Genomic DNA, 115,343 nt, shown 5'->3' with positions numbered 1-115,343 from the left:
CCTGAAATTTTTTGAAATAATCCGGAGCAACATCCAACTCTTCTTTGGTAAATTCTTCAATACGAATAAGCTCCAAAAAACAACGTGTTGTAGCTTCCACATCGGCGGTCGCATTATGTGCTTCAGCAAAGGGCTCATGAAATAAATATTCGTGTAACTCGGTTAAAGTTGGCAATTTGAATTTTCCATAACGCCCACCGGGAATCTCACATAGCTCAGCGGTATGTTCAGTACAAGTATCCAAAACCGGAAGTTCCTGCAAAGGGTTGGCCACATCGCTACGCACAAATTCCGCACCCATAATATTAAGATCGAACTTCACATTCTGACCAACAATAAACTTGGTCTTCGACATGGCTTCATTGAATTTTTCGAGCACCTCCATTAAGGGCACACCCTCTTCTTGTGCTAATTCCGTAGAAATACCGTGTATTTTTTCAGCGTCATAAGGAATATTGAAGCCATCAGGCTGAATTAAATAATCCTGATGATCGATACAATTACCCATGCCATCATGCAATTGCCAGGCAATCTGAATACAGCGAGGCCAATTATCCGTATCGGTAATCGGGGCATCCCAGCGTTTAGGCAATCCAGTAGTTTCGGTATCAAAAATCAAGTACATATGTGTTCTCCTTTGGCGCGTTAAAAATTCAGAATAAAGGAATAAAAATACATCAAAAACCTACTTGTTTAAAGTTAAGTTATAAACATTTGTAAACAAAAAAAGCACAACCTTACAGGCCGTGCTTTTTCCACGAAAATTAATATCTAAGATACTAACATTTTTGGTCTTTTCTAAAAATGCGAACAATGTCACATCCGTGATACTTAAGATAAAAACATAAACACTTGATTACAAACTTTTTAACAATATTTAATAGAATTTCTTAAGGTTTAACATTTATTGAACGCTCATTTAACATCTGCAGATTTTCAATACTTTTTATTTAAAATTTCTAAACCATCTCGAATTGTGAATTTTAAGACCTTAAATGATTAAAATAATTTGGTTGAAAATTCAAAATTATATATTATCTTTGCGCCCTCATTAATAACCGAGGTCGTGAACCTCAATTAATTAATTATTATGCCAGTAAAAATTAGATTACAAAGACACGGTAAAAAAGGGAAACCTTATTATTGGATTGTTGCAGCCGATGCACGTGCAAAGCGTGATGGTAAGTACTTAGAAAAATTAGGATCTTATAATCCTAACACCAATCCAGCGACTATCGATTTAAATATTGATGGTGCTGTACAGTGGTTACAAAACGGTGCGCAACCAACAGATACCGCGAAGAACATCTTATCTTACAAAGGAGCCTTATTGAAAAAACACCTCTTAGGTGGTGTTGCTAAAGGGGCTTTAACTGAAGAGCAAGCTGAGAAGAAATTCCAGGCTTGGTTGGAAGAAAAAGAAGCTAAGATCCAATCAAAAGCTGAAGGTTTGTCTAAAGCCGAAGCTAAAGCTAAAGCTGAAAGAATAGCTGCTGAAAAAGCAGTAAACGAAGCTCGATTAGCTGCAGCTGAACCTGAAGTAGAAGAAGCCGAAGAAACAGAAGAAGCTACTGAAGCTGCTGCTGAGACTGAAGCACCTGCTGCTGAAGAGACTGCTACTGAGGAAACTGCTGAAGTTGAAGCTAAGGAAGAAGCTCCTGCGAAAGAAGAAGCTCCAGAAGCTGAAGCCAAGGAAGAAGCTCCTGCTGAAGAAGAAGCGGCTGAAAAACCAAAAGCTGCAAAAGAAGAAGAATAAAAATTTATTTTTTATACTTTTAAACTCCGATAGCTACTATCGGAGTTTTTTATTTTTATACCATGCAAAAAGAAGACTGCTTTTATTTAGGAAAGATTGTAAAAAAATACAGTTTCAAAGGCGAATTATTGGCTAAATTAGATACCGACCAACCGGAATTATACGAAAATTTAGATGCCATTTTTTTGGAGCTTCGTGGAAGCTTGGTTCCCTTTTTTATCGAGGAGTTGCAACTACATAAATCGGAGTTACTGCGAATAAAATTCGAAGATGTCGATACTGAGGCGGATGCCGACAGCCTTTTAAAAAGCGGCCTTTATTTACCCCTTGACCTACTGCCAAAATTAGAGGGTAATAAATTCTATTTTCATGAAGTTTTGGGTTTTAAGGTCATCGATAAGAACTTTGGAGACGTGGGAATCTTGAAAGCTATAAACGATTCTACAGCACAATCCCTTTTTGTGATCGATCACGAGGGCACGGAGATCTTAATTCCTATGAATGATGACTTCATTAAAGAAGTAAATCGAAAAAATAAAACGATTTTAGTAGCTGCGCCCGAAGGTCTGATTGATCTCTATTTGGAAGACTAACACGATCGAAATCCGGGTGCTATGAGTAAGCCTTTTAAATTCAAACAATTTACGATTCATCAGGATCGCTGTGCCATGAAAATCGGGACGGACGGCGTGCTGCTTGGAGCTTGGACACCGCTTGAGAACAAACCTTATTCTATTTTAGATATTGGCGCTGGTACCGGCGTTATTGCGCTGATACTTGCACAACGGAGCACCGCTGAAATTATTGATGCCATTGAAATTGACGATAACGCATATGAACAATGTGTAGAGAATTTTGAAGCGGCGCCATGGAACGATCGCTTGTTCTGTTATCATGCCTCACTTGAAGAATTTGTGAATGAAATAGAGGACAAATACGACCTGATTGTTTCAAATCCGCCGTTTTATTCTGAAGATTATAAAACTGATAATAATCAGAGGGATATGGCGCGATTTGTTGATGCTTTACCCTTCAATCATTTAATCAAAAGTGCTTCAAAACTATTGTCTGAATCTGGTGTTTTTTCAGTGATTATTCCATTTAAAGAAGAAGAAAAATTTCTGACTTTAGCCAAAAATTACGGTTTGTTTCCACACCGAATACTTCATGTAAAAGGCCAACCAAATTCAATTACAAAACGTAGTCTTATCGCGTTTTCCTTCCGCGAAAGCGACCTAAAAAAAGAAGAACTTATTATAGAAATCTCTCGACACGATTACACCGAAGATTACATTGCCTTGACCAAAGATTTCTATTTAAAGATGTAATTATTTCACTCGTTTGTTGTAGCGCATAATGAGATAAAAGGGTATTCCTAAAAGCAATAAGATAAATCCGTAAAAAACGGTATCGGCACCTGAACCAAAAATAGCCCAAAGAGAAAAGGTAAATCCCAGTCCACCCAAAACAAAGGTTTTTATAACACTATTGAGGTGTAATTTCCTTTCAATTACAATTAAAATATATGCCGCTGAAGTAAGCAAATACGGCACTAAAACCGCAAAAACTGAAACATCAGCTATCATTTTAAATTGTTCAGCCAATCCACCTCCATAACTCGCAATCATGCCAATACTGGTTAATGTACTTCCTATTACCAGTCCATATACAGGGGCGCCATTTTTGTTTTCTTTCTTAAAAATTTTAGGAAATAATTCGTCTCTAGCCGTTGCCATGGGAACTTGTGCAGATATAAGTATCCATCCATTTAAAACACCAATTCCTGAAATAACGACGCCTACAGCTATAAAATACCCTCCAAAATCTCCTGCTATGAGTTGAGCTGCATCTGCAAAAGGTTTTGGATTATCCCGTAATACGCTATTAGGGAGAATACCAAATAAAACAATAGTAGCCAAAATATATATAATGGCGGTGAAAATTGTACCAATCATGGTTGCTTTTGGCACTGTAATATCAGGATCTTTAACGTTCCCTGCTGGAATTGAGGCAGACTCAAGACCTAAAAAAGCGAAAAGTGTATACACGGATACGGCAGGTAGTGTTAAAAAATTACTCTCTGAAGTTAGATTGAAAGCGGGGAAATTTTCAATTTTAAAAAAGAATACACCAAAAATTATAATAAATAATAAAGGCACTACCTTAAGGACAGTTGTAACGACTTGAAATTTTCCAGACTCTTTAATTCCCCTTGAATTGACCCAGGTAAAAAGCCAAATAAGAGCCAAACTTACACCTAATGCCATTAAGGGGTCTGTTTTTAGAACCGGGAAAAAGAAACTCAAAGCGCCTACAACGCCAATTACTATGGCACCATTCCCCAACCACACACAGATCCAATAACCCCAAGCTACAAGAAAGCCAATAAAATCACCAAAACCTTCTCTTGAAAACACATAAGGACCACCACTTTTGTTAACAATAATTTTACTTAAATTACTGAAAATTTTAGCTAAAATGATAGCTCCGGCCGCGGTAAACACCCAGCCTAGCAAACTAATACTTCCAAATTCTGCTAATGTGGTAGGTAAAACAAAAATTCCAACACCAATCATATTTCCAATAACTAAAGAGGTGGTTGTAATTAAACCAATTTTTTGAGGTTTTTTTGAAGTCATTTAAAGTACTTTAAAGGTAGGTATGGTTTAATTATGTACATTACAGGCGACTAAATATACAATTAAATAGGATATGGCCTACAGTTTTTATATCGACCCTGATATTAGAAAAGCAGAAACCTTACCCGCATCTTTTTATAAGGATACTCGGTTGTTTGAAGACCTGAAAGAAAAGGTATTTTTAAAGTCCTGGCAATGGATTGGCGATAAGGCATTGGTCGCCAAAAAACAGTCGGTGCATCCGTTTGTGCTTCTCGATGGATATCTCACCGAACCCATGCTGCTTACCAGAGACAACGATGATACCCTATCTTGTTTAACTAATGTGTGTACCCATCGTGGAAATCTGGTAGCTATAGAACCGGGAGTTTCAAGAAAACTTGTATGCCGCTATCATGGTCGGAGTTTTAATTTAAAGGGGGATTTTGAACAAATGCCTGAGTTTGAACAGACCAAAGATTTCCCGAGGCCTTGCGATAGTTTGCACCGCTTTGCATTGAAACAATGGGGGCCCTTTTTGTTTGCCGGATTAAACTCTGATTTTGATTTTCAGGAAGTTTTGGATGTTATGAATGAGCGTATTGGGTTCTTACCTTTAGATGAGTTTAAAGAAGATAAAAGCCTGCACAAAGATTTTATGGTAAACGCCCATTGGGCGTTGTACTGTGATAATTATCTGGAAGGGTTTCACGTTCCGTTTGTACATAACGATCTGAATGCCGTTTTGGACTATGGCAGTTATAAAACTGAAATCTACAAACATTGCAATGTCCAGATTGGCTACACCAACAGTGATGAGAATACCTTCGATCTTCCTAAAGGCCATATTGATTACGGTAAACATGTTGCAGCCTATTACTTTTGGGTATTTCCCAATATGATGTTCAATTTTTACCCTTGGGGTTTGTCTGTCAACCTGGTAAAACCATTAAGCATTAATAGAACAAAAGTGTCTTTTTTAAGTTACGTTTATGATCGGTCGAATTTAGAAAAGGGTGCAGGAAGCAATCTTGATAAGGTTGAGAAGGAAGATGAGGACGTGGTGGAGAATGTTCAAAAAGGCGTGCGCTCTTCATTTTACAAGGCCGGTAGATTCTCGCCTACACGAGAGCAAGGCGTACATCATTTTCATCGCCTGTTAGCTTCATTCATTAATCAATAATTCAGCAAATTATTTCCTTATTTTGGGCGTTAAAAATCATTTACTTTGGTTAAATTTGACATCTATTCAATTTTTAATAAAAAAGGATTGTATAATTTACGAATATTGCATTCAACACCGTATAAAAAAGCATGAAACCAGATTTATTTGAAGCACCGGATTATTACAATATAGACGAGCTGTTAACCGACGAACATAAACTAGTACGTCAGGCTGCCCGAGACTGGGTAAAACGCGACGTATCACCTATTATTGAAGACTATGCTCAAAAAGCTGAATTTCCAAAACAGATCATTAAAGGTCTGTCCGAAATTGGTGCTTTTGGGCCCTACATTCCCTTGGAATATGGCGGCGCCGGATTAGATCAAATTTCTTATGGACTTATCATGCAGGAAATAGAGCGTGGTGATTCCGGTGTCCGAAGTACAGCTTCAGTTCAATCGTCATTGGTCATGTACCCAATTTGGAAATATGGTAACGAAGAGCAACGACAAAAATACCTACCGAAATTAGCGAGTGGTGAATGGATGGGGTGTTTCGGACTTACCGAACCCGATCACGGGAGTAATCCCGGTGGCATGGTAACCAATTTTAAAGATAAGGGTGATCATTATCTATTGAATGGTGCCAAGATGTGGATCAGTAATGCTCCTTTTGCAGATGTAGCTGTAGTTTGGGCTAAAAATGAAGAAGGTCGTATCCATGGCTTAATTGTTGAACGCGGGATGGCAGGTTTTTCTACCCCGGAAACACATAATAAATGGTCGTTAAGAGCTTCAGCGACAGGCGAACTAATTTTTGATAATGTGAAAGTTCCTAAAGAAAATTTATTACCTAATAAATCTGGATTAGGCGCTCCACTTGGTTGTTTAGATTCTGCTCGATATGGTATAGCCTGGGGAGCTATTGGTGCTGCTATGGATTGCTATGACACGGCCTTGCGTTACAGTAAAGAGCGTACACAATTTGGCAAACCTATTGGCCAGTTTCAATTGCAACAAAAGAAGTTGGCTGAAATGATCACAGAAATTACAAAAGCACAACTTTTAGCCTGGCGATTAGGAGTTATGAAAGAGAACGGTACCGCCACCACGGCCCAGATATCGATGGCGAAACGCAACAATGTAGATATGGCGATACATATTGCCCGGGAAGCCCGTCAAATTTTAGGCGGCATGGGGATTACAGGCGAATATAGCATCATGCGCCATATGATGAATTTGGAAAGTGTAATAACCTATGAAGGGACCCATGATATTCATTTACTTATTACCGGTTTGGACGTCACCGGTTTGAATGCCTTTAAGTAATAAAACCATAACAAAACTTTATAAAATTCTGGTTTCAAAAAGGTCATTGAAATGTTATTTTTGTAAAAAATTGCGCCATGACCATAGATTATATTCACAAGGCTATTAAGCCTTATCAGAAGAACTTACTGAACCATTCCCTGTACAATAAAATTAAAACGGTTAATGACTTACAACTGTTTTTGCAGCATCATGTTTTTGCGGTTTGGGATTTTATGTCTTTATTGAAAGCCCTTCAAAATAAATTAACCTGTACAACCACGCCGTGGATGCCGCTTGGGAATCCTGAAACCCGCTATTTAATTAATGAAATTGTTTTAGCCGAAGAAACCGATATTGACCAGTTTGGACATCGCAAAAGTCATTACGAACTTTACATAGATGCGATGCGCGATGCCCAAGCGAATACCGAATTAGTAACGGATTTTTTAGACCACATTCAGGAAACCAAAAACATTTTCGTTTCCATTAAAAATAGTCCGTTACCCGAAGCTGTAAAAGACTTTTTAAATTTCACCTTTGAACTTATTGAACAGGGTCAGCCACATGAGATTGCTTCGGCATTCACATTCGGACGGGAAGATCTCATACCGGAAATGTTTACCGAGATTTTGAAGAAATTTCAAAGTAACCTCAACGAAATTGATCTATCTAAACTCATTTACTATTTTGAGCGCCACATCGAATTGGACGGTGATGAGCATGGCCCTATGGCAATGACAATGATTTCTGAATTATGTGGTGATGACCAAAATAAATGGCAAGCTGTTGAGGAGATTGCTAAACGTGCTCTTGAAAAACGTATTGCGTTATGGGACTGCATTGAATACCTCATAGAAGAAAGACAGCCCGTAGCGCAGTACTAAAGTGAAACAGTGTCGTTAAAATAATTCATTATCTTTACTAAAAATGTTCTATGAGACAGAAACTGTATATGATTCTGAGTACCATTGTACTCTTTATTGGCTGTAGTAACGGCGAACTGCCTTCGGATCCTGAAAATCCTTTAAATACGGCTTCGGAAGCTGAAACGCCTTCTCTCGACGATAATATTACCAGGTTATTAGCTCTGGGGGATAGTTATACCATTGGTGAAAGTGTCTGTGAAACTTGCAGGTTTCCTGAGCAATTAAAAGATAGTTTGATCAAGAATTTAAGTTCGAGCGATCCTGTGGAACTCGATATTATCGCCAGAACCGGATGGACAACAACCAACCTAATAAACAGTATTAATTCTGAAAACCCACCTTCCAATTATGATCTGGTAACCCTTTTAATTGGCGTCAATAATCAATATCAGGGAAAGTCGTTTTCTATTTATGAAGACGAATTTCCTCAGCTTTTGAATACAGCTATTGAAAAAGCTGGAAATGATAAAAATAATGTTGTTGTTGTATCTATACCTGACTATGCGTTTACACCTTTTGGTAGAGGAAGTACCAGTATTTCTGAAGAAATCGACAAGTACAACAGTTTTGCTCAAGATTACTGTAATTTAAAAGAAATCACTTTTGTAAACATCACAGATATTACGCGTGAAGGTTTAGATAAGCCCGAATTGGTAGCCTCAGACGGCCTTCATCCATCAGCGTTGGCATACAGCAAGTTTGTGGAAAGAATTCTACCATTAGCCATTCAAAAATTAGAAGATTAACTTGAGCAACTCAGTTCAAAACCGTTATGAAGGTTTTTTGAATACGCCTGTATTATGGCTAGGCAAAAGCTTGTTTGATCTCAGTCCTTTTGAAATAATCTCAAAACCGACTCATTTTGATATCGCGATTGACAACCGTTTGAGGCTTGGGAATTACGTCGAACGTTTTGCTTTCTTCGAACTAAGGTCACATAAAAATATCACCATTTTAGCTGAGAATATTCAAATTCATGATGGAAAAACCACATTAGGGGAATTGGATTGCCTCTTTAAAAAAGACCAGCAAATTATCCATTTAGAAATTGTGTATAAGTTCTATTTGTACGACGGCTCGGTAGGTGAATCAGAAATTGACCATTTTATTGGACCGAATCGCAAGGATACTTTGGTTGAAAAGCTTTCAAAATTAAAGAACAAACAACTGCCTTTACTGCATTCAAAGGCCTGCCAAACCTATTTAAAATCCTTACGGTTGAAGTCAGAAGATCTGACTCAAAAGGTTTACTTTAAAGCACAGTTGTTCTTACCCCTTGAACAGCAAAATATTACCTTAAATAAAATAAACCCAGAGTGTGTATATGGGTTTTATATTCCTTGGAATAAGATTAATCAATTCGATACTTGTAAATTTTATATTCCAAATAAGAAAGATTGGTTGGTATCACCACATCCAAATGTAAATTGGATGTCTTTTGAGGTCTTTAAAAAAGAAGCTGAGTCGGATATAAATGATCGATTTTCACCTATGGTTTGGATAAAATCAAAAAACGGCGAATTACAAAAATGTTTTGTGGTTTGGTGGTGATTAACTTTCAGGAGCCAATTCAACTTCAAGACCTTCCATTTCTGGCGTCATAGGGATCTGACACCCTAAGCGGCTGTTATCTTTCACATCGAAAGCCTCAGATAACATAGCTTCTTCATCATCACTCATCTCAGGAAGTTCGGTATCGCTTAGAACATAGCATTGGCAAGATGCACACATGGCCATTCCGCCACAAACACCAATGGTACCCTCAGGAGCAAGTTCATACGAACGAACGACTTCCATAAGGTTCATGGCCATATCAGTTGGTGCTACAACCTCATGCGTTGTACCTTCTCTATCGGTTATCTTTATTTTAATATCAACCATTACTAATACTAATTATTTAATGCTTTTTTATCCTTAAAAAATAAGTGCAAAAATATAATTAAATTTTAGAATGGCATATTTTAATATCCTATAATTTTAATAGGATTAATAGGGTTATGAAATAATTTAATTCAAAATCATTAATAATCCGTGTTTTAGATATTAAATATTAGTAGATTGAATTGATTATTTTTCTCCATTGTTCCAATAATGCGGATTGGTACTTTGTGTTTTTTGATTCCAATAATCTTGGGTAACCTTATGGCCATCCAATGTTTTGAGTTTGCGTTCAAAAACCCAAATAGTGGGGTTAAAAACCATATCAGTAACCCCCACTGAATATAATTGTGGATCTTCGTTAGACTTTCTGGTTTCTTCTTCAGTGATAACCTCAAAACCATTATGTTCTAATAATTCTTTGAGAAAATTTCGTCGGTTTTCATCAACCCCCTTTTCAACAAAAGTAACTCTTGTTTCTCCTATACTTCCAAATGTATGTTTACCTGATAAAGCCATAATCTTCTAATTAAATGCATTACTTAATTGATAAATATAATCATACAAAGGGCTATATAATCCAATCACTAAAATACCAACAAATGCGATTATTAATCCTAGCCGCATGTATAGTTTGTTCTTAAAATATGGAATAGGGTTATTGCTTTTTCTTAAGAACATCGCTCTGACAACCAATAAGTAATAATAAAGGGAAATAGTAACGTTAACAACCGCCAAAAACACCAATAAATAGTAGCCTTTGCTCGCCGCTGCCGTGAACAAGAAGAACTTACCAAAGAAACCTGCTAAAGGAGGGATTCCTGCCAATGAAAACAAGGCTAACATCATGATTATACTTAAATTTGGATTGGTTCTATACAAGCCTTCATAATCATTCATGTTTTCTTTTCCTGTTTGCAAGGAAATAGCTTGTACAACACCAAACGCTGCCAAGTTTGAAAATATGTAAATCATGACGAAATAAACCATGGTTGCTGTGCCTAATTGTGACCCTGTTATCAAACCCAATAAAATAAATCCTGCTTGGGCAATAGACGAAAATGCCAAAAATCGCTTCATGTTTTGTTGTCTTAAAGCAAATAAATTACCAATAAACATGGTTGCTATGGCAATTACATATATCATATTCTCCCATACATGCATGAGTGGTTTTAAAACAGTGAACAATAAAATCATTAATATAAATACCGCAGCCCCTTTTGAAATGACAGACAAATAAGAAGCGATACTAATTGGAGCGCCTTCATATACATCTGCCGTCCAGAAATGAAATGGCACTAACGAAATTTTAAATGCTAATCCTGCAAAAAATAAGATCATTCCTAATAAGGTCAAATGGCTTGATGTGATCACTACAGTAATACTATCAAAATAAATGGAACCCGAAGTCGCATAAAGCATGGAAATTCCAAATAATGATACACCTGAGGCCAATGCAGCAGATAATATGAGCTTTATCCCTGCTTCACTGGATATTCGTTTTCCAATTTCAAAAGCTGCCAATGCTGCTACTGGTAAAGTAGATAATTCCAGCCCTAAATAAAACATCAAGAAATCTCCAGACGAAATCATAAAATACATACCAAGCAACGAGGAAAACAATAAAATAAAGAATTCACTTCCCTTGTTTTCACTGAATATTTTTTCCTTTAACCAATCAGCCGACTGCAATAATAAAATCAATACTCCAATATTTAATACGTTCTTAAAGAAATGAATCATTGTATTTGTTCGGAACATCCCTCCAAACAAACTATCCTCTTCAATGGCAAAAAAACCTATGGCCGTATGGATTCCAAAAAGAAATAGTGCTAAATGAATGATACTGCTTTTCTTTTCTACTCGAATAAAAATTTCGCCCATTAGCAATATCAAGATAATTGCCAAAAGCAAAATTTCATGCCGCATTAATAAAAAATTACTGAAATTCATTTTAGTTGTTCTTTTAAATTATAAAACACCTTTTATAAAAGGTTCAAGACTTGCTAAAATCATATCACTTAACCATAAAGGCGCAACCCCAATCCCCACTATAGGTATCAGTAATAACAATATTCCCGTTTTTTCAAACCAGGTTGCTCTATGCAACTCTAAAAAATCGTCATTTTTAACCGGCCCCATGAGCATGATACCAACCACCCTTAATACGTAAACTGCAGTCACCACAATGGCAGAAACAGAAATAATAGTGGCCACTCTATAAAACATATCATCATGTTGGAAAGCACCCACGAAAATGTTCATTTCTGCCACATATCCACTAAACCCAGGTAGTCCTAATGATGCCAAACCAGCTATAACGTAGATAACTGAAATAAAAGGTATTACTTTAAGCAATCCTCCTAATTTTCTAATATCCCTTGTGTGTGTTCTTTCGTAAATCATCCCAATTAAAGCGAAGAACAATGCCGTCATAAACCCATGAGAAAGTGATTGTAATATGGCACCATTCCAAGCCGTTTTATTTAACATTAACAGTGCAAACAACACCATCCCTAAGTGACTCACAGAAGAGTATGCATTAATGTACTTTAAGTCGGTTTGTTTGATGGCAGCAAATGCACCATAAATAACACCTATTACTGATAATATTATAAAGAACCATGACCAATGTAATGTTCCTTCAGGTAATAAAAACATAGCTACTCGAAAAACCCCATAACCACCTAGTTTCATTAAAACCCCTGCATGTAGCATGGATACTGCTGTTGGTGCTGACGCGTGGCCATCTGGCGACCATGTATGGAAAGGAAATAAAGCGCCGATTACTGCAAAACCAATAAAAGTTAATGGAAAAAATAGTTTTTGAGCTTCCAAAGGGATGTTCACTTGTGCAATTTCTAATATATTGAAAGTTAAAGGCCCCCCATCGGCATTTGAATTTAAGTAAATTCCTAAAATGCCAACCAATAATACCGCAGATGCTCCCATAAGCATCAATGTTAATTTCATTGCTGAATATTCTTTTGGTCCACTTCCCCAGATTCCAATTAACAAATACATGGGTATAACCGCAATTTCATAGAATACAAACATGGTAAATAAGTCTATAGAAATAAAGAACCCATAAACGCCCGTTGAAAGAACAATCAACGACACAAAGAATTCTTTGGGTAGGTCTTTCATTTTCCAGGAAATAAAAACACCTGCCAAAACAACAATAGAGGTTAAGACCAAAAGTGCTACTGAAATTCCATCAACACCAATACTATAATGAATATTGAATTGTTTAAACCAAACTAAATCTTTGGTAAAAATCATGATATCATTATTAACAGCTCTTTCTTTAAAATAAGCAAACACTAAATTTATGGCCATTCCCAATTGAACAAAACTTCCAACCATAGCTATTTGTCTGGCTTGTTTTAAACCCTTTGAAAACACCAATGCTAAAATGGTGATTACCGGTACTGCCACAAAAAGTGATAAAATATCCATATTATTCAATTAGTTTGTCCATAAATAAATAAACACTATAGCAATAATGACAACTCCTGAAATAAATGCAAAAGCATAATCTTGAACTTTTCCAGATTGGAGTCCCTTTATTTTTTTTGATGTATTCACTGTGGTGTTTCCAATAAGGTTCATCGTTCCATCAACCACATGTCTATCGAACCATGCTGCTGGTGCAGAAACACATTTAAATAAAATCTTTTTTGTAACGAAAAGATAAATCTCATCAAAATAAAATTTATCATAAGACCATTTGTATAAGGGTCCAAACCCAATTGCAAATCTTTCTGATAATCTATTTTCTTTTTTATAGAAAACCCAGGCCAATAAAATTCCTATTAAACCAACACTAACAGCAACAGCGGCAAGCGGATAATTTAAATGGGCCTCAAAACCAGTACGATCTGGTGTTACAAATTCACTAAACGGTATAAATCCTCCAACAATACTTAATAGTGCCAATACTATTAAAGGAAATGTCATTGAAAGTGGAGAGTCATGGGGCCTATGTTTGTATTTTGTTTCCTTTCCCCAGAAAATACCAAAGTATAATCTAAACATATAGAAAGCCGTTAACCCGGCTACAAATACAGCTACTACATAGATAAGTTTGTTATGCTCAAAAGCAGCTGCTAAAATTTCATCTTTACTCCAAAAACCAGCAAATGGAGGAATCCCAGCAATTGCCAATGCAGCAATTAAAAAGGTAATATTGGTTATGGGCATGTACTTACGCAAATTACCCATATCGGTTATTAAATTACTATGAACCGCATGAATTACAGATCCTGCACCTAAAAATAATAAGGCCTTAAACATAGCGTGGGTAAACAAATGGAACATAGATGCCATATATCCTAAACCTTCATGACCTTCATAACCAGAAACACCTAGCGCCAACATCATATAACCTAATTGAGACATAGTTGAGAATGCTAAAACACGCTTTATATCAGTTTGAGTAATGGCTATTATCGCCGCAAACAGCGCCGAAAAAGCACCAACATAAGCAACGATATTAAGAGCGTATCCATCCTCAACGAAATAATACATAGGAAATAATCTTGCTACTAAATACACTCCAGCAACGACCATAGTAGCTGCATGAATTAAAGCTGAAACGGGTGTAGGACCTTCCATAGCATCTGGTAACCAAATATGTAATGGAAACATCGCCGATTTACCAGCACAACCAATAAAAATTAAAATTAAAGCCCAAGTTAATCCGGACAACCCCATAAAAGAGGTTGCTGCCCAATTTAAAATAGCACTTCCTTCCGGGTTATTCAGCGTTTCAAAATCATAAGTACCTGTGTAATAACCCACAATTAAGATGCCTATTAAAAACCCTAAATCGGCAAAACGCGTAACAATAAATGCTTTTTTAGCTGCAGATACGGCGGAAGGTTTTGTATAATAATAGCCTATCAATAAATAGGACGACACTCCTACTAATTCCCAAAAAATATAGATTTGAAAAAGGTTTGTTGCTAACACCAATCCGAACATTGAAAATGAAAAGAGACCTAAAAAAGCAAAGAATTTGGTATAACCATCATCCCCTTTCATATATCCTCGGCTATAAACATGTACCATCAAAGACACTATAGATACCACACACAGCATCATAACAGATATTGGGTCAATTAGGATTCCCATATCAATACTAAGCGTATCTGTAAAATTCATCCATGTCGTTCTTGCAGTCAATGTTTGATAAACACCACCAACTTTTCCGATTTCAAAAAAGTACTTATATCCTGCATAAAAAGACAATACTGCAGAAATTGTTAGTCCTAAAACCCCAATATATCCTGAAATCTTAGGTTTAATTTTTTGATTAAAAATTCCTAGTAGCAAGAAAACCAGCAGTGGAATTAAGGGTATTAATATGATATAAGTTAGATTCATATTTAAACTTTTAATATTTCATGTTTTCCGTGTCTTTTACTTCAACAGAACTGATTTGCCTGTACAGGTTTATTATTATAGATACCGCCAAAGCAGTTTCGGCAGCAGCAACAGCAATAATAAATAATGAAAAAACAACTCCTTGTAGCATATCCGGATATAGATATTTGTTAATAACAACAAAATTTACAACTGAAGCATTTAATATGAGTTCTATTGAAATTAAAATAGATATTAGGTTTTTTCTCGTCATGAAACCGTAGACCCCTATAAAAAATATGATTGAGGTGACGGTAAGTAGTTCGTATATGCTAACTCCAATAATCATAAAGGCTCATTGTTTTTAGTGGATAGTTTTTTCCCTTTTGCAATGACAATACTACCAATCATAGCAGCTAACAACAAAATACTAATGACTTCGAATGGCAATATAAATCCCCCCGCTTCAAAGCTTAACAGTCTAGAGCCTATATCTCCAGTTGTTGTTGTATTGGTGTTTTGTATAACATTAAAAGTATGATTGTAAATAGTGTATAAAAAAACGCCAAGCCCAATTAAACATGTCGAACCTATGAGTAGTTGTTTGGATCTCTTGGCTATTTCCAATTCCATTTCTATGTGATGCACTAATAAAACAGAAAATATTATAAGTACTACAATACCACCCGCATAGACAGTTAATTGAACGGCTGCCAGAAAATTATAATCGATTAAAAAATAAAATCCGGCTATCCCACAAAGGACAAACAATAAATAGATAACAGACCTCAGCATTTTTCTGCTTGACACAGAAGCCATTGCAAAAGCTACTACAATAACCGATAAAATGTAAAATATATATTTTTCCATAGCGCTAATCTTCTATTCCTGCTTTAACTTTAGAACTTGGTCTATTTAAAACTTTTGTAAGTTTTGTTCGGTCGTAAACAGAGTTCTCATAATTTTGAGCCCAAACAATGGCATCAGTTGGACAAGCTTCTATACATAAACCGCACATGGTACAAAGCCCTAAATGATAAATATGCTTATCGATTTTCTTTTTCTTTTTACCGGTTTCTTCATCGATCCCTCTATCCCAAATAATCTCAATACTTCCATTAGGGCAAGCAATTTCACATTTTTGACAACCTGTACACTGATGTTCATTATTTTCGTCATGTGGCATCACTACTTCTCCACGAAAGCGTTCAAACATTTTTAAAGTGTCTCTATTGTCTGGATATTGCTGTGTAATAGCTCCTTTCCGTGAATGTAAAAAGTACTTTCCAGTAACGCGCATGCCCGTAAGCAGTGTTTTTATTCCTTTATATATCTCTGAAAAATAACTCATCTTCCCTAAAAATTAATCGTTATGTTTAACCAAACAATTATTGCCATAACCACCAAGTTTACTAAGTTAATAGGCAACAAATATTTCCATTCCAAGGTCAGTAATTGGTCAACCCTTAATCTTGGAAAAGTCCACCTAAACCACATCATTAGAAACACTAAAACCAATGTTTTGCCTAAAAACCAAAAGACTCCTAACCACGGAACGGATTGAGTGATTCCAAAGGGAGACAACCAAGCTCCAAAAAAAATAGTAGTTGCGATAGCAGCTATAATAAACATGTTTATAAATTCTGCTAAAAAGAAATAGGCAAATTTCATTCCTGAGTATTCCGTATGAAAACCAGCCCCTAATTCAGACTCCGCCTCCACCATATCAAAAGGCGCTCGGTTGGTTTCGGCCGTTCCAGCAATCATATAAATCATAAAAGCAATAATTGCCGGGATATGCCCTTGAACAATTAGCCACCCATTTTTTTGAACCTCAACGATCTGAGACAATTGCAAGGTTCCCGTTAGTAATATCATCGTTAATAAGGACAACCCAATGGACAACTCATAGCTTATTGTTTGAACACCACTTCGCATGGCTCCGATTAGTGCAAATTTATTGTTACTACTCCATCCACCTAATAATATTCCAATCACACCAATAGAAGAGATCGCTATTAAAAAGAAGACACCAATATTTATGTCGAATGCCTGAAAACCTTGCGTAAAAGGAAAAATAGCTAAGGCCATTAGTGATGATATAATTACAAAGTAAGGTGCTAAATTGTATAAAAATTTATCTGCTTTAACAGTACCTGTCAACTCTTTTGAAACTAGTTTCAAAGCATCTGCCATGGTTTGAAATAATCCTAGTGGACCAACTCTATTAGGTCCAATTCGTAACTGAAACCAAGCAGCAACCCTTCTTTCAAGTAATACTAAGTAAAGTCCCGCCACTGCAAAAATTACGAGATAAATTAGAGCGACCAAAACCATGGCAGCAATACTAGCGACACTTTCCGGCATTAAGCTAACAAGCCAATCTTGTATAGTTTTGGTTATATTTAAAGCTATATTCATAGTGTTATATATTATCTATCAATATCAGGAATTACCAAGTCTAAAGTGGCCATACTTGCAACTAAATCTCCTATTTTCCCACCAACTGCTATATGATTTAGTAACGATAAATTTGAAAATCCTGGAGATCGAAATTTAAGTCGATATGGGTTTTTTGTTCCTGTACTAATGATATAGACTCCTAATTCTCCACGAGCTGTTTCTACCCGTTGGTAAAACTCTCCTTTTGGTAATTTGATAACTGCATTGGTAGTTACTTTGTGATCGCCATCTGGAATATTAACTATTAGTTGCTCTATTATAGCCAGAGACTCCCACATTTCTTGAATTCTAACAAGGTAACGGGCAAACGTATCCCCTTCTGTTTTTAAAGATTCCGTAAAAACTACACGATCGTATGCGCTGTAAGGATGATGCTTTCTTACATCACAAGAATATCCCGAACCTCGTCCTACGGGACCAGAAGCTCCAAAGGAAATAGCGTCTTCTTTTGATAATATTCCTACCCCTTTTGTTCTTTTTTGAAATATTACATTACCCGTTAGCAGTTCATCGTATTCTGGAAGTTTCGACTTAAAATGCGATACAAATTCTTTAGTTCTATTAACAAAATTTGGATGAATGTCGAACATCAGTCCGCCCGGGATATTATAATTCATTGTTAATCGGGCGCCACAAGTTTCCTCAAAAATATCATTGATCATTTCACGATCTCTAAAACCATAAAAATAGGTAGTCAAGGCGCCAACATCCATTCCCATAACGCCCCACCACAAACAATGGGATGCAATTCGAGTAAGCTCGCTTAGAATAGTTCTAACTACTTTTACCCGCTCAGGAACCTCAATTTCAAGTGCGTTTTCAACAGTTAAACAGACGGCCTCATTGTTAATGTGAGATGACAGATAATCCATTCTATCTGTTAAATGAACTATTTGCTGATAGCTATCACGTTCGCACATTTTTTCAATAGAACGATGTATATATCCTAAGTCTGGTTCTACTCTTTTAATGATTTCACCGTCGATAGTCAATATTAATCTTAGCACACCATGCGTCGCAGGGTGCTGAGGCCCCATATTAATAAAATATTCTTCAGATTTAAAGTTGTTATTAATAGTAACTGTTTCCATATTTACTTATTTGATAACCATATTAATATCATCGACATAATCCTTTCTCAGGGGAAATCCATCCCATTCATCTGTTAAAAACAATCGCTTTAAATTTGGATGATTATTGAATTTTATTCCGAAAAAATCAAAAACTTCGCGCTCATGAAATTCAGCAGTTCTCCATATATCACTTACTGTATCTATGATTGGATTTTCCCGGTCTTCAGTTTTCACTTTTACAACAACGATATGACGATACTTGGTAGATTCTAAATGATAGACGACACCTAATTCTGGTTCCCAGTCAACACCGCTTAAACAAAATAAATAATCAAAATACGTTTCAGGATTATTTTTTAATGCCGTCATTAAATGATGAAGCTGTTCTGGTTTTACGGAAATATTCAAAAATTGGGATGCTTCTTCAGAAAATTCTAAATCTGGAATCCAACTCCCTATTAAATCTTGTAACGCTTCGTTTTTCATAATTCCATTTTTATAGTCCTTCGTCAAACCCGTCTATAGGATTGTCTTTATGCTTCATGTTTTCTGTTCTAATTTTATCTTGAAGCATTAACATCCCTTCTAATAAAGCCTCCGGGCGAGGCGGACACCCAGGAACATAAACATCTACCGGAATTACATGGTCCGCTCCTTTAACAACAGAATATGTATTATAAAAAAAGGGGCCTCCAGAGATAGCACAAGCACCCATAGCAATAACATATTTTGGCTCTGCCATCTGGTCGTATAAACGACGTAAAACAGGCGCCATTTTATTAACAATGGTGCCTGCTATAATGATTAAATCTGCCTGCCTTGGGGAAGGACGTGCAACCTCAAAACCAAATCTCGAATAATCATGCCTTGCAGCTCCTGTTTGCATCATTTCAATCGCACAACAACTCGTGCCAAAATAAAGTGACCAAAGAGAATTTGATCGCCCCCAGTTGATTATTTTATCCAATGAAGTAACAATGACGTTCGCTCCATTTCCGGCAGGAATTACCTTTCCCGGGAAATTTTTTGGAAATTTATGATCCCTGTCTTGAACCTCCGATAGATACCTTTTTTTGTCTTCTACTCCCATTTTAATGCTCCTTTTTTCCATGCATACAATAACCCTAATCCTAATATTAAAAGGAATATGACTACTTCGATTAAAGCCACAAACCCTACATCCTTAAACACAACAGCCCAAGGAACCAAAAATGCCACTTCCACATCAAAAATTAAGAATAGAATAGCGAACAAATAATAGCCTACTTTAAATTGAACCCAAGTAGGGCCTTTGGTTACCATACCGCTTTCATAAGGTTCGCGCTTTTGTGGATTATCGGATTTATGTGATATTAAGTTCGACAAAAAATTTGCCCCAGCAACTAATACGACGCCCGCGATAAAAAATACAATGATAGCCTCTGAACCCATTTAACTACGTTTTTATTTATTTAATTTCATAAGTGTCTCCCGAGAAAAACAAATCATCTGTTTTCCTAAATTTTGATCTAGATTTAACCTCTGCCGTTAATGAATCTTCTCGTTCTTCTAAAGTGACATCTTCAAAACTTCTAATGATACCTGTTACCAATGGATATTCGAGTCTAACTAACATTTGGTGCAAAGTGGGGTCTTGCTCTTTTGCGTCATGGACTAATAAATCTTCCTCTTTCACCCCGTTTTCGCCAATAGTCACAACTTCTAATTTCAGACGGTTTAAAACAAGCCCTTTGTCTCTATTCTTGCCAAAAATCATTGGCTTACCATGTTCAACAAATAATTGTTTGTCTTCTCGGACGTTTTTATCCGTGTATTTAGTAAAACAACTATCATTAAAAATGACACAGTTTTGAAGCACTTCAATTAAGGAAGTTCCTTTAAACTTTTCGGCATCAATAAACATTTGTGACATTTCTTTTGGTGTATTTCCTCCAATTCTTCCGAAAAACCGAGCTTGCGCTCCTAAGGCTAATTCACCAGGTGAAAATGGTGGTTGTGTATTTCCGTAAGGTGATGATTTTGTTTTCTGACCTATTAATGAGGTTGGCGAAAATTGGCCCTTTGTTAAACCATAAATTTCATTATTAAAGAGTATAATGTTTAAATTTATATTTCGCCGTAATACATGTATAAAATGGTTTCCTCCAATAGCCATGGAATCGCCATCGCCAGTAATAACCCAAACACTTAGATTAGGGTTAGCCAATTTTACACCAGTAGCAATAGCAGGTGCTCTACCATGAATACTATGTATACCATAAGTATTCATATAATACGGAAACCTCGATGAGCATCCAATTCCAGAAATAAAGACCACATCCTCCTTTTTTACACCCATTTCTGGGAGCGCTTTTTGCATAGATCGAAGTATGACATAATCATCACATCCCGGACACCATCTTACTTCCTGATTACTTTCAAAATCTTTATACGTATATTTATTTTCAATTATTGCTTCCATGGTATTCAACTAATTGTTTAAATGTTTCAATTAATTCCCTGTTTCCGAATGGTAATCCTTGTATTTTATTAAATTGAGATAAATTCAATCCATTAAAATTCATTTTTAATACTTTGGCAAACTGGCCATTATTTAATTCGCAAACCACAATTTTTTTGAATTTTCTTAAAACTGCTTCCGTGTTTTTAGGTAGTGGATTTATATATTTAAAGTGTGCGTATCCTATATTCTTATAGCCTAATTCATTAATATGCTTAACTGCTGAATGCAGAGACCCATAAGTACCTCCCCAGCCTACTACTAATAAATCACCACTAGTCGCAAACTCAGTAGTTAAATCTGGTATATAATTTTGAACTCTTTTGATTTTTTCGGCTCGAATTTTGGTCATGTATTCATGATTTTCTGGAACATATGATACATTACCACTTACTTTATCTTTTTCTAATCCACCTAAACGATGCTCTAAACCTTTCGTTCCAGGTAGAGGCCATTTCCTGGCTAGTGTTTTTTCATCTCTATCATAAGGATGCCACTCATCTACTGCTTCTTTTATAATATTGTTCTTAATTTCGGGCATCTCATTAACACTTTTAATTTTCCATGGTGCTGAACCATTAGCTATGTATCCATCTGTTAGGAGTATAACCGGGGTCATGTGTTCTATTGTAAGTTTGGCGGCTTCATAAGCCATATCAAAGCAATTACCAGGTGTACTTGCTGCTAAAACAATTACAGGGCTTTCACCATTTCTACCATATAGTGCTTGCAATAGATCAGATTGCTCTGTTTTGGTTGGCAATCCTGTAGAAGGCCCTCCTCGTTGCACATTAACAACTACTAAAGGTGTCTCAATCATCATAGCCAATCCTATAGCTTCACCTTTTAATGCTAGCCCTGGACCTGAAGTTGTTGTTATGGCCAAATCGCCTGCAAATGAGGCCCCTATTGCAGATGTGATTCCTGCTATTTCATCTTCAGCCTGAAATGCTTTTACACCAAAATGTTTATGTTTTACTAATTCATGTAAAATATCTGTTGCTGGGGTAATGGGATAAGAGCCCAAAAATAATTCCAATCCTGATTTTTCAGCAGCTGCCAAAAAGCCCCATGCTGTTGCGGCATTACCCATAATAATTCTGTAGGTACCACTTGGCATTTTAGCTGGCGAAATAGTATATGCATTGGGAATCAATTCCAATGTTTCCGCAAAATAAAAACCTGTATTAAGTACTTTAGTATTTGCTTCAATGACATGTGGTTTCGCTTTAAATTTTTTATTCAAAAATTCTATAGTATGGTTTGTTGATCTATTATACATCCAATAAACCATACCTAAAGCAAACATGTTTTTTGTTCGGTTAATTTCTTTATTATCTAAACCTTCAATATCTTTTAAGGCCTCCTTCGTTAACGAGGACATGGCTACTTGAATTACTCTGTAGTTATCTAAACTCCCATCTTCTAATGGGTTTGAAGTGTATTGTGCTTTTTCTATATTTTTCTTAGTGAAGGCGTCTGTATCGACAATAATTGTATGACCTGGTTTTACAGCGTATAAATTTGTTTTTAACCCTGCAGGATTCATGGCAACTAACAAATCCAATTCATCACCTGGTGTACTTATTTCAACACTTCCGATATGTACTTGATAGCCGGAAACACCGTATAAACTTCCTTGTGGAGCTCTAATTTCGGAGGGATAATTTGGAAATGTTGCTATGTCATTTCCAAACATAGCGGAGGTATCTGTAAACTGGGTTCCTGTTAATTGCATGCCATCGCCGGAATCACCAACAAATCTTATAATAACAGCTTCAAGGATTTCTGGCTGATGTTTTAATTGCTTTGTTACCATAACTTGATAATTTAAAAAACGCAACGCAATGAATTTGACAAAGAATTCACTGCCCTATAATACCCAAATGTAATATCACTTTTTAATTCTAAATATGACTTTTATCACATAATCCCAGCAAAATGTATTTTATTTTTACAAATATTAATTCTTATAAATTGATAAATAATGGCAATAATAATAACAGATGAATGCATTAATTGCGACGCATGTATTGCTGAATGTCCGAATAATGCAATCTACGAACCAGATCAAGAATGGTCATATTCTGACGGAACAGAACTAAGTGGCGACGTAAAACTTTTAAATGGTGATGAGGTAGATGCCGACGAAATGAACGCCCCTATTTCTGATGAATTTTATTTCATTGTACCAGATAAATGCACTGAGTGTAAAGGATTTCATGATGAACCGCAATGTGCATCCGTATGTCCTGTTGATTGTTGTATACCTGATGAAAATCATGTAGAAACCGAAGACACATTATTAAAGAAAAAAGTTTGGTTGCATGCCGTGTAATTTTCAAAACCATAATTTTTAATAATTAGAATTTCTATTCTGTACTAAATTTCTAATTTCAATAATTAAGGTTAAACGCAATATCTGAGGGTTTCATGATTTTATGAAACCCTCAGATATTTTTTTTTAATTATCCCTTCCACATGACAATTGTCATAAATTATGAACTAATTCATATTTAAATTTATAGTCAATTTACTTAAATGACCTGAAGGTTTTGGTCTTTAATAAAAATCTTGTTAGGTCTACACGCGATTAGATATTTTACAAAGAGTCTGAAATAGGACCTTTTTGTGAATTTTATTTTATTTAACAAGATAACCTATTATGAAAAAAGATTTTCCAAAACTAATTTGTGATGCTAATGAGGCTGTTGCTAGAGTTGCACATAAAACAAATGAGGTATGCGCTATTTACCCCATAACACCCGCATCACCTATGGGCGAGCACGTCGATGTTTATAGCTCAAAAGGACAGAAAAATATTTGGGATAATGTCCCTAGAATTGTTGAAATGCAGAGTGAAGGTGGTGCTGCGGGAGCCGTTCATGGTTCTTTGCAAGCAGGCGCATTAACAACCACATTTACAGCATCACAGGGGTTATTGTTAATGATACCTAATATGTACAAAATGGCAGGTGAATTATTACCAACTGTAATACACGTAGCCGCAAGAACCGTTGCCACACATGCACTTTCAATTTTTGGTGACCATTCCGATGTTATGGCTACCAGGCAAACTGGATTCTCCATGTTATTTGGAGGATCTGTACAAGAGGCTCAAGATTTTGCGCTTATTTCTCAGGTTGCAACATTAAAATCTAGGGTGCCTTTTCTGAATATTTTTGATGGTTTCCGAACCTCTCATGAGATTTCAAAAATAGATGGCATTTCTGATGATACTATTGAAGCCATGATGCCAGAAGACGCTATTATGGATCACAAAAAACGCTCGCTTGACCCAGATCATCCAGTCATTAGAGGAACCTCTCAAAACCCGGATGTATTCTTCCAAGCAAGAGAAGCTGCTAATACGTTTTACGAAAAAGTTCCTGGTATTGTTGAGGAAACAATGAATGAATTCTACAAACATACGGGTCGTAAATACAGCTTATTCTATTATGAAGGTCACCCAAAAGCAGAACGTGTTATCATACTCATGGGATCTGGCGAAGGTGCTGCACGAGAAACTGTCGAAGCCATGGTGAAAAACGGAGAAAAAGTAGGGGTCATATTTGTGCGCTTATTTAGACCATTTTCAATAAAACACTTTGTTAATGAGTTGCCAGAAACCGTTAAAAAAATTGCTGTTCTTGATAGAACGAAAGAACCGGGAAGTGTTGGTGAACCGTTATACCAAGATGTTGTTACCGCATTAATTGAAAGTGACAGAGAGGTGCCTATTGTGGTTGGTGGCCGTTACGGCTTATCTTCAAAAGAGTTTACACCTAAAATGGTTAAAGGGGTTTATGATGAATTATTAGATGACCAACCAAAAAATCACTTTACCGTTGGTATTAATGACGATGTTACTTTTTTAAGTTTACCAATTGACGAATCTTTTATAATAGAACGGCATACCATTAATTGCATGTTCTATGGATTAGGGTCTGATGGTACTGTCGGAGCTAACAAAAACTCCATCAAAATTATTGGTGATACTACAGATAATTTTGTGCAAGGTTACTTTGTTTATGACTCTAAAAAGGCTGGAGCTCAAACCATTTCTCACTTACGCTTTGGTCCAAAACCAATATACTCCTCATATTTAATTGATAAAGCGGATTTTATTGCGAGTCATCAATATAAGTTTATTAAAAAGTATAACATGTTAGCTGATTTAAAACATGGGGGTACATTCTTATTAAACTCGCCGTATTCTAAAGATGATATATGGAATCATTTACCCAAAAGAATTCAGAAAGAAATTATTGAAAAAGAAGTTAATTTCTATGTTATTGATGCCACCAAAGTAGCAGACGAATCAAATCTTGGTAAACGTACCAATACCGTATTACAAACCTGTTTCTTTGCTATTTCAGGAATTTTACCAAAAGATGAAGCCATCCAACGAATAAAAGATGCTATTGTAAAATCCTATTCTCATAAAGGAGATAGAATAGTTAAAATGAATTTTACTGCTGTTGATAATTCTCTTGCTAATCTCCAACAAGTAGATTATCCAAAAGAAGTGACTAGTGAAAGACATTTAGAAACCGCCATGCACAATGCGCCTGATGGTTTTGTTACTGAGGTGTTAGAAAAAATATTAGGTGGATTTGGAGATGAACTACCTGTAAGTGCATTTCCTGTAGACGGTACTTTCCCAACAGGAACCACACAATTTGAAAAAAGCGGTATTGCTGATACAGTTCCCGTTTGGGATGACATAGATTTATGTACACAATGTAATAAGTGTGTTGCTATTTGTCCACATGCCGCCATAAGAGCAAAAGTTGTTAGAAATGATGAATTCTCAGATGCTCCGTTATCGTTAAAATATGCGCCAGCAAAGGGAAGACCTTTCAATAAAGATGAAGAATCTTATGTGCTACAAGTTTCTCCTCAAGACTGCACAGGTTGTGACCTTTGTGTTGCTGTTTGTCCTGCAGTAAGTAAAGAATATCCTGACTATAAAGCTATCAACATGCATAAAAAGCTTGAAGTAGAAGCTATAGAAAATGTAAACTGGGATTATTTTATTGATTTACCTGATTATAACAGAACAGAGTTACAAATAACAAACGTTAAAGGATCACAATTTCTTGAGCCGTTATTTGAATTCTCAGGAGCGTGTTCTGGTTGCGGTGAAACACCATATATTAAATTACTAACACAACTTTATGGCGATAGTATATTGATTGCAAACGCCACAGGCTGCTCTTCAATTTATGGCGGAAATTTACCAACAACACCTTATAAAACTAATGAATTTGGTCGTGGCCCTGCTTGGGCTAATTCATTATTTGAAGACAATGCTGAATTTGGTTTAGGTATGAAATTAGCTTTAAGTAAGAAACAAGAAATTGCAGTAAACTTACTTAAATCGATTGAAAATGAAGTTGGAAAAGACTTGGTTGATGCGATTTTAAATAATCCTGAAAAAACGGAAGCTGAGAAAGAAGAAAACTTCAAAAATTTAGACAAATTAAAAATCAAACTAGCGAATATCGATCATAAAAATGCCAAAAAATTATCTCAATTAACCGAATACCTACGTAAAAAATCTGTATGGATTTTAGGTGGAGATGGTTGGGCTTATGATATAGGGTTTGGAGGTGTAGATCACATCTTAGCTACAGGAGAGGACATCAACATTATGGTATTAGACACAGAAGTGTATTCAAACACAGGTGGTCAAACATCTAAAGCGACACCAATGGGAGCAAGTGCGAAATTCTCAGTTTCTGGAAAACGCACCAGCAAGAAAAGTTTGGCGTTGCAAGCCGTTTCATATGAAAATGTGTATGTAGCTCAAATCGCTATAGGTGCCAAAGATCTTCAAACTCTTAAAGCTATTGAAGAAGCTGAAGCCTACCCTGGACCATCGATAATAATTGCTTATTCGCATTGTGGTGAACATGGATATGATTTAGCTCATGGTGCATCACAGCAAGAAAAAGCTGTAGAAAGTGGTTATTGGCCATTATTTAGATTTGATCCCTCTAAGCCAAAAGGCAAGAAATTTAAACTAGATTCCAAAGCACCTTCAATACCACTAAAAGATTTTATGTACAATGAAACACGCTTTTCAAGAGTGGTTAAAGACAATGCCGAACTAGGGGCTAAACTTCTTGAGCAAGCTCAAACTGAAGTTAATTCTAAATGGGAACGTTTAGAACTTTATAGAGATATGTAAACATAACTTAAGGTTATGTATAAATTTAAAAGCCATTCTCCATACTACGATTAAAGTATGGAGAATGTATACTAGTAATTACTAATCATTAATTAATTTTATTATGGAAACAGAAGCCATAAAATTCTTTGTTAAAGCTTCTCAAAAACTGAACCAAGCCAATAGAGAATTATTTAAACCAGAAGAAGATATTGTGACTTATTTAGTTTGCAAAAATTCTCAGTCTGCTATAGAGAATTACTTAAAAGGCTATCTTGTAAAAAAAGGTTTTAACCCTAGTCAATACAAAACCATAGATAGTCTGTACGAACAATGTAAAAGGATAAATAAAGATTTTGAAAAAGTTGATTTAGTGGACTTTAGTTGTAAGTCTTCTCCTGATTTAGAAACAAAATTTTGCAATAATGTTTCAAAAGTTAACGAGTGCTTTGATGCAGCAGATAGTCTAGATACGTTTCTCAAAAGAGAAAAAATTATTTAATTTAAATTTATTTGATTAAATAATAAATTTTAGATGTGTGTGTCTTTTGGTTAATTCATTTTTTAACCAATTAGCATCGTTATGATTTTAAATTAATCAATAATATTTACAACCTGTTCGATCTGAGGTGCATACTTCTTAATCGTCATTTCCACACCTGATTTCAAGGTCATTTGATTCACGCTACAACCTACACAGGCTCCTTGCAACTGTACTTTTACAAGCGTATCGTTTTCTTCAATAGCTAACAAGGAGATATCTCCACCATCACTTTGTAAGAACGGGCGAATCTCATCCAGAGCTTTTTCAACGTTTAGTTTAACTTCTTCTGAGGTCATATCTTATTTTTTTACTGCTGAACAGCCAGCCATCGTTGTGATTTTTATTGCTTCAGTTGGCGGTAGATCTTCATTTCTTCGAACCACTTCTTCCACTACTTTTTTGGTTAGGGCTTCAAAAGCCTCTTCCAAAGGTGTTCCTGTTTGTAATCCTGCAGGTCGGCCTGCATCACCCGCTTCCCTGATACTTTGAACTAATGGAATACCACCTAAAAACGGTACTTTAAGATCTTCAGCCAAATTTTTTGCACCATCTTTACCAAATATAAAATATTTGTTTTCAGGTAATTCTGCAGGTGTAAAGTAGGCCATATTTTCAACTATTCCTAACACCGGAACATTAATACTTTCCTGTTGGAACATGGCTACACCTTTTTGAGCATCTGCCAGAGCCACATTTTGAGGTGTACTTACTACAACCGCACCTGTTATTGGAAGTGATTGCATAATACTTAAATGAATATCACCTGTTCCAGGAGGCAGATCGACCAATAAAAAATCTAGTGTATCCCAGGCCGCGTCAAAGATCATTTGGTTTAAGGCTTTAGCAGCCATCGGTCCACGCCAAACCACAGCTTGATTAGGCTGAGTAAAAAATCCTATAGAAAGGATCTTCACACCATAATTTTCAATAGGTTTCATTTTTGATTTCCCATCTACATTTACGGCTAAAGGTTTTTCGTTGGCTACATCGAACATGATCGGCATGGAAGGCCCATAAATATCGGCATCTAACACACCTACTTTAAACCCCATTTTTGCCAAGGTTACTGCCAAATTAGCCGTCATAGTGGATTTACCAACGCCACCTTTACCTGAGGCTACAGCAATTATATTAGTGATGCCGGGAATCGGTTTTCCTTTTATGGTATTCGATTTTGGTTTAGCCGGAGCTTCAACCGTAATGTTCGTTTTAACTTTGGCCTTCTGATAAACCTCATCATGGATGGTCTTTAATATATCGACTTCAGTACGTTTCTTAGCCTGTAAACTGGGGTTTTTGATCGTGATGTCTACGATAACTTCATCTCCAAAAACATTAACATTTTTTACAGCACCACTTTCAATCATATTCTGACCTTCACCAGGTACTGTAATCGTTTCTAAAGCTTTTAAAATGTCTTGTTTATTTAGTTTCATGTATTAAGATTAATTCTAAATAGCAAAGATAACTAATATCAATGTAAGGGACATGATTCCTTTAAGAAGATTTAACAATTGAAGGATTGAATTTATTTATGTCGCCCTTTCAAGGGTTTAAAGCTTCAGAAGGATCCCAAAAAACCTCCTTAAAATCTTGAATTTGATTATCTATAACGACTATACCTTCACTCTCCAGAAGTTGTTGCATGAGGTTGGTTCCTTCAAAATGATGTTTCCCTGTAAGCAGACCTTTACGATTAACCACCCGATGCGCAGGAACATCTTTAGAATGCGAGGCATTCATAGCATAACCTACCATTCTCGCACTTTTTGCTGCCCCTAAATACCGGGCAATAGCCCCGTAACTGGTAACCCGGCCGTATGGAACAAGACGCACCACTTCGTGAACTCTTTCAAAAAATGAAATTGAATCTTCAGTCATCTTTAAAGATCCTTCAAAATATTAAAAAGTGTGATCATCGCAATAACACCGGTTATCGCACCAATACTGTAGTTCATATTCTTTTGTGAAGCTATAGGTTTGGTGCCGATTTTATCGAAAAAAAACATATAAATATACAACATCACGAAAGTTCCCATGCCTGCTCCCGCCACATAGGATGCTATGCTAAGCTTCTCAAAATTCAGTAAACCAACGGAAGCTAAAGTAAGTGTCATATACGCATGATAAGGGATAGGAAACATATTGATTGCCGACATGAACATGCCTTGAAAAAAGCGACTGTGCTTACTTTTTATTTTGGGCTGAAGCTGCGAACTTGGTTGAGCCTTGGCAATAAAGAAGAAGTACACCGTAATCAAAACAAAAATAACGAAAGCTACCCGCTGAAGAATATGGATGACCTCTGGATGTTGACTTAAATATTTGGCAAAAATAGCCGCAATTGCAGTTTGACCCAAAACAACCAAACATACCCCAACTGAAAATAACACACCACGGACATGCCCTTCTTTTAAACTGATTTTTGCAGCTGTCATGTTCAAAAGCCCGGGAGGTATTACACCAATAAGTGCTACTATTAAACCGGTAAAAAAGACCAAGGTAATATTCACATTATTTAATTTTAAACCTAATATAGGTAATTGGTTTGTTTTGCTCTAAATATTGTGATTCGTAAAAGGTTTGAATCGCCGTAACCTCTTCTGGGCTTCCTTCTTGTTTGTATACATTATTGTTTGCATATAAAACCTCATGACCTGCACCATGCAATAATCCCAGAGTATAGCCGTGCATAAATTCACTATCGGTTTTTAAATGTACTTCCCCATCCGGTTTAAGTATCTTTTTATACCGCTCTAGAAAGGTTGCGTTTGTCATGCGGTGTTTCGTGCGCTTATATTTTATTTGCGGATCGGGGAAAGTAATCCAGATCTCATCAACTTCATTGGCAGCGAAGGCATGATCAATAAGTTCAATTTGGGTTCTCAGGAACACGACATTGGGAATACCTTCCTTCAAAGCTGTTTTCGCACCGCGCCAGAAACGTGCACCTTTGATATCAATTCCAATGTAATTTTTGTGGGGATATTTTTTTGCTAATGCCACCGAATATTCACCCTTACCGCAACCCAGTTCTAAGACGATCGGATTTTCATTTTTAAAAATCTCCGCACGCCATTTCCCCTTCAATTTAAAGTTGGCATTAACCAGTTCGTCTCGGGACGGTTGAATAACATTTTGAAAGGTTTCGTTTTCCTTAAAACGTCTTAATTTGTTTTTACTTCCCACAATTTGTATGCGATTTTATTTGGGGCAAAATTAAGGATTTCTGCTAGAGTCTTCTAACAAGATATAAGATTTAAAACGATAAAAGCTTAGGAGGGGCTTTCAACCTTTTCATTCCCCTTATTAATAGTCGTGTTTTTTGGTGTTTTCGCCTTTTCAAGAGTAAATGAAAACTCACTGCCTACATCAAATTCACTTTCAACATAAATCTTCTCGTCATGAGCTTCAATAATATGCTTAACAATGGAAAGGCCTAGACCGGATCCTCCTTCTTTCCTGGAACCGCTTTTGTCTACACGGTAAAAACGTTCGAATAAGCGGGGTAAATGCTCTTCTGAAATACCTTCACCATTATCGGTGACTCGAACGATCACTTTATTTTTTATCAGATTTTCAATACTAACCTCGGTAGTTCCTTTTACGCGACCGTATTTTATAGAATTCACCGCCAAATTTACCAATACTTGTTGAATGCGCTCACGGTCCGCTTTCACATAAACGGGGTTTGGGTATTCCATGTCGAAGGTCAAGGTAATTTTCTTTTTACTAGCTTTCATTTCCAGCATTTCAAACACATTCTTCACCAACTCAACGATATCAAAAACCTCTGTTTTTAAGCTTAGATCACCAACCTCAAGTTTGGTAATCATATCCAGATCCTTTATAATATACCCCAGACGCTCAACCCCTTTACTGGCCCGTTCGAGGTATTTTCGTCGAAGCTTACTATCCTTATCTGCGCCATCAAGAAGGGTTTCAATATAGCCTTGTACAGTAAACAACGGAGTTTTAAGTTCATGAGACACATTACCTAAAAACTCTTTTCGATATTTTTCTCTTACTTTAAGAGTTTCGATCTCAATTTTTTTATCGCGAGCAAATTTATCGATCTCCTGCGTTAATGTGCGCATGTCTGTGGTAATGGCACCCTGGCTTAGGTTAGCAGATTCCAGCAAGGTTAGATCATCGTATATTTTTTTAACCCGACGGTAAATAAACCGTTGTACCCGAAATTGAATTACCACAAATGAAAATAAATAGGTACAAATAAAAATACCTGGTATGGCCCACCATGGCGGCGTCATTAAACGGTATAAAAAAACGCCCACCAAGAGCGTTACAAACATTGTGATAAGCAGCGAGGTTCGAAATGCAAATCGATATGATCTTTTGAATTTAGATTCCATTAATCAACGAACTTATAGCCTACTCCTTTAACCGTTTTAAAACTTTTATCTCCTAATTTTTCACGAAGCTTTCGGATATGAACATCAATTGTACGACCTCCTACAACCACTTCATTTCCCCAAACCGTATTTAAAATTTCATCTCTTTTAAATACTTTTCCGGGTTTTGAAGCTAGAAGGGACAGTAATTCAAATTCTTTTCTCGGTAGCAGGATCTCTTTACCTTTAGACGTTATTTTATATTCATCACGATTAATCTCAAGCTGCCCGATTCTCATGGTGTTTTTTACCTCTTCATCTTTGAATCGACGCAATAAAGCCTTCACTTTACTCACTAATACCTTCGGTTTTATTGGCTTGGTAATATAATCATCGGCTCCGGCCTCAAAGCCAGCAACTTGAGAGTAATCTTCACCTCTAGCCGTTAAAAATGTAACTATAGTATTTTCTAAATCAGGAATTTTTCTAATGATTTCGCAGGCTTCGATCCCATCCATTTCAGGCATCATGACATCAAGTATAATTAGTTGAGGCAATTCTTTTTTTGCTTTTTTTACACCTTCCTGACCATTTTCAGCGGTAATAACCTGATAACCCTCATTTGATAAATTATAACTTACAATTTCCAGAATATCCGGTTCATCATCAACCAGCAAAATTTTAATATCCTTTTTTTTCATAAAAAGTATGCCCTTAGTTTAGACTTTAGATGTAAAGATAAAACTTAAATCATAATCTAACACCATGGCACTTATAAATAACATTAAGATAACAAACACCTTACAGAAAGTTAATCTTTCGATGTAAAACCCTAATCTTTAACATATTTTTGGTATGACTTTTGTAATTCTTTTATAAATTTACAATACCAAATAGTCGTATGAAGAAAAACTACTTTTATATTTTCTTATTTTCTTTAATTTTTTTGACAGCCTTGAATGGCTTTGCTCAAACAAATCCTAATTATGGATTGTCTCAGGAAAAAATTGAAGGATTGACCATTTATCCAAATCCGGTAAATTATGGTCAAAATACGGTATATATTACTTCCAGATATAATGCGTCTAAAACCGTTGCTATCTTTAACGTTTTAGGAAAACAAATTGCAGCTCATCGTCTCTCTGGTAAAACTTTAGATGTAACGAACCTCAGCAAAGGCGTATATGTCTTAAAAATTTCTGAAAACAATATAACAGAAGTTAGAAAGCTAGTTATAAAATAGTTAGATTTTCTCCAATAAGTTCGGTTAAGTTATCCTTTTTTGTTACTTTTGAGTACCTCAAATTTTAATCTATCTTATGAAATCCATTTATTTAGCGATTAGTTGCGCACTAATTGCATCCCTCAGTTACTCACAAGTATTTATCAACGAATTTGAACCCAACCCGGATGGAGCAGACCCCACAACTGTGCCTATAGAGCTTAAGGGTACTCCAAACACCGCATTTTCAGGCTATTTACTCAGTATAGAATGCGACAGCGATAAGAACATTGGTGAAGTTCAAGATGCAGAAGCCGTCTCAGGTAACTTTGATTCAAATGGCCTCTTGGTCGTTAATATCCTTGACCTAGAAAACCCTTCTTTCACCTTGATTTTAGTAAATACCTTTACAGGAAGTAAGGGAAGTACAGACATTGACACGAATGATGATGGTGTTGTCGATGACACCTCTTCATTCAATATGGTTTATGATGCCATAGGCATTCCGGATCATTCCGGTGACGAAGCCTCGCTTTACGGAGCCGATCTTGGAGGAACAGATTTTAAGTTCATTGGAGGCACTTCCGGGGAGCCTTTCTTGGTATTCAGGGATGCCCAATCTAACGAACTTTTTGCCGTTCAACATCCCGGAGATACCGAAATTTATACGGTTGCCGGCGACCCTATCCCGGTGTCCAATTTTAACGGAAATCCTTCGATGGCGACCTTTGGAAGTCCCAACGCCCATGAATCTACTCTTGGTTTAAGAACAACCGCCGTATCTGGTTTAAAGGTATATCCTAACCCGGCTTCTGTTCCATTAGTTACGGTAATAGGGACTGACAAATCTGAAATCCTTGTAGCGGTTTATAACCAGATTGGCAAGCTTATTTTAGAACGATCGCTAACTAGCAATACCCTTGATGTTTCAACGCTTCAGGCTGGCTTGTACATTTTAAAATTAAACCAGAATAACCACGAATCTATTCAAAAATTGATTGTGAAATAGCGTCAAATCAACTGGTCGCTCTGCTTACTTTTGCCTACTTTTGCAAAGCAATACAAAAGTATTTTTGAGCATTCATGATTGATCCATCGACTATTTTTAAAATTAAAAACAACCATGACTTTGAAACCAAAGCGTTGGAAATTTTTAATTATCAGTTTGAAAATAATCGCGTGTATCGCTCTTTTTGCGATCTGTTATACCGGCATCCGGGTGACGTAAAACGCCTGGAGGATATTCCTTTTTTGCCAATACAGTTTTTTAAATCCCATGATGTGCTAAGCTCAAAGTCTAAGGTAAGTCATACTTTTACAAGTTCAGGCACTACCGGTGCTAATCCAAGCAAGCATCTTATAACAGATATTAATATCTATGAGAATAGTTTTAATCTGGGTTTTAAGAAATTTTATGGTGACATTTCAGATTATGTGATACTTGGCTTATTACCCTCATATTTGGAGCGTAAAGGATCATCACTCATTTATATGGTGAATAGCTTAATCACACAATCAGGTCATCCAGAAAGTGGTTTTTATTTGAATAACCTCGAACAATTGAAAAACACGCTGCAAAATCTTGATACAAGTGGTAAAAAAGTGCTGCTTATTGGTGTGTCTTTTGCCTTATTGGATCTCGTTGAAAATTATCGGTTTCAATTAAATAATACCATAGTTATGGAAACTGGAGGTATGAAGGGATACAGAAAAGAACTTATTCGTGAAGAACTCCACAACACCTTAAAACAAGGCTTTGGTGTGTCTGTAATTCACAGTGAATATGGCATGACCGAACTCCTCAGTCAAGCCTATTCCCAAGGCAATGGTATATTTCACACGCCCAACTGGATGCGCATTATTACCCGTGATACCGAAGACGCTTTAGCCTTGCAAGAACCCGAGAAAACCGGAGGGATCAATATAATAGATTTAGCTAATGTAAATTCTTGCTCCTTTATTGCGACCCAAGATCTGGGAAAAGTTTATGGGGATGGGACTTTTGAAATTATTGGACGCTTCGACAACTCAGATATTCGGGGCTGTAACCTTATGGTTTTGTAATAAAAAGTTCGAAATTATCACCACAAAATCTTGATTTTTAGACCGATAAAAATAATATTGAAAATTAAACGAAATATTGAAAGTTATTTCAAAATTCTACGACCAATGAACCAACTAGGAAAAGAAAAATTTTTTAGTTGGTTGGTTTGTTAAAAAAAACCCGGACGCTTGTCCGGGTTTTTTTGTTTTGAGTTATATAGCTTGAATAACGAAATAATTCTTTTTACCTCGTTGGAGCAATACAAATTTATCGTTTATAAGGTCATTTGCAGTAATAACATAATCGGAAGTAACTTTTTCCTTGTTCACAGAAATCGAGTTTTCCTTTAAAGCTCTTCGGGCTTCCCCGTTCGATTTTAGAAAGCCTCCTTGCTCTGCCAAAGCAGTCACGATATCCAGACCATTTTCAATATTTCTTTTTTCAATATCTGTACTTGGAACCCCGTCAAAAACGTCTAAAAAAGTTTGCTCGTTAAGCTCTTTAAGATCGATACTAGTCGAATTTCCAAACAATATATTACTGGCTTTAATAGCGTTATCTAAATCGGCTTTAGAATGTACCATAGTAGTAATTTCCTCTGCCAAACGTTTTTGTAACAGCCTTAAATGAGGCGCTTCCTGGTGTTCTTTAACCAAGGCGTCTATTATTTCTTTATCTAAAAAAGTAAAGATCTTAATATACTTTTCAGCATCTTCATCACTGGAGTTCAACCAATATTGGTAGAACTTATAAGGTGATGTTCTGATTGGGTCCAACCAAACATTTCCACCCTCGGATTTTCCGAATTTCGAACCATCCGACTTGGTGATTAACGGACAGGTAATGGCATAGCCTTTTCCACTTTCGATGCGGCGAATTAATTCCGTTCCTGTAGTGATATTCCCCCATTGATCGCTTCCTCCCATTTGAATAGTACATGCTTTCGCTTTGTACAAATGAAGAAAATCATACCCCTGAACCAATTGGTAGGTAAACTCGGTGAAGCTCATGCCTTCCGAGGCATCGGAAGAAATCCTGTTTTTTACGGAATCTTTCGCCATCATATAATTCACCGTAATGTGTTTACCAACATCCCGGATAAATTCCAAAAATGTGAAATCCTTCATCCAATCATAATTATTCACCAAAATTGCCGCATTCTCTTCATCACTCTCAAAATCCAGAAAATGAGATAATTGCTTTTTGATGGCCTCTTGATTGTGACGTAGCGTGGCTTCATCCAATAAATTACGTTCGTTGGATTTCCCCGAAGGATCACCAATCATTCCAGTTGCACCACCAACCAAGGCAATAGGCTTATGGCCACAACGCTGATAATGCGCCAATAACATAATAGGTACCAGATTTCCAATATGTAAAGAATCAGCCGTTGGATCAAAGCCCACATAAGCACTGCGCATCTCTTCCATTAAATGTTCTTCGGCTCCGGGCATCACCGTATGGATCATGCCTCTCCATGTTAATTCTTCTACAAAATTCTGTATCATGAGTGCTTTATTTTAAAAACTTAGGCAAAGATAAAAATCAATGTATAAAACTGTTCAATATCGTCTTAAAGTTTTATAGGGTTTTTATCTGAACACTTTGGACCTTTTCTTCTTAAATAAAGCTATCAAAACAATTTCAACAGAATTAAATAATCGCCACTATTAATTTAGTATTTTAGGGGTATGATTTTAGTTACAGGAGGAACCGGTTTAGTTGGTGGTCATCTACTCTATAAATTAGCCAAACAGAATGAAAATATTCGGGCCACATATAGAAGTGAAGCCAAATTAAAGAACGTCAAAGCCATTTTTGAAACCTATCAAAAGGACTATAAAACCCTTTATGATATCATTGATTGGGTCAAGGCCGATATCACAGATATTCCGGCCCTAACAGATGCTATGGAAGGTGTGGAATATGTGTATCATTGCGCTGCTTTCGTGTCGTTCGAACCCGATAAATATCATCAACTACGTAAAATAAATATTGAAGGTACTGCCAATATGGTGAATATCAGTATGGCTGCACAGGTGAAGAAATTTTGCTATGTGAGTTCTATTGCTGCCGTTGGTTCTGCTCCCCATACCAGCCCAATTAATGAAGATATTCCCTGGAATCCTGAGGCGAATAATAATGTTTATGCGATTACTAAATACGGTGCTGAATTGGAAGTATGGCGTGCCATGCAGGAAGGATTAAATGGGGTGATTGTTAATCCGGGTGTTATTTTAGGTCCGGGTATTTGGCGTTATGGCACCGGTAATTTGTTTAAAAGAGCCCGAAAAGGTTTTGACTTCTATACTTCTGGAAATGTCGGACTTATTGCTGTTAATGATGTGGTTAATATTATGACCACTTTGATGGATCAAAAAATTTCTAATGAACGTTTTATTCTCATTTCTGAAATCTGGTCATATAAAGATTTTATAAAGCATCTTGCAGAAGCCGTTAATTCGCCACCCCCAACAAAAGAAGCGTCCTACCTTTTTTTACAAATAGCCTGGCGATTAGACTGGCTGAAGCGTAAACTTACGGGAAAACGACGCCAACTAACGAAAAACCTGGTTCATGCCCTTACAACTAAAAAAGAGTATGATACTTCGAAGATCAAATCGACCTTAGATTACAAGTTTACAGCTATCGAAGACTATATTACTGAGGTTGGGCGCTACTATCTGAAACAGGAGGAATAAGACCCGCATCGTCCTGCTTTAATTTTGCAGGCGAGGTTTTAAAAGCTTTAACTTCGATTACAGAATCTTTTTTTGCACGAACCGCATTAATAGAATCACGTTTACGTTTTGCGGTAGCTTTACGCTCTTCTTCCTGACGATCTTTTAGATCTTTCAGTAGCACTTTCACACTATCATCTATTTTTGTGTAGATAGATTCATATTCATCTATGTAATACGAATAGTACTCATTGCTCTGTGCAAATTGCAAACTATCTATGTCGTACTTATTAAAAATATAAGTATCCGGATCGATCCCGGCATCACGCATGATTTTTTTGTTGGCCGAATTTGTTATCCCAATAAGTTTAGCATCGATCAATATATCGATCATTTTATCCTCTGGAATCAAATTATCGGGTTTATCGGGTTTTTCAAATTGGTAGCACCCAATCCCAATCAGCATAAATCCAAAAAGCACAAAACGTTTTAAAATCATCGGTTAAAAGTTAGGCGTTTAGAATGTTTTACTTCAGAAACTTTCTGATTTTGATATACTAATGCACCATTCAAAAAGGTATGTGTGATCCGTGATCGGAACGTAGTTCCCTCAAAAGGCGACCAGCCGCATTTATATAGAATATTATCTTTGGTTACCGTCCAGGGATTATTAAGATCAACCAATACCAGATCCGCATAATAACCCGGTTTTATATAGCCGCGCTTTTCAACCTCAAATAATATCGCAGGATTATGCGCATTTTTTTCAACGATCTTTTCGATAGAAATCTTCCCACGATGATACATTTCTAACAAGGCTGGTAAGGCATGTTGCACCAGTGGACCTCCGGAAGGCGCTTTGGTATATACATTTTGCTTCTCTTCCCAAGTATGTGGTGCATGGTCGGTAGCGATCACATCAATACGATCATCCAATAAAGCTTCCCAAATCTGAAGGCGATCCTTCTCCGTTTTTACAGCAGGATTCCATTTAATTAAAGTTCCTTTTTTCTCATAATCATCACTATTAAACCACAGGTGATGAATGCAAACCTCAGAGGTAATTTTTTTATCTTTTAATGGAATTTTATTAGTGAATAAATTCGTTTCCTTTCCTGTGCTTAAATGAAAGATATGCAGTCGTGCTCCCGTTTTTTTGGCCAGTTCAATCGCTTTTGAAGAGGATAAATAACAAGCTTCTTCACTACGAATAATAGGGTGATACTTAATAGGAATATCGTCTCCGAATTGCGATTTATATTCTTCTAAATTTTTTCGAATGGTCCCTTCATCTTCACAATGCACCGAAATAACCATCTTTGTACTTTTAAAGATCGCTTCCAAAATTTTAGGATCGTCTACTAACATATTTCCTGTAGAAGATCCCAGGAATAATTTTAAACCGGCCACGGTTTTCGGATCTACCTTTAAAATCTCATCTAAATTATTATTTGTGCCCCCGAACATAAAGGAATAATTGGCGTAAGATGTTTTAGCCGCAATATCAAATTTAGCTTCCAGATTTTCCACTGTTGTGGTTTGTGGCACTGTATTAGGCATCTCTATAAAGGAGGTAATTCCACCCGCTATGGCCGCTTTCGACTCGGTAGCGATCGTGGCTTTGTTTGTTAATCCCGGTTCTCTAAAATGAACCTGGTCATCTATGGCTCCGGGTAACAAATGCTTCCCTTCAGCATCAATTACCAGAACATCAGAGGATTTTGCACTTATGGAAGGTTCAATAGCCTTAATAAATTCACCTTCGATCAAAATATCACCGACTATGGTTTTGCCCTCATTTACGATTTTAGCATTCTTTATTAGGGTTTGTTTCAATGGCATAGTAATTTATTTTTTAAACAGACTTTTGAATTTCATAGTTATCACTCCAAAAATAGCTTCAGAAATGATGCCAGAACTCAATTTAGACTCACCTTTCGTTCGGTCTGTAAATATAACAGGCACTTCAATGATATTAAATTGATTGAGATACGCCTTGAATTTCATTTCGATCTGAAACGCATAACCAATAAATTTTATTTGATCCAGATCTATAGTCGCTAACACCTCGCGTTTGTAACACACAAAACCAGCGGTGGTATCCTGAATTTTCATTCCTGTAATGATCCGAACATAAATCGATGCCATATATGACATCAATACGCGACTCAAGGGCCAATTCACAACATTGACACCCTTGATATAACGGGATCCAATGGCAACATCAGCATGTTGGTCCTGACACGCAGCATACAATCTTGGCAGGTCCTTAGGGTTATGGGAAAAATCTGCATCCATTTCGAAAATATATTGATAATCTCTGGCCAAAGCCCATTTAAAACCGTGAATATAAGCCGTTCCTAATCCTGTTTTAGCCTCCCGTTCTTCTAAAAATAAGCGATTGGTAAACTGACTCTGTAGTTCCTTAACCTTTCCTGCCGTTAGGTCAGGAGAATTATCATCCACAATAAGTACATGTACCGCATCAGATTGTTGAAACACCGCCTTAATAATAGACTCGACATTTTCGATCTCATTATATGTAGGAATAATAACTAAACTGTGCTCCATACAATTTACATATTGGTATTGGTCTGTTTTTTAGCAAATGTAAATATTTATAAAATAGTTTTTTTTAAATATTCCCTAATAATTCCCTTTGGATGTCAATATTTGTAATAATTTTACGCTATGCTTCGATATATTGAACATAACGAGCTTCTTACCATCTTGCTTGCAGCAGGTCTGATTTTTATTGCGCTTGCTAAACTTGCAGCACCTGCCCGTTTTTTAGATTTTATGAATATCCTTATCAAACCTAAGTATTTGAAAATTTATTCTAAAGATCAAAAATTTGTGGATTTTTTTGATGCACTTTTATTTGCTAACCTCATTGTTTGTACTACGGTATTTGGTTATATCATATACAAGTATGCGTTTGGAGTACAAATGGTACACCCAGATGTACTCATAAAGATAAGTGTTAGTGTGGGTACTTTTATAATCGCAAAAGTACTTTTGGAACGCTTGATTGGTAGTTTATTTGAAATGGATAACCTTATCGATACATACCTGTTTCAAAAAATTAGTTACAAAAATTTCTTAGGTCTAATTTTATTGCCTCTTAACGCCTTCTTTTTATATACATTAGATATTTCTAGTACGTTGATTTACAGTATTTTGGTGTTGCTTTTGTTGATAAATTTAACAGGATTATTTTCATCATTGAAAACCCACCAAAGTTTGATAAAAAATCATTTATTCTATTTTATTTTGTATCTTTGCGCACTTGAAATCGCACCCTACCTTGTTTTATATAAGGTGTTTGTTTCATGAAATAAAACCATTCGAACCTATGAAAGTGAAAACCATTTTAGTATCTCAGCCGGAACCTAAAATTGAGAATTCGCCTTATTTTGAATTACAAGAAAAACAAAAGGTTAAAATTGACTTCAGACCTTTTATACATGTAGAGGGTGTATCGGCAAAAGAAATCAGACAACAAAAAGTCGATTTAGCGAAGTATACTGCCATTATTTTAACAAGTAGGAACGCGGTAGATCACTTTTTTAGAGTAGCTAAAGAGATGCGTTTTACGGTACCAGATACCATGAAGTATTTCTGCCAATCGGAAGCTGTAGCCTACTACCTTCAAAAATATGTCGTTTATAGAAAACGTAAGATCTATGTGGGCAAACGAACTTTCCCAGAATTAGCGCCTTTGATTAAAAAATACAAAGACGAAAAGTTTTTGTTGCCTACTACGGATAAGGTTAAACCCTTAGTTCCAGAAACCTTAGACAACTTAAATATCGACTGGAAACAGGCGACTTTCTATAAAACTGTGGTTAGTGACCTGTCGGATCTGGCCAATGTATATTACGATGTACTCGTATTTTTCAGCCCTTCCGGAATCGAATCACTTTTCCAGAACTTCCCGGATTTCAAACAGAATGATACCCGTATTGCAGTTTTTGGAAATACCACCATTAAAGCTGTTGAAGAAAAAGGTTTACGTGTGGATATTGCCGCACCAACACCGGAAACGCCTTCTATGACCATGGCTTTACAAAAATATATTGATAAAGTAAATAAGGGAAAATAATCCTTGGAATATTATACTTATAACCGCCCGATTTTTTAAAAAATCGGGCGGTTTGTTTTTCTACTACTCCCATTTAAAGTTTCTTAAAATCATTAACGCGTTCAAATGTCAATTTTAAATTGTACATTTATAACACTAACGTTTAAAACTTTTCATTATGAAAAAACAGCTGCTTTGCTTATCCCTATTGGTGTTATCATTGGTAATGCTTCCAAATTCGGCAATGGCCACTGAAACCAATCCCGGACCAAATACCACTGAAAAAACAGAAATTCCAGTAGAAGTTAAAACCATGCTTGACCGTATTGAGGAAATAAAAGACATGGATAAATCTGATTTATCTCGTGCAGAGCGCAAAGAACTTCGCACAGAAGTACGGACCATTAAAAGAGAACTCCGATCTTCAGGAAATGGCCTTTACATTTCTACCGGTGCCATTATTATTATTTTGCTTTTAATTATCATTCTATAATACAAACCAACCACAACCAAAATAAAAAACCCCAATAGTTCTTATTGGGGTTTTTTTTATTTTAAAAAGCATAGCGCTGAGGACCACCACGCCGAATTTCTTCATTACAATGCATCTCAAATTTCTTAAAGTTTTCTCGAAATGCATTAGTTAACTTAAAGGCGGTTTCATAATAGGCCTTGTCGTTATTCCAGGTTGCTCGCGGACTCAACACACTTGTAGGAACACCAGGACATTCACGGGGTTGGGCCACGCCAAATACGGAATGAATATGGTAATCATCATAATTATATAATCCCAGATCACCATTCAATACAGCATTGATCATAGCTCGTGTATATTTAAGTTTCATTCGGGTACCAACGCCGTACGGACCTCCGGTCCATCCGGTATTTACCAGCCAAACATTAACACCACTGGTTTTCATTTTTTTACTCAGCATTTCAGCGTATTTAGCCGGATGCAAGGGCATGAAAGGAGCGCCAAAACAGGCTGAAAAGCTAGGTACGGGTTCTACCACACCGGCTTCTGTTCCAGCGACCTTAGCTGTATAACCGGATATAAAATGATAGGCTGCCTGAGCAGGTGTCAATTTCGAAATTGGTGGAATCACACCAAAAGCATCTGCGGTTAAAAAGAATATATTTTTAGGGTTTCGACCAATAGAGGGTTTTCTGACATTCTCAATATGATCAATCGGATAACTCACCCGCGTATTTTGGGTGATAGATGTATCTTCAAAATCAACTTCGCCATGATCATCAAGGATCACATTTTCTAAAATAGCGCCTTTTTTAATGGCATCATATATTTCAGGTTCATGCTCTTTTGAAAGATTAATAACCTTAGCATAGCAGCCGCCTTCAAAATTAAAAACGGTATTCTCATTTGTCCAGCCATGCTCATCATCACCAATCAGACTTCGGTTCGGGTCGGTTGACAAGGTCGTTTTACCTGTTCCGGAAAGGCCGAAGAAAATGGCAGTATCTTCATTTTTACCAACATTGGCACTACAGTGCATTGGCAAGGTGTTTTTATACACAGGAAGGATAAAGTTCAAAGCAGAGAATATACCTTTTTTTATTTCTCCGGTATACCCTGTACCACCAATCAAGGCTATTTTTTTAGTGAAATTTAAGATGGCAAAATTATGCTGGCGTGTACCATCAACTTTGGGGTCGGCCATAAATCCCGGGGCATTCACAACAAGCCATTCGGGATCAAAATCCTCCAACTCATCATCGGTTGGACGCAAAAACATGTTATAAGCAAACATATTACTCCAAGGGTATTCATTGATGACACGAATATTCAATCGGTATTTCGGATCTGCACAAGCGTAACTATCCCGCACGAAAATATCTTTTTCAGAAAGATAATCCGTTACTTTATCATATAAGGCATCAAATTTCTCCGGGTCGAAGGGAATATTTATATCACCCCACCAAACCTTGTCGGCCGTTATATCATCCTTTACAATAAAACGGTCTTTTGGTGAGCGCCCTGTAAACTCCCCGGTATTCACTGCTAAAACATCTGAAGCGGTTTCCACGCCTTGTCCTTTATTAACAGTTAAGGCCTGTAGTTTTTCAGGGGATAATTGGTACTTTACTTTTGCATTTTTTATTCCGTAAGCTTCTAACGAAATCGTTGTAGTAAGTTGATCAGAATTAGGCATTGTTTGAATTGATTTTAATTATATCGCAAAAATATAATATTATTAATGTTTAATATTTATAAATTATTATTTTTAGGCTTTAATTTTAGCAAATTAGCAAAAAGAAGCCCCCAGGTCAAAATGAGCAATAAGCCACCAATCGGCGTAATAAATGCCAAAGCGCTAAAGTCGAAAGCATACAAGCTATTGGTTGCCAATCCGTAAATGGATCCTGAGAAAAAAAGAACCCCAAAAAGGGTGAGCCAATACATGAATTTTTTGCTTTTTTCGTTCAAAAACGGGGTCAAACCTAAAAACAAAAGGAAAAAGGCATGATATATTTGGTAACGCACACCAGTCTCAAAACTGGTTACCGATTCAGCAGGAATAAGTTGCTTCAAACCGTGAGCAGCGAAGGCTCCTAAAATAATGCCGATAAAACCAAAAGCTGATGCCGTTAATAAAATAGTTTTATTCATGTATGGTATCAAAAAAGTAGTTAAAATAACTACATTAGATATACAAAAGTACTTAACTAAAATTACTTATGCGAAAGATTTTGATAATAGGTTCCGGAAAATCCACCTCATACCTTTTAAAATACCTTTTAGACAATTCAAACTCCGAAAATTTGTTTGTAACCGTGGCCGATCTGAATACGGATCATGCTAATTCCCTAGTAAATAAACACTCCAATGCCGAGGTTATAATTCTCGATGTCTTTAATGCACCCGAGAGAGAAAAGGCCATAAGGGCCGCTGATATTGTTATTTCCATGCTTCCGGCACGCTTTCATATTGAGGTCGCCAGAGATTGTATTAGATTCAAAAAACATATGGTAACAGCATCTTATGTAAGTAATGAGATGCAGGAGCTTCATGAATCTGCGCAACAGGAAGGTGTTATTTTAATGAATGAAATAGGCGTCGATCCGGGTATTGACCATATGAGCGCCATGCAGGTTATAGACCGTATTCGCGAAAGCGGCGGAAAAATTATTTTATTCGAGTCCTTCTGTGGTGGTTTGGTAGCACCCGAAAGCGATGATAATTTATGGAACTACAAATTTACCTGGAATCCCCGAAACGTCGTGGTTGCCGGCCAAGGTGGTGCTGCAAAATTTTTACAGGAAGGGTCTTATAAATATATTCCCTATCAGCGTCTCTTTCGACGTACCGAGTTTTTAGATATCGAAAATTTTGGCCGTTTTGAAGCCTACGCCAATCGCGATTCACTAAAATATCAAAGCGCATATGGCCTAGACAATACCAAAACACTATACCGTGGGACCATGCGACGTGTGGGCTTTAGCCGTGCCTGGAATATATTTGTTACGCTTGGTATGACAGACGACAGTTACACCATTGACGACAGTGAAAATATGAGTTACCGCGATTTTGTTAACGCCTTTTTGCCGTATAGCCCAACCGATTCCGTTGAGCTTAAACTGCGTCATCAGTTAAAGATCGATCAGGATGATATTGTCTGGGACAAACTTATTGAACTTAATCTTTTTGATGCCACCAAAAAAGTTGGTTTAAAAAAGGCTACACCAGCTCAGGTCTTGGAAAAGATCCTAAGCGACAGCTGGACCCTGGATCATGATGACAAAGACATGATTGTGATGTACCATAAGTTTGGTTACGAAAAGAATGGCAAAAAACACCAGATAGAATCTAATATGGTGTGTATCGGTGAAAATCAGACTTATACTGCCATGGCCAAAACCGTAGGCCTTCCGGTCGCCATGGCTACACTAGCTATCCTAAATAATAAGATTACTACGCCAGGCGTGCACATTCCGATCACCAAAGAAGTTTACGAACCTATTTTGACCGAATTAAAAAATTTCAATATTAAATTCAACGAGAAAGAAGTTCCTTATTTAGGCTACAATCCTTTAAATAGTTAGGCTTTGGGCGTTACCCTGCGGGTCGGGCTTTCCTCACTACACGGTAGTTGCTACAATCCCTGACGTAAAAAAAGTTTCAAATTAAAAGTTAATTATTATTTTTGCTTTTAAAACGAAACTAAACCGACATGAAGCTTAAAAGTAAGACCGTTATTATAGACGGTATCGACAAAAAAATCCTAAGGGCTCTAACAACTGATGCCCGTACACCAATCCTGGAAATCGCCCGTAATGTAGGTATCTCAGGGGCAGCCATTCACCAACGATTAAGAAAACTGGAAAAATCAAAGCTTTTGGTAGGATCCAAATTTATATTGAATCCCAAGGTTCTAGGCTATTCCACTCTGGCTTTTGTAGGCATTTATTTGGACAAAGCTATTAACTACGAAGATGTTGTGCGAACCCTCAGAAAAATGCCCGAGGTCACCGAATGCCATTATACCACCGGCCAATGGAATATTTTCATCAAGATCCTTTGCTTTGATAATGCGCATCTCATGCATTTACTCAACAAAGATATTCAGTCCATTTCGGGAGTGCTACGCACCGAATCCTTAATATCTCTAGATCAACAGATAGACCGGCAAATTGCCGTATAAAAAAAAGCCGAAACTAACGTTTCGGCTTTTTTATTTTATATCAAGAAGGATTATTTGATTTTCATCAACCAATTACCCATATCCACTTCTTTTTTAATCAGATCACGCAGATCATCGATCTTCACGCGTTCCTGTTCCATACTATCACGGTAGCGAATAGTCACAGTTTTGTCTTTCAAAGTATCGTGATCTACGGTAATACAGAAAGGCGTTCCAATGGCATCCTGACGACGGTAACGTTTTCCAACAGCATCCTTTTCATCATAGAACACATTAAAATCCCATTTCAAATCTTCAATAATCTGTTGAGCGATCTCTGGTAAACCATCCTTTTTAACCAAAGGTAAAACAGCGGCTTTGGTTGGCGCCAAAACACTTGGCAATTTTAACACGGTTCTGGTTGTACCATTATCCAATTCTTCATCCTCCAAGGCATTCGAAAATACCGCTAGAAACATACGATCCAGACCAATGGAAGTCTCCAGTACGTAAGGCACATAACTTCTATTTTCTTCAGGATCAAAATACTGTAATTTTTTACCGGAGTATTCTTCATGTGCTTTAAGATCGAAATCAGTACGCGAATGAATCCCTTCCAGTTCTTTAAAACCAAATGGGAATTTAAACTCAATATCAGCAGCGGCATCAGCGTAATGCGCTAATTTTTCATGGTCGTGAAAACGGTAATTTTCTTTTCCCATTCCCAGAGACAAATGCCATTTCAAACGGGTTTCCTTCCAGTAGTCATACCATTCTTTCTGGGTTCCCGGTTTGATAAAAAACTGCATTTCCATCTGCTCGAACTCACGCATTCTAAAAATAAACTGACGGGCTACAATTTCGTTTCTAAAAGCTTTTCCGGTTTGAGCGATCCCAAACGGAATTTTCATACGCCCGGTCTTTTGTACATTTAAAAAATTAACAAAAATACCTTGAGCCGTTTCAGGACGTAAATACAGATCCATCGCATTTTCAGCCGAAGCCCCTAGTTTAGTTCCGAACATCAAATTGAACTGCTTTACATCAGTCCAATTTTTACTGCCGGTTAAAGGATCTGAAATTTCCAATTCTTCAATTAAGGCTTTCACATCGGCTAGATCCTCCTTTTCCAACGATTTGGCCATACGTGATAAAGTGGTATCTATGGTTTCCTGATATCTTAAAACACGAGGATTAGTAGCCACAAACTGGGCTTTATCAAATGCATCGCCAAAACGTTTTTCCGCTTTAGCGACCTCTTTATCAATTTTAGCTTCCACCTTAGCACAATAGTCTTCAATAAGTACATCAGCGCGGTAGCGTTTTTTAGAATCTTTATTATCAATCAAAGGGTCATTAAAGGCATCAACGTGCCCGGAAGCTTTCCATGTGGTCGGATGCATAAAAATGGCAGCATCTATCCCCACAATATTCTCATTCATCTGCACCATGGCTTTCCACCAGTATTCACGAATATTTTTCTTTAACTCTGCCCCGTTCTGTGCGTAATCATAAACTGCGCTTAATCCATCGTAAATATCACTACTCTGGAACACGTAACCATACTCCTTTGCATGAGAGATTACTTTCTTAAATTGATCATCTTGATTTACCATGGTGCAAAAATATAAAACCGCCATAAATAAAGTGCGTCTTATTAAAAAATAACACGGTTAAATCCTTTTATTTTTTCTAAGTTTATACCATGACCAAGTTTTTCCCAAATGCTACAGTCTTTACTTAACCTGTTTTTCCCAAAAGTATGCTATGCGTGTTACCAACCACTTATGGCTCAAGAAGATGCTATTTGCATACATTGTCGTAACGCCTTACCGATAACCAATTTTCACTTCGACCATAATCCCGCTATAAAAAAAGTGCTTTATGGCCGTGCGGATATTGAGCAAGGCACAGCCTTGTTTCGGTTTGAAAAAAAAGGACTGGTGCAACAACTCATCCATGAACTCAAATACAAAGGCCACCAATATATCGGGGAAGTTTTGGGCGATTGGCTGGGCGGTGAACTAAAAAATCTCCCGGAATGGCAGACCATCGATGTCGTTATTCCGGTGCCCATGCACAAAAAGAAGTTACGAAAACGTGGTTACAATCAGGTTACTAAATTCGGTCAACGTATCGCTCTGGCCTTGGATGCCGCATATCGGGAAGATCTTTTATTAAAAGTAGTTCACACTAAATCACAGGTTAAAAAAACGCGTAGTGAACGGGCTCAAAACATCAATGATCTTTACGCCTTGGAACGTCCTCAAGAACTTTCAGGGAAACATATTTTAATTGTAGACGACCTCATTACCACGGGTGCCACTCTTGAAGGTTGCATCAACATTTTGAAACAAGCAGAAAACGTTAAAATAAGCATTGCGACTATGGCAATAGCATAACAAAGCAAGCGTTATATCCATAATTTATGTAGGTTTGTAAAAAATTTTAATTTCTTAATGAAACCGACATATTTAAAATAATTATTAAGTATCAAAAGAATTATTATTTTAAATATCAAAGGTTACTGGTGACCATTAAAAGTCAATAAAAATAAACACGTGAAAAAAGCTTTTTTAAATGTCCTTTTAGCGCTCATCATTGGGATCTCAGCCAATAATTGTGCTAACCGTGGTAATCCTGAGGGTGGCCCAAAAGATGAGACGCCGCCTGCCGTTATTAAAACAGAGCCTGAAAATTATGGTACAGGGTTTAACAGCCGGGAAATTAAAATATATTTTGATGAGTATATAAAGCTAAACAACCTTCAAAAACAATTGGTGATCTCACCACCAATGAAAACACAGCCTGAAATTACCCCTTTGGGTACTGCAAGTAAGGAAATCACCATTAAGATCTTCGACACTTTACAACCCAATACGACCTATGCCTTTAATTTTGGAAATAGTATCGTAGATAATAATGAAGGCAATCCCTTCCCTTTCTATCGTTATGTGTTTTCAACAGGTACATACATTGATTCATTAACCGTTAGAGGACAGATCGTTGATGCTTTAAGTCGTAAACCCGAATCGTTTGTTTCCGTTATGTTATATGAAGCAGATTCTACCTTCAATGATTCTATTGTTTACAAACAACCCCCACGATACCTAACAAACACCCTGGATAGCTTAACCACTTTTACCTTAGAAAATCTAAAGGCAGGAACCTATTTTTTGATGGCTTTAAAGGATGAAAATAACGACAATAAATTTCAGCAAAAAACGGATCAGATCGCTTTTCATAAACAATTTATAACGGTACCAACAGATAGCTCATATACTTTAAAATTATTTTATGAGGAAATCGATTTTGAAGCTGCGCGACCACGTTTATTATCGGGAGAAAAAATTGCTTTTGGTTTTGAAGGTGATTATAAGGATATGGCTATAGAAATAAATTCTGAAGTTCCTGACGATTTTACATCGCGTGTTACCAAAGACCCAAAAGCAGACACCTTAAATTATTGGTACCGCCCCCGATTGGATGCAGATACCCTTTTGTTTACCGTTACAAACCCACCGAAATTCAAAAAAGACTTTACGGTGCGAATAAGTGAACAAAAACGGGATACCTTAGCAATTAAAGGTACTTCGGGAGGCTTAAAATTAAACGAACCGTTTATCCTAACAGGTAGCACACCCTTTGATAGTTTGGATGTTTCAAAGGTGCGTATTATGGATAAGGATTCAACAAACATCACCTTTACGACAGCTCTTGATACCCTTGAAAATAATTTAAATTTTTATTTCGATAAAACCGAAGGTAACGGTTATTTTATTGATGTTTTACCCGAGGCCATCACTGATTTTTTTGGTGACAAAAATGATAGTTTGAGCTTCAGGGTAAGTACCAGAAATGCTTCAGATCTTGGCTCCATTCGCTTTAATCTGGTGAATCCAAACTTTCCTATAATTATTGAACTCACCGACAAAAGTGGTGTGGTTAAGGCTTCGCAATATGAAGCCAGTAAAAACCGTGTCGATTTTTTAAATCTAGCTCCCGGCATGTATAGTATACGCGTGATTGAAGATAAAAATGGAAATGAAAAATATGATACCGGTAATTATCTTAAAAAGATAGCTCCCGAACGCGTGATCCATTTTCAGGATATTGAAGTACGCTCCGATTGGGGACAGATCACAACATTAAATTTTAATGCACCGTAAAGGTATCACGGTCATCTAAAAACTTTAATTTATTCCGAAACGCTTCAATATGCCGTTTTTCTAAAGTAACTATTTCAGTTTTCTCTTCATTAGGGTCAAAAGCGGTTAAGCGTTTTCCCAGAACATCATACACGGCAGAATGGCCGGAGTATTCACTTTTTACACCATCGACTCCTACACGATTAACACCGATACAGTAACACATGTTTTCAATAGCCCGTGCTTCCAAAAGGGCGTCCCAAGCTGAAACACGCGGTTTTGGCCAATTCGCTACATACATTAAAACGTCGTAATCTTCCGTATTTCGTGCCCAAACCGGAAAGCGCAGATCGTAACATATCAACGGGCAAATTTTCCATCCTTTATAATTCACAATCAGTTTTTCAGTACCGGCCGTATACACCTTGTCTTCGCCTACCAAAGTAAAGGTGTGGCGCTTATCATATATTGAAAACGCTCCTAACGGCTCAACAAACAACATGCGGTTATAATACTTGTTATTTTCCTCGATCACCAGACTTCCGGTAACTGCTGCACCTGATTTCACCGCCATGGTTTTCATCCATGCTACGGTTTCACCAGACATTGGTTCGGCGACATCGGAAGCATTCATGGTAAAGCCTGAAGAAAACATTTCCGGCAGAATAATGATATCGACACCTTCTGAAATAGCCTCTATTTTTTTGGTGAAATTATCACGATTTTGTTTCGGATTTTCCCAAACCAAATCGGCCTGGATTAAAGCGATTTTTAAGCTATCTGTCATGATGAAATTGAGTTTAAAATTCGTGCTGCTTGTTCTAAAGTGTGTTCTTTTTTTGCAAAACAAAAACGTAAGACTTTTGTTGGTGGTGCTTCGTTGTAAAATACCGAAATCGGAATGGATGCCAAACGGTGTTCTTGAACTAATCTTTTAGCAAAATCCTCATCATTTTCATCGGTGATATTGGAATAATCCAACAATTGAAAATACGTTCCTTTCGAGGGTGTAAAAGTAAAGCCCGACGATTCGATCAAACTTAAAAAGAAATCACGCTTTCGCTGATAGAAAGTGGGTAACTCCAGATAATGTTTCGGCGTCGCCATGTATTCGGCTACAGCCAACTGCGTGGGATGATTCACGCAAAACACCATAAATTGATGCACTTTTCGAAATTCTTCCATAAGTGCTTTTGGCGCACAACAATAGCCCAACTTCCATCCGGTACTATGAAATGTTTTTCCAAAAGACGCCGTAATAAATGTCCGTGATTTCAGTCCGGGAAAGCGGCAGGCACTTTGATGTTTCTCGCCATCAAAAATGATATGTTCGTATACTTCATCACTTAAAACCATGATATCCGTATCATTTGTTAGCTTTTGTAACTCTAGCATATCCCTTTCCGAAAATACCGTCCCAATAGGATTTTGAGGCGTGTTAATCACAATCATTTTCGTTCGAGAAGTTATTTTCTTTTTTACCACACTCCAATCTACTTTAAAGTTCGGAGCCCGCAATTCAACAGACACTGGTATACCACCATTTAATTCAACAGTCGGTTCATAACTATCATAGGCGGGTTTAAATATAATAACCTCATCATCCTTTTTAATAAACGTGGAAATCACCCCAAAAATAGCCTGAGTTGCACCCGCAGTAACAGTTATTTCAGTTTCCGGATGATAGCTGGTATCATACAACAATTCATATTTCTTTGAAATGGCTAACCGCAATTCTAAAACACCAGGCATAGGTGCATACTGATTGTATCCTTTTTGCATCGCCTGAACGGCTAAATCTACCAGATTTTTATCCATTTCAAAATCGGGAAAGCCCTGTGATAAATCGATAGCCTGGTGTGCTTTAGCCAGCTGACTCATAATGGCAAAAATACTGGTGCCAACATGGGTTAATTTTGAGGTGTGTTGCATAACTATAAAGATACAGTTTCTAAGGGAAAAGCCATAGGTACAATCGAAATTCAAAACACAAAAAAACCCTGATAGATACTATCAGGGTTTGAATTTTTTCCATACTTGTTTTTAATCGCGAGCACCAAATATTTGTAAAGCCCAATACACAAGGGTGGCAAGTGCTCCTATGGCCGCAACCAGATAGGTTCTGGCCGCCCATTTTAAGGCGTCTTCAGAGCCTTTGTATTCATCGGGTGTTACAATATTCCTGTTCTTTAACCAAGCCAAAGCGCGGTTACTGGCATCGTATTCCACAGGTAAGGTGATAAAGCTGAACAAGGTAGCAAACCCCATAAGGGCAACACCTGCGGCGGCAACATACCAACCTAAACCGACTCCGGCAGCACCACCAAGAATAAGACCTCCGATAATTAACCACTGAGACATTCCAGATGACACACTAACCACAGGCACCAAGGTAGAGCGCATCGTAAGCCAACTATAAGCTTTCGCATGCTGAACGGCATGCCCACATTCGTGAGCCGCTACTGCAGCCGCAGCTGCATTCCGCTGGTTATAAACAGCTTCACTTAAATTAACGGTTTTATTTTTAGGATTGTAATGGTCTGTTAAACGTCCGGGTGTCGAGATCACTTCTACATCCGTAATACCGTGGTCTGACAACATCTTCTCGGCAACCTCTGCACCACTCATACCATTACGGAGCTGTACTTTTGAATATTTTTCAAACTTGCGTTTCAGTGTGCTACTAACTAGCCAACTTACAAGGGCAATTCCTCCAATAATTAAATAGTATCCTAACATATGTTATAATAATTTGTTCTTACCCTTTAACTATAACAAAAATAACGCCAATTTTAAAGCGTGAAAATTTGTCAGTTGGCAAGCGTTTCCAAATTCATATCAAACGCCTCGGCGATCTCAGGATAAACAATTTTTCCTTTGACGATGTTCAAGCCTTTCGACAGTGATTTATTCTTTTTACATGCTTTTTTCCAGCCCATATCAGCCAACCTGATCACATAAGGAAGGGTAACATTCGTTAACGCCATCGTAGAGGTGTAAGGTACAGCTCCCGGCATATTTGCAACCGAATAATGTACAACATCATCAATAATATAGGTAGGATCCTGATGCGTGGTTGGCACGGTAGTTTCAAAACAACCTCCCTGATCTACAGCAACATCCACCATGACGGTTCCGGGTTGCATTTCTTTCAACATATCACGGGTAATCAACTTCGGTGCTTTAGCGCCTTTAATTAATACGCCACCAATAATCAAGTCGGCATCTTTGATATGTTTTCTGATATTGTATTCACTTGAAAATTCACTGATCACGTTATTCGGCATGATATCACTTACATAACGTAACGCTTTCATGTTGATATCCATAATAAATACGTTAGCGCCCAAACCGGCTGCCATACGTGCTGCTTGAATCCCTACGACGCCGGCTCCTAAAATAAGAACTTTGGCAGGAGGTACTCCAGGAACGCCACCCAATAAGATACCACGACCCATAATAGGTTTTTCAAGATATTTTGCGCCTTGTTGTACAGACATACGCCCGGCAACTTCAGACATTGGGATCAATAATGGTAAACTACCGTCTTTATCTTCAACAGTTTCATAAGCGATACAAACCGCTTTACTTTCTATCATCGCTTTGGTAAGTACTTCACTTGAAGCAAAATGGAAATAAGTAAAAACTACCTGATCTTCTCTGATCAATTTATACTCAGGTTCAATAGGTTCCTTCACCTTTACGATCATATCGGCAGATGCATATACTTCTTCAATAGTATCAAGAATAATAGCACCAACTTCTTTATAATCGTCATCCAAAAAACCACTGTTATTACCTGCATTTTTCTGAATGTAGACCGTGTGATTTCGTTTCGTCAATTCAAAAACACCGGAAGGCGTCATCCCCACACGGTTTTCATTATTCTTGATCTCAATAGGAACTCCAATTTTCATAATTACCTGTTGTTTGATTTTTATAATTCTGCGGCAAAATTATAAATAAAAAATTGAATATTTTGAGTGATAAGGCCTTTTTGTTCGATTTCTTTTAGTGAAAATACTGTTAAATTATGTATTCTGTAATCCAGTATCGTTAAAAGGCAAAAATTTGAAAGTATAAAAAAGGTCTGTTTTAGCGCTTAGGTTTATCCTTTAAGATCATGACAACAATACAAAAAACTAATATTGACGTTACACCATTGGCCAAAACCATAGATAAACTATTGATGTATATGCCATAAATAAACCAAAGAATCACCCCAATTAACATCGTGAGATACATAGTAAGCGAGATAGAATCTACATTTTTACTCTTCCATGTTTTGTAGGCCTGTGGCACAAAGGCCGACGTGGTGAACACGGCTGCAAGCAGACCAACAATTTCGATAGGGTGGAAATTAAACATTGTTTTTCGAATAAAACATTAGCCCACTATATTGACAATTTTTCCAGGAACCACAATCACTTTTTTAGGAGTGCGCCCAGCCAATTGTTCTTGAGTTTTCTCGTTTTCCAGAACAGCTTTTTCAATATCTTCTTTACTCATATCCAAAGGCAATTCCATAGTGAAACGCATTTTTCCATTGAAAGAGATCGGGTAGTTCTTACTGCTTTCCACCAAATGCTTTTCGTCGAATTTCGGGAATGGTGCTGTTGAAATACTTTCGTCATGACCTAACTGCTCCCATAGTTCTTCGGCAATGTGCGGTGCATACGGTGAAATCAATACCAATAAAGGTTCTAAAATGGCCTTGGACGTACATTTTTGAGCTGTGAGTTCATTTACGGCGATCATAAACGTAGACACCGACGTATTGAATGAAAAGTTCTCAATATCTTCCTGAACTTTTTTAATGGTCTTATGTAGCGTTTTTAAACTGTCTTTTGATGGTTCCACATTGCTTACATAAAGTCCGGAATCCGACATATACAATTTCCATAATTTCTTAAGAAAGCTATGCACACCTGTTATTCCTGCGGTATTCCAGGGTTTGTATTGTTCTAAAGGCCCAAGGAACATTTCATATAAACGCAAGCTGTCGGCGCCGTAATTTTCACAAATCTGATCGGGGTTAACGACGTTGTATTTGGATTTGGACATTTTTTCGACTTCACGTTTTACTTTAAACGTTCCATCCTTTTCTTTAATAAAAATTGCCTTTTCAAAATCTTTTCCAAACTCTTTATCACATTTCAAACCCTCAATATCCAATTCGTCAGATGAATTAACGTATTGCACTTTAACACGAATCGGTAAGGAATCAAAGGAATTGTAATAAGTAGCATACTTTACTTCACCATCCTTTAAATTATTATTGGCATTAGAAACTTCATCATCAATTAATTTACGAATCTCCGTTTCTAATTCAGCATTTAAAGTTTCATTTTCAATAGCCTCTGCAATATTCTGTGTTACAAAAATATTCGATGTAAATATTCCTTGAACTGCTTCAACATTTTCTTGAGCAGACCCCGAAAGAGGCGCACTTGCAAAAATTCTGTGAACAAAAGCACTCGTCCCCAGGATCATCCCCTGATTAATAAGCTTTTTAGCAAATTCATCATAAGGCACCAGTCCTTTATCGAACATAAACTTCTGCCAAAATCGGGAATACAATAAATGCCCTGTAGCATGCTCGCTTCCTCCAATATACAGATCTACCTGTTGCCAGTAGTTGATAGCTTCCTGAGAAAAGATCTCTTCATCATTATGTGGGTCCATGTAGCGATTAAAATACTGCGAACTTCCTGCCCAACCCGGCATGGTATTCAATTCTAATGGAAATATATTAACATGGTCAATATCTTCATTTTTTGCCAACTCACCCTTTAGGGTGTCCCAGGCCCAAACCGTGGCGTTGCCTAGAGGTGGTTCACCGGTTTCAGTGGGTAGATATTTTTCAACTTCAGGTAAGGTGATGGGTAAATATTTCTCATCGATCATCTGCGGCATCCCATCCACATAATAAACCGGAAAAGGTTCACCCCAATAGCGTTGGCGACTAAACACAGCATCGCGCAAACGGTAATTTATTTTTCCTTTTCCCTGACCTATTTCTTCTAATGCTTCAATGATCTTTTTTGTAGCTTCTTTATACGTTAAATCATTTAAAAAATCACTGTTTGAAATGATGGTTTTATCCTTATCAGCGTAAGCTTCTTCAGAGATATCGACATCCTTAAAAATATTTGGAATAGGAATTTTAAAATGTTTTGCAAAGTCATAATCGCGCTGATCGCCACACGGCACAGACATTACAGCTCCTGTTCCGTAACCGGCCAATACGTAATCGCCGATCCAAACCGGAATAGCCTCTTTGGTGAAGGGATGCTCCGCATAAGCTCCGGTAAAAACACCCGTAATGGTTTTCACATCGGCCATACGTTCACGCTCACTACGTTTCGCCGTAGCTTCAACATAGGCATCTACGGCCTCTTTTTGTGCAGGCGTTGTGATTTTTGAAACCAATTCATGCTCGGGAGCAAGCGTCATAAAACTTACTCCGAAAATGGTATCCGGCCTTGTAGTAAAAACGCTAATAACTTCATCGAAATTCTTCAATTTAAAAGTAACGGACGCACCGACCGATTTCCCAATCCAATTGCGCTGACTTTCCTTTAAAGCGTCGGTCCAATCGATCTTATTCAAACCTTGAAGCAAACGTTCCGCGTAAGCGGAAATACGCATACTCCATTGTGTCATTTTTTTTCGGATCACCGGATGGCCACCTCGCTCTGAAACGCCATTTACGATCTCATCATTTGCTAATACCGTTCCTAATTCAGGACACCAGTTCACTTCGGTTTCCGCTAAATAGGTCAAGCGGTATTGTAATAATAGGTCTTGTTGTTCCTTTGAAGAAAAACCGTTCCAGTCATCCGCAGTAAAAATTGTTACATCATCGTCGCAAGCGGAATTCACCTTTGCATTTCCTTCTGAAGCAAATATTTTCTTTAGTGTTGAAATGTCTTCTGCTTTATCGGTATCGTAATTATACCAGGAATTGAACAGTTGAATGAAGATCCACTGTGTCCATTTATAGTATTTAGGATCCGAAGTGCGTACCTCCCGAGACCAATCAAAAGAGAATCCGATCTGGTCCAACTGACGGCGATAGGTTTTTATGTTTTCTGCTGTTGTGATTGCCGGATGCTGACCGGTTTGAATAGCATACTGTTCCGCCGGAAGGCCAAAACTATCGTAACCTTGAGGGTGCAATACATTAAACCCCTGATGACGCTTGTAACGCGCATAAATATCCGAGGCTATATACCCTAAGGGATGTCCCACATGCAACCCTGCTCCACTGGGATATGGAAACATATCCAGCACATAGAACTTGGGTTTATCGCTTTGGTTCTCGGCCTTAAAGGTTTGATGCTCTGCCCAGTAGTCTTGCCACTTCTTTTCTATCGTATTGAAATCGTATGTCATTTTCGGTCTTCCGCTTTTGAAAGCGCAAATTTACGCTTTATAAACAAACTGTAAAACCTTGAGCGGCATTAAATAAACACAGCATTTTGCAAAATGCTTTTTTTAATGAATTAAGCCCTACTTTTGCAGCTTAAACAAATTATCGCTTGACAAAAAGTATCCTTAAAGCACATTTAGCACTGCTTGGTGCCAACCTGATTTATGGTGTAAATTACATTATCGCAAAGGGCATCATGCCCGATAAAATTGGACCGAATGCTTTTGTGTTTATCCGCTTGCTTTGTGCTACCCCTTTGTTCTGGATCTTAAAAACTTTTGTGATTAAAGAACCTGTGGCCACAAAAGACTATTTCCGCTTAATACTTTGTGGATTTTTGGGTGCCGCAGCCAACCAATTATTGTTTTTTCATGGTATTAACCTGACCTCCCCGGTGGATGCGTCTATTATTATGACCGTAGTTCCTGTATTGGTGCTCGTTTTTAGCGCTATATTATTGCATGAGCGCATCACGCGAAATAAACTTATTGGTATTTCTTTGGGTGGTATTGGCGCTATAGCACTTGTATTATACGGTAACGAAACATCAGGTACAAGCTCCCTGTTGGGCAATCTCTTTGTTTTTCTGAATGCGACCAGTTATGCTCTGTATCTGGTGATTGTAAAACCCCTTATGAAAAAATACAATGCCGTAACGGTGGTAAGTTGGGTATTTTTATTTGGGTTTTTATTCACGTTTCCCGTTGGCATCAATGATTTTATGCATACAAATTATGAAGCCTTTACCACAGGAACCTACTTAACCGTAGGTTTTGTGGTACTATTTACCACATTTTTTGCCTATTTGTTCAATATTTATTCGCTTAGCCACGTATCGCCTTCTGTAACCAGCAGTTATATTTATTTGCAGCCGCTTATCAGCTTTATTATGGTTACCATATATGCCAATTTTTTCAACCAAAACCAATATGCCCAGGATGTGAACATCGTAAAAATATGCAGTGGGATACTTGTTATTCTAGGTGTTTATATGGTAAGCCGAAAAGCGAAAGTAAAAATTTAAGACCGCGCTTTTTCTTCCTGTGGCAACAGACAGTGATAGATAAAAGTATTGGTAGGTGTTTCAACCCCCAGTATTTTCCCTTCTTTTACAATATAGCCATTGAAGTTTTCCAATTCACTCGGTTTCCCCTCCATAACGTCACGCTGCATCGATGCCGTCGTATTGAAATCTAACTGGTCGATAATGTGAATCACCATAGCCACATCCTGAGCTGTTAAACCCACACCTTTGGCATTAGCAACGCTTACCATTTCATTAGCTGTATCGTGGATGATTTTTCGAATGCCTTCATGTGAACGCATCACACCAAAAACCGCACGGGTAAGTGCTCCAATGCCACTAATAGTACAAATAAACAGAAACTTTTTCCAAATATCCAGATGAATATCATCAGACAAGGTGTTCTTGAAACCAGCTTTGTTGAAAACTGCTTTCAGGGTTTTTACACGCTCTGTTTTTTCGTTATTGTATTCTCCAAAAACAATTTCAGGCTCATAGGTTATATGCCTTATAATTCCCGGAGCTTCAACCATACTTACGATTTTACATAAACCGGCAAGAGCGTTTTTTTCCGGTAGAACGGCCCTAAGTTTATCAGCATTATCAGCACCGTTTTGAAGTGGTAGCACCACGGTATCACCACCAATAATGGGTTTCAGTTTTTCGGCAACTTCTGTAACTTGCCACGATTTCACCCCTAGGATCACCAGATCAGGCGTGCCAACCGTAGTAATATCATCCGTGGCACTTGGGTGTACTGTAAAATCGCCTTTTACACTTTTTATTTGTAAACCCTTATTTTTAATGGCATCCAAATGTGCACCGCGGGCTATAAATGTCACGTCAAATCCGGCTTGTACAAGCTTGGCTCCAAAATAACCACCCACACCTCCGGCGCCAAATACAACAATGTTCATATGTTTTAGTTTATATAAATGGACTTTAAATATACTTTATTATTTTTACATCATTAATCCCGGATTGTTATGAGCCTATCTTTTGAACAACACCAAAAACGCCGCCTGATCTCCTCCTATTTTTCAGTGGTTTTAAGTATTGCTCTTGTCTTGTTTTTATTGGGCTTGCTTGGTATGCTGGTGTTAAATGCCAAAAAAGTTTCCGATCATTTTAAGGAACAGGTTGTCGTTACTATTTTTTTGAAAGATACCGCCAAGGATGTTGAAATCAAACAGCTCGAAAAAAGTCTGGCGATGGCCGATTATGTGAAATCGATCGATTATGTTTCGAAAGAGCAGGCTGCCGAGATTATGAAGGCCGAAAATGGAGAAGATTTCATGGATTTTGTTGGCTACAATCCTTTACAAAACTCTATTGATATTCATTTGAAAGCCGACTTCGTGACCACGGAGCAATTAGAGGTATTGACTACGGAAGCTATGACCAAAAATTTTGTAGATGAAGTCACTTACGACAATGATCTGGTAAACCTGATGAATAACAACGTTAAAAAAATCAGTTTCTGGATACTGGTAATCAGTGGTATTTTTACCCTTATTGCCGTATTACTTATAAACAGTTCCATTCGTTTATCTGTATATTCAAAGCGTTTTACCATTAAAACCATGCAAATGGTTGGAGCTACCAAGCAATTTATTCGCAGACCTTTTGTTTGGAAAAGCGTACGGTTAGGCATAATAGGTGCTATTCTGGCTTTAATAGGTATGGCCATTGTATTGTATTACGTGAATCAAACCTTTCCGGAGTTAAGTTTACTTAACAATCCTACCTTAATGGTCGGGTTGTTCATTCTTGTTTTTAGTTTAGGTGTCATTATCACATGGATCAGTACACACATTGCAACACAGCGTTTTTTAAATTTGAAGACTGACGAACTCTATTATTAAGTCCAGTTAGGCGGTTTAATATCAGATTTTTTAAAATTATCGGAGGTTCTAATATACACTTCCGGGTTATTGTCAGGAATTAATATATCATGAATTATTCCGTATTTCTTTTTATATCTTTTCTTTTTTTTATCATTCATCTTTTTACAAATATTTAATCCTTTTTCCCATTTTTCAAACCTTTTGAAAATATCTTGATCCGGTTCAGATTTTTTCTGAGTCTTGTAAAAAGCGATCATTGATTCTTTTAAATTATTTTCAGCATAACAAACAACATGGTCTTCACTTAATCCCATGATCTTGTCATTTTCAGTAAATCTTTTATCCCCATCAATATCCTTAAAAACGATGATGTAAGCTGCTGCAATTGGCACGCCACGAAATACTTTTAAAACATTTTGGTGAGGCAGTTTATCTATTTCAAAATTAAATTTTCCATTTATAATTTCCCCAACTTCATAATTGTAACTATCCTTGGTTATAGACTCATCAGAGCTCCATATTAATGACACATAAACACTATCCGTTTCAGAATTAAATTTTTTATCAACAATTCCCCTGAGCGATAACCCAAAACCTAAGTTCCCGATTAAACTAATGAATAAAAATGATGAAATTATTTTTTGCATATTGTTAATTTTAAAAGTTTAGATTAAACCGGTTGTGTCGTGAAATTTAGAATAAAAAGTTGTGAATTAAGTGACTATGATCCAATCCATCACGAATAAACAACTAAAATTCAAGTTACAAAAGGAGATTGGAAGTTTTAAGTTGATATCCGCTCTTGATCTAGTCGTTTGTCGAAAGTGAAAACTTATTTTTGATAGTATCAAAAACATTATTAAAAAAAGTCTGGTTTAAAATGCAGGATAAGTATTTATAAATTACTTAACACTTAAGTTTTAAATAATTGTGTTACTTTGTGGCACAAGTAGTAACACATATGGGAAAAGATAAAGAAAAAGACACGTCGAAACCAACCTTTGTTTTTGGTAAAAAAAACTATAAAGTGATGTTTATAGGGCTTGTATTTATTGCTCTAGGCTTTATTTTAATGAGTGGTGGCGGTAGTGATGATCCTAATGTATTCAATCCTGAAATATTTAACTGGCGTCGTATTCGGTTAGCGCCCATGTTAGTTTTAATGGGTTTTGGTATTCAGGTTTATGCTATTCTTTTGAATCCGGACAAAGACTAACTTTCTTTTAATTTTTTTGCGAATTTTTCGGTAATTATACTCAAATAGTGCTGGGTATTTTCCATAGCGTCTTCCAGATGTTTAGCCTCACGCATGACGGCATCCGCATAATCAATTCCAAACGTTTTAAGCTCCTCCATTTCCAGACTTATTCCGCCACAAAAAGCGGCGACGTTTATATTTTTCGCTTTCGCGGAAGTGATCACACCATGAATCGTTTTCCCTGATAAGGTCTGCATATCCAACATCCCTTCACCGGTAATAATCCAATCTGCAGATTTAATTTTTGAATCGAAATTGATCAATTCCTTTACCAGATCGATCCCGGGGATCAGATCAGCATTTAAAAACACCGAAGTTCCAGCTCCCATACCTCCGGCCGCTCCGGCACCTTTGATCTCCTGGACATCCACTCCAAATTGTTTTTTAAAAATATCGGAAATATGCTGCAAGCCCTTATCCAAAGCCAAAATTTCTTCTGGCGAGGCTCCTTTTTGTGGTCCGTAAACATAGGCTGCTCCATTTTTACCGTATAGGGGATTAGATACATCGCAAGCCACTTTTATAGAAATATCGTTTAAACGTTTATCAACACCTGAGGTTTCAATACGATGTATTAAAGAAAGATTTTTTCCAATGGGGGAAAGGTCGTTTCCTTGATCATCCAAAAAACGATACCCCAAGGCCGTTGCCATACCAATGCCACAATCGTTTGTAGCACTACCTCCTATACCTAAAATAATGGTTTCAGCACCGCTATCCATGGCAGTAACAATAGCTTCACCTGTTCCCAGAGTTGTTGTATAGTAGCAATTTTGATCTTCCTTTCTTAAAATTGCCATGCCAGAAGCTCCCGCCATTTCAACAAAAGCTGTTTTAATAGCAGGCATATAAAGAAAAGTACTTCGAGTAGGCCTGAAAAGAGGGTCACTTACAGTAATCGAAATGGTCTCCCCGTTCAAATGATAATCTAGAATTTCAATAGTTCCATCACCGCCATCGGACAGGGGAAGGAATTTAATCTCTGATTCAGGCATTATCTTAAGCAGACTTTTTTTAACAACCTCACAAAACTGCAAGCCTGTTAAACTACCTTTAAACTTATCGGGAGCAAGCACAAATTTCATCTCAAAAAATTAATTAGTACATTTAAATCATTCAAAAAACACAAAGCATGGTCATTCTTGTAGCATTGGTGGTTGTAGTCATTCTCATGGTTATTGCCGCCTCAAAATACAAATTTCATCCCTTTTTATCACTACTATTAGCCGGAATTGTTATGGGCTTTGTTGGCGGTCTGAACAGCAACCAAATAACGAATATACTCACGACCGGATTCGGAAAAACATTGGGGAGTATTGGTATCATTATAGCATTCGGAACTATTGTAGGTGCTTATTTAGAACAAAGTGGCGGTGCCAAAACCATGGCAAAATGGGCCCTGAAGACCATTGGAAAAAGTCGGTCGGTACTGGCCATGAATATTACTGGTTTTATTGTATCCATCCCTGTCTATTGTGACTCGGGATTCATCATTTTATCCCCATTGAATAAAGCCCTGAGCAAGCATAGTAAAATTGCCATTCCCGTCCTAGCTGTTTCGCTTGCTGCAGGTTTATACACGGCCCATGTGTTTGTACCACCAACCCCGGGACCATTGGCTGCTACGGCAGCTTTAAATGCCGATCTGGGTCTTGTTATTGTACTGGGCTTAGCGGTGGCCTTACCGGTATCTCTTGTTGGCTATTTCTGGGCCAGATACCTTCAAAAACATTATATATATGAGGCTGAGAACGAGAGTGAAGCTGATGCATCCAAATCAGAAAACTCGGAAACAAAGTCTTTACCAAAACCAACCCCGGCATTTTTGCCCATAATTATTCCCATTGTATTAATTGCACTAAAATCGATAGCAGATTATCCCACACATCCTTTTGGTCAAGGTCATACAGCACAGGTTATAAACTTTATTGGAAATCCCGTGATCGCCCTACTCATTGGGGTTTTTCTGGCATTCAGATTAAAGAAAAGTGTACCGGAAGCCGATCATTTTCATTGGGTAAGCAGTGGTCTTAAAGAAGCCGGTATCATTATTTTAATCACAGGCGCAGGAGGAGCTTTTGGAGCCATATTGCAAGCTACCGGTATTGGCGATTTTATTGGAACCCATTTTGCAGATTATAACCTCGGCCTTTTTCTGCCTTTTGTGATCGCAGCCTTATTGAAAACTGCTCAGGGGTCGTCGACCGTTTCCATTATAACTACGGCAGCCATTATGGCTCCTATTCTTGTATCGTTTGGATTAGACAGTGATCTGGGTCGCGCCCTGTGTGTTCTAGCTATAGGTGCAGGTGCCATGACTGTGTCACACTTGAACGACAGTTTCTTTTGGGTCGTAGCTCAATGCTCTGGAATGAAAACGGTCACAGCCTTAAAAACACAAACTGTATCTACCTTATTACAAGGCCTTTCAGGGATTGCCCTTATCATGATTATTGGATGGCTTTTTATTTGAATCATTTTTAACAGAGTGTTATAAATACTACATTTAATTGGCTATTTTTGCGGCATGAATAATTTAATAGACTCCATTATTCTTGGGCTTATTCAAGGCCTTACAGAATTTTTACCCGTTTCATCAAGTGGCCATTTAGAACTCGCCAAAGCCATTTTAGGCGATACACGGGTTCCGGAGGAAAGTTTACTTTTCACAGTTGTACTTCATTTTGCAACAGCTTTAAGCACTATCGTGGTTTTTAGAAAAGATATTTTGAGTCTTATAAAAGGGGCCCTTACTTTTAAATGGAATTCTGATTTGCAGTTTATAGCCAAAATAGCCCTTTCCATGATCCCTGCGGTTATTATCGGTTTGTTTTTTGAAAGTGAACTCGAGAAATTGTTTGGTGGTCAAATAATACTCGTGGGCTTTATGCTTATTGTTACAGGTTTATTATTATATCTGGCTGATAAAGCCAAGAACACAGGTAAAAATGTCAGTTTTGGAAATGCAATCATTATTGGCTTATCTCAGGCCATTGCAATGCTCCCCGGAATTTCAAGATCCGGTGCTACGATCTCGACCTCCGTATTACTTGGAAATGATAAAACCAAAGCAGCACGCTTTTCCTTCTTAATGGTTGTGCCGCTCATTCTGGGTAAAATTGCTAAAGATATTATGGGAGGTGAATTAAGTTTTCACTCAGACAACATTACAGGCCTAACCATTGGCTTTATTACAGCATTTATTGCAGGTTTATTTGCTTGCACCTGGATGATCACCTTGGTTAAAAAAAGTAAATTATCCTACTTTGCTATTTATTGTTTTATTGTTGGTGTTTTAGCTATAACCATTCCTTTAATATTTTAAGAAATGCCAACAAAAGAAGACTTCCTTGCAGGACAGGTTATTCTTATAGATAAGCCCTTGAATTGGACCTCTTTTCAAGTGGTTAATAAGCTCCGCTGGGCGATCAGAAAAGCCTTCAATATTAAAAAAATAAAAGTAGGTCATGCAGGTACTCTAGATCCTTTGGCAACCGGCTTATTAGTCATTTGCACCGGAAAAATGACCAAGCAGATCGACTCCTTTCAGGGACAGACCAAAGAGTATACGGGTACCATTGTCCTAGGGAGCACCACACCATCATATGATCTTGAAACCGAGATCAACAAAAGCTACCCAACAGAACATATTACAGAGATTTTAATTCACCAAACCACTCAGAAATTCACTGGAACTATAGAACAGGTACCCCCGGTATTTTCAGCCGTAAAAAAGGATGGAAAACGCCTGTATGAATTTGCTCGTGAGGGCCAGGAGGTCGAAATTAAGTCGAGGAAAGTTACTATCGATACTTTCGACATCACAAATATCTCTGGTTTAAATGTCGATTTTAAAGTGGTTTGCAGCAAAGGCACCTACATCCGATCTTTAGCAAACGATTTTGGAAAAGCCTTAAATTCCGGAGCCCATTTAGTAGCCTTACGACGGACCAAAATTGGTGATTTTCATGTCGATACGGCCCTGAGTATAGATACCTTTATCGAAGGCCTTGACAACTAAATTCTTTATTTTTACGTATATTGGTTGAAGAAATGCTCTAAATTTAAAACGATTTGCACCTAACAGATCAACATAAAGCCTTATTAATAACCTTTTTCATAGCAGGAACGGTGGTTCTTTCCGTTTTCAGTTTTGGGCTCAAACAAAAAGAAGCTAGTATCGCCGAAAGTTATTACGAAGTTGTTCCGGAAGAACCGTTAACCCCTGAGGAAATCAAAGTTTTGGAAGCTCTGGACAAACTGAATAATGCCAAGGCCGAAACGAATCAGGCATACAACCAGAACAAAGAAAATAAACGCTTTGATCAGGCCTATAAATCGATTGCTCCACCGGAAGATTATGTTCCAAAAAATTCAAGTTTCGAAGAATTGAAATCATTTGCCAAAGCACATGATTACGAAGATTCTAAATTAAACCGTGAAGAAATATCTTCATTTGATAAGGTTAATGAGCTCTTAAAAAAACAAAAAGAAGACAGTAATAATGGGCGAAGTACCATTAGTTTTTCTCTTATCGACAGAGAAAAAATCTATATTCCTATTCCTGTTTATCTATGCGAAGTTGGGGGTAGAATAGTAGTGAACATTACCGTTGATTCGAAAGGCGATGTTACTGATGCTTATATCAATAATTCGTCTTCTACCAGCAATGAATGCTTAACGAATCATGCTCTGGAATACGCCAAGGAATCAAAATTTAGTTCGGCTGTAAACAAAGCGTCACAACTAGGGACCATCACCTTTAATTTTATAGGGAAACACTAGGCTGTAACCGACCTAAAATTTGGGTGATATCTTCAATAATAGTTTGTCCCTTATCTCTATTATACCAATATTGTAAATCTTCTTTAAAGCTAGCTGTCAATGTTCCATTCATGGCTTTAAACCGCTTTACATAACCTTCGGCTTCCGAGGGGTGTGGCCCATAGGTCGCAATCACTTTCCCTGTTTGATCATCGACCATGATGACTTTAGGAATGGCCCGATTACCATGGGTTAAAAATGCATCCATAAGCTCCGGATTTTCATCACGGAAAACAATTTTTAAACTAATATTCGGGTTTAGTTCTGCAATTTTATTCAGCACAGGAATAATATGTGCCCCATCCGCACACCAACTTTCGGCTAAAACCAACCAGGTGATCTTGAGCTCGAATCTCAAAATATTTTCGGTATAAGGTTTGGTTATTTTTAGTGTTTTATCCCACCGCTTCATTCGCCTGTCATTCAATTTTGTGAAATGAACATGAGATTCACTTTGTTCATTGCCGGAAGTAGCATTTATTAAACTCCACTGACCCATAAGTTTTCTGTAGGTATCATAAGATATCCCGCGATCTAAACTTGCTTTTATTATCGAATTCATCGGATTTCATTTAAATTATAACAAAAACTAACGATACAAAATTACAGGCTGCATATTTTAATTAAGCTGATATTTGTCATACTTTTACTTTTTATCTAATCTTTTTTTGCTTTAAGATTTAAAATGAAAACGACGTCAAAACACAAATGTGGTTGGTGCTTGGGTGATCCATTGTATGAAGCCTATCACGATACCGAGTGGGGTGTTCCGGTTTATGACGATGACACGCTTTTTGAATTTTTAACTTTAGAAACGTTTCAGGCCGGTTTAAGCTGGATTACGATCTTGCGTAAACGTGAAAATTTCAGAAATGCTTTCGATGATTTTGACTACAAAAAAATTGCCGGTTATTCTCAGGAAAAAATAGACACCTTACTAAAAAATGCCGGTATAATTCGGAATAAATTAAAAATAAAAGCTACTGTTACAAATGCTCAGGCCTTTATTAAGGTCCAGAAAGAATTTGGAAGTTTTAGTCATTATATCTGGGGGTTCGTTGACGGGAAGCCCATTAAAAATAAACTTGACCATCATAAAAATATCCCTGCCAATACCTCTTTGAGTGACACCATAAGTGCAGATTTGAAAAAACGGGGCTTTAAATTCGTAGGGTCGACTGTTGTTTATGCCCACATGCAAGCCACCGGAATGGTGAATGATCATGAAGTTGATTGTTTTCGATACCATGAAATTTGAGTTCTAAATATTGATTAAAAAAAAAGTCAACCCTAACCTGCTTTTTTATTTTTGCTGAGAAAAACTCATTTTTCCAATTCCTACAAAAAAGATAAAAATTCATTTCGGGGAATTTCTTTAGCTCCTAAACGCTCCAGATGTTCTGTATAAACCTGGCAATCAACAAGCCTATACGAGCTATTTTGCAGGAATGAAATAAAACCTACTTTACTCGCATTGCTTACGGTTGTGAACATGCTTTCGCCTGAAAAAACTCCATTCCCTAAATCCACACCATAGAGTCCCCCAACTAAGGCATTATTGTCCCAAACCTCTACGGATTTAGCATAACCTAACTCATGTAATTTTTTGTAAGACTGGATCATATTATGAGTTATCCAGGTACCACGCTGCCCTTGGCGCTCAGCTGTGGCACAATTGGTGATCACGGCATCAAAAGCCTGATTCACCGTCACTTTAAATTGCTTTTTATTTAATATCCTTTTCATGCTTTTCGAAACTTTAAGATCTACGGGAAAGAGTACAAATCGAGGATCGGGCGACCACCATAAAATAGGTGTTTCGTGTTCAAACCAAGGAAAAATACCAGATCTATAAGCCAGGATTAGTCGTTCTATAGACAAATCGCCACCAACGGCAACAAGACCGTCAGCAGTAGCTTCATGAGGAGGAGGAAACGCTATTTTGTCATCTAAAAAACGCATCGCATAAAATTAAAAAAACCTTTCAAAATTGCATATTGAAAGGTTTATATTTTAATAGATTTTCGCTATAGCTGAACTCAAATATTCAATTAGAACGGTAAATCGTCGTGGTCGTCTTCATTTAAATCACCGGCAGGCTCAAAGGCATCCGCTGGCGGTACCGGCGGAACATTCCCTGAAGCTTCAGAGTCCACCAGAGCTTCAATACGCCAGCCTTGTATTGAATTAAAATATTTTGTTTCCCCTTGAGGATTCACCCATTCTCTTCCTCGTAAATTGATACTAACCTTTACCTGTTGTCCAACTTGATAACTATTAAGCAAATCTGTTTTATCCTGAACAAACTCGATCATCAAATGTTGGGGATATTGTTCCTCAGTGGTTACAACAACCTCACGTTTTCTAAATCCGTTATTTCCAAAGGTTTGTGTTTCTCCTATAAATTTAATTCTTCCTTGAACTTCCATGTTTTACTGTTTATTTCTTATTTATAATCTTTAATCTATATGTTTAACTGAGCAATATTTTCCAGGCACTATCGATGTCGCCAAAGCTTAAATAATTGCGAGCCAATTTATGCTTTTCCCTGTGTGTTGCCGTTTTAATATTCGGGTAGCGCTCTGACAAACTCGCCACAAACTCGGCTACGGCTTCCGGAGTTGGTAAAGCCTCTACATTCCCTAACATTCCCAAATTATTTCCCGTTAAGATCATACTGTTCTTAACGTGATCGGGAAAACTATCAACACCAATTCCTTTTGTTTTTACAGGCTTTGGGATTTCAAAAAATCCTTTTTTGGCACGCGAGTAAAAACTACCCCCAGCACGAGCCACCAGATCTAATTTCACCTGGTTAATGGTGCCATCTTCATCTAAAACCTCATCATCAATATGAAGCCTTACAACCTCGCAAATGATCAGGTTTCCTGCGCCGCCCTCAGATCCCAGTTTAATAATGTCCATCACCTTGCATTCCATTTGCACTGGTGATTCAGCGACACGAAACGGTTTAACCACTTCGGACTTTAGCATGGTTAAACCAGCCTTTTCAAATTCGTTAACACCCTTATCGTACTCGGTACTGCTCAATGACATTTGATGAACCATATCGTAGGTCACCACATTAATCACCACCTCACCGGTTTCTTCAATGTTCTCTAAGGTATGCTTTACCGTATTATCTCTAACACGCCTTGATGGTGAAAACACCACCGTGGGCGGATTTGAACTGAACACATTAAAAAAACTATAAGGCGACAGGTTTGGTTTCCCATCGGCATCTACCGTACTGGCAAAGGCAATTGGTCTAGGCGCTACAGCACTTAAAAGGTAACTATGTAATTGACTTACGGATACACTTTTGGGTTCAATAGTCGGCATAAACTTTTTTATAAAAACAAATGTAACTATTCTAAGCTTGAACAAAAAACAGATTTACTAACAACTAGGGCAATAATATTAACAGTTTTGCATTATATTAACGATTCATTTTTTTAAGTATGGTATTTAGAAAAAATAATAATGCCTTTCGATGGGTTATGGTGATTGCCTCTTTCATTATTGTTACCCTGATCCTTTGGAAAACATACGAGTTTTTTCAGCATTTCAAAGAGGAAGAGCGCACAAAAATGGAAAACTGGGCGTTTGCTCAATCCACTTTGATCAATAGCTCCACTAATGAAAATTTAGAACTTCCTTTAAAAATATTAACCAGCAACACCTCAACCCCGATGCTTGTTGTTGATCCAGCCGGGAATCTCACCAGTTTCAATAATATTAACGAAAGTAAAATATCTGATGCGCTTTACGTTAATAAACTCATTAACACCTTCAAACAGGAAAACAAACCGATACCCGTAATTATAGATAAAAAGGTAATAAGTACTATTTATTATGGGAATTCGGATCTTTTAAATAAACTTAAATATTATCCGCTGGCCCTTCTTTTAATTGTGATCCTTTTTGTTGCTGTGATATTCTTTTTCTACAGTAGCACCAAAAATGCTACTCAGAATAAATTATGGTCAGGGATGGCTAAAGAAACCGCGCATCAAATTGGCACCCCTTTATCATCACTTATTGGTTGGACCGAAATTTTAAAATCAGAACATGTTAATCCGGAGTACATCAATGAGATAGAAAAAGATATCGATCGCCTGCAAACTATTACTGAGCGTTTCAGTAAGATTGGATCTTTGCCTAAACTGGAGGTTACGGATATTATTGAAGAAACGATAAACTCTTTTGACTATTTGAAATCACGGAGTTCCAAGTTGATAAATTTTGAACTAAACGTCCCAAATGAAGAAATTCCCGTACATCTTAATAAACAACTCTATAGTTGGGTGATCGAAAATCTGGTTAAAAATGCCATTGATGCGATGAAGGGACGTGGAACCTTAAGTATTGATATTTCACAACTTGAAAACAATATTAAAGTCCATGTTTCTGATACGGGAAAAGGGATTCCCAAGAAAGATTTTAAAAATATTTTTGAACCCGGGTTTACCACAAAAAAACGTGGCTGGGGTTTAGGAATGTCGCTATCAAAGCGCATTATTGAAGATTTTCATCATGGTAAAATAAAGGTTCTGCAATCTGAAAAAGATAAAGGAACAACAATGGAAATCATTTTAAAACGTGCCACCAATGCCTAAAAAATTTATCGAAGTTAAAGAAGTAAGCTTAAAAAATAATTGTCCAGTTTGTTATAGTAATGAACATCTTCGCGTTACGTTTTATCAAAAACTGCACGAATCAAAGCTTTATAAATGGCTCACTTCCGAAGTGAAAAATGAAATGACCTGCGTAAATTGTGAGTCAACCATTTATCCGGTACAATGGACTGATGATATTGAGCGCGTTTACGAGTACCATCTTAAGGCTTTTCAACCAAGTAAATCGTCTTTCCGGCTAAAAGGTTTAGGTTTGATCGTTATATTTTTTGTGGCGATTGTGCTTGCAGGTATAGGCTTTACCTTCTTTTATTCGAAATTATAACGCCGCTTTTATGGCATCTGCAATCTCCTGAAATTCGTTTTCAGTGAATTTTGCCTTTCTGATGAATCGAGCATCCTCCATGTCGTGAAGCGGAATAAGATGCACATGTGTATGGGGAACTTCCAGGCCAATAACCGTCATACCAACGCGCTTGCAGGAGATAGCCTTTCGTATGGCCCGGGCTACCATCCGCGAAAAACGCATAAGTTCCAAGTAGCTATCCTCATCCAAATCAAAGATTTTATCTACTTCTTTTTTAGGGATACAAAGCGTATGCCCTTTTGAATTCGGATTGATATCTAAAAATGCTAGAAAGTAATCGGTTTCCGCGACCTTATAACACGGTATTTCACCAGTAACTATTTTTGTAAATATGGTGCCCATGGTTTAAATTTTATCTGGAAATTTCAATGATATCGAATTTCATAGTCCCGCTTGGCACTTTAATTTCAGCCACATCACCTACAGATTTCCCGAGAAGTCCTTTTCCAATCGGTGAATTCACAGAGATTTTTCCTGAAGCCAGATCAGCTTCACCATCAGCAACCAGGGTGTAAACCATTTCAGCGCCGTTAGTCTGGTTCTTTATTTTTACCTTGGATAACACCAAAACTTTTGAATTATCTAATTGCGATTCGTCTATAACACGAGCCCCCGCCAAAGCATCTTCTAATTTAGAAATGCGCATTTCCAACATCCCTTGTGCTTCCTTCGCAGCATCGTATTCAGCATTTTCACTGAGATCACCTTTATCTCTTGCTTCAGCTATAGCTTTAGAGGCCTTTACGCGCTCTACATCTTTCAATTGCCTTAACTCGTCTCTTAATTTCTTTAATCCCTCAGGTGTATAGTATGATACTTTACTCATAACGTCATCGTTTAATATTAAAAGATGCTGAAAAATTCAGCATATAAAAAAATCTCGTTCCCACGAGATTGTAAAACAAAAATACAAAATTTTTAAATATGATGTAGCTCCTAAGCTTAAAACTGTAGCGCATAAATCGCTTAAATTCAGGCAGAATTTTTTAAACTGTTAAAAATAATTTTATCCCTTTTTACTTTTGTTGTACCTTTCAAAACCAATTTAATACCCATGAGATCGCCTTACATCCTGTTACTTTTTATGGTTTTTTTTTCCTGCAGCAGCAATATCAACCAAAATGAGAACTGCCGCTTTTTACTGAATGTTGGAGTTAATTTAACCATAGACTTGAATCTGCCTCAATATGGTGTGCTTAATTTTCCATCAAACGCTGTTTACGAACCCAATCAAGGAAATGCAGGAGTAATTATTGCCTATACAGGTGTAGATTATTTTGCCTGGGATGCGGCCGATCCGAATCATGTTCTTCAACCTTGCTCGGTATTAGCTCCAACCTCAGGTTTAACCGCCATTTGTGGTTGTGATGACAAAAATGAATATAGCCTAGTCAACGGATTACCGCTAAATAATGGCAATCTTCTTTGTGGCTTAAAATTCTACCGTGTAGAGAAAAATGGCAATTTATTATTTATTTCAAATTAAATCCTCCCCTAACCCCTCCGGAGGAGGGGAAAGTTAAGAGGAAAAATATTATTAAAATTTTAATGTCGCACCTAACAAAAAGTTAGTGGTCGCCTGCGGATAATAGCCCGCAAAATAACCTGTAGTCGTCCCGGTTGGACTTCCGGCATCCGGATAATCAAAAGATCCAAAATAACCGTTTGACACATATTCTTTGTTGAACATATTGTTTACCAAAGCCGTTAGGGTAATTGATTTAAAAAGTGAACTCGGTGTGATCACATAATTCACGCTGATATCATTTACAAAATAACTATCCAAAACAGACTCCGGATTATCGGTGTTACCCATGTATTGTTCACCAACATATTTACTTAATAGTGAAACTTCTAGATTCGAAATAGGCTTATAAGTAAACATATTACCAACCACCAACTCTGGAGAAAATGAAATATTAGTGTTCCCCAAATTTACCAGTTCTCCATTTCTGGATGTTGTAAAATCTCTGTTCTTATTCTGACTTAAAGCGACATTCGGCGATAAACTAAAGGCCTTACTGATCTGCCATTGCGCATCTACTTCCAAACCTAATCGATAACTTTTACCACTGGTTGCACGCACCGGACTGCCAACATCATCGAGGGCTCCGGTAAGTACCAACTGATTTTTGTAAAACATATAATACAGGTTCGAATTTAAGCGCAATTTGGAAGTTTTGTATCGCCATCCCAATTCTATATCATTCAGGGTTTCATGTTCGGTAACTCCGGACTCAAAATCGTCGCGATTAGGTTCGCGGTTTGCAACCGCAAAGGAAGTATAGAAACTGCTCGCATTGGAAAATTCATAGGTTAGACCAACCTTTGGGTTGAAAAAATCGAATCTCGCATTCGTATTAAAATCAATGCGATCAGAATTCAAACCGTTGGTTTTATAGGTCACGAAACGACCTTGGAGATCTACAAATCCGGTAAGCTTATTTGTTAAAATAAGTGTGGCTTTTGAAAACACAGAATAGTCATTTTTTAAAGACGTCCCATCATAATAACGGTCTCTAATCGATGTGTTTGGAGCTAAGTCACTTCCCCAGATCACTTCACCAAAATGATCGCCTGTATAAGAACTCAACGACAAACCAGTGATCCATTCCAAATTATTGGTCTTATAGCTCACATTCGCGGTTAATACATAGAAATCATTATCCAGCCAGCGACGTACAATTACATCTGAACCGTCTTCAATTAAGTTCGCAAAATCCGCGGCTGTCTCATCGGGTTTATATTGCTCAAAATAACCTTCCCCCTTGGTATAATTCAACCCTAAGTTAGTAGACCAAGCATTATTAAATCGCTGATTCCAATGTAACTGGTAATGGTCTTGCCAGTAATTATCGGTCTCATTATCGTAGGTGTACGGATTTTGACGGCGATCTTCCTGTAATTGATCGGCAGTAAGGCCAAACCAGGATTGATAGGTATACTCTTTACCTCCAAAAGTGATGGCTTTAATCAAGGTTTTGTCGTCTTTATAAATACCTTGTAAAAAGTAGGATTTTAAGTCTGTGAATGCCCGATCAACATAACCATCTGAGTAAATTTTTGACAGCCGCCCGGAAACTTCAAAATGGTCGTTCAATAACCCGGTGCTCATTTTTACGGTGTGTTTTCGAGTGTTATAACTCCCAAAACTATTCGAAATTTCTGCTGAAGCTTCATTGGAAACGGCATCCGTTAATAAATTTAAACTCGCCCCAAAAGCTCCTGAACCATTGGTAGAGGTTCCTACCCCACGCTGCAATTGCAGACTTTCAACAGACGAAGCGAAATCCCCTAGATTTACCCAAAACGTTCCCTGACTTTCGGGATCGTTATACGGAATACCATTAATAGTCACATTGACACGTGTAGCATCCGTACCACGCACCCGAATTCCGGTATATCCTACGCCGGCACCAGCATCACTGGTTGTTACCACCGATGGTAAAAAGTTTAAGAGTTGTGGCATGTCCTGCCCTAAATTTCGTTTGGCAAGTTCCTCTTTTGTAAGGTTGGAATGGGTAATTGGCGAATCTGCATTTACCCTTACGGCCTGCACAAGAACTTCATCAAGTTTCTGCGTTTTGGTAGTGTCTTGTGCCACCTGGTTTTGTTGTGCAAAACCTAAAATTGAGAACAGCAAAAGTGCTGTACAAAGAACATAATTTTTCATGTCGATTAAAAAAATTTATAATCGAATAAAAAGAGGTCATTATTCTTTATTTGTTAATATGATTTTTTTTGAATCCCCATCAAAGATCAAATATTACAATGGATTGACCTTTGGTTAAAATTCTAAATTCCTAAACAGCATTACCTGTTCCAGGTTCAATGGGTATGATCTCAGCCGTAATTGGCACCCCTTTTTTGAGAACGGTGCAAATATATGAAGGTTTTTGAGAATACAAATTAAACCTTCTGTGTTTTTTTAGATATCCGGTTTTTTCCGAAAGGACTTCTTTTCCGCCTGAATGCTTTTGCTTTTCAATCGTTTTTTAATAGCGGCTTTCGTGGGCTTTGTGGGTTTTCGTTTTTTGGGTTTAAGCAAAGCTTCATCCAGTAATTTAAAAAACCTTTTAATTACGATTTCCTTGTTCTTATGCTGACTTCTGCTGGTATCACATTGTAAAATGAGTTCGCCCTCTTTCGTAAGGCGGTTTTGCCATTTCTGCTTCAGGCGTTCTTTAAGAAGCTCATCTAAAACTTCCGAGCCCAAAACATTAAAGTGAAGCTCCACTTTTGAGGATACTTTATTAACGTTTTGCCCGCCGCTTCCAGAGCTGCGAACGGCCTTAAAATCCAATTCGTTGATTATAGCATCTTTAGCGTAATTCACGAGCCGCGGTGTTCGGGTTTCAAAAGATCGTTAATGGTTTTAACAGGGTTAAAAGTATCCAGCGGTACCTCCACAAAAATAGTATTCCAATGGGCCATACTACCATTCCATAAACCTGGGCGCTCTAGAGCTTTAATAGGATCGCCATTTTGAGTTTTCATGGTAATGAATGCTGTCTCAGGATCCGTATAATCCATGAGGTTAAAGAGGTTCCCTTCGTAATCCTTAACACCACAAACCAGATCGGTTGGATTAAAATGTGTCGCTTCATTAACGATGGCTTTTTGCGATTCATCATTAATATCAATCTGTGCAAACTCCACGATTTGTAGTGACTCATTGTCCTGAGAATCTCGAACCCAAAATGGTCCACCACCAGGTTCGCCTTTATTTTCCACCATACCACATACTCGGATAGGGCGATTTAATTTGTTATGTAAATAGCTGGCCTTTTCTTCTAAAGAAAAATCATCAAAGTCCTCGTCGAGAACTACATTTAAGGTTTTCGTTATAAAGGCGGCTATAGTAAGCAATTCCGTTTCGGATTTACGTTTTTTATCCAGATCATGTAAATAGTTAAATGCCTGCTCTTGGGCATTTAAAAGCACACCTGCCAACAATTTTTTATAACGCGACTGCTCTTTGTTCTTATTGAAAACAACAATATTATCGATGTTTTTTATGAAGATAAGATCAGCCTCAAGGGCATTTAAATTTTCCAATAAAGCGCCATGACCCGCGGGGCGGAATAAAATTTTTCCTTTATGTTTGAAGATCTTATTATCCGGTGTCAGAGCAATGGTATTGGTTTCATCATTTTGGGTGGAAAAAGTCACATCAAAATCTGTAGCTGTTTTTTGTTCCAAACCGGTTTTAATCATATTCCATTCGGCTGCAAAATAAGATAGGTGTTTTTCCGAAACCGTAAAATGAAGTTTGGCAGTTTGATTCGCGGATGCATATAATGTAGCTTCTTGCATGTGCTCATAAAAAGCGGTCACCGTTCCTGTATCATAGGTGTGAAATGGTAATAAGCCCTTGGGTAGAAAACTATAATTCAAACCCTCCTGACTAAGCATGGCCTTCACAAAAGCCACATAAGCTTCATTTTCATCCAAATTGTCATAATTCGGATTCAAATCCTCCATAACTTCGACCACTTGCTCATAAAACGGGAAATATTCCATTTTAGAAATGAAGGTTTTCAAAAGCTCATTCGGTTGTTTTTCAGCATAGCTGGAAACCGATTCTTCATACGGATCGTATTCCTCTAAAAATTGAAACAAGAATTTAAACATTCGCGTGGCAGCGCCTGAGGCAGGAACAAATTTTACGCAATCAAGATACTTCTGACTCGATTCGTAAATACGTATAAAATAATTTGTCGTTGCATAATCAAAACGCTCAATGCCTTTACCAATAGTAGCCGGTGACACTAAACGGGAATAAGCCATTCCCTTTTTTATCTGATCGATCTGTGCCCTGACCTGATCTATATTTTTCCCTTTCGACTTTAATTCTTCAATGTCATTATCTGTAAACATTATAAAGCGGTATTTAATAATTTATCTATATGTTTCGTTGCGATTTCCAATCTTGTTTTTTTATCTCCTTTTAACAACACATACGGTCGGTTTTGTAGGATCAATTCATTTTGAAAAGCTTGGAACATCGCCTCCCTTTCTTCTGGTTTATCCCTTAAATCATCCGCCTCCCAGGGCGTATCGATATAAGTTAGAAAATACAAGTCATAGGTATTTTCTAAGGCGTATTTTTCTAAAAGAGGATCGCAGCTCCCCAAATAATACGCTTCTGAATATACCTTGGTTTCTAACAGATCGGTATCACAGATCAGGACGGTATCCGTTTTCTGTGCCAGTTCATTCTCCAGTGCCATTTGTCCCGCCGCTATGGGCAAAAGATCGTGTGGCTCACATGTTTTTCGCTCGTTATTCCATTTGTTTTGCAAATATTCACGAGCATATTCAGGCACCCAAACCGAGTTGTAATACCTTGCCAATTGTCGTGACAAAGTTGTTTTACCCGTTGATTCCGGACCAAATAAAACTATTTTTATGCAGTCTGCAGGTTGCTGTTTAAATGCTTCTTCCATGCTAAGTAACCAAAAATGGCTATGATTGTAAATCCTAAATACTGTAAACTCGTAAAGGTTAATCCTTTGTAAAAATACAAAGGTACCGAAATGATATCACCAACAATCCAGAAGATCCAGTTTTCAATTTTACGCCGCGCCATAAGCCACATCCCCACAAAAAATATTGCGGTAGTTACCGTATCAACATAGGCCGTCCAATGGGTCCATTTGTCAAAAACAGTATAAACTAAATAAACAAATAAGAGGGTCGCAATAAATATCGCTGTACTCAGTTTTTTTTCGTTGTCTGTAATTCTGGTTATGGGCGTCACGTGTGTAGCATCGACTTTTCGCGTCCAGATATACCAACCATAAACACTCATAACAAAATAGTAACCATTGATCATCATATCGCCAAGCAACCCCCACTTGAATAATAAATACACAAAAATAATGGTGCTTATCATACCTGTTGGGAATACCAGAATATTATTTTGCTTGGAGTACCAAACTGACAAAAAGCCGAAGATCACCGCAACAATTTCAAGAACAATATCTATAGTTGCGTAATCATGATACTGTTCGAAAAAAAAATCAAAAATCGGGTTCATAGTCGTGTCGGTCTGTAGTTACCAATTTCATAAATAAAACCCCATGTTCCATAAGGATGAAGGTTTCTTTTATTTCTTCTTTAAGCACTGTCATCACGGTATCATAATCCCCATAAACTTGGGTGCTTAAAGGATTTTCAAGCACCTTCAACTTTGATGCTCGCAACTTTTTAATAAACCGAATTATAATAGACTCATAATCATCCGTTAACGGCGACAAGGTTAATTCAACTGATATATTCATGATATGTTTTTTTATAATCGTGTTTTAACAAAATAGGTTTAATATGGCGTTGCATAGGCACAGGTAAAACCTTCAAATTCCAAAAACGCAATTTCGTATTTGTGTTTTGTTGTTTTGTAATCTATCCAGGCGGTCGTGGTCTGGTCCTGAAGCATGAATGGAATGACCAAACAATGTGCTTTAAAGCTCAATCCCGGCGTAGCAAATAATTTGTACAAAGACTCTTTTACACACCAGATCACGGTTAGTTTATTCACGTAGTCGGTATCTTCCGCATGGAGATAATCGCCTTCATAATCAATAAATTTGTGCGCGATGATCCCTATTTTTTCACGCTGCTTTTCAATATCGATACCCACTGGCACGTCACTCACAATAACCGCTGAGAAATAAAAAGAATGCGTGATCGAAATATATTTACCATCCTTTAAATGGGGCTTACCAAATTCGTCGTAGTACAGGTCGGTATCAGTATACCCAAAAGCCTGTAACAAACAACGCACACTTAAAAACCCACGCTGATGCAGTTCACTTTTCATACCTAAAACACGCTCTAAACTCTCAGGTTTTAAATTAACCACAGATCTTAAATCATCGTAAGATTCTTCAATATGCCAAATTTTAACAAGCGTTTGGGAATTGGGCTTAATAGTTTTATAAAGTGGCATTTAATATTCTAAAAGTTATTGGTTATCTTTGCAGCCTGTAGCACTTAAACCACTATTGCAAAGCGAATTTAACTATTTTAAATACTAAAGCAAAGTGTTTGAGGCTTAACATTTTTGAGTTTAAAAGAAAGATATATATGAGTACAAAAACATTGCCTTACGTTGCCCACAAAGTGAAAGATATTTCACTAGCAGACTGGGGAAGAAAAGAAATTGAACTTGCAGAGGCAGAAATGCCCGGCTTAATGAGTTTGCGTGAAGAATACGGCGAATCGAAACCTTTAAAAGGCGCACGTATTGCAGGTTGCTTGCACATGACCATTCAGACCGCTGTGCTTATCGAAACCCTTCAAGCCCTTGGTGCAGAGGTGACCTGGAGTTCTTGTAACATTTTTTCAACACAAGATCAGGCTGCAGCTGCTATTGCTGCGGCAGGTACTTCGGTATACGCCTGGAAACATATGACCGAGGAAGAATTTGATTGGTGTATCGAGCAAACTTTATTTTTCGGTGAAGACCGTAAGCCCTTGAATATGATCTTGGATGATGGTGGCGATCTTACCAATATGGTTCTGGACAAATATCCTGAACTTGTTTCAGGAATTAAAGGCTTGAGTGAAGAAACTACGACCGGAGTGCACCGTTTATACGAGCGTATGAATAAAGGCACATTACCAATGCCTGCTATAAATGTGAACGATTCGGTGACCAAAAGTAAATTCGACAATAAGTATGGCTGTCGCGAAAGCGCGGTAGACGCCATCCGTCGTGCTACTGATGTGATGCTTGCCGGAAAACGCGTTATCGTTTGTGGTTATGGCGATGTAGGCAAAGGTACTGCGGCTTCCTTTAAAGGTGCCGGAAGTATTGTAACGGTTACAGAGATCGATCCAATCTGTGCTTTACAAGCAGCAATGGACGGTTTTGAAGTTAAAAAACTGGAAACTGTAGCTCCAACAGCAGATATCGTGATTACCACAACCGGAAATAAAGATATCGTACAAGCCCATCATTTCGAAGCTTTCAAAGACAAAACGATCGTGTGTAACATTGGTCACTTTGATAACGAGATCGATATGGCATGGCTTAATAAAAATTATGGTCATACAAAAAATACCATCAAACCGCAGGTAGATAAATACACTGTTAAAGACAAGGATATTATTATACTGGCCGAAGGTCGTTTGGTAAATCTGGGTTGTGCCACAGGTCACCCAAGTTTCGTGATGAGTAACTCCTTCACCAACCAAACCCTTGCTCAAATCGAGCTTTGGAAAAACAGCGATAAATACGAAAACAAGGTATATATGCTTCCAAAACATCTCGATGAAAAAGTAGCCAAACTACACCTTGAAAAAATCGGTGTAGAACTCACAGAACTACGTGAAGAACAGGCAGAATATATCGGTGTAAAAACGGAAGGCCCGTTCAAACCGGAATATTACAGATACTAATATCTCATTAGAATACCATTTAGAACCCTGAGCCATTTGTTCAGGGTTTTTTTATGGCCCGTTTATTTTGAAAAAAATCAAAATAAACCGCGCTTTCCACGATATCTTTTTTTCACAAATTCAAAAAAGGATGCTGTTACAATCGCTCGTGCACGATACTTCAACCTCCCTTTAATTAAACAACCTGAATTGCTTCAAAAAAACTATATTAGTGGTTCATTTTTTAAAGAGCCAAAATGATCACTCGTATTCTTTCTTTTATTTGCCTCGTATTTACAATCGCTTCCTGTGCTCAGGAAAAACCGAATATATTATGGATTACCTTCGAGGACACGTCCCCACAATTTATAGGATGTTACGGTGATGAGAATGCAAAAACCCCGAACTTGGATCAGCTCGCAGCATCAGGCATGAAGTTTACCAATGCCTTTTCAACAGGTACAGTATGTTCGCCATCGCGGTCTACATTAATTACCGGAGTGCGAACCTATGCCCTAGGTACCGGAAATCATCGGAGCCACTATCCTGTGCCAGAATTTATAAAAGGATTTCCATATTATCTGAAACAAGCGGGATATTATACCAGTAATAATGCAAAAACAGATTATAATGTAAAAAACGCAAAAGCCTTTACAAATGAGGCTTGGCATGAAAGTTCCAAGAGCGCGGGTTGGTGGAAACGCGACCCCAAACAACCCTTTTTCTCAGTTTTTAACTTAATGGATTCCCACCAGTCCAGAACCATGACGACTCCTTATGAGACCTATAAAAAAAGTGTGTTAGACGAGCTTCCCCAGGAACTTCATATTTCCGAAGATAGCTTCAACATGCCCCCAATTTACAATGACACCCCGGAAATGCGAAAACAATTTGCCCGGGTTTACAACAGCATCGCACTTACAGATTATAAAATCGGACAAATCCTGGAGCGTTTGGAAAAAGAAGGCTTGAGAGAGAGTACTATTATTTTTAGTTTCGCCGACCATGGTGAAGGTATGCCCAGAGGAAAGACCAATGGTATTAATTATGGATACCAAGTCCCATTTATTGCATGGTTTCCTGAAAAATATAAACACCTTTCACCCTGGAAAAAAAGTGGCATCGTAAAGGAGTTAATTAATTTTGAAGATCTCGCACCTACCATGTTAGCACTAGCCGGAATCCCGATTCCTGAACATATGAAAGGACGTGTAATAACAGACAGGGAAGCCGGGCATCCAGAATACATAGCCTTATCAAACGACCGCTCCGACAACGGTATCGATATGACACGAAGCATCACAGATGGCACCTATATTTATACCAGAAATTACCTCCCGTTTATGCCCGAACTCAGATACATCAGGTATATGGAAATAGGTGAAATAAAACAGCTGATGCGCGAAGATTTCAAAAATAATAAATTGTCCCCATTTCAGGAATCCTTATTCAATCCCCGTAAAGCAGAATCGTTTTATGATACCAGTAATGATCTTTGGGAAACCAAAAATTTAATTGATGACCCTGAGCTTCAGAAAAAAATAGGGGCATTTAAAAAAGAGTTGGATACCCGCATTCTGGACTCCAGAGATGTGATGTTCCTCCCAGAATATGAGATCGACAAAATTTCTAAAAATACAACGCCTTATGAATTCCGGTTAGATCAGGAAAAATATCCTTTTTCTGAAATTTACAGCATCGCTTCCTTATCAGGAAAACAAGGCATAACTATCGCATCAAAACAAAAAACGGCTTTAAGCCATACTAACAATATTATGCGTTTCTGGGCGATTACCGGATTAAAGAGTCAAAATAAAAAGGTCCTTTCAAAATATAAAAGTGATATTCTAAAGGCGATGACCGACAGTTATCCACCAGTGGCTCTAACAGCAGCAACCATAGCCTACGACCTTTTTAATGATCAAAATGCAAAAGAATTACTTATCCAGTTCTGCAAAGACCCCAATGAATTTATAGCCCTAAGAACCATAAATTATTTATTATACGTTTCGGACAAAACGCCTTTTATAGGCACCATAAAGGAGGAAGCTTCAAAGAACCAACGCAAGTACAATGTAACAGCGGCATGTCTGGATTTTTTGGGCAGCTTGGGACTAGTCCCTAACCATTATGATTATCGATCATCATTAACACCAGACAAAAAATATTAATATGCATTTCTCAAGATCCCTTTTTATTCTGTGTTTTCTCTGCTCATCTTTAGGTTTGAGCCAAAATAACGAGTCAGATCAAAAAGAACAACCTAATATCATCTTCATTTTAACCGATGATCTAGGCTATGGCGACTTGGGAATTCTTTTCCAAAACCAAAGACAGATTACCTACGGCTCAGCAGAACCTCGCATGCAAACACCAAATTTGGACACCATGGCGAAGGAAGGTATGCTGCTTACCCATCATTATGCAGCAGCACCTGTTTGTGCCCCCTCTCGAGCTTCCTTGCTCAGCGGGCTGAGTCAGGGTCACGCCAATGTGCGCGACAATCAATTCGACAAGGCCCTTGCTGATAATCATACCTTGGGTACTGTCCTTCAAAATGCCGGTTACAAAACAGCCGTCATTGGGAAATGGGGATTACAAGGTGATAATCGCTGGTCTGAAAATGGCCATACCTGGCCGGGGAAACCTGCAAATCGTGGTTTTGATTATTTCTTCGGTTACATGCGTCATGTTGACGGCCATGAACATTACCCGAAAGAGAAATTATATCGTAATGTTGGCCAGGTTTTGGAGAACGATACCGATATCACCGAAACTACTGATAAATGTTATACTACCGACCTTTGGACAGCCAAAGCCAAACAGTGGATTAAACAGCAAACAGAAACCGATGATAAACCCTTTTTTATGTTTTTGGCCTACGATACGCCTCACGCCGTTTTGGAATTGCCTACTCAGGCATATCCGCAAGGCGGTGGTTTAAACGGTGGTTTACAATGGCTGGGAGAACCCGGTCAACTTATAAATACGGCTTCAGGAACTCCGGATTCCTGGATGCATCCTGATTATGCCAATGCTACCTATTCCCCGAAAGGAAAAATAACCCCATGGCCAGACACCTATAAACGCTATGCAACTTCCGTAAGGCGTATTGATAGTGCCGTAGGAGATCTTATCCAATTACTTAAGGACCTTAAAATAGATCATAATACACTAATCGTTTTTACCTCTGATAATGGCCCTTCAAGAGAATCGTACTTACCAAAAAATTACGTCAATAGTACCCCTGATTTTTTCGATAGTTTTGGGCCATTTAATGGTATCAAACGTGATCTTTTAGAAGGTGGCATCCGCATGCCGCTTATTGCACGATGGCCAGAACACATACCACAAAATAGCGTAAACGATACGCCCTCTATTTCATATGACTGGCTGCCAACCTTTTCAGAACTAGCCGGATTACCAGCCCCGGCAAATAGCGATGGAACATCTCTAGTTCCAACACTTACAGGTGAAGGTCACCAAAGCCCTGGCAATATTTACATAGAATACTTTCAAAAAGGAAAAACACCAAAATACACTGATTTTATCCCACAACACCAAGGGCGTTCTAGAAATAACATGCAGATGGTTCGACATCATAATTATGTGGGATTACGCTATGATATCAGTGACCCAAATGCGGATTTTGAAATTTATAACATAACCAAAGACACCTATCAAACCGATAATCTGGCGAAGGAATCGGGCATGGATACCCTTCAAAATAGGTTCAAAACAAAGGTTCTGCAAATGCGTCGTCAAAACCTAACTGCGCCACGACCTTACGATAGCCTTCCTGTTCCCGGAACAAAACTGCTAAATCCAAAAATAGGTTTACGCTGGCTGGGATTCTCAGGCAGCTATCCATGGCTTCCAAATTTGTCTGTTTTAAAACCGGAAACAAGTGGTGTAACAACAGCTATAAAGGATTTCGATTTCTCAGCAATCCCGGAAGACTATTATTTACTGGAGGGCTTCATAAAGATTCCGGAAACAGGATCGTATACGTTTACTTTTAGCGCTTCCGAAAAAGCCTTAATCCGTTTGCAAGATGCGATATTGGTAGATGCTGATTTTGGCTACCAATTCAACACCAAAAAAACAGAATCAATGCTGCTTCAAAAAGGGTTTCACCCTATTCGTATTTACATTCAGAATAAGGAAAGAGCTCAAAAACCGATTCAGTTAGAATGGCATAAATTGGGTTATGAAACAAAAGAACCTGTCATATTCTATATAGAATAGAATCAAAACAAACCTAAAATTAAAAAACCCTTTCTGAATATCAGAAAGGGTTTTTTATAAATTTAAAACGTAATTTTCTTAAGCTTCGAAAGGCTCGATAGAAACATACGATTTGTTATCTTTTTTCTTACTAAATTTTACGATGCCATCAACTTGTGCATGTAAGGTATGGTCTTTAGAAGAATATACGTTCTCACCTGGGTGATGTGTATTTCCACGTTGTCTTACAATAATGTTTCCTGCTACGGCAGCCTGACCACCAAAGATCTTAACGCCTAGTCGTTTCGATTCTGATTCTCTACCGTTTTTCGAACTTCCGACTCCTTTTTTGTGTGCCATTTTATTTCGATTTTATATTTTAATATTAACTTAAAGCAGCTATTAATTCGGCTTTCTTCATTGAAGAATATCCCTCAAGTCCCTTTTCTTTAGCCATTTCTTTTAACTGTACAACAGTAAATGAGCTAAGGTCTTGCGATTCTTTAGCCTGTTCAGCTTTAGCTTTGGTCTCTACTTTTTTAGTTTCGGTTTTCTTGGCTTCTGTTTTAGTCGCCTCAGATTTCTTAGCTGCTGGTGTTTCAGATTTTTTAGCTTTAGCCGGTTCGGCTTTTTTAGCTCCTGAAGCAACGATGCTTTCGATCTGGATTTCAGATAAAGACGGTCTAAAACCGTTTTTCACACGGTAACCTTTACGTCTTTTCTTTTTGAAAACTATCACTTTATCTCCTTTAAAGTGTTTTAAGACTTTTGCTCCTACTTGAGCTCCGTCTATAGCTGGGGCGCCTACAGTTACTTTGTCTCCATCGCTTAAAAGAAGTACGTTGTCAAAAGACACCTTATTACCTTCTTCCGTTTGCAAACGATTGACAAAAACCTTTTGGTCTTTTTCAACTTTGAATTGTTGCCCTGCTATCTCTACAATTGCGTACATAGCGTAACGTTTTTTTAAATTATTTTACTCAAAAATGAGTGCAAATATACTGCTAAATAATTAATCTACAAACGTTTTATTTACTTTGATGACATATTATTGCTGTTTTTAAATAATTGCATGACCGTTAGTGTTGAAACCACCGTGGTAGCAAAGCCCATAATGGCTACAATAAAGGTAACGAGGCCCACGTCAATATTAAAATTTCGCTTTACAGTTTGAAGTAATTGATCAACAAATAAGTCATTGACCTCTGTGGAGTACACCAGAAAGAATAACGTAAAGACTACGGTAGCAACAAAACCTGTTATAATCCCATTTTTAAATCCTTCGCCATAGTTAAAGGTTGCCGGACTTTTAATTTTTGATATGTAGATTACCTCGTAAATACCAAAGGCAGTAATGGCCGCATTGAAAAAGCTATATACGGGATTCGTGCTCTTTCCGAACAAATCCAAAAGCAAGAAATAAGCTATTAATACAATTCCGGTAATAAAACCATACCGAATGGGAAGGGAAATATTTTTCATGGGTCGTTATTTATTTTAGTTTTATTAGTTATTATGTCTCTTAAATTAAGAAATAACTAGGAATGATATAATAAAAAAATCATAAAATTTATTTATCGCCCCTTTGGAAAGGTCAATATTTAATAGTTTTATAAACTGTTTATTAATTAATAAATCCTCTGAAATGACATCCTTAAAAATCTTTATTTGTGCTACTTCAATTTTGTTTGGCGCCACCAGCTGTAAGCAAAAAGTAGCTCCCGAGACCAAAACCATCGATAATCAGGTGGTGGTTGAAGACTCTGAAAGAGCAAAAATTGAAAACCCAAACACTCATTTCACGAAAGCTGAGTTTACGATTAGCGGTATGACCTGCGCTATGGGTTGTGCAGCCACCATTCAAAAGCAATTATCAAAAATTAAAGGTGTAAAATCTGCTAAAGTTAATTTTGAAAAAGAATTGGCTTTGGTAGAATACGATGATGCTCAGGTAAATCCTGAATTACTTACTAACGCCGTTACCGGTGTTTCAAAAGAATATCAGGTGAGTGACATGAAAATGGTTGACACCTTATTAGAGGAGGAATAAATAATTTATTTCCACTTTAAGGTTTCCATAAGGTGGCGCATATCTTTTTGGATATAAGAGGCTGCCGGAAGGATGGAATCGTAATTTGGTCTTGTTTGAAAATACAAAGAACCCGTTAAAAAATGCTCCGTACTGTCTGTTACATAAAATTGTGCTGGAGAAGCAACATTACCCTTAACCACTGATAGCATCCCGTATACGCGTTGCTTCCTGTTTTCGTATGGATAGGCCGGGATCTCATCGGCCATTTTAGTATGCTCAAAGGTAAATTTTTGAGCATCGCGTAAAAAGTCATTTAAATTTTTCTGGTCGTTCTCGATCGCCTTATAGGTTAAAAAAACAGTTCCTTTCAAGTCGGGGTAATTTAAGTTAATTCCATAACTTAAGTTATCAGAGTTCAATTGTTTTAAGATCAACGGATCTGCGATGATATTTTTGTCAAAACTAAAAGGCAGATCGTATTTAATGGTTTGATATTTTGGCGCGGGATAATCCAGTCGAAGATATGCTTTAGGCTTTGGTGTGTAATCATTATGACAGGCTATAAGAAACAAGCCTATAAAGATGAAAAGTAAGCTATTTTTTTTCATTGGTTTATAGTAAATTTTATAAGCTTGATGCGCTTTTTATCTAAGGCTTCTATCGTAAACAGATAATTTTCAAAGGTGATTTTACTATTTAATTTTGGAAAGCTACCGGAAATTTCCAGAACAAAACCGGCTAAAGTCTCTGCTTCACCTTTATGTGCTTCAAAAACCGAATCATCTTCAATTTTAATGATTTTGTAAAAATCCTTTAAAGCTGTTTTACCCTCAAAAACATAATTATTGTGATCAATTTTAGAATACATTAGGTCTTCATCATCAAACTCATCACTAATATCCCCCACAATTTCTTCAATAATATCTTCCAAAGAAATCAAACCTGAGGTCCCTCCGTATTCATCAACCACAACAGCCAAATGCACTTTTTTCTCTTGAAATTCAGCCATCAGGTCATCAAGTTTTTTATTTTCAGGTACAAAAAATGCTTCACGTAACAAACTCGTCCAATCAAATTGTTTCCGATCAATATAGGGCAATAGATCCTTAACATAAAGAATCCCCTTAACATTATCTATATTTTCCTGATAGACCGGAATTCGTGAATAGCCATTAGCAATAATTTCTGGAATAATTTCACTGTATTTCTGATCGACATTCAAAGCAAAAATATCAATTCTGGGCCGCATAACCTGTTTGGTATCCGTATTTCCAAAGGATACTATACCTTGAAGGATCTTGTGTTCCTCCATTGTGGTGTCTTCCTCACTGGTTAACTCCAAGGCCTGCGATAATTGATCCACGCTTAAATTTGATTTTTGTTTTCCTAATTTATTGTGAATCGCCAAGGTGGTACTTCGCATAGGTAGGCTAACAGGTGATAATAAAAGGTCCAACACACGGAGCGGATAAGCCATAAAAAGTGAAAACTTCAAATTGTTTCGGCTAGCATAAATTTTAGGTAATATTTCACCAAAAAGTAATATGAGGAAGGTTACAATAATAACCTCAACAACAAACTTTAAAACCGGAGTTAGGCCAGAAAAAAAGTGTTCTCCAATGTATGAGAACAAAATTACAATAGCAATATTGATAAAATTATTGGCTACTAATATGGTGGCTAATAGTTTTTTTGGCCGTTCCAAAAGCTTTGTTATTATCTCGACCCGTTTGGATGGTTTTTCAGAACCCGAATCCAGGTCTGAACGATGCAGAGAAAAAAGTGCTACCTCAGCACCAGAAATCAATGCAGAGCAAAACAGTAGTATCACGACTAATATGACACCAAAAGCAATTGAAAAATCAATTGAAAAAAATAACGCTTTAAAACTCGAAGGGTCAGGGTCCAACTAATTTGGTTTTAATTTAACTTAGTTTAAAACGGTAAATCGTCGTCTGTATCATCAGGTGAAGCGACAGGAGCTTCTGGTTTGGTTTCGGATTGAACTCCAGCTGAGCTCGGAGCTGAACTTACCTGGGCATTGGCATCACTCTCACTTTTAGTAGATAAGAACGTAAAATCCGTACACTGGATTTCGGTAGAATATCGATCATTGCCGCTATCGTCTTGCCATTTTCTAGTTTTTAAACGCCCCTCTATATATACTTTATCCCCTTTACTCAAATACTTTTCACAAATTTCGGCGCCTTTATTACGCACCACAATATTGTGCCATTCTGTATTTGTAACACGTTCATTGGTTTGCTTGTTCGTATAGGTTTCGTTAGTTGCTAAAGGAAAACGTCCTACACAACCGCCACCTTCAAAATAGTGCATTTTCACTTCATCACCTAAATGCCCTATGAGCATTACTTTATTTAATGTACCAGACATAATCTTCTCTATTTATTGAATTGCAAAACTACGGTATTGCTTTGCATTTTTTTAAAATTAATAAAAAAATGTGAGTGTTGATAGTAAACTAATTAAAATTAAAGGCTTCAATAAAATTCTGAATTAACACAGGCACAGCATAATCCCGTATGGATTTGGCACGAATGCCATTTTCGAGGGTGTTAACCTGCACAATATAAAAAGTGGTATACAAATGCTGGTGCGACAATTTATGAATTATAGGGTCCTCATTATAGCGCCGCAGATCAAAATTTTGAGTCTTTATTAAAGGATGCGTACTAACCAGAGTTGCAAAAGCCTTTTGATTCAGGTTTTTTTCTGTTTCAATGAGCGGGAACTGATACAGATTTTGCCAAATCCCCTTGCCTGTTCGTTTTTCGAGATAGGTTTTTCCATCATCAGAAATAACAACCAAAAAATTAAAAAACTTCTTTTTAGGCTTGGCAGCTTTAAGTTTAACCGGCAAACTATCAATTCTGTTTTCACCAAAAGCTACACAGCTTTCGTTAAGTGGGCATTGTGCGCAACCCGGGCTTTTAGGAGTACACTGAATGGCTCCAAATTCCATGATAGCCTGATTGTAATCAGCGGGTTGTTTGGCGTCCATCACGCGTTGTGCAAGCGCTTTAAATGTTTTTATCCCTTCAGTAGAATTAATAGGAGTATCGATGCCGTAATAACGCGACAAAACCCGATATACATTCCCATCAACAACGGCTGTGGCTTCATTAAAACAAATGGAGGCAATGGCGCTGGCGGTGTAATCACCTACTCCTTTTAATTTTAGGAGATCCTTGTAGTTTGATGGAAATTCACCATCCAATTCCTGTACGATATATTTAGCGGCTGTATGCAAATTTCTGGCTCTAGAGTAATATCCAAGTCCTTGCCAAAGTTTCAAAACGGTACTTTCATCGGCCTTGGCCAAATCATAAACGCTAGGGAAAGTTGCAACAAAAGCCTCATAATAAGGCCAGCCTTGGCTTACCTGAGTTTGTTGTAAAATAATTTCGGAGAGCCATATTTTATACGGATCCTTGGTTTCACGCCATGGCAAATATCGCTTATTAATTGAATACCAACGTGTTATAATTTCTGAAAAGATCATGAATATTGCAAAAGCTTAAGTGAAAATTAATGTTTATAATCTTAAATTTTAATGAATTAGGTTTGAAATATTGAATATTAAATTCCTATATTTGCATCCCTTTAGAAAATTAATAGTAACTCAAAATTAAAAATTTTAAAAATGACTAAGGCTGATCTAGTAGCAAAAATTTCTGAAAAATTAGGAATCGAAAAAGGTGATGTTCAAGCAACTGTTGAAACATTCATGGAAGAAGTTAAAACCTCATTAGAAGGAGGCGACAACGTTTATTTAAGAGGTTTTGGAAGCTTTATTGTAAAAACAAGAGCTGAAAAAACAGGACGTAACATCTCAAAGAACACAACTATTAAAATTCCTGCTCATAACATTCCGGCATTTAAACCTGCGAAAGTATTTGTTGAAGGTGTAAAAACGAATGTTGAAGTAAAATAACGCATTCAAAGAAATATTAATTATATAAAATACACTATTTATGCCAAGCGGTAAAAAACGTAAAAGACATAAGGTAGCGACCCACAAGCGAAAAAAACGTCGTCGCGCTAATCGTCACAAAAAGAAAAAATAGATCAAAAAAGTAGTTTCTATAACTACTTTTTTGGTTTAAGAGTACAAACGTTCATTGAAATGAGTTCATAACCGTTATGAACTCCACGGATTTAAAAAATCCTGTGATGTTTAGCAGGTTTTCTTGCTAAACAAAAATATTGTTTAATCCATCTGTCGCGCCTTAGCGTGATGGATAAAAATTAACTACATGGAAAGAGAGTTAATAATTCGATCTAGTTCCGAAGAAGTTGATTTTGCCTTATTAAAAGATGGAAAACTAACTGAGTTGCAAAAGGATGAAGATGGTAACAGATTTTCTGTTGGTGATGTGTTTATAGCCAAAATACGGAAAACTGTTCCTGGACTGAATGCTGCATTTGTTAATGTAGGTTATGAGAAAGATGCATTTCTGCATTACCATGATTTAGGACCAAAACTACCTTCCCTTTTAAAATTCACAAAACGTGTAAGCACAGGTAAACTAAAAGATTTTTCTTTAAAAAACTTCCCATTTGAAAAAGACATTGATAAAAACGGCAAAATTGCCGATGTTTTAAAATCAAATCAGTCTCTATTGGTACAAATAGTAAAAGAACCGATCTCCACCAAAGGTCCCAGAATTAGTTCTGAGATCTCTATTGCCGGAAGATACATTGTTTTGGTTCCGTTTTCGAATCGCATTTCTATATCACAAAAAATAGAAGACCGCGATGAGAAGGACCGTCTAAAACGATTAGTAAAAAGTATTACACCGCAGGGGTTTGGTATTATTGTTCGTACCGTAGCACAAGGCAAAAAAGTAGCTGAACTAGATAAAGATTTACAGAATTTGCTTAGTCGTTGGACGGCAATGTGTAAAAAGCTACACCGAGCACATCATCCGAGTAAAGTACTTGGTGAAATGAATAAAGCCTCGTCATATTTACGAGATATATTCAACGACACCTTTACAAGTATTTATGTTGATGATGAAGAGCTCAGCATTCAAATTAAAGATTATTTGCAAGAAATTGCACCAAAAAAAGAATCCATAGTTAAGTTGTATCAGTCAAATGTTCCTATTTTTGAAAAATTTGGGATAGAACGACAAATAAAAACCTCATTTGGAAGAACCGTTTCCATGGCAAAAGGCGCATACCTGGTAATTGAACACACCGAAGCCCTTCATGTTATAGATGTAAACAGCGGTAACCGGTCTAACAAATCTAACAACCAAGAGGAAACAGCGCTGGAAGTTAATTTAATAGCTGCTACAGAATTAGCGCGCCAATTGCGTTTACGCGATATGGGCGGTATTATTGTGGTAGATTTTATTGATATGACCAGAGCAGACAACAGGCAAAAATTGTTTAATCACCTACGTGATGAAATGAAGGATGACAGGGCAAAACATAAAATTTTGCCGCCAAGCAAGTTCGGCTTGATACAAATTACTAGACAGCGTGTTCGTCCGGAAATGAATATTAAAACCCGCGAGGTAGACCCTAGCGGTGTTATTGGTTCCGAGATCGAAGCACCTATTGGCGTCGTGCAGAAAATAACGCACGACCTCGAACAACTTATTAAAAAAGACTATAAAAAGATGACCTTAAACACACATCCCTTTATAGCAGCCTTCTTAACAAAAGGCTTTCCATCTGTACGTTCAAAATGGTTTATTGAACACAAAAAATGGGTAAAGATTTTACCACGAGATGCTTACACATACCTTGAATATCATTTTTTCGATAAAAATGGTAAACAACTTAAATAACGAAAACCCTTTCTAATTTTTTAGAAGGGGTTTTTTATTTTAAGATTCTTCAGTCACTACGTTCCTTCTGAATGACAACCTAATTTCAAATATCTTTTGGACGTTCCCCTTCCTGCGTCGGGGTCGGGCTATCCGCTACAAGTCCTCGCGCAAGCGCTGTGGGCTTTCCACTACTATCCCTAACGCAAGACCGTAATTGCGAGCAAAGCGAAGCAATCTTTAAAATTGAAACAGAACTCTTGTTAAAAAGATTACCACGTCGTTCCACCCCTCGTAATGACAATCAATTTACAATGGATTTGCATTAAAAGTATCCCCTTGTGACAGATCCCCAGTCTCAAAACCTTTCTTAAACCAACGCATCCTTTGGGCAGACGTACCATGGGTGAAAGAGTCCGGAACAATACGCCCCGAAGATTGTTTTTGTAAACGATCGTCGCCTATGGCCCTAGCTGCATTTATAGCTTCCTCCAGATCTCCCGTTTCCATCATTTGAGTCATCTCCTGTGAATAATGTGCCCAAACCCCGGCCAGAAAATCGGCCTGAAGTTCCAATCGAACCGAGTATTTATTATATTCTGTTTTACTAAGCTCACCTCGCAATTGATCCATTTTATCAGTGATCCCCATTATGTTTTGAATATGATGTCCTACTTCATGGGCAATCACATAGGCCTGAGCGAAATCTCCCGGAGCCTGCAATTGCCGTTCCATATCATCGAAAAAACTAAGATCCAGATATAATTTTTCATCCCCTGGACAATAAAAAGGTCCCATAGCACTCGATGCTGAACCACAGGCTGAGGATACAGAACCGCTGAAAAGCACTAAAGTGGGTTCGCGATAATTCTTCAACAACTTGTGCCAGACATCTTCAGTATTGGCCAAGATAGTAGCCGAAAACTGGGCGAGTTCTTCGTCCTTAGCCGTCGATTTATAAGGCGTTTTAGACTCCGTTTGCACACCACCATTTAGGAACTGACCAATAAGTGTTAAGGGGTTTTTACCCATGATCAGGGAAACGAGTAAAAAGCCACCGATTAAAAACAGACCTACTTTTGAAAAAAGGAGTTTTAACAACGGCCGTAACAAGTTAGGATTAAATCCGCCTGGTCCCCGGCCCGGGCCCCGTTGTCCGCGACGATCTTCAACATTAGAACTTTTCCTTCTACCTTTCCATTTCATATGTTTATTCGGGGTTTAAATTTTAGTTTTTGCTTTTCCAATTTACACATTATTTTGATAGGTTGCGGATTAATACCTTCACTAGAATGATGAATTTAATATCATTCAGAGGAAGCTTAAAGGGGAAGAATCCCGTATGATTGAAATAGATTCTTCAGTCACTACGTTCCTTCTGAATGACCATTAGGAAGCGTCACTGCGAGCATTCCGAATATATTCGGAGTCTAAGCAATCTGTTAAATTTAATTACTTCATTTCCTAAGATTACCATGTCGCTCTGCTCCCCGTAATGCCGAAATATTCAAGGTGCCGGATTTGGAATTGCCTCTTGCACCGCATCAATATCCTTTAAAACAGATTCGCTTAAAGTTATATTTACAGAATCAATGTTTTCTTTTAATTGTTCAACAGTGGTTGCCCCAATGATATTACTGGTTACAAAAGGGCGTTGGTTTACAAAAGCTAAACTCATTTGAGCTAAACTCATGCCATTGGATTCAGCAATCTCTAAATACCTTTTTGTGGCCTCAGTGGATTGTGAACTGCTATACCTAGCAAACCGTGGAAATAATTTTAAACGCGCATTATCAGTGGCAGTACCCTTAATATATTTTCCGGATAATACACCGAAGGCCATCGGTGAATAGGCCAATAAACCAATATTTTCCCTCATCGCTACCTCGGCCAGATCTCCCTCAAAAGTACGATTCAACAAGGAATAGGAATTCTGAATGGTTTTCATCCGGGGTAAATCGTAGTGTTTTGACTCCTCCAAAAAACGCATCGTTCCCCAAGCTTTTTCATTTGAAATACCAACATGGCGTATTTTACCGGCTTTTATTTGTTTGTCTAAATCACGCAAAACTTTATTAAAATTATCCTCCCAAGCATCACTTGGATCGTGTTTGTAATTACGCTGACCAAAAGTATTTGTTAAACGTTCCGGCCAATGTAACTGGAACAAATCAATGTAATCCGTTTGAAGGCGTTTTAACTCTTTATCTACGGCATCTTCTATGGAGGCAAAACCATCCGTTCGAATATGAGAAATGTAATCGCTGTTGCGACCCACAATTTTACTAGCAATAATAACCTTATCGCGGTTTCCGGTTTTCTTTAACCAGGTCCCGATAATTTCGCTAGTGCGTCCTTGTGTTTCGGGACTGGCTGGAACGGGATATAATTCAGCGGTATCAAAAAAATTAACGCCTTGATCTAAGGCATAATCCATTTGGGCATGCCCCTCAGATTCAGTGTTTTGGTTTCCCCAGGTCATAGTGCCCAGGCATATTTTACTTACTTTGATATCCGTGTGTGGAATGGTGGTGTATTTCATATTCTAATGTTTCTTTTTCTTTTTAGCTTTTTTTTGAACGTTTGTAAAGATAAAAAACCTTTTAGTGAATTTCTTCGCTAAAAGGTTTTTATGCGTTAGGGATAGTAGTGGAAAGCCCACAGCGCGGAGCGCGCGGACTTGTAGCGGATAGCCCGACAAGCTCACTTTTTAGCGAGCGAAGTAACGCCCAAATATTATTTGTCGGTAAGCAGCTTGCTCAATTCATCTAGCTTTGGTGCAAGGATCACCTCGATTCGACGGTTCTTGGCGCGACCTTCGGTAGTCTCATTAGTAGCTACTGGAGCGTATTCACCACGACCAGCAGCCGTTAAATTCTCAGGATTAATATAGGGGTTTTCGCGTAAAATATTTACAATCGAGGTAGCGCGCTTGGTAGACAGATCCCAGTTACTGTTAAGAATACCATTGCCCTTATAAGGCACATTATCGGTATGTCCCTCTATGAGTACGGCAATTTCCGGATTGTCGGCCAAAACATTACCCAACTGCTCTACGGCACGGCGACCTTCACTATTTACGGCCCAGCTTCCGGAATCGAAAAGCAACTTGTTCTCCATAGAAACATAAACTTTTCCATTGCGTTGCTCTACTGTTAACCCTTTTCCTTCAAAGTCTGTTAGGGCCTTGGAAATGGCATCTTTTAAAGCCGTCATAGCAGCATCTTTTTTGGCAATCACAGCTTCGAGTTCTGCCACACGGTTTGAGCGTTCTTCCAGGGCATTTTTAAGATTTTCAAGACGTGTTCTTTCTGCTGCCAAAGCTTGTTCCTTAGCTTCAAGGCTGGCTAACAATTCTCGGTTTTTTTGAGAATTTGCAGCGATGGCTGCAGAGCTATTCTTTTCGAGCGCATCATAGGATGCTTTTAAATTATCGTAATTAGAACTTAAAGCGTTGTATTGCATTTGAAGTTTATCGCGTTGCGCGATGGCTTCATCATAAGCTCCCTGTAATTGCTTCAATTCGTTTTCAGAAGCATTTTTAGCTTGATTAAGGACATCGATCTCATCGGATAGTTTCCGGTTTTCCTGCTTTAAATCGGCATACTTTTTTTCTAAATCTTTATACACTTTTGGAGATACACAAGAGGTTAGAACGACTAAAGCGAGGGCTAAAAAAGATAGATTTTTCATGTTGTTTGTGTTTGTTTTTGATATTATTTTTTGAGCTCGACCATAATCGGACAGTGGTCACTGTGAACGGCTTCCGAAAGTATAACGGCTCTTTTAATATTTTCTTGTATGGGGTTGGCTACCATGGCATAATCAATGCGCCAGCCCTTATTATTGGCTCTGGCATTGGCCCTGTAACTCCACCAGCTGTACTCTTGTTTTTCGGGGTGTAGAAAGCGAAACGAATCGGTAAATCCGCTATCGATAAACTCCCCGATCCATTCGCGTTCTTCCGGTAAATATCCGGAAACACCTTTCATTTTGGGGTTATGGATATCAATAGGTTCGTGGCAAATGTTATAATCGCCACAGATAACTAAATTGGGAATGTCTTTTTTTAATTTATCAACGTACTCCTGAAACATGTCCATATAATCGAACTTGTGTTGCAAACGGGCATCATTGGTTCCTGAGGGCAGGTATAAACTCATTACAGAAAAGTTTTCATAATCGGCTCGGATGTTTCGGCCTTCCTTGTCCATGGAATCAATTCCTGTGCCATACTCAACATGTTTCGGTTTTATTTTACTTAAAATAGCAACGCCACTATAGCCTTTTTTTTCGGCACTGAACCAATAGGTGTATTTGTATCCCGCCTCCTCAAAAAGACTCAAATCCAATTGTTCCCTTAAGGCTTTTATTTCCTGTAAACAAACAACATCGGGGTTTGCCGCTTTTAACCATTCTATAAATCCTTTATTTATGGCCGCTCTAATGCCATTTACATTGTAAGATATAATTTTCATTTAAGATACTTTCTGTTTTTAAATATATTGGTTAGTGTCGACTAATATAGTCTGTTTCAGCTAAAATAATTAATGCGTTACATTTACACCATAAATTAAGCGGATTTATCAAAAATATATACGTGCCATTTTATACATTTAGTTGCCACGAATTCGGAATGTATTACTGCTAAAATTGAGATCACCTTTTTAATGATTGCAAATGAGGCCGGTTTTAAACATAATATTTTAAACGATTTTCAGTTTAACTATCACATGAAATATATAAGCGCCTTACTTATTGGTTTTATTGGGTTTTATGCATTCTCGCAAGAGCCTGTTTCCAATTATAAAACGCTTAAAACGGCTGTTCAAGATAGTATTCAGATTGAGAAAGTGAGTATTAATTCTAATTGGTTTTCTGTGAAAGATCTTTCAGGACAAGCTGTAGATTCCAGTTTATATACCATTGATTTTTTAAAGGCTTTATTAGTTTTTAAACAGAAACCTGATACCGACTCTATTCGGGTTCAATATTTAAAATTCCCCGACTTTCTAACCAAGACCTATAAACAATTGGATGAATCGGTGATTGTTGAGAACAATGCCAACCTCAATAAATTGTATTCACTATCACAACCTAATACCACAAGTAACTTTGTCCCCTTCGATGGTTTAACCACCTCGGGAAGTATTTCACGTGGGGTCACTATAGGGAATAATCAAAACTCTGTTCTGAACAGTGAACTCGATCTTCAAATTACCGGAAAATTAAATGATAAGGTCTCCCTTCGGGCTTCCATTCAGGATGCTAATATTCCACTCCAGGAAAGTGGCTATTCGCAGCGTCTCGATGAGTTCGATCAGGTATTTATTGAATTATTCAGTGAAAAATGGAACATTCGGGCCGGCGATATAGACCTTCAAAATAACAACAGTTATTTCATGAATTTTTCCAAACGCGTTCAAGGCCTATTGGTAAATGCGAATCTTGGAAGTGAAAGTTCAAAAACCCGGCTTTTCGCCTCGGGCGCTATGGTTAGGGGTCAGTTCACCTCGAGTCAGTTTACCGCTCAGGAAGGGAATCAGGGACCATACAAATTGCAAGGACCAAACGGCGAATTATATGTGCTGATAGTGTCGGGCAGTGAAACTGTTTATGTAAATGGTGTGCCTTTACAACGTGGTGAAGACAAAGATTATATTATCGATTACAATGCCGGTGAAATTATTTTTAATGCCACATATCCTATCACTTCCGAAATGCGAATTACTGTAGATTATCAGTATAGTGAACGTAATTATTCGCGCTTTGTAACTTATGCCGGAGGTGAGCTCAATTCAGAAAAACTGAGCTTTGGTGTTTCGGTGTATTCCGAAAATGATGCTAAAAATCAAGCTTTGCAGCAGAACCTTTCTGATTCTCAGATCGGGGTTTTAGCCAATGCCGGCGACGACGAAAGTTTAATGTTGGCCCCCTCTGAAGTTCTTGAGAATTATTCAGAGAACAGGATCTTATATAAAAAAGAACTCATTGACGGCGTTGAAGTTTTTGTGTTTTCTAACAATCCGGACGACGAATTGTATCGTGTTACCTTTACGCAGGTTGGTGCTAATCAAGGGGACTATGTTTTAAGTAATTCAAACACCATTAATAATATTTATGAATACGCAGGCTTGAATCAAGGTAACTTCGCTCCGGTGATAAAACTGGTGGCTCCTAAAAAATTACAAATAGCCAATATACGAGGCCTTTATACCCCTAATGAAAGAACCAAAATTAGTTTTGATGGTGCTGGAAGCAAAAGTGATCTTAACCTTTTTTCCAATTTGGACGACGCCAATAATGATGGCTTCGCCGGAAAAATAAGTATTGAAAAACAACTCGTGAAAAAAGATAGCCTTTGGAATTTAGATGCCTTTGTGACCACCGATTTTATCGATAAAGATTTTAGAACGATACAAATTCTGTACAACGCCGAATTTAACAGGGATTGGAATTTAAATCTGTCCAGAGCACCACAGGCCCTCGGTGAGCTAGGGAATCAAACCTTTTTTAAATCGGGAATGCGGATGCATCATCATGAAAAAGGCTATTTGAATTATCAGTTCGAACATCTCAACTATTCTGAAGGATTTAATGGAAATCGGCAGCTTTTGAACACCGATTTACGATTGAACCATTTTCAAATAAACTCGTTTTCCAGCTATTTAAAAACAAATTCTATACTTACAACCTCGAGTTTTTTACGATCACATAATCGTTTGGCTTATAGTTTTAAGAAAAGCTGGGTTGGGACGAAACTAGCCGTGGAACATAATGAACAAAAAGTGATTGCAAACGACAGCCTAACACCGATAAGTCAAAAATTTTCTTCTTACGAACTTTTTTATGGCATTGGCGATAGCACGAAAGTTTTTGCTCAGGTTGGTTATAAAAACCGTGTGAACGATAGTATTCGCAATAATCGTTTACAGCGTGTTAACCGCTCGAACACGTTTTATATTAATTCTCAATTAATTCAAAATACCAAAACCAAATTAATGGTGTTCGCGAATTATCGACAACTTAATTACCACGAAACCGGCATTCCCAATGAACGTTCTTTAAATTCACGCCTGTTATTCAGTCAAAATTTCTTTAAAAATATCCTGCTTTGGAATACGGTTTATGAAACAAATTCCGGAACCTTACCGCGCCAGGATTTTACCTATGTGGAAGTGGAAGCCGGACAGGGGGCATACACCTGGATCGATTATAACGGAAATAATATTCAGGAACTAGAAGAGTTTGAGCTTGCCCAATTTCAGGACCAAGGAAAATATATCCGGGTATTATTACCGAATCGTGTGTTTATAAAAACCCATCAAAACAGACTGAGCCAAACACTTACACTGAACCCGAGTTCGTGGGCCGTGAGTAAGAATAAATCACAGAAATTTTTGTCTCATTTTTATAATCAAAGCAGTTATTTGATCGATCGTAAAATAGAGCGTCAAGGGAATACCTTTAATTTAAACCCCTTTGTTTCAGATGTTGATAATCTTCTTGGGCTCCAATTGAATTTTAGAAATGTTTTATTTTTTAATCGTGGAAAACAAAATTACACAACATCGTATACCTTGATCAATAATCAAACACGACGTGTGTTGTCTATTGGGGCCATTACCACGAGTTTAAATAGTCACCAATTCAATTTCAACCATAAAATTTCAGGGAATTGGTTAATCAATATACTGAGCGCCTTTGGGACAAATGAAAGTACCAGTGAAAACTTTGCCAATCGCAGTTTTAATTTTAACGAGGCCCTATTTAATCCAAAGTTGTCCTATTTATTTAACGACAACTCCCGTTTTGATGTATTCTTTCAACAATCATCAAAAGATAATACCATCGGAAATCTAGAAGCCTTACAACAACAGAAATACGGGATGTCATTTTCATTTGCTGATCCTAAAACCGGCGCTATTAATGGCGAGTTAAACTATTTTTCAAACGCGTTTACTGGCAATGCCAATACACCTGTTGCCTACCAAATACTTGAAGGCCTACAGCCAGGAAAAAACTTTACCTGGAGTTTATTAGCACAGAAAAAGCTAACGGATTTTTTGGATCTGAATTTGAGTTATTTCGGCAGGAAAACACCAACAAGTAAAACCATCCATACAGGATCTGTACAACTTAAAGCCTATTTTTAAAGGAAATATTATCCACCCTTTTAGTAACCTCAATAATGGTATTTACGGCTTGAGTATAAAACGCAGGTTGTATTTTTATATAATCGTCTGTTGGTTGATGATAATCTTCATGGTCTTCCACACCAAAATAAAGAAAGGGAATGCCCTTTTTAAAGAAAGGTCCATGATCTGAGGAATAAACCCAATTATCCAGTCCGTCGTAACCATCGTGACCTGGTGTGAGTTTAATTTCATCATTAAAATGATAGCCCACGATATTTTCTTTTAATTGTTCGTTTGATCTGGATCCAACGACAAAAAGTTCGTTATTAACACTTCTACTTATCATATCCATATTAATATTCAAAACAATATTTTGTTCTTCCACTACAGGGTTTTTTACGAAGTAATTAGATCCTTGCAAATCCAATTCTTCGCCATCGAAACATGCAAGAATAATGGAATGTTTTAGCGGGTGATCAAAAAAATATTTAGCCATTACAAGCAATGCGCTGGTGCCCGAGGCGTTATCATCAGCACCATTGTATATATTCCCGTATTTTACACCTTCATGATCGTAATGAGCACTTATTACAATGTATTTATTTTTATAAGTAGTACCCTGAATGACTCCTAAAACATTGGTTCCTTTATAGCTCTTCCCTTTATGGTCAAAAAAAAATGTTTGCTCGTAGGTCTCTTTTTTTAAGGCCCTAATTCCCGTTTTGTTAAAAGTATTGATTAAATAATTTTTAGCTTTAATACCACCCTTTGTACCGGTGCGACGCCCTTGAAAAGCGTCTGAAGATAAATTTTGGATATTTCGAAGAAGTTCCTGCGGATTAAAATAGTCAGAATGAATTTTGGGTGATCCTTTTTGTGCTGAAACACTTAAACATAAACTAAAAAGGAGGTAATACAAAAAGTTTCTCAGCATGCAGTCAAAATTACGAATGGAATAAATATACAATTTAAAAATTGAAGTTTTATGCGGTAAAAACAAATCAAAGCTGTAAAAAGTATTAAAATGAAAAATGGAGTTTGAGCATTATTGATTATTCCGAATGTTGGACCGGTGGAAACTCACCAATATTAATTCTTTCAAAAAAACCTAAGTTAAATAAAAGAGCTTTATGGTTTTCAATATAACCAGCTAGGTTAGTTTACAATTATTTCATTTTTGCTATTAATTAAAGTTTCGTTTTACTAAAAAGTAAGATAAAAACAGCTGGTTTGAGACAGATCAAATAGTATTATAATTATTTTGAAAGAAAATAATTATTTATTGTACGAATTTATGGAATTTATTTATATATTCGCTTCAGAGAAAGATTACATTTTTCAAAACCACCTATCGCAATCCTATTAATTAGGTTGCAAACCACCTTCAAAATATATAAACCATCAAAATTAACCGATAATTCCGGTTGATCATTTGGTATGGCTATTCGAAATGATTTAACCTTAGATAAAACAGAATAGTCTAACTTAAATTTAAATACTTATGAAAGCATTGAAATCAAACAAAATGGAAAAAATTGATTTAGATTCAGTGAAAAAATTTGAAATTGAAGAATTAGAAGAAAGATTAGAAATGACTACTTCTAAAGGTGATGGAGAATGGTCGACAGAGGATACAAATAATGATGGTCGGGACGAAACGATACAGTATTCATGGGATTGGTAAAATTAACGTATGAAGAATTTTATCTTAATAATGTTCCTGACATTTGTTAATAATATTTTAGGGCAAAATAAAATTGAAGGGCAAATTATTTCTGATAACAATGAGATTTTGCCCTTTTCAAATATTAGATTAAAACAATCGTCAATAGGCACTTACTCAAATAGTGAAGGCAAATTTATTTTAAATTTTGATGAAATACATTTGAAGGACACTCTAGTTGTTTCCCATATTGGCTTCAATGACTATGAAAATATTCTGAAAACTATTCTTGAAAATAATACTGTAAATTTCAAACTACAGGAATCTTCAATAGAATTAGATGAAATTATCCTAGAAAATATAAATTCAAAAGAAATTTCAAAAAATGCGTTCTCTAAATTAAATACAAACCATCTCCCTCAAAATTATGATGTATTTTTTAGAAGTTATGAGTCAAAGGATGGCGTTTGGAGAGGTTTTATTGAAGCTTCATTATTGGTTGAAAATGCTAAATTAAGTTTTGAAAAAGAAAACATAAGCATTTACGTAAAAGAAATTAGAAAAAGTAAAGATTTGTTTAAAAGTTCAAACACAAAAGTATCTCCCTATAGTAATTTTAAATATTTGTTACTTTTTAATCCCAATAGGTGTAATTATTCATTCAAAGGTGTTGTTAAACAAAATGGGCGAGATATATACCAAATATCATTTATATCTAACAACAATGTGTTTGAAGGAAATCTATTTATTGACAAGAAAACACATGGATTCTATAAAATTGCATATAAAGGCACTGAAAAATCTAATTCTAAATACCGAAAGAGGGAAAATGAAATTAATGGTGAAAAAGTTAAAACGTACTTAACCTATGGTAAATGGGAAGTAGAAATGACTTTTAGAAACAAAAAAGAAAAGTTTGAATTTGAAAGTATTAAGTATAGTATAACTAGAAATACTTTTAATAGAAAGAATAAAAGTACACCATTATTTGTGCACAATATAATTGCTGAATCATATTTTTCTGAATCTACAGGAAAGCCTAAAGACAAAAGTTTATTAAGTCCAGGTAAAAACATTTATGAATTAGAAAAAACATATGACCCAGCTTTTTGGGAAAAGTACAATGCCGTAATTAGAGATTCTTTGCAAGCAAGTATAATTAATTTACTAGAGGAAAAATGAATCCTACTATTATTAAAAGTTATGTTATAAATGAGATTACCAAACTTAATTTACACCCAAATCAGCTTAATCTTTTAAAGGATTTAAAAAAAAAAAACAATCAACTAATTTATACATGTATTTGCCAGCTATTTACGCTAGCCCTTTCAAGTGTACAAATGTTGAGGTTATTAAACAACTTTGTTTTTCCTCCTATCTTTATTATTTATCTATTATTTTTTCAGATAAAGTATTAGATAACCAAGTTGTTAATTCGCTTGAAATGAAAAACCATATTTTGTTGTCTCAATCACTGCAATCATATGCAATACAATCTTTACAAAATATTTTTGAAAGAGGTTCAAAGTTTTGGGAATTCTTTAATTTACGTAATAGTGAGTGGCTTGACTCTGTTTATAATGAAAATGAGCAGGACTTTGATATCACTATAACTAATTACACAAAACATGTAATATCAAAAGTTTGTATTGGTAAACTATCAATTGATGCCATTTATGTAATTGAAAATCAAAAAAATAAGGTCTTACACCAAAGGTTTATTGATTTATATGAAATGTTTTATGTATCATATCAAATTCTTGATGATATAGACGACTTTGAAGAAGATTACGATAATAATCAAATCAATATTGCAAAAGACAAAACGCTTAAATTAATAAACTCCAGACAATTAAATATAACTAGTAAAAAAGAGATTAAATCTATTTTCTACTAGTTATATTTAATGATTTAATCAATTATGCTATTCAGAATATAGAGCAATGTATCAACTCTCTAGAGAAAGAAGATCTTCCTTTTATTTTAATGAGGGCAAAAAAGCTTGTGAATAATTTGTATTCAAAAAAGGAAACGTTTGCTAAGTTCATTCATGAAAATTACTCAAATAAGCCTTTAATAAAACTTGATAATAATATATTAAACAAGGAACTAAAATTATCACTCAATTACCTTGTGGATAATTGGGAAAAGGGCTTTTATAAATTAAAACACAAAATGTATTTTTCTCCACAGCTCGGATTTAAATCAACACCTCTACAAGTTGGGGATATTTTCCAAAGAGCAATAATAGCAACACATTTTAAAACTATTGTCAATAATATAGATGCCTATGAACTAAAAGACATTATTAATTTTGAAAAAGAATACCTAAAAAGTAATAAATACAATGAAGTTGGTTGGAAGTATTTTCCTGATTTATTGGAATTACCTTGTGACTCTGATGATTTAGCACAAATCATGCAAGTTTTCACGGGTAGCAATCAGGAAGAAATAGAAAGTTTATTTAAAACTCCCCTGACTAAACTACTAAAAAATTCAAATGAACCTTTATTTAAAACTTGGATATATTCTACTGAGAACAATGAGTTAGAGATGCAAAGCACAAAAAATGAATGGGGAGACACCCATGATGTTGATGTTATTTCGAATATTGGATATGCAATTTTTAGTAATCTAAACGTTTTAAACTTTTTAGTTCGAAATAAAAGTCTTGAAATACTAAAGAAGAACGCCATTTTTGTGTCTAACAGACAACATAAAAAAGGATATTGGGAATCAACATGGTATGATGATGTTTATTATGGGACATATGTTTCTACGAGGTTTTTGAATAGTTTCCAACAGCATAGTGATTCAGTTGATAAAGCATTGATGTTTTTAAAGAAAAACCAAAATGTGAATGGAAGTTGGGGTAATTTGAAGAAAAAAAACTTATTAAACACCGCAATTGTCCTCCTAACTTTTTATGAATCAAAAAAAGAAGAATCATATAAAGAAGCTATTGTTAAAGGAGCAGAATATATATTATCAAATAAAAATATTGATGGCTCTTACAGCTCAGATAATTTTATAAAAATGGAAGTTGGAAGATCAAAAGATCTCCCAAATAAGATTTTATATTATAAAAGTGATGTTCTGACTACAAGCTATTGTTTAACAGCTTTAAGTTATGTGTACAGAAAAGAAACATAGTTCAATTACTATTAGAAATGAGTTTTTAATTTTCAAAAAAAGCAAGGATAAATTTATACTAGAAATTCTTTCGCAAAATCGATTTTTTATAATCGATACAATTACATTAAGAGTCATAAAACTATGGAGCACAAACAATTGCCTAGACACTACCATGAGCGAATTATTTATTAAAACAAATGTAGAAAGCCACTTAATTGAATTCAAGGATAGCACCATTTTTAAAGCATTGTATCAAAATAACATAACACACTATTCACTGCAAAATTATTTAAAATTAAAGTTTATTCTTTTTCCTCGGAATTCAACTTTATTTATAGCAAAATTTCTAAAAAAATTAATTAACCCAGTTACCTGTGCTTCATTTTTCTTCTTTTTCCTAATTATCTTATACTTAAACGCTAAAACAGTTTCAAATAGCCAGCCGCTAAAAGCTTTTTGGTTTGGGATATACTTGGTCTTGCTGGTAATATTTCATGAGTTTGGCCACGTTTCAGCACTTTATAAATTCACAAAAGAATCTTCAAGTATTGGCTTTGGCATATACCTAATAAGCCCTGTATTATTTGCAGATGTTACTAAAGCTTGGTCGCTTAATAAGTATAAAAGGATTATAATAAATGTAGCAGGCATTTATTTTGAATTTATTTTTTTAATAATTGTTTCTGTTATATTAATAATAAACTCTATAAGTATTAATAATTTAATAATTCTGTTTTTTATTAGGTGTCTATTTAATTTGAATCCTTTTTTTAGAACTGATGGATATTGGATAGTTTCGGATTATTTTGAAATACCGAATTTGAAGTTAAAGTCTATTACTCAAATTAAAAGGTTTTTATCTCCAAATAGAAAACATTATGACCTGAATTATTTTCTAATTTTTTATTCCTTAATTAGTTATGTAATCATAACTTTTTTTGTGGGTAAAATAATTATTTCAAAGTATTCTAATATTATTGATTTCCCATCAAAAATTTTAAAATTGTTTAAAGGAAATTTAAGCATGGATTATTTTATTGAAAATTACTTCATTGTAATAGTCATTTATATACTCGCTATTCATTTGATATTAAAAAAAATAACTTTAAAATATTTAAAAAAATAATTTGGGTTAATCGCAATATTTCCTAAAGTAATCTGAAATGAGCTTTAATTTTTTTGATAAGCCCACCATAAATCACCAAAAAATCAGTGATCATTTCCGGTAACAGTTTAAGTATGAATACCTATCATGGTGGTTATACCGCATTAAAAGGATTGCTTTTAAAATCACTTTCAGACTATGATTGGGTGTCAAACTTTGGCTTGGGCCCATTCAATAAACAAATCAAAGCTGTAAAAAGTATTAAAATGAAAAATGGAGTTTGAGCATTATTGATTATTCCGAATGATGGCCAGGTACAGAGTTATCTGTTCAAAAATTAAAACAAAAAAAAGTCTGATGGAGAACATCAGACTTTTTATTTTATAGTTTTCCGCCTTGAGCTTATTTCAAAGACGCTTTTAAATATTCTCTATTCATACGGGCAATGTTCTCTAAAGAAATCCCTTTAGGACATTCCACTTCGCAAGCTCCGGTATTGGTACAGTTCCCAAAACCTTCCACATCCATTTGTTTTACCATATTAAGCACACGGTCTGTCGCTTCAATTTGTCCTTGAGGTAACAAGGCAAACTGTGAAACTTTAGCCGACACAAAAAGCATCGCAGAAGAGTTTTTACAAGTTGCTACACAAGCTCCACAACCGATACAGGTTGCTGCATCAAAGGCCTTATCAGCATTCCCTTTTTTAACGGGAATTCCGTTAGCATCTTGGGTATTTCCTGAGGTATTTACAGAAATAAATCCGCCGGCTTGTTGCACACGGTCGAAAGAAGACCGATCTACTATCAAATCCTTAACTACAGGAAAGGCGTTTGCTCTCCACGGTTCAATATGAATGGTATCACCATCTTTAAAGCTTCGCATGTGCAACTGACAAGCTGTTATTTTGGTTTCTGGTCCGTGCGCTCTTCCGTTTATGAACAACGAACAGGATCCACAAATACCTTCTCTACAATCATGATCGAAAGCTACGGGTGATTCACCTTTTTCAATTAATTCTTGATTTAGAACGTCAAGCATTTCTAAAAATGACATATCAGGAGAAATATCACTTACCGGATAGGTAGCCATTTGCCCTTTGTCGTTAGCATCTTTTTGACGCCATATTTTTAACGTTAAATTCATTTCAATGTTTTTATTTGTAACTTCTCTCTTTCACTTGAATATTTTCATAATCCAGAGCTTCTTTGTGAAGCACTGCATCACTTGGTTTTCCTTTATATTCCCAGGCTGACACAAACTGGAATTCTGGTCGGCGCAACGCTTCTCCACCCTCAGTTTGATATTCTTCTCTAAAATGTCCGCCTGCTGATTCTTCGCGCTCTAAGGCATCTTTGGCAAATAATTCGCCAAGTTCTAAGAAATCTGCAACGCGTCCTGCCTTAGCTAATTCTTCATTATACTCCTCCGCAGTTCCGGGAACCAGAACATCTTTATGGAATTCTTCACGTAATTTGGCAATTTCTGCGATAGCCTCTTTAAGCTCTTCAGCTTTTCTAGACATACCACATTTATTCCACATGATCTTTCCTAAACGCTTGTGGAAATAATCTACTGATTTCGTTCCCTTATTATTGATCAAAGCATCAATACGTTCTTTTACGTTTTTCTCGGCTTCATCAAATTCTTTAGTATCTGTTGGAATATCACCGGTTCGAATATCATCGGCTAGGTAATCCCCGATCGTGTAAGGCAATACAAAATAACCATCGGCCAAGCCCTGCATTAAAGCTGATGCCCCTAATCGGTTAGCACCATGATCGGAGAAATTCGCTTCCCCAACCGCATATAAACCAGGAACTGTAGTCATTAAATTATAATCAACCCAAAGACCACCCATCGCGTAATGTACTGCCGGGTAGATCATCATTGGCGTTTCATACGGATTCTCATCCACGATCTTTTCGTACATCTGGAACAGGTTACCATACTTACTTTCTACAATCTGAGTTCCTAATTTTTTAACGACCTCCATGTCATCTGAATCCAAACCTTTTACGTGTGCTTGCTCTTTTCCGTAACGAACGATCGCTGATGAAAAATCAAGGTAAACGGCTTCACCGGTCCTGTTTACACCATAGCCGGCATCACAACGTTCTTTAGCTGCTCTAGATGCCACATCACGAGGCACAAGATTTCCGAAGGCCGGATAACGACGCTCCAGATAATAATCTCTATCGTCCTCAGCTATTTGTGTTGGTTTTAGTTTTCCTGCGCGAACGGCTTCAGCATCTTCTTTCTTTTTAGGCACCCAAATACGTCCGTCATTTCTTAAAGACTCAGACATGAGCGTCAATTTTGATTGGTGGTCTCCGGAAACTGGAATACAGGTAGGGTGAATTTGTGTGTAACACGGATTAGCAAAGAAAGCACCACGTTTATGGGCTTTCCAAGCGGCACTCACATTACTTCCCATGGCGTACGTTGACAAGTAAAACGCATTACCATAACCTCCCGAAGCCAATACGACCGCGTGAGCTGAGTGACGTTCAATTTCTCCGGTAACTAAATTTCTTGCAATGATCCCTCGGGCTTTTCCATCAACAATAACGACATCTAACATTTCATGACGCGAATACATCTTGATTTTTCCACGAGCAATCTGACGGTTCATGGCCGCATACGCACCCAACAACAGTTGCTGCCCTGTTTGCCCTTTGGCATAAAAGGTACGCGACACCTGCACACCACCAAAAGAGCGGTTGTCTAGCAGACCTCCATATTCTCTTGCAAAAGGTACACCCTGTGCCACACACTGATCAATAATATTCGTTGACACCTCAGCAAGTCGGTATACGTTAGCTTCGCGCGAACGATAATCACCCCCTTTTACAGTATCATAAAATAAGCGGTAGGTCGAGTCACCATCGCCTTGATAATTCTTTGCGGCATTTATTCCGCCTTGAGCGGCAATAGAATGTGCTCGACGAGGAGAATCCTGAAAACAGAACGATTTTACATTATAACCCAACTCAGCTAAAGTAGCTGCTGCAGAACCTCCGGCTAATCCCGTTCCAACAATAATGACATCAATCAATCGCTTATTTGCCGGGCTAACCAGTTTAATATCGTTTTTATGTTTTGTCCATTTGTCCGCTAAGGGGCCATCTGGTATTTTGGAATCTAATATTGACATATTCGTTATGTTGTTTTAGTGGGAAAAATGATGAAATAAGGCTATAAAAATAAATCCTAACGGAATGCCGATCGCATAAACACGGCTAAAGCCTTTTAATCCTTTTACATACTTATTATTGGCCCCTAGTGATTGGAATGCCGAGTTAAAACCGTGAAGCAAATGCAGGCTCAGTAGAACAAAGGCTAAAACATAAACGCCAACACGCCATGGGCTTTCAAATTTATGAACCGTCTCGGTGTAGTACCGTAAACTTTCACCTCCATCCAAGAGTCCACTCATATCGCCCTGAATATATTTAGTATTCATTTCTGGAATCCAAAAATCTATAAAATGCAACACAAGGAAGGCCAAAATAACTGCACCACTCAGCAACATATTACGACTCATCCAAGTAGAATTACCTCCAGGATTTGAATTCACATAGCTAATTTTTCGGGCGCTTCTGTTCTGAAATTCTAGCACAAAACCCATCACAAAGTGAAACACAACACCAAAGATCAAGATGGGTTGCATTAGAAATTGGATCACCCAATTCGTTCCCATAAAATGAGAGGCCGAGTTAAAAATATCTTCACTGAAAACAGATAGAAAATTGATTGAAAAATGTAATATTAAAAAGGACATTAGTAAAAAGGCTGACAGCGACATGGCCACCTTTTTTCCTATCGAAGATTTTAAAAATCCGCTCATTATTTTGTAGTTAAATTAAGTTTAGCAAAGGTACACTAGTATTGTATTTTTGACAAATTCCAAGCCCCTTGTTTAGTTATTTAGAATGATTTTACATTAAAACAAAACCGGCATTAAAAATACTGAAAAATTATAACTTAAAGTTTCTGTTTTTAATGAAATAAAAGAATTAAAAGATGAAAAAAACCCATTAAATATCACGAAAATCATCCCCAATATACATGTTTAGTTTTGTACTTTTAAGGATTGAAAAAATAACAGTAAAAATTCGATATGAAATACCATCCAATAGACAAAAATTTATTTGTTAAGAACCGTAAAAATTTCGCCTCAGAAATGAAATCGAATAGTTTAGCGGTTTTTAATTCGAATGATATCTACCCAATAAGTGCAGACAGCACAATGCCATTCCAACAGCATCGGGATATTTTTTATCTGAGTGGTGTTGATCAGGAAGAAAGTATTTTAGTCATTTTTCCAGATTGTCCCAATAAGAAACACCGGGAATTACTTTTCTTAAAGGAGACCAATGATCATATTGCGGTTTGGGAAGGTGAAAAATTAACTAAAGAAAAAGCTTTTGAGGTGAGCGGGGTTAAAACCGTTTACTGGCTGAAAGATTTGGAGAAGATCATGTTCGAGTTAATGACACAGTGCGATACGGTATATATCAACACCAACGAACACTACCGAGCTAATGTGGAGACCGAAACCCGGGAAGACCGTTTTACAAAATGGCTAAAATCAACTTATCCGGCACATGCGGTAGCGAAAAGCGCTCCTATTTTACAACGCTTGCGCTCGGTAAAAGACCCCATTGAGATCGATATCATGCAGCAAGCTTGTAACATCACGGAAAAAGGGTTCAGACGTATTTTAGATTTTGTAAAACCCGGTGTTTGGGAATACAATATTGAAGCCGAGTTCATGCATGAATTTTTAAATAATCGCTCCAAAGGATTTGCCTACAGCCCCATTGTGGCGTCAGGCAATAATGCCAATGTACTTCATTACGTTGAAAATAATCAGGAGTGTAAAGCCGGCGATTTGATTTTACTAGATATCGGGGCAGAATATGCCAACTACTCCAGCGATATGACGCGGACCATTCCCGTTTCCGGAAAATTTTCCAAGCGTCAAAAAGAGGTTTATAACGCTGTAAATCGCGTTAAAAATGAGGCTACGAAACTTCTGGTTCCAGGAACGCTTATCGGAGAATACCACAAAGAAGTTGGTAAACTAATGACCGCTGAACTTTTGGGATTAAAACTTTTAGATAAGGCCGATGTTCAAAATGAAGATCCCGATTGGCCAGCTTACAAAAAATATTTCATGCACGGTACTTCACATCATATTGGTTTAGATACCCATGATTATGGAATTTTAACCGAGCCGATACAGGCCAACATGGTATTTACCGTAGAGCCCGGAATTTACATTCCAGACGAAGGTTTTGGTATTCGTTTGGAGGATGATGTTGTGATTCAGGAATCCAGCGAACCTTTCAACTTGATGCGGAACATTCCTATTGATGCTGATGACATAGAAAGCATTATGAATTCATAAAAAAAAGGGCGCTCAAAGCGCCCTTTTTCCAGCTATTAATTCAACAAATTTAAACCGCTGCTAATGCAAAGACATAGTCGTTGAGTTTTTGCAGGGTTCCCACTTTGTCGGTGGTATTGATAAGTAAAGATATATTGTTATTACTACCGCCATAGGAGATCATCCGAATTTTTACATCACGTAATATTTGGAACAACCTGTAAGTCTCATTATGATTTACAATAGCGTGTCCAACCAAACATACGATACTTTGGTTTTGATCAACTTCAATGGTAGCAAATTTTTCAAGCTCTGCTAATATTTTATCCAGATTTTTAGTATCATCTATAGTCAGGGAAACGGCCACCTCTGAAGTGGTTATCATATCTATAGACGTCTCATAAACTTCAAAAATTTCAAAGACTCTCTTCAAGAAACCGTGTGCCTGAAGCATGCGACCTGATTTGATCTTAATAGCTGTAATGCCATCTTTGGCCGCTATAGCTTTAACACCATTTTCAGAGGTAGTATCGGAAATAAGAGTACCATAAGCCGAAGGATCCATAGTGTTTTTCAAACGTACAGGAATGGCATCAGCACGAACCGGTAATACCGTTTGCGGGTGTAAAATTTTAGCACCAAAATAAGCCAACTCTGCAGCCTCGTCAAAAGATAAATTTGCAATAGGGTGCGTTCCTTCAACACATCTGGGATCATTATTATGCATCCCATCAATATCTGTCCAGATCTGAACTTCTTCAGCCTGAATCACCGCACCAATAATCGTTGCTGTATAATCACTACCACCACGTTGTAAATTTGAAATTTTATTCTCATGATTTAAACAAATAAATCCTTGTGTAATATAAATAGTAGCAGGTTCAACATTTTTGAATTCGTTTTCAAAAGCAGACTTGATTACTGGCAAATCAGGTTCGTTCGCAGTATCAATACGCATAAAATCCAGAGCAGGAAGCAGGGTTGATGATATGCCTTCCTGATTCAAATAATTATTAAACATATAAGTAGAAAGCAGTTCTCCCTGAGCCAAAATAGTATTTTCCACGTCTTTTGAATACATCTGCGTACATAAATCTTTTAGTCCCTTAAAACGTTCCTGAACATAAATTTTAGTTTGGTCATTAAGAACCGAATTATGCAACAAGGCGTCCACGGTTTTTAAATAATGACCTTCAAGCTCATTGATGCGATCAATAGCCGCTGCTGTTTTCCCTGAAGCAATAGTTTGGGCAATAGAAACTAAGGTATTAGTTGTTCCCGACATGGCGGAAAGTACGACAATTTTAGGCACACCATCATTTATGATATCTTTCACATGCGCCATATTTTCAACAGAACCTACTGAGGTGCCACCAAATTTTAAAACCTTCATTTATCAGTTGTTTTAAATTTTCATAATGAATTGAAAAGCAAAACTATAACCTCTCTTCACAAAAACACTATTTATTGAAAAAAAAGTTTATTTTTGCACATAGTGTTAAATATTTAACAATAAAGAACTTTTTATAACATGAAAACGGTATCACATTGTGTCGAAGATATATTAATTACACAACCTTATCTTGAAGAAGCCTTGTCTCGGAACATTATTAATTTTAGCGCCTTGGCTCTTGAACTTACGGAGCCCATTAGTAACATGCTTAAAAAGGACGTAAAACCGGGTGCTGTTATGATGGCCTTACGCCGCTATAATCCACCACCAACTCTTGGTAACTCTCTTAAAATGAAACGCGTTATTGAAAACTTAGGAGATATTACGGTGCGTTCCAATTTAACAGATTTTACCATTCGAAATTCCGATACCATTATCGACAATCACGCGAAGATCTTAGATCGTATCAATCAGGAATCCAAGTTGTTTTACACCTTTACACGTGGTATTCATGAGAGCAACATCATTGTGTCGAGTAGTTTGAACGATTTTATTCAGGAGTCATTAGCCAACGAACACTTTTTGGCGACCCAGGAAGGCTTGTCGGCCATAAGTGTGAATCTCCCTCAAAATAATTCAAAAATTGCAGGACTGTATTACCATTTTTTCAAGCGCCTTGCCTGGGAAGGAATTGTACTTTACGAAGTACTATCGACCACCAACGAATTT

Annotated in this window: 117 protein-coding genes and 1 riboswitch (2 of these 118 running past the window's edge); of the genes, 48 read left to right on the top strand and 69 right to left on the bottom strand. The window is 37.1% G+C overall.

The window, feature by feature from the left end; all coding sequences use genetic code 11:
* Nucleotides 1–625, bottom strand: the start of a protein-coding gene (dnaE, locus tag V8G61_RS01610; protein ID WP_394873679.1) for a DNA polymerase III subunit alpha. Its footprint begins 3,764 nt before the window's first position; only the first 625 of its 4,389 coding nucleotides appear in the window; it begins with the start codon at nucleotides 623–625; its stop codon lies beyond the left edge, outside the window.
* Nucleotides 626–1,090: 465 nt separating this feature from the next.
* On the opposite strand from dnaE, the gene V8G61_RS01605 reads away from it, so the two are divergent.
* From V8G61_RS01605 to V8G61_RS01595, 3 genes are all read left to right on the top strand, one after another.
* A complete protein-coding gene (locus V8G61_RS01605; protein ID WP_394873678.1) occupies nucleotides 1,091–1,756 on the top strand; it encodes a 30S ribosomal protein S16 in 666 nt (221 codons plus the stop codon).
* A 62-nt stretch (nucleotides 1,757–1,818) separates the two neighbouring features.
* The gene (rimM, locus tag V8G61_RS01600; RefSeq protein ID WP_394873677.1) at nucleotides 1,819–2,349 is read left to right on the top strand and encodes a ribosome maturation factor RimM; all 531 of its coding nucleotides are present in this window, start codon (nucleotides 1,819–1,821) and stop codon (nucleotides 2,347–2,349) included.
* Between the two features lie 21 nt (nucleotides 2,350–2,370).
* Entirely contained in the window at nucleotides 2,371–3,084 is a 714-nt protein-coding gene (locus tag V8G61_RS01595) for a tRNA1(Val) (adenine(37)-N6)-methyltransferase (RefSeq protein WP_394873676.1), read from the top strand.
* Here V8G61_RS01595 and V8G61_RS01590 read toward each other — a convergent pair whose 3' ends face one another.
* Nucleotides 3,085–4,395: an amino acid permease gene (locus tag V8G61_RS01590; protein WP_394873675.1), complete on the bottom strand. Its 1,311-nt coding sequence runs from the start codon at nucleotides 4,393–4,395 to the stop codon at nucleotides 3,085–3,087.
* Nucleotides 4,396–4,468: 73 nt separating this feature from the next.
* Between V8G61_RS01590 and V8G61_RS01585 the strand changes: the two genes are divergently transcribed.
* The 5 genes from V8G61_RS01585 (at nucleotide 4,469) to V8G61_RS01565 (ending at nucleotide 9,326) form a co-directional block, all read left to right on the top strand.
* Entirely contained in the window at nucleotides 4,469–5,557 is a 1,089-nt protein-coding gene (locus V8G61_RS01585) for an SRPBCC family protein (protein WP_394873674.1), read from the top strand.
* 131 nt (nucleotides 5,558–5,688) lie between these two features.
* A complete protein-coding gene (locus V8G61_RS01580) occupies nucleotides 5,689–6,867 on the top strand; it encodes an acyl-CoA dehydrogenase family protein (protein ID WP_394873673.1) in 1,179 nt (392 codons plus the stop codon).
* Between the two features lie 77 nt (nucleotides 6,868–6,944).
* Nucleotides 6,945–7,733 carry a DUF3050 domain-containing protein gene (locus V8G61_RS01575; RefSeq protein WP_394873672.1) on the top strand — a complete coding sequence of 263 codons (789 nt, stop codon included), beginning with the start codon at nucleotides 6,945–6,947 and terminating at the stop codon, nucleotides 7,731–7,733.
* A 50-nt stretch (nucleotides 7,734–7,783) separates the two neighbouring features.
* Nucleotides 7,784–8,521 carry an SGNH/GDSL hydrolase family protein gene (locus V8G61_RS01570; RefSeq protein ID WP_394873671.1) on the top strand — a complete coding sequence of 246 codons (738 nt, stop codon included), beginning with the start codon at nucleotides 7,784–7,786 and terminating at the stop codon, nucleotides 8,519–8,521.
* Between the two features lies 1 nt (nucleotide 8,522).
* On the top strand, nucleotides 8,523–9,326 hold the full coding sequence (locus tag V8G61_RS01565; RefSeq protein ID WP_394873670.1) for a DUF1853 family protein: 804 nt from the start codon (nucleotides 8,523–8,525) through the stop codon (nucleotides 9,324–9,326).
* Here the strand turns inward: V8G61_RS01565 and V8G61_RS01560 are convergent, their stop codons facing one another.
* From V8G61_RS01560 to V8G61_RS01490, 15 genes are all read right to left on the bottom strand, one after another.
* Nucleotides 9,327–9,656 carry a ferredoxin gene (locus tag V8G61_RS01560; RefSeq protein WP_394873669.1) on the bottom strand — a complete coding sequence of 110 codons (330 nt, stop codon included), beginning with the start codon at nucleotides 9,654–9,656 and terminating at the stop codon, nucleotides 9,327–9,329.
* Between the two features lie 186 nt (nucleotides 9,657–9,842).
* Nucleotides 9,843–10,172 (bottom strand): hypothetical protein, encoded by a 330-nt coding sequence (locus tag V8G61_RS01555; RefSeq protein ID WP_394873668.1) that lies wholly within the window; start codon nucleotides 10,170–10,172, stop codon nucleotides 9,843–9,845.
* Nucleotides 10,173–10,178: 6 nt separating this feature from the next.
* Nucleotides 10,179–11,582 (bottom strand): NADH-quinone oxidoreductase subunit N, encoded by a 1,404-nt coding sequence (locus tag V8G61_RS01550; RefSeq protein WP_394874478.1) that lies wholly within the window; start codon nucleotides 11,580–11,582, stop codon nucleotides 10,179–10,181.
* Nucleotides 11,583–11,624: 42 nt separating this feature from the next.
* Nucleotides 11,625–13,112 carry a NuoM family protein gene (locus V8G61_RS01545; protein WP_394873667.1) on the bottom strand — a complete coding sequence of 496 codons (1,488 nt, stop codon included), beginning with the start codon at nucleotides 13,110–13,112 and terminating at the stop codon, nucleotides 11,625–11,627.
* A 9-nt stretch (nucleotides 13,113–13,121) separates the two neighbouring features.
* Entirely contained in the window at nucleotides 13,122–15,041 is a 1,920-nt protein-coding gene (nuoL, locus tag V8G61_RS01540) for an NADH-quinone oxidoreductase subunit L (RefSeq protein WP_394873666.1), read from the bottom strand.
* Between the two features lie 10 nt (nucleotides 15,042–15,051).
* Nucleotides 15,052–15,369, bottom strand: coding sequence for an NADH-quinone oxidoreductase subunit NuoK (gene nuoK, locus V8G61_RS01535; protein WP_394873665.1), 318 nt, complete (start codon nucleotides 15,367–15,369; stop codon nucleotides 15,052–15,054).
* Nucleotides 15,366–15,890 (bottom strand): NADH-quinone oxidoreductase subunit J, encoded by a 525-nt coding sequence (locus V8G61_RS01530; RefSeq protein ID WP_394873664.1) that lies wholly within the window; start codon nucleotides 15,888–15,890, stop codon nucleotides 15,366–15,368. Before V8G61_RS01530 ends, nuoK begins: the two co-directional genes overlap by 4 nt.
* 4 nt (nucleotides 15,891–15,894) lie before the next feature.
* Nucleotides 15,895–16,371: a 4Fe-4S binding protein gene (locus V8G61_RS01525; RefSeq protein ID WP_394873663.1), complete on the bottom strand. Its 477-nt coding sequence runs from the start codon at nucleotides 16,369–16,371 to the stop codon at nucleotides 15,895–15,897.
* Between the two features lie 5 nt (nucleotides 16,372–16,376).
* The gene (gene nuoH, locus V8G61_RS01520; protein ID WP_394873662.1) at nucleotides 16,377–17,441 is read right to left on the bottom strand and encodes an NADH-quinone oxidoreductase subunit NuoH; all 1,065 of its coding nucleotides are present in this window, start codon (nucleotides 17,439–17,441) and stop codon (nucleotides 16,377–16,379) included.
* 11 nt (nucleotides 17,442–17,452) lie between these two features.
* A complete protein-coding gene (locus V8G61_RS01515) occupies nucleotides 17,453–18,574 on the bottom strand; it encodes an NADH-quinone oxidoreductase subunit D (protein WP_394873661.1) in 1,122 nt (373 codons plus the stop codon).
* Nucleotides 18,575–18,580: 6 nt separating this feature from the next.
* A complete protein-coding gene (locus tag V8G61_RS01510) occupies nucleotides 18,581–19,042 on the bottom strand; it encodes an NADH-quinone oxidoreductase subunit C (RefSeq protein WP_394873660.1) in 462 nt (153 codons plus the stop codon).
* 10 nt (nucleotides 19,043–19,052) lie between these two features.
* Complete coding sequence (locus V8G61_RS01505) at nucleotides 19,053–19,646, bottom strand: NADH-quinone oxidoreductase subunit B (protein ID WP_394873659.1); 594 nt, start codon at nucleotides 19,644–19,646, stop codon at nucleotides 19,053–19,055.
* Nucleotides 19,637–19,987 carry an NADH-quinone oxidoreductase subunit A gene (locus tag V8G61_RS01500; protein WP_394873658.1) on the bottom strand — a complete coding sequence of 117 codons (351 nt, stop codon included), beginning with the start codon at nucleotides 19,985–19,987 and terminating at the stop codon, nucleotides 19,637–19,639. Before V8G61_RS01500 ends, V8G61_RS01505 begins: the two co-directional genes overlap by 10 nt.
* 16 nt (nucleotides 19,988–20,003) lie before the next feature.
* A complete protein-coding gene (locus V8G61_RS01495; RefSeq protein WP_394873657.1) occupies nucleotides 20,004–21,017 on the bottom strand; it encodes a 2-oxoacid:ferredoxin oxidoreductase subunit beta in 1,014 nt (337 codons plus the stop codon).
* Nucleotides 21,001–22,875, bottom strand: a complete 1,875-nt coding sequence (locus V8G61_RS01490) for a 2-oxoacid:acceptor oxidoreductase subunit alpha (RefSeq protein ID WP_394873656.1) — start codon at nucleotides 22,873–22,875, stop codon at nucleotides 21,001–21,003. The genes V8G61_RS01495 and V8G61_RS01490 overlap by 17 nt, the downstream gene beginning before the upstream one ends.
* Before the next feature lie 168 nt (nucleotides 22,876–23,043).
* On the opposite strand from V8G61_RS01490, the gene V8G61_RS01485 reads away from it, so the two are divergent.
* From V8G61_RS01485 to V8G61_RS01475, 3 genes are all read left to right on the top strand, one after another.
* A complete protein-coding gene (locus V8G61_RS01485) occupies nucleotides 23,044–23,394 on the top strand; it encodes a 4Fe-4S dicluster domain-containing protein (protein ID WP_394873655.1) in 351 nt (116 codons plus the stop codon).
* A 327-nt stretch (nucleotides 23,395–23,721) separates the two neighbouring features.
* Nucleotides 23,722–27,252: a pyruvate:ferredoxin (flavodoxin) oxidoreductase gene (gene nifJ, locus V8G61_RS01480; RefSeq protein ID WP_394873654.1), complete on the top strand. Its 3,531-nt coding sequence runs from the start codon at nucleotides 23,722–23,724 to the stop codon at nucleotides 27,250–27,252.
* Nucleotides 27,253–27,355: 103 nt separating this feature from the next.
* Nucleotides 27,356–27,733, top strand: a complete 378-nt coding sequence (locus V8G61_RS01475) for a HEPN domain-containing protein (RefSeq protein ID WP_394873653.1) — start codon at nucleotides 27,356–27,358, stop codon at nucleotides 27,731–27,733.
* 92 nt (nucleotides 27,734–27,825) lie between these two features.
* Here the strand turns inward: V8G61_RS01475 and V8G61_RS01470 are convergent, their stop codons facing one another.
* From V8G61_RS01470 to V8G61_RS01440, 7 genes are all read right to left on the bottom strand, one after another.
* The gene (locus V8G61_RS01470) at nucleotides 27,826–28,071 is read right to left on the bottom strand and encodes a NifU family protein (RefSeq protein WP_394873652.1); all 246 of its coding nucleotides are present in this window, start codon (nucleotides 28,069–28,071) and stop codon (nucleotides 27,826–27,828) included.
* Nucleotides 28,072–28,074: 3 nt separating this feature from the next.
* Nucleotides 28,075–29,211: a P-loop NTPase gene (locus V8G61_RS01465; RefSeq protein WP_394873651.1), complete on the bottom strand. Its 1,137-nt coding sequence runs from the start codon at nucleotides 29,209–29,211 to the stop codon at nucleotides 28,075–28,077.
* 109 nt (nucleotides 29,212–29,320) lie between these two features.
* Nucleotides 29,321–29,656: an MGMT family protein gene (locus V8G61_RS01460; RefSeq protein ID WP_394873650.1), complete on the bottom strand. Its 336-nt coding sequence runs from the start codon at nucleotides 29,654–29,656 to the stop codon at nucleotides 29,321–29,323.
* 2 nt (nucleotides 29,657–29,658) lie between these two features.
* On the bottom strand, nucleotides 29,659–30,288 hold the full coding sequence (locus V8G61_RS01455; RefSeq protein WP_394873649.1) for a lysine transporter LysE: 630 nt from the start codon (nucleotides 30,286–30,288) through the stop codon (nucleotides 29,659–29,661).
* Nucleotide 30,289: 1 nt separating this feature from the next.
* Nucleotides 30,290–30,964, bottom strand: coding sequence for a tRNA (guanosine(46)-N7)-methyltransferase TrmB (trmB, locus tag V8G61_RS01450; RefSeq protein ID WP_394873648.1), 675 nt, complete (start codon nucleotides 30,962–30,964; stop codon nucleotides 30,290–30,292).
* Between the two features lie 86 nt (nucleotides 30,965–31,050).
* Entirely contained in the window at nucleotides 31,051–32,148 is a 1,098-nt protein-coding gene (locus V8G61_RS01445; RefSeq protein ID WP_394873647.1) for a sensor histidine kinase, read from the bottom strand.
* Nucleotides 32,148–32,828 (bottom strand): response regulator transcription factor, encoded by a 681-nt coding sequence (locus V8G61_RS01440; RefSeq protein WP_394873646.1) that lies wholly within the window; start codon nucleotides 32,826–32,828, stop codon nucleotides 32,148–32,150. Before V8G61_RS01440 ends, V8G61_RS01445 begins: the two co-directional genes overlap by 1 nt.
* 200 nt (nucleotides 32,829–33,028) lie before the next feature.
* Between V8G61_RS01440 and V8G61_RS01435 the strand changes: the two genes are divergently transcribed.
* From V8G61_RS01435 to V8G61_RS01425, 3 genes are all read left to right on the top strand, one after another.
* A complete protein-coding gene (locus V8G61_RS01435) occupies nucleotides 33,029–33,370 on the top strand; it encodes a T9SS type A sorting domain-containing protein (RefSeq protein WP_394873645.1) in 342 nt (113 codons plus the stop codon).
* A gap of 76 nt (nucleotides 33,371–33,446) precedes the next feature.
* Nucleotides 33,447–34,358, top strand: a complete 912-nt coding sequence (locus V8G61_RS01430; RefSeq protein ID WP_394873644.1) for a T9SS type A sorting domain-containing protein — start codon at nucleotides 33,447–33,449, stop codon at nucleotides 34,356–34,358.
* A gap of 74 nt (nucleotides 34,359–34,432) precedes the next feature.
* Entirely contained in the window at nucleotides 34,433–35,413 is a 981-nt protein-coding gene (locus V8G61_RS01425; protein ID WP_394873643.1) for an acyl transferase, read from the top strand.
* A 192-nt stretch (nucleotides 35,414–35,605) separates the two neighbouring features.
* On the opposite strand, the gene tyrS is transcribed toward V8G61_RS01425, so the two are convergent.
* Nucleotides 35,606–36,901, bottom strand: coding sequence for a tyrosine--tRNA ligase (gene tyrS, locus V8G61_RS01420; protein ID WP_394873642.1), 1,296 nt, complete (start codon nucleotides 36,899–36,901; stop codon nucleotides 35,606–35,608).
* Nucleotides 36,902–37,084: 183 nt separating this feature from the next.
* Between tyrS and V8G61_RS01415 the strand changes: the two genes are divergently transcribed.
* The gene (locus V8G61_RS01415) at nucleotides 37,085–38,095 is read left to right on the top strand and encodes an NAD-dependent epimerase/dehydratase family protein (protein WP_394873641.1); all 1,011 of its coding nucleotides are present in this window, start codon (nucleotides 37,085–37,087) and stop codon (nucleotides 38,093–38,095) included.
* Here the strand turns inward: V8G61_RS01415 and V8G61_RS01410 are convergent.
* The 3 genes from V8G61_RS01410 to V8G61_RS01400 are packed head-to-tail and all read right to left on the bottom strand — an operon-like array spanning nucleotide 38,055 to nucleotide 40,645.
* Nucleotides 38,055–38,573: a DUF4296 domain-containing protein gene (locus tag V8G61_RS01410; protein WP_394873640.1), complete on the bottom strand. Its 519-nt coding sequence runs from the start codon at nucleotides 38,571–38,573 to the stop codon at nucleotides 38,055–38,057. The two genes, V8G61_RS01415 and V8G61_RS01410, sit on opposite strands and share 41 nt — an antisense overlap.
* A complete protein-coding gene (locus tag V8G61_RS01405; protein ID WP_394874477.1) occupies nucleotides 38,570–39,910 on the bottom strand; it encodes a dihydroorotase in 1,341 nt (446 codons plus the stop codon). Before V8G61_RS01405 ends, V8G61_RS01410 begins: the two co-directional genes overlap by 4 nt.
* Before the next feature lie 12 nt (nucleotides 39,911–39,922).
* Entirely contained in the window at nucleotides 39,923–40,645 is a 723-nt protein-coding gene (locus V8G61_RS01400; protein WP_394873639.1) for a polyprenol monophosphomannose synthase, read from the bottom strand.
* Between the two features lie 120 nt (nucleotides 40,646–40,765).
* Here V8G61_RS01400 and V8G61_RS01395 point away from each other — a divergent pair, with 120 nt between their 5' ends.
* The 3 genes from V8G61_RS01395 to V8G61_RS01385 all read left to right on the top strand — a co-directional run bounded on the left by V8G61_RS01395 (nucleotide 40,766) and on the right by V8G61_RS01385 (nucleotide 42,651).
* Nucleotides 40,766–41,410 carry a DUF4271 domain-containing protein gene (locus V8G61_RS01395; protein ID WP_394873638.1) on the top strand — a complete coding sequence of 215 codons (645 nt, stop codon included), beginning with the start codon at nucleotides 40,766–40,768 and terminating at the stop codon, nucleotides 41,408–41,410.
* Between the two features lie 19 nt (nucleotides 41,411–41,429).
* Nucleotides 41,430–42,179: a uroporphyrinogen-III synthase gene (locus tag V8G61_RS01390; protein WP_394873637.1), complete on the top strand. Its 750-nt coding sequence runs from the start codon at nucleotides 41,430–41,432 to the stop codon at nucleotides 42,177–42,179.
* Between the two features lie 157 nt (nucleotides 42,180–42,336).
* Complete coding sequence (locus tag V8G61_RS01385) at nucleotides 42,337–42,651, top strand: hypothetical protein (RefSeq protein ID WP_394873636.1); 315 nt, start codon at nucleotides 42,337–42,339, stop codon at nucleotides 42,649–42,651.
* Nucleotides 42,652–42,712: 61 nt separating this feature from the next.
* Here V8G61_RS01385 and pckA read toward each other — a convergent pair whose 3' ends face one another.
* Nucleotides 42,713–44,329 carry a phosphoenolpyruvate carboxykinase (ATP) gene (gene pckA, locus V8G61_RS01380; protein ID WP_394873635.1) on the bottom strand — a complete coding sequence of 539 codons (1,617 nt, stop codon included), beginning with the start codon at nucleotides 44,327–44,329 and terminating at the stop codon, nucleotides 42,713–42,715.
* A gap of 56 nt (nucleotides 44,330–44,385) precedes the next feature.
* Nucleotides 44,386–44,787 (bottom strand): DUF423 domain-containing protein, encoded by a 402-nt coding sequence (locus tag V8G61_RS01375; protein ID WP_394873634.1) that lies wholly within the window; start codon nucleotides 44,785–44,787, stop codon nucleotides 44,386–44,388.
* A 68-nt stretch (nucleotides 44,788–44,855) separates the two neighbouring features.
* On the opposite strand from V8G61_RS01375, the gene V8G61_RS01370 reads away from it, so the two are divergent.
* Nucleotides 44,856–46,220, top strand: a complete 1,365-nt coding sequence (locus V8G61_RS01370; protein ID WP_394873633.1) for a saccharopine dehydrogenase family protein — start codon at nucleotides 44,856–44,858, stop codon at nucleotides 46,218–46,220.
* Between the two features lie 128 nt (nucleotides 46,221–46,348).
* On the top strand, nucleotides 46,349–46,819 hold the full coding sequence (locus tag V8G61_RS01365) for an Lrp/AsnC family transcriptional regulator (protein ID WP_394873632.1): 471 nt from the start codon (nucleotides 46,349–46,351) through the stop codon (nucleotides 46,817–46,819).
* Nucleotides 46,820–46,869: 50 nt separating this feature from the next.
* Here the strand turns inward: V8G61_RS01365 and V8G61_RS01360 are convergent, their stop codons facing one another.
* On the bottom strand, nucleotides 46,870–48,414 hold the full coding sequence (locus V8G61_RS01360; RefSeq protein ID WP_394873631.1) for a glycine--tRNA ligase: 1,545 nt from the start codon (nucleotides 48,412–48,414) through the stop codon (nucleotides 46,870–46,872).
* A gap of 108 nt (nucleotides 48,415–48,522) precedes the next feature.
* Between V8G61_RS01360 and V8G61_RS01355 the strand changes: the two genes are divergently transcribed.
* Together V8G61_RS01355 and V8G61_RS01350 are read left to right on the top strand one after the other, a co-directional pair.
* Entirely contained in the window at nucleotides 48,523–49,200 is a 678-nt protein-coding gene (locus V8G61_RS01355) for a ComF family protein (protein ID WP_394873630.1), read from the top strand.
* A 159-nt stretch (nucleotides 49,201–49,359) separates the two neighbouring features.
* On the top strand, nucleotides 49,360–50,967 hold the full coding sequence (locus V8G61_RS01350) for an Ig-like domain-containing protein (RefSeq protein WP_394873629.1): 1,608 nt from the start codon (nucleotides 49,360–49,362) through the stop codon (nucleotides 50,965–50,967).
* Here the strand turns inward: V8G61_RS01350 and V8G61_RS01345 are convergent.
* The 6 genes from V8G61_RS01345 to V8G61_RS01320 all read right to left on the bottom strand — a co-directional run bounded on the left by V8G61_RS01345 (nucleotide 50,954) and on the right by V8G61_RS01320 (nucleotide 58,344).
* Complete coding sequence (locus V8G61_RS01345) at nucleotides 50,954–51,733, bottom strand: amidohydrolase (protein WP_394873628.1); 780 nt, start codon at nucleotides 51,731–51,733, stop codon at nucleotides 50,954–50,956. The two genes, V8G61_RS01350 and V8G61_RS01345, sit on opposite strands and share 14 nt — an antisense overlap.
* Complete coding sequence (locus V8G61_RS01340; protein ID WP_394873627.1) at nucleotides 51,730–52,878, bottom strand: methionine aminotransferase; 1,149 nt, start codon at nucleotides 52,876–52,878, stop codon at nucleotides 51,730–51,732. Before V8G61_RS01340 ends, V8G61_RS01345 begins: the two co-directional genes overlap by 4 nt.
* A gap of 111 nt (nucleotides 52,879–52,989) precedes the next feature.
* The gene (locus V8G61_RS01335; RefSeq protein ID WP_394873626.1) at nucleotides 52,990–53,685 is read right to left on the bottom strand and encodes a zinc metallopeptidase; all 696 of its coding nucleotides are present in this window, start codon (nucleotides 53,683–53,685) and stop codon (nucleotides 52,990–52,992) included.
* A 71-nt stretch (nucleotides 53,686–53,756) separates the two neighbouring features.
* Entirely contained in the window at nucleotides 53,757–54,863 is a 1,107-nt protein-coding gene (gene ald, locus V8G61_RS01330; protein ID WP_394873625.1) for an alanine dehydrogenase, read from the bottom strand.
* 178 nt (nucleotides 54,864–55,041) lie between these two features.
* Nucleotides 55,042–55,314, bottom strand: a complete 273-nt coding sequence (locus V8G61_RS01325; protein ID WP_394873624.1) for a SemiSWEET family sugar transporter — start codon at nucleotides 55,312–55,314, stop codon at nucleotides 55,042–55,044.
* 18 nt (nucleotides 55,315–55,332) lie between these two features.
* Nucleotides 55,333–58,344: a leucine--tRNA ligase gene (locus V8G61_RS01320; protein WP_394873623.1), complete on the bottom strand. Its 3,012-nt coding sequence runs from the start codon at nucleotides 58,342–58,344 to the stop codon at nucleotides 55,333–55,335.
* 146 nt (nucleotides 58,345–58,490) lie between these two features.
* Between V8G61_RS01320 and V8G61_RS01315 the strand changes: the two genes are divergently transcribed.
* Nucleotides 58,491–59,405 carry a DMT family transporter gene (locus V8G61_RS01315; RefSeq protein WP_394873622.1) on the top strand — a complete coding sequence of 305 codons (915 nt, stop codon included), beginning with the start codon at nucleotides 58,491–58,493 and terminating at the stop codon, nucleotides 59,403–59,405.
* Here the strand turns inward: V8G61_RS01315 and V8G61_RS01310 are convergent.
* On the bottom strand, nucleotides 59,402–60,322 hold the full coding sequence (locus tag V8G61_RS01310) for a ketopantoate reductase family protein (RefSeq protein ID WP_394873621.1): 921 nt from the start codon (nucleotides 60,320–60,322) through the stop codon (nucleotides 59,402–59,404). The genes V8G61_RS01315 and V8G61_RS01310 overlap by 4 nt on opposite strands.
* A gap of 69 nt (nucleotides 60,323–60,391) precedes the next feature.
* On the opposite strand from V8G61_RS01310, the gene V8G61_RS01305 reads away from it, so the two are divergent.
* Nucleotides 60,392–61,270, top strand: coding sequence for a cell division protein FtsX (locus V8G61_RS01305; protein WP_394873620.1), 879 nt, complete (start codon nucleotides 60,392–60,394; stop codon nucleotides 61,268–61,270).
* On the opposite strand, the gene V8G61_RS01300 is transcribed toward V8G61_RS01305, so the two are convergent.
* Nucleotides 61,267–61,899, bottom strand: coding sequence for a hypothetical protein (locus V8G61_RS01300; protein ID WP_394873619.1), 633 nt, complete (start codon nucleotides 61,897–61,899; stop codon nucleotides 61,267–61,269). The genes V8G61_RS01305 and V8G61_RS01300 overlap by 4 nt on opposite strands.
* Nucleotides 61,900–62,213: 314 nt before the next feature.
* Between V8G61_RS01300 and V8G61_RS01295 the strand changes: the two genes are divergently transcribed.
* Entirely contained in the window at nucleotides 62,214–62,468 is a 255-nt protein-coding gene (locus tag V8G61_RS01295) for a DUF3098 domain-containing protein (protein ID WP_394873618.1), read from the top strand.
* On the opposite strand, the gene V8G61_RS01290 is transcribed toward V8G61_RS01295, so the two are convergent.
* The gene (locus V8G61_RS01290) at nucleotides 62,465–63,595 is read right to left on the bottom strand and encodes a glycerate kinase (RefSeq protein WP_394873617.1); all 1,131 of its coding nucleotides are present in this window, start codon (nucleotides 63,593–63,595) and stop codon (nucleotides 62,465–62,467) included. The genes V8G61_RS01295 and V8G61_RS01290 overlap by 4 nt on opposite strands.
* Nucleotides 63,596–63,642: 47 nt before the next feature.
* Here V8G61_RS01290 and V8G61_RS01285 point away from each other — a divergent pair, with 47 nt between their 5' ends.
* The 4 genes from V8G61_RS01285 to V8G61_RS01270 are packed head-to-tail and all read left to right on the top strand — an operon-like array spanning nucleotide 63,643 to nucleotide 67,295.
* On the top strand, nucleotides 63,643–64,983 hold the full coding sequence (locus V8G61_RS01285) for a GntP family permease (RefSeq protein WP_394873616.1): 1,341 nt from the start codon (nucleotides 63,643–63,645) through the stop codon (nucleotides 64,981–64,983).
* Nucleotides 64,984–65,037: 54 nt separating this feature from the next.
* Nucleotides 65,038–65,835, top strand: coding sequence for an undecaprenyl-diphosphate phosphatase (locus tag V8G61_RS01280; RefSeq protein ID WP_394873615.1), 798 nt, complete (start codon nucleotides 65,038–65,040; stop codon nucleotides 65,833–65,835).
* A gap of 3 nt (nucleotides 65,836–65,838) precedes the next feature.
* Nucleotides 65,839–66,531 carry a tRNA pseudouridine(55) synthase TruB gene (gene truB, locus V8G61_RS01275; RefSeq protein ID WP_394873614.1) on the top strand — a complete coding sequence of 231 codons (693 nt, stop codon included), beginning with the start codon at nucleotides 65,839–65,841 and terminating at the stop codon, nucleotides 66,529–66,531.
* 53 nt (nucleotides 66,532–66,584) lie between these two features.
* Nucleotides 66,585–67,295 carry a TonB family protein gene (locus V8G61_RS01270; protein WP_394873613.1) on the top strand — a complete coding sequence of 237 codons (711 nt, stop codon included), beginning with the start codon at nucleotides 66,585–66,587 and terminating at the stop codon, nucleotides 67,293–67,295.
* On the opposite strand, the gene V8G61_RS01265 is transcribed toward V8G61_RS01270, so the two are convergent.
* Nucleotides 67,279–67,896: a thioredoxin family protein gene (locus V8G61_RS01265; protein WP_394873612.1), complete on the bottom strand. Its 618-nt coding sequence runs from the start codon at nucleotides 67,894–67,896 to the stop codon at nucleotides 67,279–67,281. The two genes, V8G61_RS01270 and V8G61_RS01265, sit on opposite strands and share 17 nt — an antisense overlap.
* Nucleotides 67,897–68,019: 123 nt before the next feature.
* Between V8G61_RS01265 and V8G61_RS01260 the strand changes: the two genes are divergently transcribed.
* Nucleotides 68,020–68,592 carry a DNA-3-methyladenine glycosylase I gene (locus V8G61_RS01260; protein WP_394873611.1) on the top strand — a complete coding sequence of 191 codons (573 nt, stop codon included), beginning with the start codon at nucleotides 68,020–68,022 and terminating at the stop codon, nucleotides 68,590–68,592.
* An 80-nt stretch (nucleotides 68,593–68,672) separates the two neighbouring features.
* Here V8G61_RS01260 and aat read toward each other — a convergent pair whose 3' ends face one another.
* From aat to V8G61_RS01245, 3 genes are all read right to left on the bottom strand, one after another.
* A complete protein-coding gene (gene aat / locus V8G61_RS01255; protein ID WP_394873610.1) occupies nucleotides 68,673–69,296 on the bottom strand; it encodes a leucyl/phenylalanyl-tRNA--protein transferase in 624 nt (207 codons plus the stop codon).
* A gap of 89 nt (nucleotides 69,297–69,385) precedes the next feature.
* Nucleotides 69,386–69,763 carry a DUF3127 domain-containing protein gene (locus V8G61_RS01250; RefSeq protein WP_394873609.1) on the bottom strand — a complete coding sequence of 126 codons (378 nt, stop codon included), beginning with the start codon at nucleotides 69,761–69,763 and terminating at the stop codon, nucleotides 69,386–69,388.
* Between the two features lie 43 nt (nucleotides 69,764–69,806).
* Nucleotides 69,807–70,676, bottom strand: coding sequence for a flavin reductase family protein (locus tag V8G61_RS01245; protein WP_394873608.1), 870 nt, complete (start codon nucleotides 70,674–70,676; stop codon nucleotides 69,807–69,809).
* A 119-nt stretch (nucleotides 70,677–70,795) separates the two neighbouring features.
* Here V8G61_RS01245 and V8G61_RS01240 point away from each other — a divergent pair, with 119 nt between their 5' ends.
* Both V8G61_RS01240 and V8G61_RS01235 read left to right on the top strand, forming a co-directional pair.
* Complete coding sequence (locus V8G61_RS01240; RefSeq protein ID WP_394873607.1) at nucleotides 70,796–71,953, top strand: sensor histidine kinase; 1,158 nt, start codon at nucleotides 70,796–70,798, stop codon at nucleotides 71,951–71,953.
* Nucleotides 71,946–72,296, top strand: coding sequence for a hypothetical protein (locus tag V8G61_RS01235; RefSeq protein ID WP_394873606.1), 351 nt, complete (start codon nucleotides 71,946–71,948; stop codon nucleotides 72,294–72,296). Before V8G61_RS01240 ends, V8G61_RS01235 begins: the two co-directional genes overlap by 8 nt.
* Here V8G61_RS01235 and V8G61_RS01230 read toward each other — a convergent pair.
* Entirely contained in the window at nucleotides 72,291–72,680 is a 390-nt protein-coding gene (locus V8G61_RS01230; protein WP_394873605.1) for an HIT family protein, read from the bottom strand. The genes V8G61_RS01235 and V8G61_RS01230 overlap by 6 nt on opposite strands.
* Before the next feature lie 10 nt (nucleotides 72,681–72,690).
* Nucleotides 72,691–73,164 carry a transcription elongation factor GreA gene (gene greA / locus V8G61_RS01225; protein WP_394873604.1) on the bottom strand — a complete coding sequence of 158 codons (474 nt, stop codon included), beginning with the start codon at nucleotides 73,162–73,164 and terminating at the stop codon, nucleotides 72,691–72,693.
* Between the two features lie 228 nt (nucleotides 73,165–73,392).
* Between greA and V8G61_RS01220 the strand changes: the two genes are divergently transcribed.
* Nucleotides 73,393–73,824 (top strand): hypothetical protein, encoded by a 432-nt coding sequence (locus V8G61_RS01220; RefSeq protein ID WP_394873603.1) that lies wholly within the window; start codon nucleotides 73,393–73,395, stop codon nucleotides 73,822–73,824.
* A 51-nt stretch (nucleotides 73,825–73,875) separates the two neighbouring features.
* On the opposite strand, the gene V8G61_RS01215 is transcribed toward V8G61_RS01220, so the two are convergent.
* The 7 genes from V8G61_RS01215 to V8G61_RS01185 all read right to left on the bottom strand — a co-directional run bounded on the left by V8G61_RS01215 (nucleotide 73,876) and on the right by V8G61_RS01185 (nucleotide 80,292).
* Complete coding sequence (locus V8G61_RS01215) at nucleotides 73,876–76,011, bottom strand: TonB-dependent receptor (protein ID WP_394873602.1); 2,136 nt, start codon at nucleotides 76,009–76,011, stop codon at nucleotides 73,876–73,878.
* A 110-nt stretch (nucleotides 76,012–76,121) separates the two neighbouring features.
* Nucleotides 76,122–76,212, bottom strand: a riboswitch (TPP riboswitch).
* Nucleotides 76,213–76,266: 54 nt separating this feature from the next.
* Nucleotides 76,267–76,674: an alternative ribosome rescue aminoacyl-tRNA hydrolase ArfB gene (arfB, locus tag V8G61_RS01210; protein ID WP_394873601.1), complete on the bottom strand. Its 408-nt coding sequence runs from the start codon at nucleotides 76,672–76,674 to the stop codon at nucleotides 76,267–76,269.
* Nucleotides 76,671–78,218: a DUF4301 family protein gene (locus V8G61_RS01205; protein ID WP_394873600.1), complete on the bottom strand. Its 1,548-nt coding sequence runs from the start codon at nucleotides 78,216–78,218 to the stop codon at nucleotides 76,671–76,673. Before V8G61_RS01205 ends, arfB begins: the two co-directional genes overlap by 4 nt.
* Nucleotides 78,218–78,787, bottom strand: coding sequence for an AAA family ATPase (locus V8G61_RS01200; RefSeq protein WP_394873599.1), 570 nt, complete (start codon nucleotides 78,785–78,787; stop codon nucleotides 78,218–78,220). Before V8G61_RS01200 ends, V8G61_RS01205 begins: the two co-directional genes overlap by 1 nt.
* Nucleotides 78,748–79,380 (bottom strand): nicotinamide riboside transporter PnuC, encoded by a 633-nt coding sequence (gene pnuC / locus V8G61_RS01195; RefSeq protein ID WP_394873598.1) that lies wholly within the window; start codon nucleotides 79,378–79,380, stop codon nucleotides 78,748–78,750. The genes V8G61_RS01200 and pnuC overlap by 40 nt, the downstream gene beginning before the upstream one ends.
* Entirely contained in the window at nucleotides 79,364–79,624 is a 261-nt protein-coding gene (locus V8G61_RS01190; protein ID WP_394873597.1) for a YkoF family thiamine/hydroxymethylpyrimidine-binding protein, read from the bottom strand. Before V8G61_RS01190 ends, pnuC begins: the two co-directional genes overlap by 17 nt.
* A gap of 38 nt (nucleotides 79,625–79,662) precedes the next feature.
* Nucleotides 79,663–80,292, bottom strand: a complete 630-nt coding sequence (locus tag V8G61_RS01185) for a 4'-phosphopantetheinyl transferase family protein (protein WP_394873596.1) — start codon at nucleotides 80,290–80,292, stop codon at nucleotides 79,663–79,665.
* Nucleotides 80,293–80,429: 137 nt separating this feature from the next.
* Here V8G61_RS01185 and ahcY point away from each other — a divergent pair, with 137 nt between their 5' ends.
* The 3 genes from ahcY (at nucleotide 80,430) to V8G61_RS01170 (ending at nucleotide 85,973) form a co-directional block, all read left to right on the top strand.
* Nucleotides 80,430–81,746: an adenosylhomocysteinase gene (gene ahcY, locus V8G61_RS01180; RefSeq protein WP_394873595.1), complete on the top strand. Its 1,317-nt coding sequence runs from the start codon at nucleotides 80,430–80,432 to the stop codon at nucleotides 81,744–81,746.
* 236 nt (nucleotides 81,747–81,982) lie between these two features.
* Entirely contained in the window at nucleotides 81,983–83,896 is a 1,914-nt protein-coding gene (locus tag V8G61_RS01175) for a sulfatase (protein WP_394873594.1), read from the top strand.
* Between the two features lies 1 nt (nucleotide 83,897).
* Nucleotides 83,898–85,973, top strand: a complete 2,076-nt coding sequence (locus V8G61_RS01170) for a sulfatase-like hydrolase/transferase (RefSeq protein ID WP_394873593.1) — start codon at nucleotides 83,898–83,900, stop codon at nucleotides 85,971–85,973.
* Nucleotides 85,974–86,051: 78 nt separating this feature from the next.
* Here V8G61_RS01170 and rpmA read toward each other — a convergent pair whose 3' ends face one another.
* The 3 genes from rpmA to V8G61_RS01155 all read right to left on the bottom strand — a co-directional run bounded on the left by rpmA (nucleotide 86,052) and on the right by V8G61_RS01155 (nucleotide 87,434).
* A complete protein-coding gene (gene rpmA, locus V8G61_RS01165) occupies nucleotides 86,052–86,312 on the bottom strand; it encodes a 50S ribosomal protein L27 (protein WP_394873592.1) in 261 nt (86 codons plus the stop codon).
* A gap of 25 nt (nucleotides 86,313–86,337) precedes the next feature.
* Nucleotides 86,338–86,904 (bottom strand): 50S ribosomal protein L21, encoded by a 567-nt coding sequence (gene rplU / locus V8G61_RS01160; RefSeq protein ID WP_394873591.1) that lies wholly within the window; start codon nucleotides 86,902–86,904, stop codon nucleotides 86,338–86,340.
* 80 nt (nucleotides 86,905–86,984) lie between these two features.
* Nucleotides 86,985–87,434 (bottom strand): DUF4199 domain-containing protein, encoded by a 450-nt coding sequence (locus V8G61_RS01155; protein ID WP_394873590.1) that lies wholly within the window; start codon nucleotides 87,432–87,434, stop codon nucleotides 86,985–86,987.
* 163 nt (nucleotides 87,435–87,597) lie between these two features.
* On the opposite strand from V8G61_RS01155, the gene V8G61_RS01150 reads away from it, so the two are divergent.
* On the top strand, nucleotides 87,598–88,002 hold the full coding sequence (locus V8G61_RS01150; protein WP_394873589.1) for a heavy-metal-associated domain-containing protein: 405 nt from the start codon (nucleotides 87,598–87,600) through the stop codon (nucleotides 88,000–88,002).
* A gap of 5 nt (nucleotides 88,003–88,007) precedes the next feature.
* Here V8G61_RS01150 and gldD read toward each other — a convergent pair whose 3' ends face one another.
* The 4 genes from gldD to mutY form a co-directional block, all read right to left on the bottom strand.
* Nucleotides 88,008–88,592 carry a gliding motility lipoprotein GldD gene (gene gldD / locus V8G61_RS01145; RefSeq protein WP_394873588.1) on the bottom strand — a complete coding sequence of 195 codons (585 nt, stop codon included), beginning with the start codon at nucleotides 88,590–88,592 and terminating at the stop codon, nucleotides 88,008–88,010.
* Nucleotides 88,589–89,893 carry a gliding motility-associated protein GldE gene (locus V8G61_RS01140; RefSeq protein ID WP_394873587.1) on the bottom strand — a complete coding sequence of 435 codons (1,305 nt, stop codon included), beginning with the start codon at nucleotides 89,891–89,893 and terminating at the stop codon, nucleotides 88,589–88,591. The genes gldD and V8G61_RS01140 overlap by 4 nt, the downstream gene beginning before the upstream one ends.
* A 26-nt stretch (nucleotides 89,894–89,919) precedes the next feature.
* Nucleotides 89,920–90,378: a single-stranded DNA-binding protein gene (locus tag V8G61_RS01135; RefSeq protein ID WP_394873586.1), complete on the bottom strand. Its 459-nt coding sequence runs from the start codon at nucleotides 90,376–90,378 to the stop codon at nucleotides 89,920–89,922.
* An 88-nt stretch (nucleotides 90,379–90,466) separates the two neighbouring features.
* Nucleotides 90,467–91,507, bottom strand: coding sequence for an A/G-specific adenine glycosylase (gene mutY / locus V8G61_RS01130; protein WP_394873585.1), 1,041 nt, complete (start codon nucleotides 91,505–91,507; stop codon nucleotides 90,467–90,469).
* Nucleotides 91,508–91,648: 141 nt separating this feature from the next.
* Here mutY and V8G61_RS01125 point away from each other — a divergent pair, with 141 nt between their 5' ends.
* Both V8G61_RS01125 and V8G61_RS01120 read left to right on the top strand, forming a co-directional pair.
* Complete coding sequence (locus V8G61_RS01125; protein ID WP_344739666.1) at nucleotides 91,649–91,939, top strand: HU family DNA-binding protein; 291 nt, start codon at nucleotides 91,649–91,651, stop codon at nucleotides 91,937–91,939.
* Nucleotides 91,940–92,261: 322 nt separating this feature from the next.
* Complete coding sequence (locus V8G61_RS01120; RefSeq protein ID WP_394873584.1) at nucleotides 92,262–93,806, top strand: Rne/Rng family ribonuclease; 1,545 nt, start codon at nucleotides 92,262–92,264, stop codon at nucleotides 93,804–93,806.
* Nucleotides 93,807–94,094: 288 nt separating this feature from the next.
* On the opposite strand, the gene V8G61_RS01115 is transcribed toward V8G61_RS01120, so the two are convergent.
* From V8G61_RS01115 to V8G61_RS01100, 4 genes are all read right to left on the bottom strand, one after another.
* On the bottom strand, nucleotides 94,095–94,991 hold the full coding sequence (locus V8G61_RS01115) for a neutral zinc metallopeptidase (protein WP_394873583.1): 897 nt from the start codon (nucleotides 94,989–94,991) through the stop codon (nucleotides 94,095–94,097).
* 301 nt (nucleotides 94,992–95,292) lie between these two features.
* The gene (locus V8G61_RS01110) at nucleotides 95,293–96,327 is read right to left on the bottom strand and encodes an aldo/keto reductase (RefSeq protein WP_394873582.1); all 1,035 of its coding nucleotides are present in this window, start codon (nucleotides 96,325–96,327) and stop codon (nucleotides 95,293–95,295) included.
* A 194-nt stretch (nucleotides 96,328–96,521) separates the two neighbouring features.
* Nucleotides 96,522–97,478 (bottom strand): OmpA family protein, encoded by a 957-nt coding sequence (locus V8G61_RS01105; RefSeq protein ID WP_394873581.1) that lies wholly within the window; start codon nucleotides 97,476–97,478, stop codon nucleotides 96,522–96,524.
* 23 nt (nucleotides 97,479–97,501) lie between these two features.
* Nucleotides 97,502–98,263, bottom strand: a complete 762-nt coding sequence (locus V8G61_RS01100) for an exodeoxyribonuclease III (RefSeq protein ID WP_394873580.1) — start codon at nucleotides 98,261–98,263, stop codon at nucleotides 97,502–97,504.
* Nucleotides 98,264–98,518: 255 nt separating this feature from the next.
* Between V8G61_RS01100 and V8G61_RS01095 the strand changes: the two genes are divergently transcribed.
* A complete protein-coding gene (locus V8G61_RS01095) occupies nucleotides 98,519–101,941 on the top strand; it encodes a hypothetical protein (RefSeq protein ID WP_394873579.1) in 3,423 nt (1,140 codons plus the stop codon).
* On the opposite strand, the gene V8G61_RS01090 is transcribed toward V8G61_RS01095, so the two are convergent.
* Nucleotides 101,925–102,857, bottom strand: a complete 933-nt coding sequence (locus V8G61_RS01090) for a M28 family peptidase (RefSeq protein WP_394873578.1) — start codon at nucleotides 102,855–102,857, stop codon at nucleotides 101,925–101,927. The genes V8G61_RS01095 and V8G61_RS01090 overlap by 17 nt on opposite strands.
* A gap of 567 nt (nucleotides 102,858–103,424) precedes the next feature.
* On the opposite strand from V8G61_RS01090, the gene V8G61_RS01085 reads away from it, so the two are divergent.
* The 6 genes from V8G61_RS01085 (at nucleotide 103,425) to V8G61_RS01060 (ending at nucleotide 108,110) form a co-directional block, all read left to right on the top strand.
* Complete coding sequence (locus V8G61_RS01085) at nucleotides 103,425–103,607, top strand: hypothetical protein (RefSeq protein ID WP_394873577.1); 183 nt, start codon at nucleotides 103,425–103,427, stop codon at nucleotides 103,605–103,607.
* Between the two features lie 9 nt (nucleotides 103,608–103,616).
* On the top strand, nucleotides 103,617–104,768 hold the full coding sequence (locus V8G61_RS01080; protein ID WP_394873576.1) for a carboxypeptidase-like regulatory domain-containing protein: 1,152 nt from the start codon (nucleotides 103,617–103,619) through the stop codon (nucleotides 104,766–104,768).
* 115 nt (nucleotides 104,769–104,883) lie between these two features.
* Nucleotides 104,884–105,483, top strand: a complete 600-nt coding sequence (locus V8G61_RS01075) for a hypothetical protein (RefSeq protein ID WP_394873575.1) — start codon at nucleotides 104,884–104,886, stop codon at nucleotides 105,481–105,483.
* 89 nt (nucleotides 105,484–105,572) lie between these two features.
* Entirely contained in the window at nucleotides 105,573–106,739 is a 1,167-nt protein-coding gene (locus V8G61_RS01070; RefSeq protein ID WP_394873574.1) for a prenyltransferase/squalene oxidase repeat-containing protein, read from the top strand.
* A 154-nt stretch (nucleotides 106,740–106,893) separates the two neighbouring features.
* Complete coding sequence (locus tag V8G61_RS01065) at nucleotides 106,894–107,847, top strand: hypothetical protein (protein WP_394873573.1); 954 nt, start codon at nucleotides 106,894–106,896, stop codon at nucleotides 107,845–107,847.
* Nucleotides 107,848–107,960: 113 nt separating this feature from the next.
* Nucleotides 107,961–108,110 carry a hypothetical protein gene (locus tag V8G61_RS01060; RefSeq protein WP_394873572.1) on the top strand — a complete coding sequence of 50 codons (150 nt, stop codon included), beginning with the start codon at nucleotides 107,961–107,963 and terminating at the stop codon, nucleotides 108,108–108,110.
* Nucleotides 108,111–108,228: 118 nt separating this feature from the next.
* Here V8G61_RS01060 and V8G61_RS01055 read toward each other — a convergent pair whose 3' ends face one another.
* From V8G61_RS01055 to V8G61_RS01045, 3 genes are read right to left on the bottom strand one after another with little or no spacing between them, the layout of a single operon-like run.
* The gene (locus tag V8G61_RS01055) at nucleotides 108,229–108,972 is read right to left on the bottom strand and encodes a succinate dehydrogenase/fumarate reductase iron-sulfur subunit (RefSeq protein ID WP_394873571.1); all 744 of its coding nucleotides are present in this window, start codon (nucleotides 108,970–108,972) and stop codon (nucleotides 108,229–108,231) included.
* A gap of 10 nt (nucleotides 108,973–108,982) precedes the next feature.
* Nucleotides 108,983–110,983: a fumarate reductase/succinate dehydrogenase flavoprotein subunit gene (locus tag V8G61_RS01050; RefSeq protein ID WP_394873570.1), complete on the bottom strand. Its 2,001-nt coding sequence runs from the start codon at nucleotides 110,981–110,983 to the stop codon at nucleotides 108,983–108,985.
* A 15-nt stretch (nucleotides 110,984–110,998) separates the two neighbouring features.
* Complete coding sequence (locus V8G61_RS01045) at nucleotides 110,999–111,676, bottom strand: succinate dehydrogenase cytochrome b subunit (RefSeq protein WP_394873569.1); 678 nt, start codon at nucleotides 111,674–111,676, stop codon at nucleotides 110,999–111,001.
* Between the two features lie 273 nt (nucleotides 111,677–111,949).
* Between V8G61_RS01045 and V8G61_RS01040 the strand changes: the two genes are divergently transcribed.
* A complete protein-coding gene (locus tag V8G61_RS01040; protein WP_394873568.1) occupies nucleotides 111,950–113,242 on the top strand; it encodes an aminopeptidase P N-terminal domain-containing protein in 1,293 nt (430 codons plus the stop codon).
* A 49-nt stretch (nucleotides 113,243–113,291) separates the two neighbouring features.
* Here the strand turns inward: V8G61_RS01040 and V8G61_RS01035 are convergent, their stop codons facing one another.
* A complete protein-coding gene (locus tag V8G61_RS01035) occupies nucleotides 113,292–114,614 on the bottom strand; it encodes an aspartate kinase (RefSeq protein ID WP_394873567.1) in 1,323 nt (440 codons plus the stop codon).
* 138 nt (nucleotides 114,615–114,752) lie between these two features.
* Between V8G61_RS01035 and V8G61_RS01030 the strand changes: the two genes are divergently transcribed.
* Nucleotides 114,753–115,343: the 5' portion of a hypothetical protein gene (locus V8G61_RS01030; RefSeq protein WP_394873566.1), read on the top strand. 66 nt of this gene lie beyond the right edge of the window; only the first 591 of its 657 coding nucleotides appear in the window; the start codon lies at nucleotides 114,753–114,755; its stop codon lies beyond the right edge, outside the window.

Source organism: Gaetbulibacter sp. M240, from assembly GCF_043876815.1.
Taxonomy (GTDB): domain Bacteria; phylum Bacteroidota; class Bacteroidia; order Flavobacteriales; family Flavobacteriaceae; genus Gaetbulibacter_A.
The sequence above is the reverse complement of the archived record's forward strand: the minus strand, read 5'-3'. Positions and strand labels throughout refer to the sequence as shown.

Coding starts and splice junctions, on each gene's coding strand:
- V8G61_RS01465 (WP_394873651.1), bottom strand. CDS start 29,211: ATGAAACTAAATAAACAAGACATTTTAAAAGCTTTAGAAACGATTACA.
- V8G61_RS01245 (WP_394873608.1), bottom strand. CDS start 70,676: ATGCCGACTATTGAACCCAAAAGTGTATCCGTAAGTCAATTACATAGT.
- V8G61_RS01090 (WP_394873578.1), bottom strand. CDS start 102,857: ATGCTGAGAAACTTTTTGTATTACCTCCTTTTTAGTTTATGTTTAAGT.
- V8G61_RS01120 (WP_394873584.1), top strand. CDS start 92,262: ATGGAAAGAGAGTTAATAATTCGATCTAGTTCCGAAGAAGTTGATTTT.
- V8G61_RS01395 (WP_394873638.1), top strand. CDS start 40,766: ATGCTTCGATATATTGAACATAACGAGCTTCTTACCATCTTGCTTGCA.
- V8G61_RS01295 (WP_394873618.1), top strand. CDS start 62,214: ATGGGAAAAGATAAAGAAAAAGACACGTCGAAACCAACCTTTGTTTTT.
- V8G61_RS01050 (WP_394873570.1), bottom strand. CDS start 110,983: ATGTCAATATTAGATTCCAAAATACCAGATGGCCCCTTAGCGGACAAA.
- V8G61_RS01470 (WP_394873652.1), bottom strand. CDS start 28,071: ATGACCTCAGAAGAAGTTAAACTAAACGTTGAAAAAGCTCTGGATGAG.
- V8G61_RS01115 (WP_394873583.1), bottom strand. CDS start 94,991: ATGAAATGGAAAGGTAGAAGGAAAAGTTCTAATGTTGAAGATCGTCGC.
- tyrS (WP_394873642.1), bottom strand. CDS start 36,901: ATGATACAGAATTTTGTAGAAGAATTAACATGGAGAGGCATGATCCAT.
- nuoK (WP_394873665.1), bottom strand. CDS start 15,369: ATGATTATTGGAGTTAGCATATACGAACTACTTACCGTCACCTCAATC.
- V8G61_RS01335 (WP_394873626.1), bottom strand. CDS start 53,685: ATGTTAGGATACTATTTAATTATTGGAGGAATTGCCCTTGTAAGTTGG.
- V8G61_RS01555 (WP_394873668.1), bottom strand. CDS start 10,172: ATGGCTTTATCAGGTAAACATACATTTGGAAGTATAGGAGAAACAAGA.
- V8G61_RS01430 (WP_394873644.1), top strand. CDS start 33,447: ATGAAATCCATTTATTTAGCGATTAGTTGCGCACTAATTGCATCCCTC.
- V8G61_RS01310 (WP_394873621.1), bottom strand. CDS start 60,322: ATGAACATTGTTGTATTTGGCGCCGGAGGTGTGGGTGGTTATTTTGGA.
- V8G61_RS01290 (WP_394873617.1), bottom strand. CDS start 63,595: ATGAAATTTGTGCTTGCTCCCGATAAGTTTAAAGGTAGTTTAACAGGC.
- V8G61_RS01490 (WP_394873656.1), bottom strand. CDS start 22,875: ATGGTAACAAAGCAATTAAAACATCAGCCAGAAATCCTTGAAGCTGTT.
- nifJ (WP_394873654.1), top strand. CDS start 23,722: ATGAAAAAAGATTTTCCAAAACTAATTTGTGATGCTAATGAGGCTGTT.
- ahcY (WP_394873595.1), top strand. CDS start 80,430: ATGAGTACAAAAACATTGCCTTACGTTGCCCACAAAGTGAAAGATATT.
- V8G61_RS01365 (WP_394873632.1), top strand. CDS start 46,349: ATGAAGCTTAAAAGTAAGACCGTTATTATAGACGGTATCGACAAAAAA.
- V8G61_RS01605 (WP_394873678.1), top strand. CDS start 1,091: ATGCCAGTAAAAATTAGATTACAAAGACACGGTAAAAAAGGGAAACCT.
- V8G61_RS01495 (WP_394873657.1), bottom strand. CDS start 21,017: ATGGAAGCAATAATTGAAAATAAATATACGTATAAAGATTTTGAAAGT.
- V8G61_RS01170 (WP_394873593.1), top strand. CDS start 83,898: ATGCATTTCTCAAGATCCCTTTTTATTCTGTGTTTTCTCTGCTCATCT.
- V8G61_RS01415 (WP_394873641.1), top strand. CDS start 37,085: ATGATTTTAGTTACAGGAGGAACCGGTTTAGTTGGTGGTCATCTACTC.
- ald (WP_394873625.1), bottom strand. CDS start 54,863: ATGAAAATTGGAGTTCCTATTGAGATCAAGAATAATGAAAACCGTGTG.
- V8G61_RS01185 (WP_394873596.1), bottom strand. CDS start 80,292: ATGCCACTTTATAAAACTATTAAGCCCAATTCCCAAACGCTTGTTAAA.
- V8G61_RS01155 (WP_394873590.1), bottom strand. CDS start 87,434: ATGAAAAATATTTCCCTTCCCATTCGGTATGGTTTTATTACCGGAATT.
- gldD (WP_394873588.1), bottom strand. CDS start 88,592: ATGAAAAAAAATAGCTTACTTTTCATCTTTATAGGCTTGTTTCTTATA.
- V8G61_RS01095 (WP_394873579.1), top strand. CDS start 98,519: ATGAAATATATAAGCGCCTTACTTATTGGTTTTATTGGGTTTTATGCA.
- V8G61_RS01265 (WP_394873612.1), bottom strand. CDS start 67,896: ATGAATTCGATAATAAAAGCAAGTTTAGATCGCGGGATATCTTATGAT.
- V8G61_RS01445 (WP_394873647.1), bottom strand. CDS start 32,148: ATGGAATCTAAATTCAAAAGATCATATCGATTTGCATTTCGAACCTCG.
- V8G61_RS01235 (WP_394873606.1), top strand. CDS start 71,946: ATGCCTAAAAAATTTATCGAAGTTAAAGAAGTAAGCTTAAAAAATAAT.
- V8G61_RS01190 (WP_394873597.1), bottom strand. CDS start 79,624: ATGAATATATCAGTTGAATTAACCTTGTCGCCGTTAACGGATGATTAT.
- V8G61_RS01200 (WP_394873599.1), bottom strand. CDS start 78,787: ATGGAAGAAGCATTTAAACAGCAACCTGCAGACTGCATAAAAATAGTT.
- V8G61_RS01525 (WP_394873663.1), bottom strand. CDS start 16,371: ATGAGTTATTTTTCAGAGATATATAAAGGAATAAAAACACTGCTTACG.
- V8G61_RS01410 (WP_394873640.1), bottom strand. CDS start 38,573: ATGATTTTAAAACGTTTTGTGCTTTTTGGATTTATGCTGATTGGGATT.
- V8G61_RS01345 (WP_394873628.1), bottom strand. CDS start 51,733: ATGACAGATAGCTTAAAAATCGCTTTAATCCAGGCCGATTTGGTTTGG.
- V8G61_RS01590 (WP_394873675.1), bottom strand. CDS start 4,395: ATGACTTCAAAAAAACCTCAAAAAATTGGTTTAATTACAACCACCTCT.
- V8G61_RS01425 (WP_394873643.1), top strand. CDS start 34,433: ATGATTGATCCATCGACTATTTTTAAAATTAAAAACAACCATGACTTT.
- V8G61_RS01435 (WP_394873645.1), top strand. CDS start 33,029: ATGAAGAAAAACTACTTTTATATTTTCTTATTTTCTTTAATTTTTTTG.
- V8G61_RS01530 (WP_394873664.1), bottom strand. CDS start 15,890: ATGGAAAAATATATATTTTACATTTTATCGGTTATTGTAGTAGCTTTT.
- V8G61_RS01370 (WP_394873633.1), top strand. CDS start 44,856: ATGCGAAAGATTTTGATAATAGGTTCCGGAAAATCCACCTCATACCTT.
- V8G61_RS01385 (WP_394873636.1), top strand. CDS start 42,337: ATGAAAAAACAGCTGCTTTGCTTATCCCTATTGGTGTTATCATTGGTA.
- V8G61_RS01135 (WP_394873586.1), bottom strand. CDS start 90,378: ATGTCTGGTACATTAAATAAAGTAATGCTCATAGGGCATTTAGGTGAT.
- rpmA (WP_394873592.1), bottom strand. CDS start 86,312: ATGGCACACAAAAAAGGAGTCGGAAGTTCGAAAAACGGTAGAGAATCA.
- V8G61_RS01305 (WP_394873620.1), top strand. CDS start 60,392: ATGAGCCTATCTTTTGAACAACACCAAAAACGCCGCCTGATCTCCTCC.
- mutY (WP_394873585.1), bottom strand. CDS start 91,507: ATGATCTTTTCAGAAATTATAACACGTTGGTATTCAATTAATAAGCGA.
- V8G61_RS01340 (WP_394873627.1), bottom strand. CDS start 52,878: ATGCAACACACCTCAAAATTAACCCATGTTGGCACCAGTATTTTTGCC.
- rimM (WP_394873677.1), top strand. CDS start 1,819: ATGCAAAAAGAAGACTGCTTTTATTTAGGAAAGATTGTAAAAAAATAC.
- V8G61_RS01105 (WP_394873581.1), bottom strand. CDS start 97,478: ATGAAAAATCTATCTTTTTTAGCCCTCGCTTTAGTCGTTCTAACCTCT.
- V8G61_RS01260 (WP_394873611.1), top strand. CDS start 68,020: ATGAAAACGACGTCAAAACACAAATGTGGTTGGTGCTTGGGTGATCCA.
- V8G61_RS01325 (WP_394873624.1), bottom strand. CDS start 55,314: ATGTTTAATTTCCACCCTATCGAAATTGTTGGTCTGCTTGCAGCCGTG.
- V8G61_RS01175 (WP_394873594.1), top strand. CDS start 81,983: ATGATCACTCGTATTCTTTCTTTTATTTGCCTCGTATTTACAATCGCT.
- V8G61_RS01100 (WP_394873580.1), bottom strand. CDS start 98,263: ATGAAAATTATATCTTACAATGTAAATGGCATTAGAGCGGCCATAAAT.
- V8G61_RS01035 (WP_394873567.1), bottom strand. CDS start 114,614: ATGAAGGTTTTAAAATTTGGTGGCACCTCAGTAGGTTCTGTTGAAAAT.
- nuoH (WP_394873662.1), bottom strand. CDS start 17,441: ATGAATATAGCTTTAAATATAACCAAAACTATACAAGATTGGCTTGTT.
- V8G61_RS01125 (WP_344739666.1), top strand. CDS start 91,649: ATGACTAAGGCTGATCTAGTAGCAAAAATTTCTGAAAAATTAGGAATC.
- V8G61_RS01355 (WP_394873630.1), top strand. CDS start 48,523: ATGCTACAGTCTTTACTTAACCTGTTTTTCCCAAAAGTATGCTATGCG.
- V8G61_RS01580 (WP_394873673.1), top strand. CDS start 5,689: ATGAAACCAGATTTATTTGAAGCACCGGATTATTACAATATAGACGAG.
- V8G61_RS01550 (WP_394874478.1), bottom strand. CDS start 11,582: ATGCGGCATGAAATTTTGCTTTTGGCAATTATCTTGATATTGCTAATG.
- V8G61_RS01440 (WP_394873646.1), bottom strand. CDS start 32,828: ATGAAAAAAAAGGATATTAAAATTTTGCTGGTTGATGATGAACCGGAT.
- V8G61_RS01515 (WP_394873661.1), bottom strand. CDS start 18,574: ATGGAAACAGTTACTATTAATAACAACTTTAAATCTGAAGAATATTTT.
- V8G61_RS01400 (WP_394873639.1), bottom strand. CDS start 40,645: ATGGAGCACAGTTTAGTTATTATTCCTACATATAATGAGATCGAAAAT.
- V8G61_RS01075 (WP_394873575.1), top strand. CDS start 104,884: ATGTATTTGCCAGCTATTTACGCTAGCCCTTTCAAGTGTACAAATGTT.
- pnuC (WP_394873598.1), bottom strand. CDS start 79,380: ATGAACCCGATTTTTGATTTTTTTTTCGAACAGTATCATGATTACGCA.
- V8G61_RS01110 (WP_394873582.1), bottom strand. CDS start 96,327: ATGAAATACACCACCATTCCACACACGGATATCAAAGTAAGTAAAATA.
- V8G61_RS01485 (WP_394873655.1), top strand. CDS start 23,044: ATGGCAATAATAATAACAGATGAATGCATTAATTGCGACGCATGTATT.
- V8G61_RS01065 (WP_394873573.1), top strand. CDS start 106,894: ATGAGCGAATTATTTATTAAAACAAATGTAGAAAGCCACTTAATTGAA.
- truB (WP_394873614.1), top strand. CDS start 65,839: ATGCCAACAAAAGAAGACTTCCTTGCAGGACAGGTTATTCTTATAGAT.
- V8G61_RS01040 (WP_394873568.1), top strand. CDS start 111,950: ATGAAATACCATCCAATAGACAAAAATTTATTTGTTAAGAACCGTAAA.
- V8G61_RS01585 (WP_394873674.1), top strand. CDS start 4,469: ATGGCCTACAGTTTTTATATCGACCCTGATATTAGAAAAGCAGAAACC.
- V8G61_RS01250 (WP_394873609.1), bottom strand. CDS start 69,763: ATGGAAGTTCAAGGAAGAATTAAATTTATAGGAGAAACACAAACCTTT.
- V8G61_RS01240 (WP_394873607.1), top strand. CDS start 70,796: ATGGTATTTAGAAAAAATAATAATGCCTTTCGATGGGTTATGGTGATT.
- V8G61_RS01595 (WP_394873676.1), top strand. CDS start 2,371: ATGAGTAAGCCTTTTAAATTCAAACAATTTACGATTCATCAGGATCGC.
- V8G61_RS01510 (WP_394873660.1), bottom strand. CDS start 19,042: ATGAAAAACGAAGCGTTACAAGATTTAATAGGGAGTTGGATTCCAGAT.
- V8G61_RS01545 (WP_394873667.1), bottom strand. CDS start 13,112: ATGGATATTTTATCACTTTTTGTGGCAGTACCGGTAATCACCATTTTA.
- V8G61_RS01070 (WP_394873574.1), top strand. CDS start 105,573: ATGAGGGCAAAAAAGCTTGTGAATAATTTGTATTCAAAAAAGGAAACG.
- V8G61_RS01360 (WP_394873631.1), bottom strand. CDS start 48,414: ATGGTAAATCAAGATGATCAATTTAAGAAAGTAATCTCTCATGCAAAG.
- V8G61_RS01500 (WP_394873658.1), bottom strand. CDS start 19,987: ATGGGTTCAGAGGCTATCATTGTATTTTTTATCGCGGGCGTCGTATTA.
- V8G61_RS01045 (WP_394873569.1), bottom strand. CDS start 111,676: ATGAGCGGATTTTTAAAATCTTCGATAGGAAAAAAGGTGGCCATGTCG.
- V8G61_RS01280 (WP_394873615.1), top strand. CDS start 65,038: ATGAATAATTTAATAGACTCCATTATTCTTGGGCTTATTCAAGGCCTT.
- V8G61_RS01460 (WP_394873650.1), bottom strand. CDS start 29,656: ATGACTGAAGATTCAATTTCATTTTTTGAAAGAGTTCACGAAGTGGTG.
- V8G61_RS01055 (WP_394873571.1), bottom strand. CDS start 108,972: ATGAATTTAACGTTAAAAATATGGCGTCAAAAAGATGCTAACGACAAA.
- V8G61_RS01320 (WP_394873623.1), bottom strand. CDS start 58,344: ATGACATACGATTTCAATACGATAGAAAAGAAGTGGCAAGACTACTGG.
- nuoL (WP_394873666.1), bottom strand. CDS start 15,041: ATGAATCTAACTTATATCATATTAATACCCTTAATTCCACTGCTGGTT.
- V8G61_RS01285 (WP_394873616.1), top strand. CDS start 63,643: ATGGTCATTCTTGTAGCATTGGTGGTTGTAGTCATTCTCATGGTTATT.
- V8G61_RS01390 (WP_394873637.1), top strand. CDS start 41,430: ATGAAAGTGAAAACCATTTTAGTATCTCAGCCGGAACCTAAAATTGAG.
- pckA (WP_394873635.1), bottom strand. CDS start 44,329: ATGCCTAATTCTGATCAACTTACTACAACGATTTCGTTAGAAGCTTAC.
- V8G61_RS01505 (WP_394873659.1), bottom strand. CDS start 19,646: ATGGGAGTAGAAGACAAAAAAAGGTATCTATCGGAGGTTCAAGACAGG.
- V8G61_RS01300 (WP_394873619.1), bottom strand. CDS start 61,899: ATGCAAAAAATAATTTCATCATTTTTATTCATTAGTTTAATCGGGAAC.
- V8G61_RS01575 (WP_394873672.1), top strand. CDS start 6,945: ATGACCATAGATTATATTCACAAGGCTATTAAGCCTTATCAGAAGAAC.
- V8G61_RS01215 (WP_394873602.1), bottom strand. CDS start 76,011: ATGAAAAATTATGTTCTTTGTACAGCACTTTTGCTGTTCTCAATTTTA.
- V8G61_RS01375 (WP_394873634.1), bottom strand. CDS start 44,787: ATGAATAAAACTATTTTATTAACGGCATCAGCTTTTGGTTTTATCGGC.
- V8G61_RS01205 (WP_394873600.1), bottom strand. CDS start 78,218: ATGTTTACAGATAATGACATTGAAGAATTAAAGTCGAAAGGGAAAAAT.
- V8G61_RS01475 (WP_394873653.1), top strand. CDS start 27,356: ATGGAAACAGAAGCCATAAAATTCTTTGTTAAAGCTTCTCAAAAACTG.
- V8G61_RS01560 (WP_394873669.1), bottom strand. CDS start 9,656: ATGGTTGATATTAAAATAAAGATAACCGATAGAGAAGGTACAACGCAT.
- V8G61_RS01085 (WP_394873577.1), top strand. CDS start 103,425: ATGAAAGCATTGAAATCAAACAAAATGGAAAAAATTGATTTAGATTCA.
- V8G61_RS01080 (WP_394873576.1), top strand. CDS start 103,617: ATGAAGAATTTTATCTTAATAATGTTCCTGACATTTGTTAATAATATT.
- V8G61_RS01150 (WP_394873589.1), top strand. CDS start 87,598: ATGACATCCTTAAAAATCTTTATTTGTGCTACTTCAATTTTGTTTGGC.
- rplU (WP_394873591.1), bottom strand. CDS start 86,904: ATGTACGCAATTGTAGAGATAGCAGGGCAACAATTCAAAGTTGAAAAA.
- V8G61_RS01570 (WP_394873671.1), top strand. CDS start 7,784: ATGAGACAGAAACTGTATATGATTCTGAGTACCATTGTACTCTTTATT.
- V8G61_RS01060 (WP_394873572.1), top strand. CDS start 107,961: ATGAATACCTATCATGGTGGTTATACCGCATTAAAAGGATTGCTTTTA.
- V8G61_RS01220 (WP_394873603.1), top strand. CDS start 73,393: ATGAGATCGCCTTACATCCTGTTACTTTTTATGGTTTTTTTTTCCTGC.
- V8G61_RS01230 (WP_394873605.1), bottom strand. CDS start 72,680: ATGGGCACCATATTTACAAAAATAGTTACTGGTGAAATACCGTGTTAT.
- aat (WP_394873610.1), bottom strand. CDS start 69,296: ATGCGTTTTTTAGATGACAAAATAGCGTTTCCTCCTCCTCATGAAGCT.
- greA (WP_394873604.1), bottom strand. CDS start 73,164: ATGAGTAAAGTATCATACTATACACCTGAGGGATTAAAGAAATTAAGA.